We start from the raw sequence: 110,545 nt of genomic DNA, 5'->3' as shown, positions 1-110,545 counted from the left end.
AGCACCTCGGCCTCGCCGTCGAGGACCGTCACGTGCTCGTCGCAGTTGTGCGAGTGCATCGGGGCGCCGGTGCCGGCCGGGTAGACGCTGATCCCGCTGGTGATCCGGTTCTCCCCGCCGGCCGCGGCCGTGGTGATCAGCGGGGTGGTCACGATCGCCCCGCCGCGGTCGAGCACCTGCACGTCGGCGGCCTTGATGATCACGGTCATGGCATCGAGCCTAGGGCGGGCCGGGGCACGCGCGACGCAGCCTTACGTTGCGTCCGGCGACGTGTGAAGCGGCGCCGTCCGGTGGTTACGTAATGGCGAAACCACCGAGGCAAGGGGCACGCCGCCGATGAGACTTCCCGTTATCAAGCCGGACGAGATGACCGCACGGCAGCAGGAGATCGCCGCCCGGATAGCGGGCCGGCGCGGCGCCGTCCGCGGTCCGTTCCAGGTCTGGCTGAACAGCCCCGAGCTGTGCGAGCGGGTCGAGGCGCTGGGCGCGTTCCTGCGCTGGGAGTCCGCCCTGCCGCTGCGGCTGCGCGAGCTGTCCCTGTTGATCGCGGCCCGGCATTTCGACGCCCAGTACTCCTGGAACGCGCACGTGGCCAAGTGCGTCGAGGAGGGCATCCCGCGGGCGGCGGTGGACGCGATCGCGCGGCGCGAGACGCCGGAATTCGACAACCCGGAGGATGCGGCCTTCTATCAGTTCTGCCGGGAATTGCTGGAGGAGCACTTCGTCACGGAAAAGACCTTCGCCGATGCGCTGGCGTTCTTCGGGCCGCAGGGATTGGTCGACACGGTCGGCTCGCTCGGCAATTTCTCGATGCTCGGGATGTGCCTGAACGCCTTCCAGGTCGACCTGCAGGCGGACCGGGAGCCGCCGTTCCCGGACATCCGGGGCTACTCGCGCGTCTGAACCGGGGATTGTTGACAATCAGGTCAACGACGTAGCATCCGAGCTCACGCGGGTTCGGCAGGAGGATCCATGGACCGCATTCTCGTCATGCGCAGCTTCGTCACGGTGGCCAAGGTGGGCAGCTTCTCGGGCGCCGCCAAACAGCTGGGCACCTCGGGCTCGCTCATCTCGCGGCACGTCGCGGACCTGGAGAAACAACTGGGCGTACGCCTGGTCAACCGCACCGCCCGCTCGGTCAGCCTGACCGAGCCGGGCCTGCGCTACAGCGAGTTCGCGAACCGGATCCTCGACGAGATCGACGCCGAGGACGCGACGATCGCCCAGCTGCACGACCGGCCCGAGGGCCCGTTGTCGATCATCTGCCCCAAATGGATCGGCAGCCTCGACCTCGGGGACGCGATCGCCGCCTTCTCGGTGGCCCACCCCAAGATCGCCGTCCGGTTCGAGCTCGGCGGCATGTCCGACCGCACGTACGACTTCCTCGACTCCGGGTTCGACATCGCGTTCCACACCCGCGACCTGCGCGACTCCAGCGTCCGGCTGAAGAAGATCGCGTCGCTGCCGTTCGTGCTGTGCGCGTCGGAGAGCTACATCAACCGGCGCGGCCTGCTCACCGACCCCAACGACCTGGCCGACCACGACTGTCTCGTGCACTCCAACGACCCGGTCTGGCGGATCGGGCACGGCCACGAGAGCACCCTGCACAAGATCAGGAACGTGGGGTTCAGCTCGAACTCGTACATCGCGCTGCAGAAGGCGGCGGTGCACGGCCGGGGCATCGCGCTGCTGCCGGTGCGGCCGGCCTACGACGACCTGATGAGCGGCACGCTGCGGGTGCTGCTGCCCGAGCTGCCCATCCCGAGCCGGTCGCTGTACGCGATCTACGGCCCGGCCCAGCAGGCGCCGCGAAAGGTCGAGGTCTTCCTGAGCTTCCTCACCGAATGGTTCTCGGCCAACCCGATTCCGGCATTGGTTCGTGCATCTTAGGTTGCGCCATCGGAATGCTGTGCCGGCCGCGCGCGCCCATAGGATCGATATTGCCTTTGGCGGAGAAATACGAGGTGAGAGCGACAATGGGAATCCAGCGCATCGAGTCGGTGATCTACAGCGTAGATGACCTCGGCACCTGCGTGCGCTTCTTCACCGACCTGGGACTGACGCCGGTCTCGCGGGCGGACGACCGGGCCGTCTTCGCGACGTTGATCGGCCAGACGCTGCACCTGCGCGCCGGCGCCGCCACCGACGGCCTGCCGCCCTCGGTGGAGAGCGGCGAGAACACCATCCGCGAGGTGGTCTGGGGCGCCGCGACCGAGGACGAGCTGGCCGGCTTCGTCGCCGAGCTGGCGAAGGACCGCGAGGTCACCCGGGACGCCGAGGGCGTCTGGCACACCGTCGACGAGACCGGCTTCGGCGTCGGGCTCACCGTCGCCGGCGTCTCCGGCCACGAGAACGCGGCGCCCCGCCCGGCCAACGTCTCCGGCGCCGTCAACCGCTGGAACCGGGCGCTGGCAAGCGTCGGGGCCGTCCGGCCGCTGCGCATGTGCCACGTCGCGCTCAACATCCCGAAGGCCGGCCGCGAGGAGGCCGTGGCGTTCTACGTCGACCGGCTCGGGTTCATCCCGACCGACATCGTCCGGCCGATGGGCGTGTTCATGCGCGTGCCCGGCGACGCCGACCAGCACAACTTCCTGCTCTGCCACCGGCCCGACCGGGCGAGCGTCAACCACGTCTCGTTCGAGGTGCCCGGCTTCGACGACGTGATCGAGGGCGGGAACCACATGATCGAGAAGGGCTGGCAGGAGGCGCGGCGGCTGGGGCGGCATACGGTCGGCTCCAACGTCTTCCGCTTCGTGCACGCGCCGTCCGGTGGCCGGGTCGAGCTCGCCGCCGACATGGACCGGGTCGACGACACGTACGGCCCGAACGTGCACGAGACCGCCCCGCCGCACCACATCTGGACCCTGCGCAGCTCCCGCGACCAGGAGGCGTCATCGTGACCGAGCAGTACACCGAGCTGGGCCTGTTCATCGCCGGCGAATGGCGCCCGGGCGGCAGCGGCCTCTCCGCGCCCGTGATCAACCCGGCCACCGAGGAGGTCCTCGGCCACGTCCCGATGGCCACGACCGCCGACCTCGACGACGCGATCGCGGCGGCCGAGGCCGGGTTCGCGGTCTGGCGGGCGGTCCCGATCGCCGAGCGCACCGCGATCCTGCACAAGGCGGCGGACCTGCTGGCGGGCCGGGCCGACCGGGTCGCCCGGATCATGACCCTCGAACAGGGCAAGCCGGTCAAGGAGGCGCGCGGCGAGGTCATGCGCGTCGCCGGGGCGCTGCGCTGGGACGCCGACGACGCCCGCCGCGCGTACGGCCGGATCATCCCCTCGGCCGGCGACTCCGTGCTCTCGGTGCGCCACGAGCCGGTCGGCGTGGTCGCCGCCTTCACCCCCTGGAACTTCCCGGCCGGCTCGCCGATGCGCAAGATCGCGGCGGCCCTCTCGGCCGGCTGCTCGATCGTCATCAAGGCCTCCGAGGAGACCCCGGGCACCGCGGTCGAGCTGGTGCGCTGCTTCGCCGAGGCGGGCGTGCCGGCCGGCGTGCTCAACCTGGTCTTCGGCGAGCCGGCCGAGGTGTCGCGGCACCTGATCGCCTCGCCGGTCACCCGCCTGGTCGCCTTCACCGGCTCGATCCCGGTCGGCAAGCTGCTGGCGGCGCAGGCCGGGGCCGAGATGAAGCCGTGCCTCATGGAGCTCGGCGGCCACGCCCCGGTCATCGTCTGCGCCGACGCCGACCCGGTGGCGGCCGCGCGCAAGGCCGCGTTCGCCAAGTTCGTCAACGCCGGCCAGGTCTGCACCTCGCCCAGCCGCTTCCTGGTGCACGAGGACGTGTACGACGAGTTCGTCACCGAGTTCCTGGCCGCCGCCGAGCGGGTCGTGGTCGGCGACGGGCTCACCGACGGCGTCACGATGGGACCGCTCGCGAACCCGCGCCGGCTCAAGGCGATGGAGGAGCTCGTCACCGACGCCGTCAGCCGGGGCGCCACCCTGGTCCGCGGCGGCGAGCGGCTCGACCGGGCCGGGTTCTTCTTCGCCCCCACGGTGCTGACCGACGTGCCGGCCGGCGCCCGGGTCATGACCGAGGAGCCGTTCGGCCCGATCGCGCCGATCGTCCCGTTCACCGACCTCGACGACGCGCTGCGGATCGCCAACGAGCTGCCGTACGGGCTGGCCGCGTACGGCTTCACCCGCAGCTCGAAGACGGCGGAGAAGCTGATCGCCGGCTTCGAGGCGGGCATCCTCTCCATCAACCACTGCGGCGGATCGGTGCACGAGGCGCCGAGCGGCGGCGTGAAGCAGTCCGGGTACGGCAAGGAGGGTGGCCCCGAGGGTCTCGAGGGCTACCTGATCACCAAGCGCGTCTCGCACCTGCTGGTCGACTGATGCGCTACTGCCGAACCGCCGACGGCTGGGGCGTGGCCGACGGCGGCGAGATCCGCCTGCTCGACCGGTCGCCCCTGGACGGTGGCCGGCCCGGGAGCGTCGCGACGGAAGCGCCGTTCCTGCCGCCGGTCATCCCGCCGGTCTTCTACGCCGTCGGCCTCAACTACCGCGGCCACATCGAGCACGCGCTCGCCAAGGGCTACGCGGCGGCCAAGGTGCCGGACCGGCCGGAGGTGGGCTACCGGGCCACCAACGCGCTGATCGGGCACGGCGAGGCGATCGTCCGCCCGGCCGGGGTGACCGGCCGGTTCGAGGCCGAGCCCGAGGTGGTGGCGGTGATCGGCCGCCGGTTGAGGAACGCGACGCGGGCGGAGGCGCAGGAGTCGATCCTCGGCTGGACGATCGGCAACGACGTCAGCGCCCGCGAGTGGCAGAACAGCGACCGCACCTTCTGGCGCAGCAAGAACAGCGACACGTTCAAGCCGATGGGCCCGTGGATCGAGACCGACGTCGACCCCCTCGCGCAGACCACGACCGTACGGGTCGACGGCGAGGTCCGGGCCGCGTTCGCCACCGGGGCGATGATCTTCGACCCGTACGACTACATCGTCGAGATCACGAAGTACATCACCATGCACCCCGGCGACGTGCTGTGGATGGGCGCCGACGCCACCGTGCAGATGGAGCCGGGCACCGTCGTGGACATCGAGATCAGCGGGATAGGCGTGCTGTCGAACCCGGTACTAGCAGAGGACGGACATGACTCAGAGCGAGACCAGTAACAAGCCCAAGTACATCCACCACGTGAACTTCCCGACGACCGACCCCGAGCGGACCAAGGAGTGGTACACGAAGGTCTTCGGGCTCAAGGCGATCACGCCCAAGAGCAACACCAAGGTCGTGCTGATGACGCGCGGCAACTTCGACCTGCACTTCACCCCGGTCGAGGAGATGGACCGGATGGCGCCCTACCACTTCGCCATCGAGGTCGAGGACTGGGACGGCTTCCTGGCCCACCTCAAGGAGCTGGGCATCCGGCACACCCGCCCGGTCGAGCGGCCCGAGAACCAGTCGAAGTTCTGCTACATCCACGACCCCGACCACACGATGATCGAGCTCGTCTACCACGGCAAGCGCCCGGCGTAGTTCGAGGCTGAGGAGACAACACATGGCGGTCGCCAATTCCGACGGCGTTTCCATCTACTACGAGCGGCACGGGTCCGGTCCCGCGGTGCTGTTCGTGCACGGCTCGGGCGGGCACCACGCGGCGTGGTGGCAGCAGGTCGCCGCGCTCCGCGACAAGTTCACGGTCATCACCGTCGACCTGCGCGGCTTCGGCAGGTCGGACTCGTCCATGCCGGAGTTCGACGGCCAGGACTTCCCGGGCGACATCGTCGCCGTGCTCGACCGGGAGGACGTCACCGGCGCGGTGCTCGTCGGCCAGTCGATCGGCGCGGTCGCCGCGCTGCGGGCCGGCCTGGCCCGGCCCGGCCGGGTGAGCGGCGTCGTGCTCGCCCACTCGCTCGGCGGCATCGCCGACCCGGAGCTGTCCGACCTGGTCGCCGCCGACCGCTCGGAAGCGGTGAAGCTGCCGGTGCTCGACCGGCTGCTCTCCAGGAGCTTCCAGGAGAACGAGCCGGCCAAGACGTTCCTGTTCCAGCAGATGGGCACGTTCAACGTCGCGAAGATGGCCGACCTGAAGAACCTGTCCACCGGCGGGCCGGGCATCGAGGAGGTCGTCGCCTCCGGCCTCGACGTCACGTTCCTGGCCGGCGATAAGGACGCGGTGCTGTCGCCCGCGACCGTCCGGCGGGCGCACGTGCTGGTCAAGGGCTCCCGGCTGGAGCTGATCCCGGACGCGCCGCACTCGATGTACTGGGAGCGGCCCGACCTGTTCAACGCCGCCGTCACGCGGGTACGGGAGGCGGTCGCATGAAGCTGACCATGGCCGAGGCCGAGGCGATCGTCGACGCCGCGCAGAAGGCCGCGCAGGCGCTCGGCAAGGCGGCGAGCGTCGCGGTGGTCGACGACGGCGGGTTCCTGCTGGTGGTCAAGCGCCCCGACGGCGCCCGCCCGCTCACCCCGAACATCGCGATCGTCAAGGCCTACAGCGCCGCCGTGATGCAGCGCCCGACCAAGATGCTCAAGGGCTGGGCCGAGGGCAATCCGGGCTTCTTCGCCTCGCTGTCGACGATGGGCGCGCAGCCGATCGTCGCCACCGAGGGCGGCGTGACGATCAAGCGGGACGGCGAGATCCTCGGCGGGCTCGGCGTGGCCGGCGGCACCGGCGACGAGGACCAGCAGATCTGCGACGAGGTGCTGGCCGCGCTCGGCTACCAGCTCGAGTTCGCGGCGTGGGGGGTCCCGGGCAGGAAGGCGAGCGATGGCTGACACCTTCAAGTTCCGGATCGACCACCACGGCAGCCTGGTGCGGCCGGCCGAGCTCCTCGAAGCGCGGCGCAACCATGCCGACGACCTGCGCGCCGTCGAGGACCAGGCCATCGCCGATGCCGTACGCCTGCAACGCCGGCTCAGCCTCACGGCGGTGACCGACGGCGAGTTCCGCCGCAAGGACCAGGTCAGCGCGTTCCTGGAGGCCGTCGGCGGCCTGGTCGAGGGCTCCTTCACGACGAACGGCACGATGGTCGCCGACGACGTGGCGGCGCTGACCAAGCTCACCCAGCTCCCGGCCAAGGCCACCCTCCCGTCGCCGGCGCTGCTCGCGGCGGTGCTGTTCGACCCGGCCGGGCCGTGGGAGAGCGCGCGCGAGCTCGGCTTCGCCCTCGCGGAGATCATCCGGGAGGAGATCCGGGCGATTCTCGAACGCGGCGTGCGCTACATCCAGATCGACAATCACACGTACGCCGCGGCGCTCGCGGGCGGGCGGATCGCTGGTCTGACGCTCGACGACGCCATCGCGATCGACAGTCGCGCGGTGTCGGTCGACCGGCCGGCGGACGTCCGCATCGGCCTGTGCCCGGCGACGTCGGCCACCGGCCCGATCGACGTCGCGGCGGCCGAGCGGCTCTTCACCGGTCTGCCGGTCGAGCGCTGGCTCCTGCCGTACGACCGCGGAACCGAGGGTGAGGTCACGCTGTTGCGCGCCGTTCCCGCCGACCGCGACGTCTGCCTGGGAATCGTCGATCCGGCCGTGGCCGCGCTCGAGGACATCGACACGATCATGGACCGGATGGACGTGGCGTTCGCGATCCGGGACCTCGACGACATCGCGGTGAGCCCGAGCGCCGGCTTCGCCCCGGTGGCGGGCGGCGCCTCGATCTCCGCCGAACAGCAGCGCCGGAAGCTGATCCACGTCGAGACGATCGCCCGCATGTGCTGGGGCAACGAGCTGTGACCCGCGGCGCCGCCCGCGCGTATGGGTGAGCAGAACGGCTCTGCTTACCCATACGCGCGGGGGACAGGTGAGCAGAGCGGCTCTGCTTACCCATACGCGCGGGGACGCGGTGCCTAGCCGAGCGTCACGCCGAAGAGAACGTCACGCTGGGTGAGCCGGGGCCGGACGGTGCCGAGAATGTATTCCGCGAAGTGCTCGGAAGCGGCATGCGCGTCGAATGCCGCACGGTCGGCGTAACGCTCGTAGAGAATGAAAGCGGGCGGCTCGGCCCCCTCCTCGCGGTGCACCTCGTAGGCCAGGTTGCCCGGCTCCTTCAGCGTGTGCTCACGCATCGTGAGCAGGGCATCCTGGATGAGGGCGGCATCCGGGGCGGCGCACCGGTAGTGCGCGATCACCGCATAGGGCACGAGGTCCTCCGTGGCTCGTCGATCGAATGGGGCCCGCGAATTCCATCAGGTCCGGGCCCGCGTGTGATGCAACCAATGCATGCCGCCGAGCCCATGGTTGGCCGCGATTAGGGTTCCTACTATTCGGCCTGGATGCCGCGATACGAGGAGTGCTGATGTTGGTACGGACCATGGAGACGCTCGCCGGGGGTCAGTGGACCGGCGCCGAGACGTGGGTCGACGTGTTCGACCCGGTCGACGTGCGCGAGCCGGTGGTGCGGGTCCCGGCGCTCACCGCGGCCCAGGTCACCACCATCTACGACGCGGCCGAGGCCGGTTTCGCGGTCTGGCGCCGCACCCCGGCCCTGGAACGCGCCAAGATCATGTCCCGGGCGGCCGCGCTGCTGCGGGCCCGGGTGGACGAGATCGCCGTCGGCGTGGTCACCGAGAACGGCAAGACCCTCAAGGAGGCGCGCGGCGAGGTCGAGAAGGCGGCCGACTTCCTCGACTACTACGCCGGGCACGCCCGCGAGGCGTACGGGTCGCTCGTGCACGACGTCCGCCCGGACACCCGCACCTCGTTCCACCGGGAGCCGATCGGCGTGGTCCTGGCCATCACCCCGTGGAACGACCCGCTGCTCACCCCGGCCCGCAAGCTCGCCCCCGCGCTCGCCGCCGGCAACGCCGCGGTCCTGAAGCCCGCCTCCGAGACTCCCGCCTCCGGCCTGTTCCTGGCCCGGGCCCTGCACGACGCCGGCCTGCCCGCCGGCGTGCTGAGCGTCGTCACCGGCCGCACCGCCGAGATCTCCGCGGCGCTGCTCGACGACCCGCGGATCGCCGCGGTCACGTTCACCGGCAGCAACGAGGTCGGCGAGACCCTGCGAGCCCGGATCGCCCCCCGCAACGTCCGCTTCCAGGCCGAGCTCGGCGGCAAGAACGCGTCGGTCGTGCTCGCCGGCGCCGACCTGCCGGCCGCCGCGACGGCCGTGGTCGCCGCCTCGTTCGGCCAGGCCGGCCAGCGCTGCACCGCCACCAGCCGGGTGCTGGTCGATCGCTCGATCCACGACGAGTTCCTGGCCGCGCTGCGCGACCAGGTGGCGGCGCTGCGGCTCGGGCCCGGCCAGGAGCCCGAGACGGTGGTCGGGCCGCTGGTCAGCCGCTCGCACCGGGACGGCGTGCTCGGCGACATCGCCACCGCCGTCGAGCAGGGCGCCCGGGTCGAGCTGGGCGGCGACGCCCCGGCCGGCGACCTCGCCCACGGCTGCTGGGTGAACCCGACGATCCTGGCCGGCGTCACCACCGAGATGGACATCTGGCGCGACGAGGTCTTCGGCCCGGTGATCGCGGTCCGCGCGGTCGACGGCCTCGACGAGGCGATCGCGGCCGTCAACGACTCCCGGTACGGCCTGGCCGCCGCCCTGTTCAGCGACAGCATCGAGGCCGCGTTCCGGTTCGCCGAGGAGGTGGAGTGCGGCCAGATCGCGATCAACACGACGACCTCGGGCTGGGACGTGCACCACCCGTTCGGCGGCTTCCGCGACTCCGGCTCGGCGTTCAAGGAGCAGGGCACCGAGGCGCTGCACTTCTACACCCGGGTCAAGTCCGTCGCGATCCACTTCGGGCGGTGACCGGGATGTCGGACGAGACGATCGCCATCATCGGCGCCGGCATCGTGGGCCTGGCCATCGGCCGCGAGCTGACCCGGCGGCGCCCGGGCGCGCGGGTGGTGGTGGTCGAGAAGGAGAACCGGGTCGCGGTCCACCAGACCGGGCACAACTCCGGTGTCGTGCACGCCGGCATTTACTACAAGCCCGGCAGCCTCAAGGCGCGGCTCTGCACCCGCGGCGGGGCGATGCTGCGGGAGTACTGCGCCGAGCGTGATCTGCCGTACGACGAGTGCGGCAAGCTCGTGGTCGCGGTGACGCCCGACGACGTGACCCGGCTCGCCGCGCTCGCCGCCCGGGCCGGCGACAACGCGGTGCCTGGGCTGCGGCGGGTCGGCCCGGAGGAGATCCTCGAGATCGAGCCGCACGGCGCCGGGCTGGCCGCGCTCTACTCGCCGCGGACCGCGATCACCGACTACGTGCGGATCGCCGAGGCGTTCGCCGACGACATCGTCGCGGCCGGGGGAGAGGTGCGGTTCAACTTCCCGGTCACGTCGGTCGCCCCGGTGCCGGGCGGGCTGGCGGTGCGGTCGGCGCCCGGTTCCGGCGAGGTCGTCGCCGACCAGGTCATCGTCTGCGCGGGCATCCAGTCCGACCTGGTGGCGGGGCTGGCCGGGGACACTGCGGCGCCACGGATCATCCCGTTCCGCGGCGAGTACATGCGGGTCAAGCCCGACAAATCAGGCATGGTGAACGGGCTGATCTATCCGGTGCCCGATCCGCGATATCCGTTCCTGGGCGTGCACTACACCCGCCGGGTCGACGGGACCCTCGAGGTCGGACCCAACGCCGTGCTGGCAACGGCCCGCGAGGGCTACCGGCTCGGCGATTTCTCGTTGCGGGACCTGTGGGGGATCGCCTCGTGGCCGGGCGCCTGGAAGATGGCGGGGCAGCATTGGCGTACGGGAATCAAGGAAATGTACGGCTCGGTGTCCAAGCGGGCCTACATGAAAGCCGCGCGCCGCTATGTCCCCGAGATCGGCGTCGCGGACGTCGTAAGAGCGGGTGCGGGCGTACGCGCCCAGGCCCTCGACCGGGACGGCAGCCTCGTCGACGACTTCCGCATCCACCGCCTCGGGCCGGTCACCGCCGTGCGCAACGCACCGTCGCCGGCCGCCACCTCCAGCATGGCCATCGCCGAGCACGTGCTCGACGTCCTCGACGGCAAGTCGTCGGAGTAAAGCTGCGTTTCGTGCAACAACCGCTTGCACGCCGCGGACTCCGCAGGGCGCTTTCCCAGCTCTAGCGTCAATGCCACACCCGGCAGCAGCCGGCGCCCTCGCCGGTAGAGGAAGGAAGTGCCCATGTTCGTCGTCGACTCCCAGGTGCACATCTGGAAGGAGGAGACCCCGGATCGTCCGTGGGTCCCCGGCGCCCGCGAGCGGATCCGCCTCAACGGCCACCGCGAGGACCCCTTCAGCTACGAGGAATGCCTCGCGCTGATGGACGAGGCCGGCGTCAACCGGGCGCTCATCCTCCCGCCGTCGTGGGAGGGCGACCGCATCGACTACGCGCTCGAGGCGTGCGAGGCGCACCCGGAGCGGTTCGGGATCATGGCGCGCATCCCGCAGAACAAGCCTTTGGAAGGCACGGCGATGCTGAAGGACTTCGCGCAGAACCCGTACGTGAAGGGCACGCGGCTCACCTTCCACCGGCCGATCGACCGGAACTGGATGATCGACGGCACCAACGACTGGTACTGGCCGATCGCCGAGGAGCTGAACATCCCGACGATGGTGCACGCCCCGATCTGGAAGGCCGAGCTGGGCCAGATCGCCGACCGGCACCCGGGCCTGAAGATCATCATCGACCACATGGGGATCATGGCCCGCTGCGTCGACGACGCGATCGGCTACTGGGTGCAGGAGACCGCCGACCTGCACACGCACCCGAACATCTACGTGAAGGTGTCGGCGATCCCGGGCTACTCGACCCAGCCGTTCCCGAACCTCAACATCGAGAAGTACGTGCGGGAGATGGTCGACAAGATGGGACCCCAGCGCTGCTTCTGGGGCACCGACATCACCCGCCTGCTCGGTCACGGGCTCAGCTACGTGGAGACCATCGAGCAGTTCACCAAGCACTTCGACTTCACCGCCGAGGAGCTTGAGTGGATCATGGGCCGGGGCATCAGCGAGTGCCTGAACTGGCCCGTTTCGGGGTCGGTCAAGTGACCGACGGCGGCGACGCCGTCCTCGACGCCGTTCTGGCGGCGGGCGCCGACTACGTTTTCTCCTCGCCGGGCTCCGAGTGGGCCCCGGTGTGGGAGTCGATCGCCCGCCGCCACCGGGACGGCGAGCCCTGCCCGCACTATCTCGACCTGACCCACGAGACGGTCGCGGTCGGCATGGCGACCGGGTACGGGCTGGTCACGCGCCGGGCCCAGGGTGTGCTGCTGCACGCCGGGCCCGGTCTGCTCCAGGGCTCGGTGGCGATCCACGGCGCGCTGCTGGCCGGCGTGCCGATGGTGGTGGCGTCCTCGGAGTCCACCACGTACGGCGACGGGCCCGGTCCCGACCCGGGCGGCCAGTGGTACCGCAACCTGTCGGTGGTCGGCGGCCCGCACGTCATGGCGGCGCCGTTCACCAAGTGGAGCAACCAGGCGGCGAGCGTGCACACGCTGCCGGGCATGGTCACGCGCGCGTTCGAGCTCGCCTCGGCGGCGCCGGCCGGGCCGGTCTACCTGAACATCCCGCTCGAGGTCCTGCTCGATCCGTGGGATGCGGAGCCGGTGCCCCCCGTCGTGCCGCACGGCGCCACGGTCAGCTCGCCGTCATCACTTTCCTCGGCGCTCACTCTGCTCCGAGCCGCCACCAACCCGGTGATCGTCACCGAGACGGCCGGCCGGGAGGAGGGCGGCCTGGAGGCGCTGGTGGAGTTCGCCTCCGCCTGGAACATCCCGGTGGTCGAGCCGAACTCGGCGGTGTGCGCGAACTTCCCCCGCGACCACGAGCTGCACGCGGGCGGCGACCTCGAGCCGTGGGTCGACACCGCCGACCTGATCATCCTGGTCAACTGCCGCGCGCCGTTCTACCCGCCCTCACGGAGGCCGGCGCTCGCCAAGATCCTGGTGATCGACGACGTGCCGCAGCGGCCGCACATCGTCTACCAGGTGCTGCGCGCGGACGCCTACCTGGAGGGCGGCGTCGCCGCGACGCTGCGCTCGCTCGCCACCGTTGCCACCCCGGTCGATCGCGCGTTCGCCAGTGCCGAGCCGGCCGCCGTCCGGGCCGCCGAGGAGAAGGCGACCGGTCTCGACCCGGTGCTGGTCACGGCCGCGCTGCGGGACCTGCTCGGCGATGACTCGATCGTGGTGGACGAGACCATCACGCACAGCCGGGTCGTCCAGCGGCACCTGCGGCGCACCGCCCCCGACTCGTACTTCTACGTGCAGGGCGGGCTCGGGCAGGGCATCGCCGTCGCGCTCGGCGTCAAGCTCGCCGCCCCTTCGCGTACGGTCGCGCTCACCATCGGCGACGGCGCGTTCCTCTACAACCCGGTGATCCCGTCGCTGGAGGCGGCGAAGGCCAACGGGTTGCCGCTGCTCATCGTCGTGTTCAACAACCACGAGTACCGCTCGATGAAGATGAACCACCTGCGCTTCTACCCGCACGGCGCGGCGGTGCAGACCGGCGAGTTCCTCGGCAACGACCTGAGCGACCAGCCGTCGCTGTCCGCGTTCGCCGAGCCGTTCGGCATGCACGGCGAGACCGTCTCCTCGGCCGCCGAGCTCGCCCCGGCCCTCGACCGGGCGCTCAAGTCCGTCCGCAGCGGCACCACCGCGATCGTCAACGTCCGCGTCTCGCGCTGACCTCCTTCTCGCGCTGACCTCCTTCTCGCGCTGACCTCCTTCTCGCTCACCTCCTGGAGCTTCCGCCATGCCCGTCGTGATCCCGGCGTCCTCGCTGGGCGAGTTCGTCACCGCCCTGTTCACCGCGTCCGTCCCCAGCCCCGACCACGCCCGCACGATCAGCGAGGTGCTGCTCTGGGCCAGCCTGCGTGGCGTCGACTCGCACGGCGTCGCCCGGGTCCCGCGCTACCTGGAGCTGCTCGGCTCGGGCGAGGCCAACGCGTCCCCCGAGATGACCTTCGCCGGCGGCCCGTCCGGCGTCACCGTCCTCGACGCCGACCGCGCGCCGGGCCCGGTCGCCCTGACCGCCGCCGCCGACGAGGCCGTACGCCGCGCCCGCGCCGTCGGCATCGGCGCGGTCGGCGTCCGCCGCACGGTCCACACCGGCGCGATCGGCTACTACACGTCCCGGATTGCGGCCCAGGGCCTGGTCGGCATCGCCTTCGTGGCCGGCATGCCGAACATGAGCTACCCCGGCGTCACCGGCGCCGCGGTCGCCACCAGCCCGCTCTCGATCGCCGTACCCACCTCCGGCGACCGCCCCCCGGTCGTGCTCGACATGGCCACCGCCGGCATCGCCCTCGGCAAGATCGCCCAGTACCGCAACGCCGGCAAGACCCTCCCCGAGGGCGTGGCCGCCACCGCCGACGGCACCCCCACCACCGACCCCGCACTGGCCAAGATGCCCCTGCCCCTGGGCGGCGCAAAGGGCGCCGGCATGTCCCTGGCCTTCGAGCTGATCACCAGCGTCCTGCTCGGCGCCCCCATCGTGAGTTCCTTCCACTCCGACGACCCGCAGGGCCGGTCCCACCGCCAGAACGCCCTGATCCTGGCCCTGGACCCAGCCGCCTTCGGCGATCCCGCCACGTTCACCGCCGAGGTCTCGGCCACCCTCGACGCCCTGCAGGGCCTGCCGCGCTCTTCCCCGGACGCCGAGATCCGCTACCCCGGCGAGCACAGCGCGGCCGTCGCGTCATCGCGGGCCGCCAACGGCATCCCGGTCGGCCCCAAGGTCTGGGCCGAGCTGGAGGTGGCCGCCGAGAAGCTGGGCGTAGCCCTCCCCGCCGCCCCCTGACGCGCGCCCTTTGCTCTGCTCACCAATACGCGCCGCCTGGTCTGCCGGCTTGCCTGGCTCTGCTTACCGATACGCGCGGCGTGGTCTGCCGGCTTGCCTGGCTCTGCTTACCGATACGCGCGGCGTGGTCTGCCGGCTGGCCTTGCTCTGCTTACCGATACGCGCGGCGTGGTCTGCCGGCTGCCCTCTGCTCTGCTTACCGATACGCGCATCGCGCATATCGATTCACGATGCGCGTATTGGTGAGCAGAGCAAAGGGCGCCGGAACTAGTGCCCCGGGGCCGCCGGGCGAGGCCCGCGTCCCGGAGGCGCCACCCGGGCGACGGTCGGTCGTCGAGGGCTACCGGGCGTGAGAGACTCCGGGGCATGACCGAGAGCAGGCCGCCGCTGCCGCCCTTCGACGAGGCCTCGGCGCGGCAGAAGGTCCAGGCCGCTGAGGATGCCTGGAACAGCCGCGACCCGCAGCGCGTCAGTCTCGCCTACACGGCCGACTCGGTGTGGCGCAACCGCGACCAGTTCGTCAGTGGCCGCGAGCAGATCGTCGCGTTCCTCACTGCCAAGTGGGAGCGCGAGCTCGACTACGCGCTGCGCAAGAGCCTCTGGGCGTACGCGGGGGACCGCATCGCCGTCCGGTTTCAGTACGAGTGCCATGACCGTGAGGGCCGGTGGTGGCGCAGCTACGGCAACGAGCTGTGGGAGTTCGACAAGAACGGGCTGATGCGCCGGCGCGAGGCGTCCATCAACGACCTGCGGATCGACGAGTCGGAGCGCCGCCTGTTCGGGCCGCGCCCCGAAACCGAGCGCGGTCCGGAGTTCGACATCCCGCTCGCCTGAATGCCATATGGCTGTTTGCGGCATGGCAATTCGGCGGCCCACATGAGCAAACGGAGCTCATTCCTGCCGCCACCCCGCCGCCGGTGCGTCGTTAGAGCAAAAGTGCCGCGGCGCGCGGCGAACATGAGATAGTTTCCACCGAGTTGCGATCGGACACGCGGGTCCGCAATCGCGTCTCGTGCGCTCCGGTGAGCCCGGGCAGGGGCTCCGAACGCACCTTCTTCGTGGGGAGATTCGTCAATGACTCAGGAAAATCTCGCGTGGCGGACGTCGAGCCATTGCGGGAGCGGGCATTGTGTCGAAGTCGCGGCCGATCCGCCCTTCGTCGCGATGCGCGATCAACACGGTCAGGTCATCCACTACACCGTCCCGGAATTCAGCGCGTTTATGGAAGGCGTACGGAACGGCGAGTTCGACTATCTTCTCGCCCCGTCCCGCATGCGCGTTTTCGTGCGCGGCTGACGGCCGACCATGCGACGGCGATCACGGCTCCGGCCGTGATCGCCAACGGCATCGCTCCGGAGCGCACCTTGGCGTCGCGGCCGGCCGCCCGATCCGGCTGCTCGGCGGGGGAGCCGACGATCGGCGTGGAACGGGCGGCGTCCTCGATGATCTGGATGAACCTCCGCTCGGATCGGGTCTGACGGCCCGCAGTCCATGCCGGGGCTCCGCTGCGGATCCACCAATGACGAAATGCCGGGCGGCCCATCAGCAGGCCGATCTCGAGAGCCGCGTTCGCGTCGTCGACCTCGCCGCTGCGCCAGAAGAAGTAGATCGTCTGCAGGCGAAGGTTGAAGAATGCCCAGAGCGGCAGATCTTGTCGTCCGCGGTCGTCCCAAAGTGCGTGTTCGTATTCCGGGTGCTCGATCACCACGCGAAGCACATCGAAATGAAGGGACCGCAGCGAAATGGCCTGCTGGAACGCGGCCTGACGGTTTTGGATCAAAAGCGACAGGGCCACGCCGATGAATGCCAGGCCGCTGAATATCGCGCCCGCCGCGCCGAACGACTGGCCCACCGCCGACAATTTCTCCCAGTCGCGGTCGAGCCGGCCGACCTTGGACAACAGATAAGGCGACGCGGCCATCGCAGCGCCGACGGCGAGCGTGACGATTACCGCTCCGATCGCCGAGTATGCCCCCGTGTTGAGCCGTTTCCTCGATCGTGCCATCGGTTCTCCTCCGCTCGGGCTCTGTCCTCACTTGGCCGGACGAACCCGGGGACGTCAAGCACCCGAGGCGGGAATTGCTCAGCTGTACTGCGGCAGGATCTCCTCGGCGAAGCGCTGCAGCGGCTCGTGGTCGTAGGCGAGCCGCGGGAGGTAGAAGATGACGTAGTCGCAGCCGGCCTCGAGGACTCGGTCGACGCGGGCCGTGACCTCGGCGTTCGACCAGGACAGGTCGATGTCGAGAGACGTGGACTTGGCGATCGACGCGTAGTCGCGGCCCACGGCGTCGCAGTGCTCGCGCAGCACGGCGAACTTGCGCCGGATCAGGTCGGGGTCGCCGTCGCCGACGTTGCTGCCGTCGGCGTAGCGCGCGACCAGCTTCAGGGTGACCTTCTCGCCGCCGCCGCCGATCCAGAAGCGGGGCTTGCGGCGGGGCTGGTTGATCGGGCCGTCGATGGCGTAGTGCTTGCCGGCGAAGACCGGCCGGTCCTCGGTCCACATCCGGTGCACGATCTCGACCGCCTCGCGGAACGCGCCCATCCGCTCGGGCACCTCGGGCCACCGGTAGCCGTACGCCTTCCACTCGTGCTCGTACCAGCCGGCGCCCAGCCCGGCGTAGAGGCGCCCGTGACTGGCCACGTCCACGGTCGAGGCGATCTTCGCGTACAGGGACGGCTGCCGGTAGCCGTTGCAGCCGACCATCTGGCCGATGTTGACCCGGTTGGTGTCGCGGGCCAGCGTCGCCGTCGCCGTCCAGCACTCGAAGACCGAGTTGTCGGTCGGCTCGGGCACGGTGTGGAAATGGTCGTAGAGCCAGATCGAGTCCCACGGGCCGGCGTCGGCGAGGCGCGCCACCGCGGTCATCGCCTCGTACTGCTCCACCGGGTCGGCGATCTCGGTCAGGTCCATCTTCCAGCCCTGGGGCACGAACACTCCGAAGCGCACACTCATGCGAAGCAACTTAATCGAAGAGATGATGTCGAACGGCGGAGATCGGCTCCGTTCGGTGGGTGAGGGACCGAGAGAAGGAGAGACTCATGCCGCGTTACCTGCTCATCGTCGACTACCGGCCGGGCGACGTCGACACGCCGATGGACCGGTGGAAGCCGGACGAGATCAAGGCGCACATGGACTACTACGGCGCGCTCAACCAGATGCTCACCGAGACCGGCGAGCTGGTCGGGGGAGAGGCGCTGACGGCGCCGGCCCAGGGCAAGGAGGTGATCTCGGACGGTTCGGGCGCCACGGTGGTGACCGACGGGCCGTACGCCGAGGCCAAGGAGATGCTGGCCGGCTACCAGATCGTCGAGGTCGAGTCGGAGGAGCGGGCGGTCGAGATCGCCGCCCTCGTCTCGGCCGTGCCCGGGCCGGGCGGAGTGCCGCTGCGCCAGCCGATCACGGTGCGCCGGGTCATGTCGGACGCGGATTTCGAGGCCCTGGGAGCATGACGGCCGACCTGCTGCGCGAGCTCGCCCCGCAGGTGCTGGGCGTGCTCGCGCGCCGGTCGGGCGATTTCGGGGCGGCCGAGGACGCCGTACAGGAAGCGCTCCTGAAGGCTTATCTGCAGTGGCCGCAAGCGGGCGTCCCGGAGAATCCCCGCGGCTGGCTGCTGCAGACCGCGTCGCGCAAGTTGATCGACGCGATGCGCAGCGAGGAGGCGCGCCGCCGCCGGGAGGAGCTCGCGTTCCGGGAGCCGGAGCACGGCGACGCCTGGCCCGAGGACGACACGCTCACCGTGCTGAGCATGTGCTGCCACCCGTCGCTCACCCCGGCGTCGCAGGTGGCGCTCACCCTGCGCGCGGCCGGCGGCCTCACCACCGGCGAGATCGCGGCGGCGTTCCTGGTGCCCGAGGCCACCATGGCCCAGCGGATCAGCCGGGCCAAACAGAAGATCAAGAACAGCGGCGAGGGATTCGGTCCGGGCCCGGAGATCCAGGTCCGGCGGGTCCTTTACCTGATCTTCAACGAGGGGTACGCGGTGAGCACCGGCCCGGCGTTGCACCGGTCCGAGCTGTCGGCCGAGGCGATCCGGCTCGCCCGGCTGCTGAGCGCCGACGACCCGGAGAACGCCGGCCTGCTCGCGCTCATGCTGCTCACCGACGCCCGCCGCCCGGCGCGGCTGGGCCCGGACGGCGATCTCGTGCCGCTGGAGGAGCAGGACCGTACCCTCTGGAACCGCGCCCGCCTCGCCGAGGGAACCGCCCTGCTCGATGCCGCGTTCGCCCGCGGCCGGGTCGGCGAGTTCCAGCTCCAGGCGGCCATCGCCGCCCTGCACGGCCGGGCCGGAAGCGCCGCCGAGACCGACTGGCCGCAGATCCTCGCCCTCTATGGTCTGCTGGAGCGGATGACCGGCAACCCGGTGGTGGCGCTGAACCGGGCGGTGGCGCTGGCCATGGTGGAGGGCCCGCGCGCCGGGATCAAGGCGCTCGACGACCTCGGCGACCGTCTCGCCGGGAATCATCGCATTGATGCCGTGCGCGCCCATCTTCTCGAACGGGCAGGGGAGCCGGAGGAGGCCGCGCGGCTGTACGCTGCCGCCGCGGGCCGCACGACCAGCCTGCCCGAGCGGCGCTACCTGACGACTCGGGCGGCGCGGCTGCGGTGAAACGGGGAAGCACGGAAACGGGGACGGCCGGATGTACTTCGTGAGCTGGGGCGCGGTGCGACGGCGCACCGCGCAGGCCGTGCTGCTCGCGGTGCTGGCCATGCTGGCCGCGGCGGCGGCGTCGGCGGGCCCGTGGTTCGGCCTGACCGTGGCGTCGCGCGCGGCCGGCGCCGAGGTGGCGGCGCGGCCGGCGAACCAGCGGGTGATCACGGTGCACCAGCCCGACGCCGAGACCAACGGCGATCCCCGGCAGGCGCTCGACGCGCTCGACGCCCGGGTGCACAGCCTGCTCCCGCTCGAGGGCACGTCGCCGATCCTCGGCGTCGCCCAGGACACGATCTACATCGACACGCTGCACGGTTCCGCGCCCTCGGGCATGCCGATCGCCTACCGGGACGGCTTCTGCGCCAACGTGCGGCTGACCGGCGCCTGCCCCACCACCCCGTCGACGGTGGCGATCAGCGCGGACGTGGCCAAGCGCCTGGCCCTCAAGATCGGAGACACCTTTCCGGTACGCCCGGACGGGGCGATCGGCTCGATGACCTTGCGCGTGGTCGGCGTCTACGTGCCGATCGGCTCGACCTGGACCGACAAGCTGTTCCTGGCCCAGGGCGACCTCGACCCGGTCTTCACCACGCTCGACACCTTCCGCCAGCCGCAGCTGAGCAAGCCCACGCTCGCGGTCGCGCTGCCGGTGCCCCTGCCGCTGCTGCGCGGCGACCACCTCTACGACCTCAACGGCGTGCTGAACGAGGCCGAGACCCGGTTCGCCGCCGCCCAGCTCGACCTGGACAACCCGACCGGCGAGCTGTTCGACGCCGTGATCGCCGACCGGGCCACCGTTCTCGAGGGCGTGCTCGTCGCGCTGGTCCAGTTCCTGGTGCTCGCCTGGTTCGCGCTCGGCCTGGCCGGCCGGCTCACCGGCCGCGACCGCCGGGCCGACGCCGGCCTGCTCAAGCTGCGCGGCTCCACCCGGGGCGGCCTGTTGCGGCTGACCGCCGGCCAGCACGTGCCGCCGCTGCTGATCGGCGCCGCCGTCGGCCTGCCGCTCGGCATCCTCGCCTCCTGGCTGGTCGCCGGCTCGCTGCCGGTCCGCTCCGAGTGGTGGATCGCGCTGCTGATGGCGATCGGCGCGGTCCTCGCCGTCGCGCTCGGCGGCCTGCTCGTGCTGGCCGCCATGGACGCGTTGTCGCAGCGGGCGCCCGTGGTCGCGCTGCTGCGCCGGGTGCCGCTGGCCCGCCGCGACTGGCGGTCCCGCTTCGTCGACCTGGCGTTCGTGGCGCTCGCCGCCGGCGCCGTCTACCAGGCCCGCACCGGCGGCCCGACCAGCGGCCTCGGCGTGGCCGCCCCGGCGCTGGTCGCGCTCGCCGTCGGGCTGCTGCTGGCCCGGCTGCTGCGCTGGGTCGCCGACCGGGCCGGCGGGGTCGCGCTGCGGGCCGGGCGGGTCCGCTCCGGCCTCACCGCCGTGCAGATCTCCCGGCAGTCCGGCGTCGACCGGGTCTTCACCGTGCTGGTGCTGGCCGTCGCCCTGATCGCGCTGACCACCGGCGGGCTGGTCGCCGGCCGCCAGGCCCGGGCCGACCGCGCCGCGCAGGAGCTGGGGGCCGCCCGCGTCCTGACCGTGCGGGCCGAGTCGCGCACCCAGCTGGAGTACGCCGTGCGCCGCGCCGACCCGGCCGGCAAACAGGCGATGGCGGTCGTCGTCGACACCACGGCCGACCCGCCGGTGCTGGCCGTCGACAGCACCCGGCTCGCGGCCGTCACCACGTGGAAGGGCCCGATCGGGGCGCTGACCCGGCCCGTGCCGCTGCCCGCTCAGGCGCCCCTGATCACCGGCCGCACCCTCACCGTCGGGATCGACCGCGACGCCGACGGACCGGCCCTGCTCGGCGTGATCCTCCAGCACGAGGGCACCGGCAACGGCTTCCGGGTCGAGCTGCGCGGCCTGCACGCCGGCGGCCAGCGCGCGACCGCCCCGGTGCCGTCCTGCGCCCAGGCCCCCGGCTGCCGGCTGGTCGGCTGGCAGCTGTTCCCGGCCGCCGGCGGGCTCACCATCACCTCGGTCGCCCAGCAGGCGCCGGCCGCCACCGTGCTCGACGCGGCCCGGCTCGCCGACGTGCGCCGCTGGCACGCCGGCTACACCGGGGTGGCCGCCCGCTACCTCTCCTCGGCCCGCGGCCTCGACGTGTCCGCGAGCGACAGCTCCGGCACCGACGTCTTCGCCGTCGACGCGCCGCTCCCGCTGCCGATCGTGCTGGCCGGCGCCCGGCCCGACAAGTGGAACTTCGACGACTCCATGTCGGCCCGGTTCGGCGGCACCACCACCCCGGTCGACGTCGTCGCCTCGGTGCCGGTGCTGCCCGTGCTCGGCGGCGCCGGGCTGATGACCGACCTCGACGCGGCCCGCCGCCTGGCCGCCGACGCCGACCTCGGCGGCACATTCCAGGTGTGGCTCGCCGAGGGCGCCCCGGCGTCCGTGCTCGACGCGCTGCGCGCCCAGGGCCTGACCGTCCTGGCCGACCACAGCGCCGCCGCCCGCACCTCGGCCCTGGCCGCCGAGAGCTCGGTCGTCACCGCGCCGTTCGGCCTGTTCATCGTGGCGATGTCGCTGCTGCTGGCGGCCACCCTGATCGGCGTGCTCGCGGCGGCCAACCGAGAACCGCAGATCGCCCTGCTGCACGCCCTGCGGGTGCAGGGCCTCTCCCGCCGCACCGCCGCCGTCAGCGGCTACCTCGGCATGATCGCCCTGGTCCTCGCGGGCGTCGCCGGCGGCCTGGTGGCGGCCGTGGTGGCACGCCCGGTAGCGAACATCACCGCGCCGCCGTTCGCCGACCACTGGCGGGTGGTCCCGCCGCCCGGCGTGCTGTCGCCGCCGGTGCTGCTGCTCGCCGCCGGCGCCGGCCTGGTCGTGTTCGGCATCGTCGGCTGGGTCTCGACCCGCGCCGCGCGGAAGGGGGCCCGATGATCGCGCTCGTCCTCGCGATGGTCTGGAACCGCCGCGGCCAGGCCGTCACGCTCGCCCTGCTCACCCTGTTCGGGGTGGCCGCCGCCGTGGCCGCGCCCGCCTACCTGCGCGCCGCCGACCGGGCCGTCGCCGCCGGCCAGGTCGACACCTCGCCGGCCGACGAGCGCAGCCTCTCGCTCGTGGCCCGGCAGCACGACCGGCGCCCCGGCCGCACCCGGGCCGATATCACCGCCAACGACGTGACGCTCGGCGACACCGGCTCGTCGCTGGTCAGCCTGCCCGGCTTCGCCTACACGTTCGCGGCCGAGTTCCCGGTCACCGGCATCGACCCCGACAACCGCTACCGCACCCGGCTCGTCTACCGGCAGGAGGCCTGCCGGCACCTCACGATGACCGCCGGCCGCTGCCTGATCGGCGAGTCCGATGTGGTCCTCGGCGAGCAGACGGCCAAGCGGCTGAAGATCGCGCCCGGTGACGAGATCCACCTGGTGTACAGCTTCTTCAACCGCAAGACGCGCGAGTGGATCCCGGACGGCACCCCCAAACGGCTGCTGGTGACCGGCCTCTACCGGGCCACCGACCCGGCCGAGCCCTACTGGGGCGCGCACAACTACTTCGGCGCCGACGCGGGGGCCCGGGTGGGCGAGCCGGCGTTCGTCACCAACGCCACGCTCACCGGCATGGACCGGGGCGACGTCGACCAGAGCATCGACGGGTCGGCCCCGGCCGCCGCGCTCTCGGTCGACCGCCTTCCGGCCGTACGCGATGGGCTCGCTCGCCTGAACGCGCAGGTGACCAAGCTCGGCGGCGGCATCTCGGTGGACACCCGGATGCCCGACCTGCTCGCCCGGATCGACGCCGGCCGCTCGGCCGCGCACCGGATCGTCCCGGTGCTCGCCGTCTCGCTCGTGCTGCTCGCCTGCCTCACCATCTACCTGGCCGTCGGCTACGGCACCGAGGGCCGCCGTCCCGAGCTCGCCGTCGTCGCCCTGCGCGGCGCCCGCTGGGGTCAGCGCTGGTGGCTGGCCACCGGCGAGAACCTGGTGGCGATCCTGGCCGGCGCGATCCTCGGCTGCCTCGCCGGGCAGGTGCTCGTCGACCTGTTCGCCGCGTGGCGCTTCCCCGGCGTCGGCGCCGATCCGGGGCTCGAGGCGCTGCGCTGGGCGCCGGCCGCCGCGGCCGCCGCCGTGGTCACCGCGCTGCTCGCCGAGCGCCGTCAGCTCGGCCGCCCGGTCGCCGAACTGCTGCGCCGGGTGCCGCCGCCGTCGCGTACCGCCTCCGCGATCGCCGCCGAGGCGGTCGTCGTGCTCCTCGCCGCCGTCGCCGTGGCCCAGCTCGCCATCACCGGCGGCGGCCTCACCGGCGTCGGCACCTTCGCCACCGGCCTCGTGCTGGTCGCCGCCGCCCTGGTCGCGGCCCGGGTGATCCTGCCCTGGTCGACCGTGATGGCCCGCCGCCAGCTGCGCGACGGCCGGCTCGCGGCCGCGCTCGCCGCCTTCCAGGTGTCCCGCCGGCCCGGCGGCGCCCGGCTGTTCGCCCTGCTCACCGCCGCGATCGCGGTCATCGGCTACGCGGCCTGCGCGATCGACGTCGGCGCCCGCGGCCGCGAGGTGCAGGCCGGCGTCGGCATCGGCGCCGCCCGCGTGGTCTCGGTCGGGTCGGTCAGCCGGCAGGGCCTGCTGGCCGGGGTCCGGGCCGCCGACCCGGCCGGCTCCTTTGCGATGGCCGCCGTCCGGCTGCCCGCCGAGCGCGGCCGCCCCTCGGTCCTGGCGATCGACACCACCCGCGCCGCGAAGGTCGCCGACTGGGGTGGCTTCGCGCCCGGCCGGGTCGCGCCGGTGCTGCGGCCGGCGGCCGGTCCGCCGATCCCGGTCAGCGGCGGGCGGTTCACCTTCGACATCACGGCCGACAAGCTGACCATCGGCAAGGGCGTGCTCGCCACCGTCGTGCTGTCCCCGGCGGCCGGGCCCGCCGACGAGACCGCCGAGCTCGGCGAGCTGATCGCGGGCCGGCACACGTACGTCGCCGACGTCCCGGCCTGCGCGTCCGGCTGTGCCTTCAAGTCGTTGCAGCTCGCCGGCCGGGCCGGGTCGCTCGACCTCACCGGCGTCATCACCCTGCACTCCGTCCGGGCTGCGGCCGGCGCCACCGCCGACGACGTCGCGCCCGCGGGCGTCCCGGCCGACGCCCTGGCCGCCGCCGGCCGGTGGCGGGCGACCGAGGGCGGCAAGCTCACGGCCGGTCCCGGCGGGCTGCGGGTCGAGATCACCTCGCTGAACGGCCTCACCGACGGCCTGTTCGTGCAGCCGGCCGACGCGCCCAGCCCGCTGCCCGTCGCCACCGCCGGCTCGGTCGCCGTCTCCTCGGTGGTCGGGCTCGACGGCCGCCCGCTGACCGTGCTCGAGGCGCTGCGCGTGCCGGCCGTGCCCGGCCTCGGCACCGGCGCCGTGCTGGCCGACCTCGAGTACGCCGACCGGCTCGCCACCGACGCCGCCCCGACCGTGCAGGGCCAGGTCTGGCTGGCCGCGAACGCCCCCGCCGACGCCGTCGACAAGCTGCGCGCCACCGGCCTGGTCGTCACCGCCGACATCCGTGCCGCCCAGGTGCGGGCCCAGCTCGACAAGCAGGGCCCGGCCCTGGCGCTGTGGTTCTACGTGATCGTCGCGGTGCTGGCCACGGCGCTCGCGGCCGGGGCCCTGGTGCTGGCCGCCGCCGTCGACCGCACGCGGCGCATCGAGGACCTGTCGGCGCTGCGCGGCCAGGGCCTGACCCGGGTCGCCGTCCGGCGGGCGACGCTCTGGACGTACCCGGTGCTGGTCGGCGCCGCGGTCGTGGCCGGCACCGCGATCGCGCTGCTCGGCTGGCGGCTGACCGGCTGGGCGCTGCCCCTGGCCGGCCTCGACCCGCCCGCCCTGCCGCTGCCCGCACTGCCCCGGCCGCTGTCGTTGCTGGGCGCCGCCGTGGCCGCCTTCGTCGTGCTCTCGGCGGTCGCCGTACTGGCCGGTAGGCGTACTCTCCGATCGATTCGCTAGCGCTTATAGTGGGGCGATGCCGCACCGGAGGCCAACGCTGGCCGATGTCGCCGCCGAGGCCGGCGTGTCCAAGGCGGCCGTCTCGCGGGTCATCAACGACGCGCCCGGCGTCTCGCCGCTGACCCGCACCCACGTGCAGGACGTGATCGCCCGGCTCGGCTACCGGCCCGACCCGGTCGCGCGGGCGCTGGCCTCCGGGCATGGCGACCTGGTCGAGCTCGTGGTGGTCGACGAGGCCTCGGTGTTCAGCGACAGCCCCTACTACGGGCGGGTCACGGCCGGCATCCTGCAGGAGCTGACGGGCACCACCGCGCACCTGAGCGTGCACGTCGTCGAGGAGGGCGACGCGGCGGCGCTGCTGTCGCGCCTGGTCGAGACGGTCTCGATCGGCGTGCTGCTGATCAACGTGCCCGACGCGCTGGCGGCGTCCTTCTTCGACCGTTGTGACCGGGTGGTGTCGATGGCCCCGTCGGCGCCCGGGGTCCCGTACGTGAGCATGGAAAACGCCGACGGAGCGTACGCCGCGGTCATGCATCTCCATGCGACCGGCCGGCGTCGCATCGCCGCGCTGCACGGGCAGGACAGCAACCACGACGCTGCCGGCCGCCGCCTCGGGTACCAGCGAGCCGTGCGTGAGCTCGGGCTGCCCGAGATCGCGGAGACCGGCAAGTTCCGGCGCCAGGCCGGCTACGACCTGACGCACGCCATCCTCCGGGCCGATCCCGATGTCGATGCCTTCTTCGTCGGCTGCGACCTCATGGCGACCGGCGCGATGCAGGCCCTGGCCGATCTCGGCCGCCGGGTGCCGCACGACGTCGCCGTGGTCGGCTTCGACGACAGCGTGATCGCCGCCTGCGCGATCCCGCCGCTCACCTCGGTGCGGCAGCCGGTCGAGCAGATGGCCGCCGCCGCCACCCGGGCCCTGGTCGACCGCCGCCTCGCCCCGCATTGGCGCCTGGTGTTCCCGGCCGATCTCCAGGTGCGCCAGAGCTCCGACCCCCGAAAGGAACAGCTGACGTGGCCGAGATCCATGCCAACGGCATCGACATCTGGTACGAGACCGTAGGCGACCCCGCCGACCCGCCCCTGCTGCTGGTCATGGGCCTGGGCGCGCAGCTGATCGACTGGCCGGCCGCCTTCGTCGAGCAGATCGCGGCCCGCGGCTTCCACGTGATCCTGTTCGACAACCGCGACTCGGGCCTGTCCACCGCGCTCGACGGCCTCGGGCTGCCCGACGTGCCGGCCATCATCGCCGGCGACCCGTCCTCGGTGCCGTACCTGCTCGCCGACCTGGGCGACGACGCCGCCGCCCTGCTCAAGGCCCTCGGCGTCGAGCGCGCCCACGTGGTCGGCGCCTCGATGGGCGGCATGATCGCCCAGCAGCTCACCATCGACCACCCCGGCCTGGTCGCCAGCCTCGCCTCGATGATGTCCACGCCCAGCGCCCGGGTCGGCCGGCCCACCCCCGAGGCCCAGGCCGTGCTGCTGCGCCCGCCCGCCACCGACCGCGAGGGCGCCATCGCCGCCGGCATCGAGGCCGCCCGGGTGATCGGCTCGCCGGCCTATCCCGCGCCCGACGGCGAGATCGAGCGCCGGGTGGCCGCGAAGTACGACCGCGGTTACCGCCCGGCCGGCACGCTCCGCCAGTACGCCGCGATCATCGCGTCGCCCGACCGCACCCCCGCGCTACGCGACGTGACCGTGCCGACCGTGGTCATCCACGGCGAGGCCGACCCGCTGATCACGATGGCCGGCGGCGAGGCCACCGCCGAGGCGATCCCCGGCGCGTCGCTGGTGCTGATCCCGGGCATGGGCCACGACCTGCCGGTCCCGCTGTGGCCGCAGATCATCGACGAGATCGAGGCGAACGCTAGGCGGGGCTGAGCGACTCGACCCGCTCGAACCCGAAGTAGTACACCGACCGCCCGCCGAGCCCGATCAGCACCTTCGCGATGCGATCGCGCTCGTCGGCGTCGGCGTCGGCGTCGGCGTCGGCGTCGGCCGGGACGATGATCACGGCGCCGCCGTCGCGCATGCCGATCGGCGCCCGCACGGCCGTGCGCCATGCGCCGAGCCTGGATCCGGGACCGTGGCGTAGTCTTGTTGCTTGCTACAGCAACTTCTTCGGACGAGAACGGAACCGCCACTGTGAGTGACCTCAATCTGCTGGTCATCGTCGCGAGCACCCGTCCCGGCCGGGTCGGGCTGCCCGTCTCGCAGTGGTTCGTCGACGCCGCCAAGGCCAACGGGAGCTTCCACGTCTCGGTGGCCGATCTCGCCGAGGAGAACCTGCCGATGCTCGACGAGCCGCACCACCCGCGGCTCGGCAAGTACGAGCACGACCACACCAAGCGCTGGAGCGAGAAGGTCGCGGCCGCCGACGCGTTCGTCTTCGTGACCCCCGAGTACAACTACGGCATCGGCGCGTCGCTCAAGAACGCCCTCGACTACCTGCACAACGAGTGGCGCTACAAGCCCGCCAGCGTCGTGAGCTACGGCGGCGTCTCGGCCGGCACACGCTCGGCGGTGGCCCTGCACGCCAGCGCGTACGCCCTCAACCTGTTCATGATCAACCAGGCGGTCAACATCCCGTTCGTGCACAACCAGATGTCCGACGGCCGCTTCGACGCGAGCGACACGACCGAGACCGCCGCCGTGGCGATGCTCGACGAGCTGGCCCGCGTAGCCGGCGCGATGCGGTCGCTGCGCGCCTGATTTCTGTCGTACCCGCCTGGGACGATGCCGGCATGACCGCAGACCGTCCCCTCGCCGGCCGGGTCGCGCTGGTCGCCGGCGCGACCCGGGCCGCCGGCCGCGCGATCGCCGTCGAGCTCGGCACGCTGGGCGCGACCGTCTACGCCACCGGCCGCAGCACGGCGGCGCGCCGGTCGGAGATGGACCGTCCCGAGTTCATCGAGCAGACCGCCGCGGCCGTCGACGCCGCCGGCGGCACCGGTGTGGCCGTCCGGGTCGACCACGCCGTTCCGGCCGAGGTAGCCGCGCTGATCGCCCGCATCGACGCCGAGCACGGCCGCCTCGACATCCTGGTCAACAACGTGTGGGGCGGCGACATGTTCGCCGACTGGGGCAAGCCGCTGTGGGAGCATTCCCTCGACCGCGGCCTCCGCCTGCTCCACCAGGGCGTCGACACCCACCTGATCACCAGCCACCACGCGCTGCCGCTGCTCATCCGGCGTCCCGGCGGTCTCGTGGTGGAGATGACCGACGGCAAGGCGATCGACGGCGACTACCGCGGCTCGGCGTTCTACGACCTGGTCAAGGTGGCCGTGATCCGCCTCGCCCAGGCCCAGTCGGCCGAGCTCGAGGCGCACGACGCCACCGCCGTGGCGGTGACCCCCGGCTGGCTGCGGTCGGAGCGCATGCTCGACAAGTACGGCGTAACCGAGCCCACCTGGCGCGAGGGCACGGCCCGTGCGCCGCACTTCGGCATCACCGAGTCGCCGTCCTACGTGGCCCGCGGCGTCGCCGCCCTGGCCGCCGACCCAGGCCGGTCCCGCTTCACCGGCCGCACGCTGTCGAGCCACGACCTGGCCGTCGAGTACGCGGTGACCGACGCCGACGGCAGCCGCCCCGACTTTCCCCGCTACTTCACGGAGGTGATGAGTCCGGGTCGCCCCGCCGACGACGAGGGTTACCGCTAGCCCGCGCGCCCCCCGCGCAGCGTGCGACCCCGGGCGGCGCGCAGCGTGTGACCCCGCGCGGCGAGCAGCGTGTGCGCGCAGCTTGTAGCCCCGCCACGGCCGCGTGACCTCGCGCGGCGTGCGGCCTGCCCCCTCGCGCGGTGGACGGCGTGCGGCCCCGCGCGGCGTGTGGCGCACGGCCCGGCGCGGTGGGCGGCATGTGGAGGGCCCGCGCGGCGTTCGGCGCACGGCCCGCGCGGCGTGCGGCCTCGCGCGGTGCGCGGCATGTGGCCTCCCGGGCGGTGCGCGGCATGTGGCCCCCGCGCGGTGCGCGGCATGTGGCCTCCCGGGCGGTGCGCGGCATGTGGCCCCGCGCGGTGCGCGGCATGTGACCTCCCGCGCGGTGCGCGGCATGTGGCCCCCGCGCGGCGCAGGGCCCGGCGCGGCATGTGGGTGGCCCCGCTCGGCGTCTTGCGTACGGCGCTGCGCGGCGTGCGGCGTCCGGCCCCGCGCGGCCTGCGGCGTCCGGCCCCGCGCGGCCTGCGGCGTCCGGCCCCGCGCGGCGCCTGACCCCCGCCGCCGCGCGGGGCCCCCGCAGAGCCCGCCCCTACCCGGCGACCTCGAAGAGTTTGTTCAGCTGGTCATTGAGCGTGGTCAGCGACGACACCGGAGCATCACCGATGTAGACGGCGTCCATCCTCGGGATCATCAGCGCCGTGATGTCGGCGGCGTTGGTGGTCACCGGGAACAGGAACGTCGTCTTGTTCTTGACCTGGTCGGTGAAGGGCGACACGTCGAGCTTGCGCTCGTCGCGGTTGTAGGCGATCGCCAGGTCGGTGCCCTCGGGGCGGGCCGGGAAGACCACGCCCGACTGGCCGATGATGCTCTGGCACTCGCTGCCGGAGAGGAACTTGACCCACTTGGCCGCGTTCTCGGGCTGCTTCGACAACGTCGTGATCGAGTCGGCCAGGCCGTTGAACATCGAGGCTCGCTTGCCGGACGGCCCGATCGGGGTGGGCGCCACGCCGATGTTCAGTTTCTTGCCCGAGGCGTCCGTCAGCTTGGTGAACGTGGAGATCATCCAGGAGCCGCTCAGGGCCATGGCGGCGATCCCGGACTGGATCTGCTTGTCCGGCCCGATCGGGTTGTTGCCGCCGATCTCCTGGAACGTCGGCATGAAGCCCTTGCGCACCAGGCCGAAGTACCAGTTGAGCGTGTCCTGGACGGCGGGCTGGTCCAGGTTGAAGTGCGTGCCCCACGGGTTCTTGTCGGTGGCCTGCCAGCCGGCGCTTCCGGTGAAGGCCGACCACTGCGTCTGGCCCCACCCGCCGCCGCCACTGCCGTCCGACCCGAAGCCGTACTGCTTCACGTGACTCTTGTCGAAGCCCGGCTCGTCCCCGCGCACCCCGTGGGTGTCGATCGTCAGGTGCGCGATCGTCTTCTCGAACGTCCCGCCGTCGGTCGGGTTCCAGGTCAGGTCCTTCAGCGAGGCGGGGTCGACGCCGGCCGCCGACAGGGCCGACGCGTTGTAGAACATCGCGATCGTGTCCCAGTCCTTCGGCGTGCCGTACCGCTTGCCGTCCTGGCCCTTCCACAGCTCGGCCAGGCCCGGCTGATAGTCGCCGTCGTTGACGTCGGCCGTCGGCCCCAGCGTGTCCAGCGGCCGCAACACCTTGAGGTCCACGAACTGCGCGAACTTCGCCAGGTGATCGGTGAAGACGTCGGGCGCGGTGTCGGCGATGAACCCGGCCGTCAGCTTCTGCCAGTAGACGTCCCAGCCGTACTGGGAAATGTGAACTTTGAGCCCTGGATTCTTCGCGGCGAACGCGTCGGCGCACTTCTGATAACCGGGCTGCTGCCCCGAGTCCCACAGCCAATATTCGATGGTCCCGTTGCCGCCGCCGGCATTGGTGGCCGCGTCGACGCCCGACCAGCCGCACCCGGCGAGCAGCACCACGGAGAAGAAAGCGAGTAGTCGTCTCATTTGATACCACTGAATCCGATCGAATTGACGATCCGCCGGGCGAAGAAGCAGAACAGAACGAGCATCGGCAGCGCCGCCACCAGCGTCGCCGCCATCAGGCCCGACCAGTCCGGCCCGGTCTGCGGCGTCTGCGACTTGAAGACGCCGAGCGCGACCGTCAGCACCCGCGACCGATCCGTGTAGCTGACCATCAACGGCCAGAAATAGTCGTTCCACGAGGTGATGTAGGTCAGGATCGCCAGCGTCGCGATCGGCGCCGACGACATCGGCAGGATCAGCCGGAAGAAGACGCGCACCTTCGACGCGCCCTCGACCAGGGCGGCCTCCTCGACCTCACGCGAGATGCCGAGGAAGAACTGCCGCAGGAAGAAAACGGCGAACGGCGTCATCAGCATGTTCGGCAGGGCGATCCCGAGCAGGGTGTCGACCAGGCCCAGTTGCTTGATGAGCACGAAGTTCGGCAGCAGCGTGAAAATGGTGGGAATCATCAGGCCGGCCAGGAAGAACGCGAAGAACTTCTCCCGGTGCCGCCATTGGAGCCGGGCGAAGGCATAGGCGGCCATCGCCGAGAAGAACACCTGCCCGGCCGTCACCAGCGACGACACGATCACCGAGTTGAGCAGGTAGTGCCAGAACGCGATCGGCTGCCCGGCGCCACCGGCGTCGATCGCCTCCTGCCCGGTCTGCAGCCCGAAAACGCGCGCGAACCCGCCCCACGAGAACTGCACCGGCAGCAGGCTGTCCGACCCGGCATAAAGCGCGTTGTTGCTCGAGAGGGCGGTGCGGAGCATCCAATAGAACGGGAAGAGGGAAAGGAAGATCACCAAGATCATGAAGACCCAGGCGAGCGTACGGCCGATGCCGAACCGGCGCCGGGGCTCGGCCACGGGGATGGGGGTGGGGGTCGTCAATGCGGTCACGTCAGCCTCCCTATGCCAGGTCCGACGAGGAGGCCCGGGTGAGCCGGTACTGGACGAACGTGATCACGACCAGCACGATCAGCAGCGCCACCGACATGGCCGACGCGTAGCCGAACTGGAAGCGCCCGAACGCCATGTCGTAGATGTAGTACTGAAGGACCCGGGACGAGTCGACCGGGCCGCCCTTCGTCGCGATCGCCACGGTGTCGAAGACCTGGAACGATCCCACGACCGTGATGATCAGGACCAGGGCCATGATCGGCCGCAGCAGCGGGACGGTGATGCGGCGGAACATGGTCAGCTCGCTCGCGCCGTCGACGCGCCCCGCCTCGTGCATCGTCTCGGGAATGGTCTGCAGTCCCGCGAAGATCAGCAGAGCCGTGTAGCCCACGTGCCGCCAGACGTTGATCAGCGCGACCGTCGGGATCACCCAGGTGCTGCTGGTGAGGAACGCGACCCGGTCGAGGCCGATCGCCGCGATCACCTTGTTGGCGATGCCGAGCTGGTAATCGAGGATCCACAGGAAGACCAGAGCGCCAACCACATTGGAGACCAGGTACGGGGTGAGCACGATCCCGCGCAACCAGGTGCGCTTGGTCAGCCGTTGCATCATGACCGCGATGACCAGCGCCACGACGGTCTGGATCACGATGTTGACGAAGACGTAGTAGATGGTGACCTTGAGGGCGTTCCAGAACACCGGGTCCTGGACCATCCGCACGTAGTTGTCGAAGCCGTTGAACTTCGGCGGCGTGAGCAGGTTGAACTTCGTGAAGCTGAGGTAGATGCCGCGCAGCGTCGGCCAGAGCATGAAGACCAGGAAGCCGATCAGCGCGGGCGCGATGAACAGCAATGCGAGCCCGGTGTCGTCCTTTTTCTTCGCTCGTCGGGGGGTGGTGCCGGCCACGGCCGGCTTGGTGGGGGTTTCGACGGCCATCGTGTCTCCTTCGCCGGGGGAACGTCGTCGACGCCCCTGGGGGCGCCCGGCGGCGTGCGCCTCAGCCTTCGGCGTCGGCGCGATAGAGAACTACTTGATCCGGATGTACGCGTGGGCAGGCCGTGCCCACGTGCTCGAGGGCGGCCCCGGAGAGGACCGCGCCGGCCTTGAACACCGCGCCGGCCGTTGATGTGCCGCGTGCTGCCGCACCGCCTGTTGCCGCGCCGCCCCCCGCCGCGCCGCCTGCTGCCGGACCCCCCGTCGCCGCGTCCCCCGCTACCGCGCCGCTCGCTGCCGCATCCCCCGCTCCCGTGCGGCTCGCCGCGCCGCTTGTCGCCGCGCCGCCTGTCGCCGCGCTGCCTGCCATTGCGTCTCCTGTCGCGGCGCCGCCTGCCATCGCGTTGCCCCCCGCCGCGCCGCCTGTCATCGCGCCGCCCCCTGCCTCGCTGCCGCCGATGAGCGGGACAGCCGTGGCGGCCGGCGCGTCCGACCACCACGGCGGGGCGATGCCGATCGGGCGGATCGGCCGCACCCGGTAGAGCCGCGCCGGGTCGAGGCCCCGGAAACGCAACCGCGCCGGGGGATCGGGGTAGGGGCTGTCCAGCGTGGCCATCGCGAAGATCGCGCGGGAGCGGTCGGGGGCGACCACGCCGTGCACGAACAGATTGCCGGGGTAGCCGTCCATGCGCACGAGGTCGCCGGCCAGCAGCAGGTCCCGGTGTTCCTTGAACAGCGCCACCCAGTCGGCCAGCTCGGTCAGCTCGGCCGGCGTGGCGTGGGCGAGGTCCCATTCGATGCCGAGGTGGCCGAAGATCGCGGTGCCGGCCCGGAACGCGAGATCGTGGCGGCGGCCGGTCTCGTGGGAGCGGCCCGAGGCGATGTGCGAGCCCATCAGCTCCGGCGGGATCAGCTGCGTCGTCCAGCGCAGCATCGACTGCCGGTCGTGCGGGTCGATGTTGTCGGAGACCCAGACCCGGTCGGCGCGCTCGAGCACCTCGAGGTCGACCCGGGCGCCGCCGGACGAGCACGACTCGATCTCCAGGCCCGGGTGTGCGGCGCGGAGCTCGTCGAGCAACCGGTAGAACGCCAGCGTCTGCTCGTGCACCCCGGCCCGGCCGTGCTCGGCCTGGTTGCCGGCCTCGATCAGGTCCCGGTTGTGGTCCCACTTGATATAGCCGATGTCGTACTCGTCCAATATCGCAAGTATTTGATTTTTGATATGCGCGAAGGCGTCCGGGATGGCGAGGTTGAGCACCTGCTGGTGGCGCGACGCGACCGGCCATTCGGCGCGCGCCGCCATGATCCAGTCGGGATGCTCGCGGGCCAGCTCCGAGTCCGGGTTGACCATCTCCGGCTCGAACCACAGGCCGAACTGCATGCCCAGCCGCTTGACCCGGTCGACCAGCGGATGCAGCCCGTCCGGCCACACGTCGGGGGAGACCACCCAGTCGCCGAGGCCCGACGTGTCGTCCCGCCGCGAGCCGAACCAGCCGTCGTCCAGCACGAACCGCTCGACCCCGGCCTTGGCCGCCCGCTCGGCGAGATCGATGAGCCGGTCGGCGTCGTGATCGAAGTAGACGGCCTCCCAGACGTTGAGCGTGACCGGCCGCCGGGCGCCGACCGGCCGCGGCCGCGACCGCAGATGCCGGTGGAAGCGGCGGGCGATCGCGTCGAGTCCTTCGCCGTACGCGCCGTAGACCCACGGGCTACGATAGCGCTCGCCCTCGGCCAGCCGGATCTCGCCCGGCAGCAGCAGCTCCCCGCCGCCGATCCGCTGCTCGCCGGTGAAGACCCGCTCGGCGTAGTGCGTGTGGTTCCCGCTCCACGCGGTGTGCACGGCCCAGATCCGCCCGCTCGCGAAGCCGAACCCCGGCGTCCCGACATGCAGCACGTACGCGCTGTCGGCCCCCGTGCGCCCCTTCCGGTTCTCGCGCAGGTGCGTCCCGACGCCGAACCGCGCCCGCTGCGGCACCCGCTCGAGGTTGTGCCGTCCCGCGAAGTCGAGGATCTCGCTCGCCTCGTCCGGCACCGGGAAGGACAGCACAAGGTCATTGAGCGCGTACGCCTCGGCAGCGCGATTCTCGAGCTCGGCGCGCGCCCGGAGCAGCCCCGACTCCAGCAGCTCGATCTCCAGCCGCAGCCCGAGCCGCCCCTCGTCGTCGGCCGCCGCGAACGCGAGAACGCCGGCGCCGCCCGCGAAGAACCCGAACGCGTCCGGGCCGCCCGTGCCGGGGCCGCCCGTGCCGGGGCCGCCCGTGCCGGGGCCGCCCGTGCCGGGGCCGCTCGCGCCGGGGCCGCTCGCGCCGGATTGCTCGTCGCCCGGCGCGCGGCTCGCTCCTTCCTCACTCGCGCGCGCGGGGTCGCCGGCCCCGGTCACCTGGGATCCGCGGGAGGGTGCCGTCGCGTACGGGGGAATCGCCTTGAAAGAGGGTGACCACCCCGGGCCCGACGCCGAACCGCTCAGGCCGGGCCGCCCGATCCAGCCGCCGGCGTGCTCGGGCAGGACCGAGACGCGCGGGCGGCGGGAGAGATCGTTGGTGCCGGGCACCGGATCGAGCGCGCGCAGCAACTCGGCCGCCTGTCTCGCGTCGAGGCCCGGTAGCTCCGGGCCCCAGTAGGCGATCACCGGGAGGCCGCCGGACGCCTCGATCAGCACCGTGACGCCCGCCGCGGTCAGCGCGAAAACTCGGTCCATGGGACGTCCCCTCGCCGGTGAGTCGCCTGGGACGGGCGTGCTAAATCGATATAACGGAGACTGCTCGTGCTCGCCGGGGGTGTCAAGCCCGTCGATGGCGGGGGCGTGAATACGGCAAACCTCGCCATGACCCCATCCCCGGATCGTACGGTTGTTTCCGGAGAAGCGCGGCGGGCGGGAGAAAAGGGATGAGCGCCGGCAGAACGGGTCGATCCTTTGCCGATCTCAGCGTGCAAGTCAAGATCGGGATCATCGTCGTGGTCGGCGTGGCGGTCTCGCTGCTGATCGGCATTCTCGGCCTGCACGCGCTCAGCGGCGCGGCCGCGGCCGCCCGGGAGATCTACGCCAACAACCTGGCCAGCACCAACGCGCTCGGGCTGATCGCCAGCACGACCGCGCAGTCGCGGCTCAGCCTGGCCAACCAGATGCTCTCCGGCGACACGGCCACCACCGCGAGGTACACCGAGACGTTCACCAATGACCTCGCGGCCGTCGACGAGGCGATCGCCGCCTACCACGCGAGCGGGCCGGCCGCCGAGGCCGCGCTGATCGCCGCGTTCGAGGCGAACTGGGCGGCCTACACCGAGATCGCGAAGAACGAGCAGCTGGAGAACGGCCGCACGAAGGACATCGCCGCCTGGCGGGCGGTCCGCGACCAGCAGATCACCCCGATCACGAACAAGATCAAGGACAACATCGCCGATCTGCGTACGGCCGAGAGCGCCGACGCCTCGGCATCGGTCGCCGAGGCGAACCGCGACCACCGCGAGAGCCGCCTGCAGACCGTGCTGCTGCTGGTGTCCGGCACGCTGGCCGCGATCGGGCTCGGCGCCTACATCGCGCGGACGATCGTGCGGTCGCTGCGCAGGGTCAAGGACGTGTGCGACGGGCTGGCGGCCGGCGATCTCACCCGCACCTCGGGGCTCACCTCCGGCGACGAGCCCGGGCAGATGGGCCAGGCGCTGGACGCGGCCATGCACCGGCTGCGCTCGACGGTCTCGACCATCGACGGGTCGGCGTCCTCGCTGGCCGGGGCCTCCGAGCAGATGAGCGGGGTGGCCCGGCAGATCGCGTCGTCGGCCTCCGAGACGGCGGTGCAGGCGCAGGCGGTGTCGGCCGCCGCCGAGCAGATCTCCCGCAGCGTGGACACGGTGTCGGCGGGCAGCGAGGAGATGGGCGCGTCGATCCGGGAGATCTCCCGCAACGCGTCCGAGGCCGCGCAGGTCGCCACCGAGGCGGTCGGGCTCGCCTCGCGCACGTCGTCGACGATGAACCAGCTCGGCGAGTCGTCCTCGGAGATCGGCAACGTGATCAACACGATCACGTCGATCGCCGAGCAGACCAACCTGCTGGCCCTGAACGCGACGATCGAGGCGGCGCGGGCGGGGGAGGCCGGCAAGGGCTTCGCGGTGGTGGCGTCGGAGGTCAAGGACCTTGCCCAGGAGACGGCCCGGGCCACCGAGGACATCTCCCGGCGGGTCGCGGCCATCCAGTCCGACACCGGCGGCGCGGTGGTGGCGATCGAGGAGATCAGCCGGGTGATCGCGCGGATCAGCGACTTCCAGACCACGATCGCGTCCGCGGTCGAGGAGCAGACCGCGACGACGGCCGAGATGAACCGCTCGGTCGGCGAGGCGGCGGCCGGCACCGGCGACATCGCCCGCAACATCACCGGCGTGGCCGAGGCGGCCCGGCTCACCACCGGCGGCGTCGAGCGGTCGCAGCAGGCGACGGCCGAGCTGGCCCGGATGTCGGCGGAGCTGACCGGCCTGGTGTCCACGTTCCGGTACTGACCGGTTAGATGGGGGAGTGAGCACTCCGCAGCTGTTGTCGGCGTTCGCCGGAAACTGGACCGGCGCCGGAACCGGCGTCACCGTGATCGTGCCGCCGCCCGGCACGGTCGGGTCCGGCGAGGTGCGCGGGGGCGCGCCGGCTTCCCGGGAGTTCGCGCTGCTCGAGCCGTCCCGCCTGGTCGACCGGGTGGACGCGGTGGTCCTGTCCGGCGGCTCGGCGTTCGGCCTGGCCGCCGGCGACGGCGTGATGGGCGGTCTGCGGGCCCTCGGGCGCGGCTTCGCGACGCCGCTCGGGCCGGTGCCGATCGTGGTCGGAATGTCGATCTTCGACGGCTCGGTCGCGGGCGATCCGCCGACCGCCTCCTCGGGCGCGCTGGCCCTGGAGGCCGCCCTGGGTGGTGAGCCGTTCCGGACCGGCGGCGTGGGTGCGGGCGCGGGCGCGACGACCGGGAAGTGGCGGTCGCGGCTCGATCCCGGCGGGCTTGGCGTCGCCTACGGCAGTGCCGGGCCGGCCTCGCTCGGTGCGATCGTCGTCGTGAACGCCTGGGGCGACGTGCTCGCCCCGGACGGCGCGCCGTTGTTCGAGGGCTCGGCCGCGCCTCCCTCTCCAGCACAACCCCATGCCGGATTCAACACGACAATCGGCGTTCTGCTGACCGACGCCGCCCTCTCCAAAAGCGACTGTTTCCTCCTCGCCCAATCCGGAAATACCGGCTATGCCCGCGCCATCCACCCGGCCCACTCCCGCTACGACGGCGACGCGGTCGTGGCGCTGGCGACCGGCGAGACCCCCGGCGCCGATCTCGACCTGCTCCGGGCGGTCGCCGCCGAGACCATGGCCGCGGCGATCCGCAACGCTGTATTTCGCGCGTGACTTATATAAGTGTGGTCTGATAACGTACCGCCCATGCACGCGTTCGACGTGCTCGGAGACCCGGTCCGCCGTCGCATCCTGGAGCTGCTCGCCGACGGCGAACGGTCCTCGGGCGAGGTCACCGAGGTCATCCGGGCCCAGTTCGGCATATCCCAGCCGGCCGTCTCGCAGCACCTGAAGGTGTTGCGAGACAACGGATTCGCCACGGTCCGGCCCGCCGGGGCCCGGCGGCTCTACGCCGTCGACGACACCGCGCTGCGCGAGGCCGACGCCTGGCTGGGCCGGTTCCGCCGGTTCTGGGCGCCGCATCTCGACGCCATGGCCACCGAGGTCGCCCGCGGCAAACGACAACGACGTCTCGCAGACGAGGGGAACACCCGATGATCGACGTACGCCAGCAGATCAGCAACGTGCGGCGCACGCTGGGCCGCCGCACCCTGGAGGCGGGCGAGGCCCGGGTCTCCACCATCAGCCAGGTCTACGACACCGGCATCGACGACCTGTGGGAGGTCGTGACCCGCCCCGAGCGCATCGAGCGCTGGTTCATGCCGATCACCGGCGAGCTCAAGGAGGGCGGCCACTACCAGCTCGAGGGCAACGCCGGCGGCACGGTCACCGCCTGCGACAAACCGAAGGGCTTCCAGGCGACCTGGGAGTACGGCGAGGAAGTCTCGTGGATCGAGGTCCGGCTCATCCCCGAGGGCGCCGGCACCCGCTTCGAGCTCGAGCACGTGGCCCACGTCAAGGACGAGTGGTGGGAGCAGTTCGGCCCCGGCGCCACCGGTGTCGGCTGGGACGGCGGCCTCTACGGCCTGGCCCGCCACCTCGACGACCCGTCCGCCACGCGCCCCTCGATGGAGGAGCTGATCGCCTGGGTCGCCACCGACGAGGGCAAGCAGTTCTACCGGGCGAGCTCGGACGCCTGGGCCCGGGTGGCCGTCGAGGACGGCGACGACCCGAAGGCGGCCGCCGAGCGCGCCGACCGCGTCTTCGCCTTCTACACCGGCGGCTGACCCGGAGCCCCGGCCGGCGGGCCTACTCGACCAGCGACTGGGTGCCGAGCACGACGGCGAGCGCGAGGCGTTCGGCGTCCTCGGTGCCGGGCTCGGCGGTGTAGACGGTGATGCGCAGGTCGTCGACGGCGACGACGAGCGTGTCGCAGTCGAGTGTCATCCGGCCGACCGCCGGGTGGTCGATGACCTTGCGCTTCGAGGGGTCCGGCGGCGGGGGCGGCACGTCCGACTCCCACAGCTCGGCGAAGCGCGGGCTCTGGTCGGCCAGCCGCGCGACGAGCTGCCGCAGCGTGCGGTCGGCCGGGTAGCGGGACGCGGTCAGGCGCAGGTCGGCGACCAGCCGGGTGACGTGGTCGGCCTGCTCCTCGGGCGTGTGCACGACCCGGGCGCCGGGGCCGCGCAGGTTGCGCCAGACGGCGTTGCGCTCGATGCCGTGCCAGGTCGTCGTGTCGCCCATGAGCGCGTCGTACGGGGCGTTGGCCAGCACCAGCGTCCAGGTGGCGTCGTAGACCACGACCGGCGTGTGCGACAGCCGGTCGAGCAGCCGCTGCACGCTCGGCGTGATCCGCGACGGCACGACGTCGAGTCCGGGCGCGGCGTGCCCGGCCAGCCGGTAGAGCAGGTCGCGCTCGGCGCCGGCCAGCCGCAGCGCCCGCGCGAGCGCCTCCACGACCTGGGCCGACGGCGCGGTGGCCCGGCCCTGCTCGAGCCGGGTCAGGTAGTCGGCGGAGATGCCGGCCAGCGTGGCCAGCTCCTCGCGGCGCAGCCCGCTCGCGCGCCGGCGCCGGCCGACGGGCACGCCGACGTCTTCGGGCGCGACCCGGTCGCGCCAGCGGCGCACGGTCCGGCCGAACTCCCACGACTCCACGCGCTCAAGTCTGCGCGGCGCCGGCGCCGTTGTCCTGGCCCTGCCATTCCTACGACAACGGAACGACTGCCTGACCGGCGGCTTCTTCCGCACGCTGGTGCCATGACCACCACCCTCATCACCGGCCCGACCCGCGGTCTCGGCCGGGCCGCCACCCTCGCCATGGCCGATCGCCCCGGCGCCGAGCTGGTGCTCGTCGGGCGCGGTCTTCGTTCGGTCGCGGCCGAGGCCCGAGCCCGGGGCGCCCGCGTACACGAGATCAACTGCGATCTGTCGCGGTTGGCCGACGTCCGGGCGGCGGCTTCGGCCGTACGGGAAATCGGGCCCTTGAATGCCTTGGTTGCCAACGCCGGCGCCATGTCGGCCGACACGCGCACGGCGTCCGCCGACGGTTACGAGCTGACGTTCGCGGTGAACTACCTCGCGCACGCCCAGCTGATCGGGGACCTGCTCGGCTCGTTCGCCACGCCGGCCCGGATCGTGCTGCTCGGCTCCAACACGTACCACGCCAATGTCTGGCGCAAGATGCTGAGCGTGCCCGAGGCCGACTGGCGCGACCCGGTCGAGATCGCCCGCCCGGCCGTCGGCGCCGCGAACCCGGGCATGAAGGCCTCGGGCGTGGCCTACTCGAACGCCAAGCTGGCCCTCCTCTACTACGCCCACGAGCTGCAGCGGCACGCCGGCCCCGGCATCGGCGTCTCGGTGTTCGAGCCCGGCTGGATGCCCGGCACCTCGCTGAGCCGCGACGCGCCCCCGGCCCTGCAGGCGATCGGCCGCGGCCTGGCCCGCATCCCCGGGGTCTCCACCCCCGAGCGGTCCGGGCCGGCGCTGGCCTCGGTCGCCCTCGACGCGAAGTGGGCGGGCCTGCGCGACGGCGCGTTCGTGCTGAAGGACCGGGTGGTCGAGGTGAAGCCGGTCGCCCGGGACCGCGAGCGCGAGCGCCGGCTGTGGGAGGCCACCGCCGAGTTGCTGGCGAAGGCGGCCTGACAGGATCGGCCGATGGCGAACGTGTGGTCCGGCGTGACGATCGACTGCCTCGACCCGGAGCTGGTCGGCCGCTTCTGGAGCGCCCTGCTCGGCCGCCCGCCCGGGCCCGCCCAGGATGGCTGGGTCTATCTGGGCGAGCGCGGCGATCCCCAGCCCCGCCTCGTCTTCCAGCCGGTGTCCGCGCCGGCAGCGGGCAAGGTGCGCATCCATCTGGACGTGACCGTCGACGACATCGACGAGGCGATGGCGACGGTGGCCACGCTGGGCGGCCGCTTCACCGGCGAGCGGCACGACTACGACGAGGGCGTGGTCGTCGTGATGGCCGATCCCGAGGGGCACGAGTTCTGCCTCGTCCAGTACTACTGAACGGATGGCCCTGGACTTCGCCGCCGCCTACGACGAGCTGAACCCGGGGCGTCACGACCATCGCTTCTATGCCTCGCTGGCGGATGATCTCCGGGCCACCAGCGTGCTGGACCTCGGCCCCTTCACCCGCAACCTGCGCACCGGCGAGGAGGAATCGAGCCGTGACGTGCTTGCGTTCCGCGACGCCGGCTCGCTCGGCCGCTCCCTCGACGAGGCGGGATTCTCGATCTCGCATCAGTACGGTGGCTGGGATCGGAGCCCGATCACGCCCGGCGCACCCGAGATCGTCCTCGTCGCTCGGCGCCGTTAGCGCTTGCGGGCCGCGGCCTCGACGAAGACGGCCGGCGGGCGGAGACTCGACGTGTGGCACTGGCCGGGCGAGCCGAGGAGATCGCGGCCGTGTCGGGGTGTGTCGCCGAGGTCGTGGCGGGGCGGGCCTCGACGCTGCTGGTGCGTGGCGAGCCGGGAGTCGGCAAGACGGCGCTGGTCGGGGAGGCGTGCCGGGCCGCGGGCGGCGGGGTCGAGACGATCTGGACCGCCTGCCTCCCGTTGAGCTCGATGACCGTGCCGCTGCTGCCGTTTCGCCAGGTGGTACGGCGGGCCGGACTCGACGACGGCGTCACGGTGGTGGAGTTCGACGACTGGCTGGACCGGGTGACCACCGAGCGACCGGTGGTGCTGGTCGTCGACGATCTGCAGTGGGCCGACCGCAGCTCGCTGGACGTTCTGCTGTACGTGATCGCGGGACGCCGGGAACGGCGCCTGGCGGTGGTCGCCACCCTGCGGGCCGGCGCCGAGGGGGAATGGCTGACCGGGTGGCTGGCCGATGTGCAACGGCTTCCGCGCGTACGGGAAATGCGTCTTGATCGTCTTGATCGGGCCGGGACCGGGGAGCAGATCGCCGGGATCTTCGGGCGTCCGGCCGACGAGCGGCTGGTCGACGAGGTTTACGCACGAGCCGGCGGAAACCCGTATCTGACCGGCCTGCTGGTGCGCGACGTCGATCCGCGCGCGACCACGCTGCCGGCCACGCGGACCGCGCGCCTGCGTGAGGCGGTGATCCGGCCCTGGCAGACCATGTCGCCGGCGGCGCGGGAGCTGACCCGGATCGTCGCGGTCGGCGGTCATCCCCGGGCCGACGACCGGCTCACCCGGCTCGCGCCCGCGCTCGGCTTCACCGAACCGGTGCTTCCTGCGCTGCGCGAGGCGGTCGGCGCCGGGGTGCTGCGGGCCGACCCGGACGGCCGCTACTGGTTCACCCACCCGTTGCTGGCCGAGGTCCTCGACGCCGACCTTCTCCCGGAAGAACGGCGACAGATGCACATCGCGTACGCGAGGGTGCTCGACGACCCGGGAGAGCTGGCCGACCACCACGACCGGGCCGGGATGACCGAGCCGGCGTTCCGGTGGGCATTGCGGGCCGCCGGCGGCACGGCGCAGGCCGCGGAACGGCTGCGGCTGCTCCGGCGTGCGCTGTCGCTGTGGCCGCACCTGGACGAGCCGCGTCCGAGCCGCGTCGACCTGTGGGATCGGGTGCGCGACGCGGCCGAGGAGGCCGGGCTCGGGCCGGAGGAGCTGGAGGCGGTCGAGGCCCTGATCGGCCTGGTGCCGCCCGATCGGGAACCCCTTCGGCACTGCCGCCTGGTGTACCGCCGGCTCGGGCTGCGCGGGGGGATGGGCCTGGCCGGCCCGGACGTCGAAGCGTGCCGGGCGCTCGTCGCCGCCACGGCGCACCATCCGGACAGCGCCGAACACGCCCTGGCCACCGCCATGCTGGCCGACGACCTGCTCACGCTCGGCGATCCGGAGGGCGTTTCGCTGGCCGCGGAGGCGCTCGACCGGGCCGAGCGGAATGGCGACGGGGAGGCGATCGCGAACGCGCTCGTCGTCACGATGTTCGCCAAGCTCCTCCGGGGCGAGCCGGGTGCGGCCGAGGCGGCGGCCCGGGCCTGGCGGATCGCGTCGGGCCTGCCTCGTTTCCGGTGCTTCCGGCTCGCCGTCTACGCGACCGCGAACGCGCTGGCCGGGTCGCCACGCCAGATCGCCGAGGTCTTCCACCGGGCCGGCGAGGAACTGGCCGCGGGTGGCGCGCCGCACAGCCACGTCGCCGAGATGTGCGCCTGGGAGTCCCGGCTGCTGCTGCTGGCGGGCGACTGGCGAGGCAGCCGGGATCGGCTGCGGGTGGCGCTCGGCGCCCGGCCCGGCCCGCGCGGTGACGTGGTCGCCCGGCTGACCGCGGCCCGGCTCGCCTGCCTGCAGGGCCGGCAGGACGAGGCCGAGGGGCACCTCGCCCGCGCCGAGGAGATCTTCCCGCCGGACGTCGCCGGCTTCCAGTACGTCTTCTTCGACGAGACGCTGGCCCTGGTCTCGCTGGCGGCCGGCGACCCGGAGCGGGCGTTCGAGCTGGCCGTCCGTGACCTCGAGCGTCAGGCGTACGTGGAGGAGATGCTGCCGATCGCCGCCCGGGCGCTGGCCGACCGGGCCGACCGCGACCGCGACGCCGGCCGCGACCCGGCGCCGGCGCTGGCCGTGCTCGCCGACTTCCGCCGGCGCTTCCCCACGGTGATCCCGGACCCGGACGAGGCCAGGCCGCCCGACCAGCACCGGGCGTGGCAGCTGAGCGCCGACGCCGAGACCGCCCGGGCCACCCGCGACCCCGCCGAACTGGCGCTCTGGCGGGAAGCCGCGGAGGCCTGCCGCGCGGCCCGGCTGCCGTGGGACGAGGCGTATTCCCGCTGGCGGCAGGCCCACGCCGCCCTCCGCGACCGCACCACGCACCGGCAGGCTCCGGAGGCGCTTCGGCTCGCCCACCGGCTGGCCGCCGAGCTCGCCGCCCAACCGCTGCTCACCGACCTGGAACGACTGGCGCGCAGCGCCCGCATCGAGCTGGCCGAGAGCGAACCGGCCGCCGGGCCGGGACCGGAGCTGCCCGGCCTCACCCGGCGCGAGCGGGACGTCCTCGGTCACCTGCTGGCCGGCCACACCAACGCCGAGATCGCCAAGGCCCTCGTGCTCAGCGAGAAGACCATCGGCGTGCACATCTCGAACATGCTCCGCAAGACCGGGACGGCTAACCGGGTGCAACTGGCCGAGCTCGCCCGTAGGCGCCGGGGCCGCGAATCTGAAGAGGACGAGGGCGGTTTCTGAAGAGCCGCTCCCGATGTGGGGGCGGCCGCCGGGAGGAGAGCGTGAGTCCATCCGACAAGGAGGACCGAGATGCTCATCCCACTCACGCTCGCCATGGTGTCCGCCATGACCGCGCCCACGTCCGTCCCGTTCACCGAGCGGGAACTACCGCAACTGACGGCGCCGGTGGCCGCGGCCGCGCCGACCCGGCTCGTGCAGTCCACCGGCAATCTGTACTGGACCCGCGGAACGGCCGTCTACCGCACCTCGAAGAGCGCCCGGCCGGGCCAGGAGACCGTGCTCTATCGCGAACCCGGCGCCGGCCGGAACTTCGGCGCCCTGACCTTCGCCAAGATCGACGGCCAGTGGCGGTTCTACGTCGTCGTCAACGCCGCCGGCCGGTCCCGGATCAAGCGCGTGATCGACCGTACGCACGCGGCCGTCCTCGCCACCTCGCCGCGGGCCGTCGGCACCCGTGACCTGATCACCGACGGCCGGTCCCTGATCTGGGCCGACGCCGAGGGCTTGCGGGCGGTCCCGATCCGCGGTGGCAAGCAACGCACCCTGGTGAGCGGCGCCGGCATCAACCACCTCGGGCTCGTCGGCCACACCGTCTACTACGCCCAGGGCAAGAGGATCTATCGGACGACCTCGCGCGGCCATGCCCTCGTCACGACCGCGGGCCGGGCCGTGACCGCCGTGTTCGTGCGTCCCGGAATCGTCTACTACGGCGACGCCGGCGGGTCGGTGCGCGAGAGGATCACGGGTCGGCCGCTGATCACCCTCCAGCGGCCGACGGCCGGCCGCACCGTCAGCTCGGTATCGTTCGACGGCCGGCGCGTGCTCTGGTCCGACTGCGCGAAGACCGGGCCCTGCTCGCTGCGGGCGCGGTTCGGCGGCCGCACCACCGCCGTGGCCGCCGGCCTGCGGGTCCACGACGTGCAGGGTGACCTGCGCGCGACCTACTTCGGCAACACTCGCGGTGTCCAGCGCTTCCGGCGGTGAGCGCATCGGGCGGCAACCTTTGGCGGACCTCGGAGCGTAAGTAGAGCCTGTGAGAAAGAAACGCGAGGCCGACGAGGTCACGGCCTTCGTGCGGGCGGCCTACCCACGCCTGCTGCGGACCGCCTACCTGCTCTGCGGCGACCGGGGCAAGGCCGAGGACCTGGTGCAGACCACGCTGGCCAAGACCGTGGTGGCCTGGTCGCGCCTGCAGGGGTCGGAGGGCATCGACCACTACGTGCAGCTGGTGCTGGTCAACACGTACGTGAGCTCGCGTCGCCGTCGTTCCTGGTGGGAGCAGCCGGTCAGCCGGGTCGTGGAGAGCCGGGCCCGGGACGAGTACGGGCCGGTCGAGCAGCGGGACTGGCTGCGCCGGGCGCTGGACGGGTTGCCGGCGCGGCAGCGGGCGGCGGTCGTCCTGCGGTTCTACGAGGATCTGTCCGAACAGGACACGGCGCACGCCCTGGGCTGCTCGGTCGGCACCGTGAAGAGCCTGTCGTCGCGGGGGCTCAAGACCCTGCGCGAGCGGTGGGCCGAGGCAAAGGACGAGGTGCGCTATGCCTAGCCCCGCCGAGTTGCGCGACCAGCTGATCGAGCTGGCCGAGCCGGTGACGCCGGTCGAGGGTTACGAGGGCCGGGTGCTGCGCCGGGCGGGCCGGATCCGGGCCCGGCGGCGGATCGCCGGGGCGACCGCCGCCGCGGTGTGCGTGGCGATGCTCGCGTCGCTGTTCTGGGCGGTGGGGGTGGGCCCGGCGCCGCGACTCGTGGCGACGCCGCCGGACGGCCCGTTCCTGGGCTGGGCGCCGGCCGGGGAGGTGGACGCCGGGCTGCTGGCCGAGGCCACCGCCGCCTGGGACCGCGGCGGCGCGCACACCGCGGTGCGGCCGCTGGTCGCGACCCGCCAGCACCTGCTGGGCCCGGTGGTGGTGCTGGAGGGCTACGACCGGCGGAACGAGGCGCGGCTGGCGTTCTTCACCGGTGACAAGACGGCGGCCGGGGCGCTGCGCCTGCGGGCCGACCGGGCGGCGCCCGACCCGTCCGCGACCGAGGTGGTCAGCCTGGTCAGCAGCCGGCTGACCGGGCCGGCCGGGGTGGCCGGCGACACCTTCTGGGACACCTACGCCGTCGCCGTCGCCATGCCGGGGGTGACCACGGTGAAGATGTCGAGCACGTCGATCGACGAGGAGATGGACGGGGATCCGGGCGCGATCACGGGCCGTTTCGTGGTGGCGGGGCTGCCGGACGCGACCGCCGAGACGACGACGGTCACCGGCTACGTCCGGGCGGCGAAGCCGCTCGCCCGGGCCAGGAAGGTGTTCGCGGCGCCCGGCGACGGCGGGGCGTCCGGCGACCCCCGGGCGGTGCGCGGTCAGGTGGTCCGCCGGGACGGCGATCGGATCGTCGTGTCGCTGAGCGGCGACGGGGGAGCGGTGCGGGCCGGTCAGTACGCGGTCGTGGCGGCGGGCCTGGCCGGCCGGGTGGCGGCGGTCGACGAGGCTCGGGGCGAGGCCACCGTCGAGCTGGTCACCGGGGGCGGGTTCGCCGGATCGGCGTACACGAACATCAGCAATGTCCCGGGCTCGGTGCGCGGCGCCGGCGGGAAGCTCGTCATGGAGCACATCCCGGCCGGCGAGAAGATGGACGTCTACCAGGGCAACCGGGTGATGGTGCCGGACCCGGCAGGTGGCACGGCGATCACCATCGGGCGAGCGGCCACCACCAAGACGGGTGACACGGTCGAGCTGATCCCCGCGGCCGACCTGACGCACCTCCGCGCGGTGTCGATCATGACGCCGGCCACGTGAGAGTCAGCAGAAGCGGGGCAGGTGGTGGGCGACCTGGGCGCGCCACGACGGCCAGTCGTGCGGCGTGTCCGGGCCCCACATGTCGAGCTCGTGGCGGATGCCCTTCTCGGCCAGCAGCTCGGCCATGCGCGGCGTCGAGGCGAGCGTGCCGGTGGTGTCCTCCCACTGCCCCTGCCCGCAGACCAGCAGGATCGACAGGCGCGAGCGCAGCCAGTCGAGGTGGTCGCCGTGCAGGTTGGCCACGTAGTCGGGCGGGCTGTTGAAGTAGGCGGCGTCGCCGCGCTCGCCCCAGCCGTTCCACGTGCCCGGGTCGAAGTTGCCGGAGAAGCACAGCGCCAGCGGGAACAGGTCGGCCCGGCGGAAGGCGAAGTTGAGGGCGTGGAACGCGCCGAGCGAGCACCCGGTGGTGACGATGTCGATGCCCTCGCCGGTGCCGGCGCGGATGTGCGGCACGACGGCGCCGAGGATCCACGATTCGTAGAGGCCGTGCCGGCGGGCGCGTTCCTCCAGCGGCAGGTGCTGGGCCGACCAGGTTCCCTCGTCGTACGAGTCGACGCAGTACAACTTGATCCGGCCGGCGTCGAGCAGCGGTTGCACGGTCGCGAGCATCCCGGTGTTCGCCCACTCCCAGGCGTTGCCCTTCTCGGTCGGGAACACCAGCACCGGCCGGCCCCAATGCCCGTAGGAGAGCACCGTCCCGGAGGTGCCGTCCGGCCCCTGCAGCGTGGTCATAGCAGGCCCTTCTCGTGTGCCCGGGCGGCCGCCTCGGTACGGGTGGCCACCCCCAGTTTGGTCAGAATGCGCGCGACGTGCGTCGCCACGGTGTTCCCGCTGATGAACAGCTCGGCCGCGATCTGCCCGTTGGACGACCCCCGGGCCAGCACCCGCAGCACCTCCAGCTCGCGGGCCGTGAGCCCGAAGTCGTTGCGCGCCGGGGCATCCGCGGTCAGCCGCCCGCGCTGCCGCAGCTCGCCGATCCGGGCCAGCAGCGGCGCGGCCCGCAGCCCGGCCGCGATCGCGTGCGCCTCGTCCAGCCGCAGCGCCGCGCCCGGCCGGTTGTTCGACGCCAGCGCCGTCGCGGCCGCGTCGACCAGCACCACCGCCGTCTGGTAGCGGTTGCCGAGACCACGCCACGCCGCCGCGGCCCGGTCCCAGCCGGGCAGCGCCGCCGCGGCCAGGGTCAACCGGTGCGCCTCGGTCTCCGGCGTCGCCGCCGACTTGGCGTCCAGCAGGTCGGTCAGCTCCGCCATCCGCGCCGCCACCGCCCCGGCCACCGCCCGGTTGCGGGGCGCGGCGGCGCGGCGGGCCCGCGCGGCCCGGGCGCCCTCCAGCGCCAGCCGCAGCGCGTCCACCGGCATCCAGTCGGTCCGTGCCGCCTTCAAGTGCTCGCGCAGGATCCGGTCGGCCGTCTCGTGGTCGCCCTGGTCGCAGGCCCAGGCGAGCCGCTGGATCACGATCTCGGAGTCGAGCTCGTCGGCGGCCTGCGTGTGCACGGAGAACTCGACGAGCTGGCGCAGCAGCGGCTCGAACCGGTCGATCTCGCCCCGGCAGCGGGCGACGTCGGCGACGATCAGCCGCAGCGCGGCGGCGTAGAGCGGGGGCGGAACGTCGGCGAGGGCGTCCTCGGCCACCGCCACCGCCTCGTCCCACCGGCCGAGCCGGCGCAGGCCGACGGCGCGGGCCAGGGCGAGCATGCTGCCGCGGTCGCGGCCGTGCCCGCGGCGCTCGGCCGCCCGCTGCCCGGCGAGGGCCAGCTCGACCGCGTCCTCGTAGCGGCCGGCGTGGCCCAGCATCAGCGATTCCCACTGGAACGAGGTCAGGTACGTGTGATCGTCGTCGGCGAAGCGGCGGGCCTCGGCGAACATGCGTCGCGCCTCGGCCACCTCGCCGTCGGCGCCCGCGAGCACCGCCAGCACGAGCAGCGCGGGCGCCCGGAGACCGTCCTCGTCGGCCAGCCGCAGCGCCTCGGCCGCCTGCTCGCCGCTCGCCGCCGGCCGCAGGGCGCCGATGCCGATCGTGGCCAGGGCCGACAGCAGGCGGCTGCGCAGACCGGGTGGCGCGTCGGCGGGCAGCAGCGCGATCGCTCGTTCGAGGTCGGGCGTGCCGCCGCCGTCGAGGCGCTGCCGCAGCCGGCCGCGCAGCGCCAGCAGCGTCGCGAGACGTTCCGGCTCGGTGGCGTCGTCGAGGAGGTCGAGCGCCGCCGTGGTCAGCTCGACGCCGCGGGCCGACCGTCCACTGGCGAGCGCCGCCGAGGCCGCGCGTTCCAGCACGTCCACCCGATCCGGCGCCTGGCCCCGGATCAGCTCGAGCAGATGCAGCTCCTCGTCGCGGGCGTGCAGCCGGCGGGCCCGGTCGGCGGCCCGCCACGCGACCGGCAGGGCCTGGTCCGGGCGGCCCGCCGCCATCCAGTGCTCGGCCAGGGCGGTGCTGTCCGGCTCGCGCCCGGCCAGATCGGACGCGCACCGCTCGTGCAGCCGGCGGCGTTCGCCCGGCAGCAGGGAGTCGTAGACGGCCTCGCGGATGAGGTCGTGCCGGATCGCGCACTGGTCGTCGTGCACGGCCACCAGACCCCGGTCGACCAGGCCGCGCAGATGCGGGTCGTCGGCGGGCGCCGACCCGGCGACGGCGAGCAGCGAGAGCAGCTCGCGCTCGGGGCCGGGCAGGTCGCCGACCCGGGCCAGCAGCAGCGCCCGCAGGTCGGCGGCCGGCGACTCGCCGGCCCCGAGCGCCTCGACGAACAGCGGATTGCCGCCGCTGCGCCGGTGGATCCGCTTGATGCGGGCCGGATCGGCGGGTTGCCCGTCGACGGCGGCGAGCAGGTCGGCCACCTCCCGCCGGCCCAGCGGCGGCAGCGGGACGTGCACGACCTCGCCGCGGCGGCCGAGCTCGGCGAAGAGGCGATCGCCGGTCCGCATCGAGCCGATGGTCAGCACGGCGGCGCCGGCCAGGTTGCGGACCAGATAGGCGAACAGCTCGCGGCTGGACTCGTCGGCCCAGTGCAGGTCCTCCACGACCAGCACCACGGGTCGTGCTTCCGCGGCCTCCGTGACCACGGCCAGCACCTCCTCGAGCAGCCGGGTGCGGCCGGAGCCCTCGGGCACGAGCTCGTGGAAGGGCCGGCCGAGCCCTCGCATGATCGCCACGAACGGCACGAACGGCGCGCCCTGCGAGCCCAGCTCCAGGCAGCCGCCGGTCAGCACGAGCGGGTCGCCGGGAAATGCGGCCACGGCGTGCTCGATGAGCCGGGACTTGCCGATCCCCGGCTCGCCCGAGATCAGCACGGTGACCGGCCGGCCGGAGCGGGCGCGCTCGTACGCCGCGAGAACCGCCGCGCTCTCCGCGACCCGGCCCACCACGACCGGGCTGACCACCGACGTCACCAGGCCACCCCCCAACCCGGGCCCGATGTCATCAGGTCTGACGACGACCGCCCGGCCCCCGGCAGGAGAACCTTAACCGGCAGTCACCGAGACCGAAGGAGCACCGAAATGAGCAGGACCGTCGTCGCCAACATCGCGCTCTCCCTGGACGGCCGGATCTCCGGCCGCAACGGCGAGTACGACATGGGGTGGATCGTCCCGCACGCCATCACCGCCGGCGCCCGCGCCCACATGGTCCGGGTCACCGGCCCGGCCACCACCGCCCTGCTGGGCCGCAAGAACTACCAGGGCTTCGGCGGCTTCTGGCCGGGCGTGGCCGCCGACGAAAATGCCGACCCGGCCGACCGTACGTTCTCCCGCTGGCTCAACGGGGTCGAGAAGGTGGTCTTCTCGACGACGCTGACCGGCGCCGACCTGGCCGGCGCCGACCTGGCCGGCGCCGCATGGGACGGCGCCCGGATCGCGGACGCCGAGCCCGCCACCACCGTCCAGAAGCTGCGCGGGCTCGACGGCGGTGACATCATCGTGCTGGCCAGCAGCAGCGTCATCCGGCAGCTGCTCGACGCCGACGAGGTCGACCGGCTGAGCATCACGCTCTGCCCCGAGACCGTCGGCGGCGGCGCGCGGCTGTTCTCCGACGGCCTACCGGCCGGTTCGTGGCGGCTGACCGACTCGACGACCACCGAGAGCGGGGCGCTCTGCCTGCTCTACGACCGCGTTCGCACGGAGGCCTGAGGAATGGACCTGTACTTCGAACGGCACGGCTCCTCGCCCGACCCGCAACGGCCGCCGCTGCTGCTCATCCACGGTGGCGGCTCGACGATCGAGTCCAACTGGGGGCGTCTCATCCCGGCGCTGGAATCGGCGTACCGGATGATCGCCGTTGAATTGCAGGGTCATGGGCGTACCGCCTCGGGCGAGGGTCCCGCGTCGTTCGAAGGCTCGGCCGATCACGTCGCCGCGCTGCTGGAGCGGGAGGAGGCCGGGCCGGTCGACGTGCTCGGCTTCAGCAACGGCGGCCAGGTCGCGATGCAGCTGGCCGCGCGGCATCCCAAGGCCGTCCGGCGGCTGGTCGTGGCGTCCGCGCCCTACCGCCGGGACGGCATGATCGACGGCTTCTGGGAGGGCATGGAGGCGGGCACGTACGCGGACATGCCCGCGCCGTACCGGGAGGCGGATCTCGCGGTGAGCGGCGATCCGGCGCACGCCGAGCGCATGTTCCACCTCGACCGCGAGCAGATGCTGACCGGTTTCACCGACTGGCCGGACGAGCTGGTCGCCTCGATCTCCGCGCCCACGCTGGTGGTCGGCGCCGACCAGGACGTCGTCAAGACCGGCCATTTCGTACGGCTGGCCTCGCTCATTCCCGGAGCCCGGTTGCTGATCGTCCCCGGCAGCCACGGCGACTACCTGGGCGAGCTCATGTCGGCGGCCGACCTCGGCCCGATGCGGCGCACGCTGCCGTTCATCACCGGCTTCCTGGATCAGGGGTAGCGCCCGCGGCGCGCACGAGGGCGTCGAGGAGCGCCGCGGTGGCCGGCGGGTCGGGTGGCTCGCCGTAGGTGGCGGCGTAGATGCGGCGGGGCGGCGCGGGCAGCCGGGTCGCCGTGATCGCCGGGTGCTGATGGGCGCGCAGGGCCAGCCCGGGGATCGTGGTGACGCCCATGCCGGCGGCGACCAGGCTCTGCATGACCACCATGTCGTCGGTGGTGTAGGCCAGCCGAGGGGAGAAGCCGGCCTGTTCGCACATCTCGACGAGGTGGGTGCGGCAGCGCTCGCAGCCCGCGATCCAGGGCTTGCCCGCGTGGTCGGCGAGGGCCGGCCCGCCGCCCGTGGTGAGCAGGTAGAGCGGGTCGTCGAGCAGGTGGGTCAGGCGGACGGAGTCGTCCTCGGGGCCGGTGTCCTCGTAGCGGAAGATCAGGGCGACGTCGACCTGGCCGGCGCGCAGCAGCTCCAGCGCGTCCTCGGGGTGGGTGTCGGTGAGGCCGAGCTCGAGGCCGGGGTGCTGCCCGGCGAGGGCGGTGGCGGCCGGTGGGACCAGCGAGCTCATGACCGAGTTGAAGCCGGCCAGCCGGACCCGGCCGGCGTTCAGTCCGACCAGGGCGGCCAGCTCGGTCGTGGCCGAGTCGACCCGGCCGACGATCTCGGCCGCCCGGTCGGCCAGCAGGCGGCCGGCCGGGGTGAGCCGGATCCCGCGGCCGACCCGCTGCACGAGCTGGGCGCCGAGCTGCGTCTCGAGCCGGGACAGGTGATGGCTGATCGAGGGCTGGGTGTATTGCAGGTCCTTGGCGGCCGCGGTGACACTTCCGTGCCGCCGCACGGCGTCGATGACGCGGAGCTGAACCAGAGTCACCATGCATAGATTTTAGACATGTATTCGGGCGGAAATTGGCATTGGACTTATCGATTGCCCGGCGGCAGGGTCGTTATCGAGCCCTACGGAGGAAACCATGCTGACGTTCGCGATCGCCGCCCTGGTGCTGATCATGCTGCCGGGGCCCGACCAGGCCCTGATCACCCGCAACGCGCTGGTCGGCGGCCGCCGCGGCGGGCTGCTGACCATGGTCGGCGGCGTTCTCGGGCTGAGCGTGCACGCCGGCGCCGCCGCCCTCGGGCTCTCGGCGTTGCTGCTCGCCTCGGCGGCCGCCTTCACGGTGCTGAAGATCGTCGGGACGGTGTACCTGCTGTGGCTGGCGGCGCAGATGCTGTGGTCGGCGCGGCGGTCACCGGACCCGTCGGCGGCGGAACCGGTCGGTGCGGCGCCGGCGCGCCGGTCCGCGTACCTCCGCCAAGGTTTTCTGTCCAATGCCCTCAATCCGAAGGTGGCGCTGTTCTTCGTCACCTTCCTGCCGCAGTTCCTCAGCCCCGGCAGTGGCTCGCCGCGGGCCGAGGCGATGCTGCTGTCCGCGATCTTCGCGGCGCTCTACCTGGCGTGGTTCGGGCTGTACGTCGCCGCCGTCGAGCGGCTCGGACGCTGGCTGCGGCGCCCGCGAGTGAAGGCCCGCATCGAGCAGGTCACCGGGCTGCTCCTGGCCACCGTCGCCGTGCGCCTGGCGATCGCCACCAACTGACTACTTCGCGCCCCATTCATGAGGAGGACTCCCGTGCAACCGAACGAGATCACCGAGGTTCTGGACCGGCCGCTGAGCCGGGAGCTGCTGGCCCGCGACGTGGCCCGGATGGCCTACGTCGCCAAGGACGGCACGCCCCGCGCCATCCCGATCATCTTCGCCTGGAACGGCTCCGAGATGGTCGTGTGCACGCCGAAGAACGCCCCGAAGCTGCACGCCCTGAAAGCGAACCCGATGGTCGCCCTGACCATCGACACCGAATCGCATCCGCCCAAGATCCTGCTCGTCCGGGGCCGGGCCGAGCTGGACTACGTCGACGGCATCCCGGACGAGTACATGCAGCAGACCAGCACCTACGAGATGACGCCCGAGCAGCGGGTCGAGTGGGAGCGGGAGGTCCGGTCGCTCTACCGCGACGGCATGGTCCGGATCGTCGTGACCCCGACCTGGGCCAAGCTGATCGACTTCGAGACCACCCTGCCGAGCCCGGTCGAGGAGCTCATCAAGGCGCGGAGTAGCTGAGCCGGTACTGCGTGGGCGTGCGCCCGGTCAGCTCCTGGAACGCGGCGTTGAACGCGGACAGCGAGTTGTAGCCGACGCTGAAGGCGATCGCGGTGATCGGGAGGTCGTCGTCGGCCAGCTTCTCGACGGCGGCCAGGATCCGCATCCGGCGCAGGACCGCCCGCCAGGTCATGCCGGTCTCGTCGGAGAACCGCCGGGCCAGCGACCGCGGCGCCAGGCCCACCTCCTCGGCGATCTCCTCGAACCGGGCCTCGTCACCCAGCCGCTGCTCGGTCAGCCGCAACGCCTTGCGCAGCTCCGGCGAGCGGCCGGCCGGCACCACGACCGGGCTCGGCCGTTCGGCCAGCCGCCAGCAAACCGCTCCCAGAGCGGCGAACAGCGTTTGGGCGTACGCCGGAAGAGGCTCCTCGCTCGGACCCCAGGCGCCGCATTCGGTGAGCAGGGCGCCGGCCAGACGGTTCAGATCGAACACGGTCAGCGGCGCGGGCGGCGCCGGCACGAAGGCGGTGTCGAACAGCACCGACGAGGTCGTGACCGGCCGCGGGATGCTCACCCGGATGGGCCGCCCCGCCTCGATGAGGGCGGCCCGGGCCGGCGGCAACAGCCACGCCTGCCCCTGCGCCTCCAGCCGCAGCACGCCGGCCGAGGCGCAGAGCAGGTAGTGGCGGTCGACGCAGAGCTCCCGTTCGGGCTCGGCGGGGAACGTCCGGACGAAGCTGTACGCCGGGCGGGTCATCGACGCTCTCGCACGAGCTGATCGTAAGCGTCCGGGGTCAGCCCACGGTCTCCATCAGCTCGGCCCGGAAACGCCGGCTCACCGGCGCGCCGGCCATCATCGGGCGGAGCACCTCGCCGGAGCGGGCGAAGGAGGCCGAGTCCAGGTAGCCCGCGAACGACGCCTCGTCCTGCCACTCGTGGACCACGGTGACCTGGGTGTCGTCGTCGCGGTCGGCGTACACCCGGAAGGCGATGTTGCCCGGCATGCTCCGCACCTGTCCGCGTTCCCGGTCGAGCTGGGCGAGGGCGGCCGGACGGTCGGCGGGCGCGGTGCTGAAGTCCAGAATGGCGATGAACATCGAAGATCTCCTCGGTTCGAGCGGCGATGGCCGCTGGGTGACCGTTCGATCGTCGCCCGCCGGCGGCCGGCCTGCCGCCGCCGGTCGGACAGGTTCACGCTGCCATCGGACAGGCTGGACCGGGCCCCGCCGCGGGTCCACACTCGGAAGCATGAGTTCGCCACCCGGACACGACGAGCGGCTCACACCGTGGCTGATCCACGATCTGCCGAGGATCGCGTGGATCGTGGAGTACCGCCTCGCGGAGCTGAGCGACGACGAGCGGCAGATCGTGCGCGACGCGATCGCCCGCATGCAACGCGCCCTGGAGCGCGACGCTCCCTGACCTCGGTTCATCCCGCTCATCCGACGCGGATGAGCCCTTGTGCCCGGCCGGTCCCGCACACTGACGGCTCCGCGAGCGATCGTGAGGAGTGTCGATGTTCGAGGGACGCATGCTCCAGGCCGAGCGCAGCAAATACTGGTGGGTCGAGCTGGTGGCCGGGATCGGCTGGCTGGTCGTCGCCTGGCTGGTGCTGCGCGCGAACGTGACGTCGCTGGCCACGGTCGGCCTGCTGTTGGGGGTGCTGTTCATCGTGGCCGGCCTCAACGAGGCCTTCGTCGCCACGTTGGTCGGCGGCGGATGGAAGGTCCTGCACTGGGTGATCGCGGCGATCTTCGTGCTGGGCGGGCTGTGGGCGCTCATCCGCCCGGTCAACACGTTCTTCGCGCTGGTCTCGGTGCTGGGCCTGGTGCTGCTGCTGGAGGGCGCCTTCGAGATCGTCCGGGGCGTCTCCTCGCGCGCCGAGAACCCGTACTGGTGGCTGGGCCTCGTGGTCGGCGTGCTGCTGATCCTGCTCGGCCTCTGGGTGTCCGGTTCGGACCGAGTCTTCAACCTCCAGGCGCGAGCCTTCCTGGTCCTGTTCTGGGTCGGCCTGATGGCGCTGATCCGCGGCGTCACGGCGATCATCCTGGCGTTCGCGATCCGGCGGGCGGACCGCTCCCTCGCGGCGGTTTGAGCGGCGCCCTCAGTTCCGGCGCTTCAGCGGCAGCCAGACGGCCGGCTCGTCGATCGACGGCCACGTCTCGGGGCTCGTCGCGGGCCGAAAGCGGAAGCGGGCGTCGAACGGTGTCCAGAACCGCTCGTAGTCGCGGATCCGCTGCCACCCTTCGTTGTCCCACCCCGGCGTGTTCACGAGACAAATCGTCGCATCTTCCCCTACTGTGACCGCCGCAACTCGGCCAAGCTGTGGCGACTCCCCGAAGACTTGGGGATCGTCAAGCAGCGGGCACCGCTGTCGGCCGCAATGGCCGGCGTGGTGGGCGCACGCACGGGCGACCGGGGCGGCGATTATGATGGACCGTCAGTAAACCCGGGGGATGAGGCTGCAGATGATCAATGTGCAGGAGTTCGCGCGGCGGCTGAGCACTCTCGGAGCTGATGCCTTCACCAGCGACGACGTCGTGGACCTGGCGACGGCTGCCGACGTGCGCATCAACGCCGACATCGAGATCGACGCCTCGCTGGCGCAGCGCCTGCTCGACCAGATCTCGCCCGCGCTGCCGGTGACCGGAGCGCAGATCGCGGCGACGCAATGGCCGCCGCCCAAGTCTTCGCTGCCGGCGGCGCCTTCGGTGTCGTTCTCCAGCCCCGGCGCCGTCGACGGCCCGGCCGATCAGCCGGGCCGGCCCCGCAGTTCCGGGCCTTCGCGTGGCGGCCGGCGACCCGGCTCTCGACGAACGGGCAGGTGAACCGCTCTCCCGTCAGCCGGCCGGAACGCATTTGCCTCACACCGGCGAGTGCTCGGCCGGCCTCAGCTCGCGATGGGATGGCTGGGGCGTGGCGGCCCATGCCCAGAGGGCGAACCCGGCGGCGAAGGCCAGCATGGTCAGCACACCCCGCGGCCAGAAGATGTGGCTGTCGATGAACGAGTAGCCGGCGCCGAGGAGCACCACCGTGCCCACGAGAACCCGCGGGCCGTGCCGGACACCCAACGCGACCGTGCCGGCCAGCACGGCGACCAGCAAGGCGTACACGCCGGTCCGGCCGAGCAGGTCACCGACGTCGTACAGGGCCAGCACGAGCCGGCGAAGCTCGGCTTGGTCACCGCTCTGCCCGGCGACCGTGCCGGCCGCGATTCCCGCTACGGCGTCCAAGCCGGTGTAGCCGGCCGCGTAGACACCGGCGCCGATCCAGGCGACGACGGTGGCAATCCCGGGCACATCGAGCCGGGGCCGGCCGCGCAGCAACACCACGAAGCCCAGGGCGAGCAGCGGAAAGACCGGCAGCAGCACGATATGCAGGTGCACCCAGTCGTGCGCGGTGGCGGCCGACAGCCCGCCCGGATGGGCCAGGCCCGCGACTGCCAGCAGCAACGGGCCGACCGTCACGAGCAGCCCCGTTCGCAGCCCACGCATCCGGCGATGCTACCCACCCGGACCGGCGGGAGACGCCGCCGGCTCGGGGATGTCGCGGTTCCGCCGTTGTTCGCCCCGCTGCAGGCTGTGGGCGAATAACGTGGTGTCGAACCAGGTGGGGAAGGCCTTGGCCAGGCGGCTCGGCCCCAGGAACCGGGCGTGTCCGTTGGCGACCAGGTCGCGGAAGGGCGCTATGCCGACGAGCCAGCGGTGCATCTGCGCGGTGTCGGCCTCGAGGGCCAGATCGACGGCCAAGCCTTGATCGTCTCGGCAGACCGTGATGGCTGGGCGCTGGATGTCGAGCCAGCCCTGCGCGCCGCCGGCCCCGGTGAGGACGAGGTGCACCACGGTGCGTGTTTCGGGGAGCTTGGCGGGAATGGCGAGTTGATGCGTCCGCCAGATCAGGGTCAGGCCGTCGCACTCCTCGCTGCCCGGATCGCCGAACATCCATTCCGCGGCCCAGGCGCCCATTGCCCAGACCACCGACGTCAGCGCCTGACCGGCCGGAGTCAGCGCATAGACGCCCGGGCGCCCCGACGGACCCGCTTCATGCGTCAGCAAACCGCGTCGCTGAAGCTCGCGTAGCCGCTGCGCGAGCAGGGTGCGACTGACCCGGGGGATCCCTCGATGGATCTCGTTGAACCGGCCGGCTCCGACCATCACCTCGCGGATGATCAACGGGGTCCAGCGGTCGCCCAGCACCTCGACGCTGGCGGCGATCGGGCAGTACTCCCTGCGGTTCATCTGGACATCATGCGCCCGCCCGGCGCCACCCAGTAGTACGAATTCTGTACCGTCGAGAACCGGTCGACCAGCCGTTCGGCGTGCTGGTCGGCCCGGTTCATCCCGCTTCGCCCTAGCGCCGGAGCGGGCGTGCGGCGGTACGACATCATCACTGGCCGGCTCGCCACCGGACTCCGCATCCTCGTGACATGCACGCTGACCCGATTGTCACCGAGACCGTTGTCCGTAACCATCTGCTGGCATTCGTCGAGCAGAAGCCCATTGCCGCGATAGTGAGCGACTACGCCGACGACGCGATCTTCTACACCGAAGCCAGGATCTATCGCGGAAAGCAAGAGATCCACGGCTTCTTCGAGAACTTCATCGCCTCGCTGCCGGCGCAGGCGGTCAACCGTTTCAAGCTCACCAGCCTGCGAGCCGATCGGAACATCGCGTACATCACCTGGCGGGTGGGCGACGACATTCCGTTGGGCACCGACACCTTCGTCGTGGACAACGGCAAGATCATTTCACAAACCTTTGCGATGTACGCCGTCGCGGCGCACTAGATCGGTCGGCGCGCACCACCGCTTGTCCGTCGACCGATGGACAAGCGGGTCGGGCCCTCGAGGGACATCGCCAGTCCACGGGCGATGCGAAGATCGACGCATGCCTCAGCCCGACGCGCCCGTCACCCGCTCGAAGAACATAGCCCTCATCGCGATGCTGCTCGCGGTGGCGATGACCTTCATCGACCAGACCATCGTGGCGATCGCCTCGCCGAACATCCAGTCCGAGCTGTCGCTGAGCGCGGAGGGCTCGCGCTGGGTGATCAACGCTTACCTGCTGGCGCTGGCGGCGACGTTCGCCTTCGGTGGGCGGCTCGCCGACGTGCTGGGCCATCGCCGGATGGCGACGATCGGCATCCTCGGGTTCGCCGTGTCCTCGCTGCTGTGCGGGCTCACCCCGAACAACGGCGCGGCCGAGGCGTGGATCATCATCTTCCGGGCGCTGCAGGGCGTCTCCGGCGCAATCATGATCCCGGCCGCGCTCGCGGTGGTGGTCTCGGCGTTCCCGGTCCGCGAGCGCGGCCGGGCGATGGCGATCTTCTTCGGGGTCAGCGGCGGCCTCACCGCGATCGGCCCGATCGCGGGTGGCTTCCTCACCCAGTGGACCTGGCGGGCGATCTTCTGGATCAACGTGCCGATCGCCGTGATCGCGCTCATCCTGCTGGCCGCCGCGCATATCGCCTCGACCCGGCGCCGGGAGCGGATCGACTACGTCGGCGCCCTGCTCGCCGCGACCGGCATGGGCTTGTCCGTGCTCGGCTTCGAGCAGGCGCCGGTGTGGGGCTGGGACAACGCCGGCACCTGGCTGTGCATCGTCGGCGGCCTGGCCGTCATCGTGATCTTCGTGTTCGTCGAGGCACGTACCGGCAGCCCGCTGATCAAGGTCCGGATCTTCCGCGATCGTGCCTTCGTCGTCGACAACGCGGTGCTGTTCCTCTCGATGATCGCGTTCATTCCGGTGTTCTTCTTCGCCAGCGTGTACGCCCAGTTCTCGCTCGGCTTCGACGCCAACGAGGCCGGCCTCTACCTGCTCGTCTTCTTCGCCGGCTTCGCTCCGGCGGCCCAGGTCGGCGGCCGGCTGCTGGACTCGGGCGGCGCCCGGCTGCCGGTGATCGCCGGATCGGCGGTGGCGGCCGTCGGCTTCGCGCTGTGGGCCTGGAAGATCACCGACCTCAGCCTGGGCGCGCAGTGGCCGTACATCGTCATCGCGGGGGCCGGGATCGGCCTGCTGCTCGGGCCGGCCAGCACCGACGCGGTCAACCGGGCGATCGGCGCCTCGTACGGCGAGGTCACCGGCATCACCCAGACCGTGCGCAACTACGCCTCGGCGCTCGGCGTCGCGGTGCTCGGCACGGTGCTGTCGACGGTCTTCGCCCACCGCCTGGTGTCCTCGCTGGTCGCGCTCGGCGTGCCGCGGTCGCAGGCGCAGAGCCTCGCCGATTCGGCCGGCGCACAAGGCGGCGGCAGCGGCGGCGCCATCCCGGCCGCGGTGGCCGACACCATCCGGCACGACTTCGCCGTCGCCACCGGCTGGGTTCTGGGCGGCATGGCGATCGCCCTGGGCGTCTCCTTCCTGGTGTCCCTCGCGCACCCCGGCGGCCGATCGCCGCAGGGCGGGACGGCCGTGGCGGCTGACGAGCCGGCCACGGCGGTGGAGCCCGCCTGACCGCCGGCACGCCGACGCCGGACGGCACGCGGCGAGACCGCGGCCGCCCGGCGACGAGCCATAGCGCTACGTATATGAGCGCGTGGACACACAGCAACGCCGCTGGTACTAGTTAGGCGTGCTGAGGGCCATCGAATGGATCGTGCTGGGCATCGGGAGCCCGGCCGCCATCGTCTACGGCGTCCGCCGTCACCGACCCGCCCGGGCCGGGCCCTGGCTGCTGCTCGCCGGCGCTGTGGTGGCCAGCGGCGCCGGCGACGTCCTGACCGCGTTGGACCGGCCGGGCGTCGCCGCGTTCTGCTTCTACGCCATGTTCGTGCTGATCGCCTGGAGCCTGCTGCAGCTGACCCGGATCGGCGCGATTCTCGTCGACCGGGCCCGGCTCATCGACCTGCTCGCGTTGGCGTGCTCGACGCTGCTGGTGGTCTGGGTGTTCGCCATCGGCGATGCCGGCCAGATCGGGGACGTCTCCGGCGCGTACGTCATCGGAGCCCTGCTGCTCTTGGCGGTGGTCGCCCGCGTGCTGGTCGCCGTGGGCCGGAACGTCTCGGCCGCGCTGCTGGTCGTCGGCGCGGTGGGTGTCCTGGTCAGCGACATTCTGCAGCCGCTGTGGCCGGGCCGGCTGAGCGAGTCCGGGTTCGCGGTGCTCTACCTGGCCTGGGGCGCCGCCGCGCTGCACCCGTCGATGGTCCGGCTCACCGAGCCCGCGACGCCGCGTCCGAGCCCGTGGCGTGGGCGCTGGGCGGCGCTGCTGGGCATCTCGGTTGCCACCCCGCCGGTGGTTCTGCTCGTCGAGGCGGTTCACGGCAGGGTCGGCGACGGGGTGGTGATCGCCGTCGCCGGTGCGATCACTCTTCTCCTGACCATTACGCGGCTGACCGACTCGGTGACCCTGAACGGTCAGGCCCTGACGCGTGAGCGCGGCTTGCGGCAGGCGAGCGCCGCGCTGGTCGCCGCCGCCGACACACCGGCCGTGGATGAGGCCGTCCGAGCGGCGATCGCCCAGCTCATGCCGCCGGACGCGATCCGCAGCATCGTCTTCGCCGTCGACGACCGCCAGCTCACGCCCGAGTCGGTGCCCGGCCCCGAGGCCGGCCCGCCGCCCCGCAGCTGGTGGATCGACGACGCGGACCACGACTACGCCACCCTGGTCTGCCCGCTCTGGCTGGAACCGCTCGCCGTCGCCAGGCCCGGCGGTGGAGCCCTGATCCTGGTGGGTCGCCGGGACACCCTCACCGCCACTCGCGACTCCCTCGAGGTGCTGGCCGGTCAGGCGGCGCTCGCACTGGATCGCATCTCCCTGGTGAAGGCGGTCGGCCGCCGCGACAGTGACCTCTATCTGCGCGCGGTGATCCGGAACAGCGCGGACATCGTGGTGGTGATCGACGAGGACCAGCGCATCCGGTACGCCAGCCCGTCGCTGCGTGAGCTGCTCGGCCTCGCCGAGCTTCCGCCGCTGGCCACACTCGACGACCTGGTGCATCCGGACGACCGCGACCAGCTGCGTCAGGCCTTCCGCGGCTCCGGCGACGGTGTGGTGTTCTGCTCGCTGGTGCGGGCCGACGACAGCCAGGTGCTGGTCGAAGCCACGTACCGCGATCTGCGTGCGGACCGCCTGGTCCAGGGTTTTGTCGTGACGATGCGGGATTTTCCCCATGGCTATAAGCCGGACGTGCTGCCCCAACGCGACAACCTGGACGAGTTGCCGGCCCGGGTGAACCGGCGCAGCGCTCGGGACAAGTTCCGCTTCTAGGCTCAGCGCTGACCGGCCAGGGCCGGCAGCCGGTCGAGATCCTCCCGCGGCGGCGACTCGATCATGTCGGTGCGCCGCGGCCGGAACGATCCGGCCGCCAGCCAGCACAGCGTGGTCAGGGTTGCGCCGGCGATCGCGTCGACGAGGTAGTGGTTCGCGGTGCACAGCACGGTGATCACCATGGCCACCGGCAGGGTGACCGCGACGAGCCGGAGCAGCACGTGCCGGGACGCGGCGGCGATGGCCAGCCCCATGACCAGGTCCCAGCCGACGTGCAGGCTGGGCATGGCGGCGTACTGGTTGGTGAACATCGCCGGCTGCAACACCCGGTAGGCGTGCGCCCCGACCGTGACGGTGTCGGTCATGCCGAGACCGGCCAGCCGCGGCGGCGCCACCGGGAACGTCGCGAAGATGACCAGCCCGATCCCGCCGGACAGCAGCATCGTGTTGCGGGCCCGCAGATAGACGGCGGGATGCCGCCGCGCCAGCCAGATCAGCGTTACCGCGATGACCGGCCAATGACCCCAGATGTAGATGTCGTTCAGCACCGTACGCAAGAAGGGCATGCTCATCACCGACGCCTGCCATCCGGGTTCGTGATAGAGCCCGAGCGCGCGTTCCAGGCCGACCACGGAATGCGCGTTGCGTACGGCCTCGGTGGTGGCTGCCTGGGTCGCCCCCCGGACCAGGAAGTACGCCGCGACGGCCGCGACCATGATGGCCACCTGTGGCAGCAGACGCACGCGCTCGGCGGTGTTTCCCGGTGGCCGCAGCCGGTTTCTCCCCGTGATCATTGACATGCTTCGGAGCCTGGTCGTTCGCGCCCGCCGGGCCATCCGGCATCGACTCCGACGTCTCCCTGAACTTCGCGGTGCGGTGCCCCGTAAGGGATTTGGCCGTTCCGTTCGAGAACCTCAGGGTTCGGGTGCCGCGGCTCGTCATCCGACAGCGGCGGTGTGCCGCGCGGAGTAGATTCGCAGATGTGGATCCCAAGATCGGCCACGATCCGCTGGAAGCCGCCGGGCCGGCGTTCGAGCTGCTCGAGGCGAAACTCGAGCCGCCCGCCCACCGATCCGGGACCGTCGTCCGCACGGCATTGCTCGAGCGGCTCGACGCGATGCGCGACGTCTCGGTGATCGCCGTGGCCGCGCCACCCGGCTACGGCAAGACCACACTCCTCACCCAGTGGGCGAAACGCCGCGGACCCCGTACGGCGTGGTTGTCCTGCGACGATTTCGACAATGACCCCGCCGTGCTGCTGACCTGTCTCGGCGCTGCTCTCGGCCGGGTCGACTCCGGCGCGCGGGCGGCGTTCCGTACCGTCGCCTCGTCCGCTCGGGGTCCGGCCGCCATGTTCGAGCTCACGACCGCTCTCTGCGCGATCGACCCCGTCTCCATCGCGATCGACTCCGCCGAGGCCGTGACCGGCTCCGAGTCGCGCGGGATCCTCGGCGAGCTGGCCCTGACCCTGCCGCGGGGGTGGCAGCTGGCGATCGCGTCGCGGTTCGCGTTGCCGCTGCCGATGGGGCGGCTCCGGACCGCCGGCAAGATCGTCGAGATCGGACCGGCGGAGCTGGCCCTGGATCCGGCCGAGGCGAAGGAGCTCATCGCGGCCGCCGAGGTCGACGTGCCGCCCGCCGAGTTCGACGATCTGATCTCGCGGACCGAGGGCTGGGCCGCGGGCCTCTACCTCGCGGCGCTCGCCATCCGGGCCGGCACACCCCACCGGGACGCCGGGTTCGCCGCGGCGCGGAGCGAAAGCTTCATGATCGACTATCTCCGCTTCGAGCTGCTCGACCGGGCGTCACCGGGGGAGGCGTCGTTCCTGATCCGGACGTCGGTGCTCGACCGGATGAACGGCCCGATGTGCGACGCGGTGCTGGAGACCACCGGCTCGGCACGCGTTCTCGCCGATCTCGCCGGCCGCAACATGCTGGTCGTCCCGCTGGATCGCAACGGCGAGTGGTATCGCTACCACCACCTTCTCCGTCGCCTGCTCGGCGCCGAACTGCACTGTCGGGAGCCGCAGCGCGTCCGGCCGCTTCACCTGCGAGCGGCCGAGTGGTTGCGGCACCACGGCATGCCGGAGGCCGCCATCCGGCAGGCGCAGGCGGCCGAGCAGGCCGATCTCGTCGCCGAACTGGTCCTGGACGCGGCCCAGCCGGTCTGGGCGAGCGGCCGCGTGGAAACCGTCCTGCGCTGGATGGAATGGCTCGAGCAACGCCACTCGGTCGAGCGGTACCCGGCCATCGCGGTGCACGGGTCCCTCATTCTGGCGCTGCTCGGCCGGGCCGGCGAAACGGACCGGTGGGTGGCCGTCGCCGAGCGGGGCGAGAGGTCCGGGGTCCTCTCCGACGGCAGCACCGTGCCGAGCGTTCTCGCCTATCTGCGTGCCCTGCTCTGCCGGGACGGGGTCGAGGCGATGCGGCGCGACGCCCGGGACAGCGGGGCCGGCCTCAGCCCGGACAGCCCCTATCGCGTGTCGACCACGCTTTACGTCGGCATCTCGTACCTGCTCCAGAACGACTTCGACCGGGCCGATCCGATCCTGGCCGGCGCGTTCGACGACGCGCTCGCGGCCGGGGCGCCGCCGGTAGCCGCCCTCGTCCTCGCCGAACGCTGCATATCGGCCGCGGCCCGGGGCGACATGACCGAGGTCGAGAAGCTGGCCGCGCGGGCGCTGGCCATCGTCGAGGAGGGGCATTTCGAGGAGTACTGGACCAGCGCCCTGGTTTTCGCCCAGGCGGCGCTGGCCGCGTCGCACCGCGACGACCCGGCGGCGGCCCGGCGGCATCTGGTTCGCGCGACCCGCTTGCGACCACTGCTCACGTACGCGTTGCCGGTCGTCTCCGTGCAGGCGCTGCTCCAGATGGCGCGCAGCTACCTCGCGCTGGCCGACGCCGACGGCGCCGCCGCGGTCCTGCGGCAGGCCGCCGCCATCCGCCGTCGTCGCCCCGACCTGGGAAACCTCTGGAGTCAGGCCGGCGAGTTACAGTCCCACCTGCGGCACCTGTCCGCGACCGGCAGCGGGATTTCCTCGCTGACCGTCACCGAGCTGCGCCTCCTGCCGTTGCTGGCCACTCACCTGTCCGTCGGCGAGATCGCGCAGCACCTGCACCTCTCCCCGGCAACGGTGAAGACGCAGACCGCATCGATGTACCGCAAGCTCGGCGTCGCCGGGCGCGGCGCCGCGGTGGCCCTGGCCGGCGAGCTCGGCATGCAGGACCGAGCCGGGCGAGGTTGATTGCTGGAGGCGGTCATGAACGCGGAGATCTGGAGTTACGACGTCAGTCGCGTCGGGCAGTCGGCGACCGTCGCGTTGTCGGGCGAGATCGAGATGAGCGTGAGCGGCGACCTGCTGCGCGTCCTCACGGCGGAGCTGCGCCGCGAGGGCACCACGACGGTGCGCGTGGACCTGGCCGCGGTGACATTTCTCGGATCGGCCGGGATGCAAGCCCTCGTCGAAGCGCGGAAGCTCGCGGAGGACCGGGGTCAGCGGTTTGCCGTGGTCGGCGCGAACGGGGTACCGCGCGAGGTTCTGGACGTCACCGGCCTGCTGGCGTTTCTGGAGGAAACCCGTCCCCCTGGACGCGACGACGACTGAGCGTTGATGAGTCCTGCCAGTATCGGCATGAGGCCACGCTGGTCACGACCCGAGGAGATCCCGACCGATGCAGCACCCGCCGGCCAAGATTCACCGCGTTTTCGAGCTCGTCGAGCCGATCGCCACCGTCACGTTCTCCGAGGTGCCGACCGAGGCGTTCCTGGCGGTGGGCATGCGCAACTACTGGGACGGATACTTCGCGGGCCGGGCGGCGCCGCTGGGGCCGGCGCCGGCCGAGGTGGTGCACGCGGTCTTCTACAACTTCGCCGACGGTGAGGTGGCCCGCCACATTCCGTGGGTCTGGGGGAAGGTCACCCCGCAGGAGGCGATCGCGGTTCGGGAGCGGGGCAGCGCCACCGCCCTGCGGCAGATGATCGGACCGCTGGCCGAGTCGCCCGCCCTGGTGCGGGTCGCGGACCTGGCCACCCGGGCCGGGGTCAGCGCGCCGGTCGAGGGCCGCGTGCTGTACGCCGGGCTGCGGGCGCTTCCGGTGCCCGAGGAGCCGGTGGCCAGGCTCTGGCACGCGACGACGCTGCTGCGTGAGCACCGGGGGGACGGTCACAACGCCGCCCTGGTCGCGCACGGCATCGGCGGCACCGAGGCGCACGTCCTGCTGGCGCTTTCCCTCGGCATGCGAGCGCAGGAGTTCGGCCGGGTCCACCACCTGCCCGCGGCGCAGCTGGCCGCCGTCGTCGACGGGCTGCGCGACCGCGGCCTGGTGGACGCGGCCGGCGGGTTGACCGACGCCGGCCGGCAGATCAGGCAGCGGGTCGAGGCCGTCACCGACGAGCTGGCCGCCCCGGCGTACCGCGTGCTCGACGCCGGTGAGCTCGACGAGCTGATCGCGGGGCTCGAGCCGATCGCCGCCGCGGTGCAGGCCGCCGACAACTGATGCCGTCGATTTCGCTGAAGGGCTGCGTGCCCGCGGACGAGAGTCCGATGTCGCGGTGGTCGAAGGCCCATGGTCAAACGACTTGAACTGCACCGGATCCGGTCAGTCCGAACCTACGCAGTCGGTCGGCCCCGGCCGGATCGCCTCTCGACTCGCGCAGGTCGACCAACGCCTTCAGCGCGCTGAGGTCGCCGAAGTCGGCGGCCCGCGCCGCGAGAGCGACCGCGCCGACAGCGTCCCCGGTCAGCTCCTGCCACAACGCCAGCATGTGCAGAGCGGTCGTGTCGCCGAGATCGGCAGCCTTCCGGTACCAGGCCTCGGTGCCCGCGTCGTCCCCGGCCTGGGCATGCCGCATGGCCAGCGCCAGCATCGCGCCGGTATTGCCGAGGTCGGCAGCCTGCCGGAACAACGCCTCGGCGCCCGCTTCGTCTCCGGCCTCGGCGCGCTGGATGCCCAGCGCCGTCATCGCACCGGCGTCACCAAGGCCGGCAGCCTGCCGATACCAAGCTTCCGCGCCGGCTTTGTCTCTCGCCAGCTTCCGCATCTGAGCTAGTTCCAGCATCGCGCCGGTGTCACCGAACTCGGCGGCCTGCCGGCACTGCGCCTCGGCGCCGGCGACTTTCTCCCGGCGGCCGGCAAGTCTCGCGTCCTCTCTCGGGCCGTTGATCTCGGCGGCCCGTTTGTACAGCGCCTCCGCGCCGACGGCGTCCCCGGCCATCTTCCGCAGGTCGGCCAGCTTGATCATGGCGCTGGTGTCACCGAGGTCGGCAACCTGCCGGTACAGATTCTCGGCAGCGGCGGCATCGCCGACCTTCTCCCGCAGTTGGGCGAGTTGCCAGATGGCGCGGGTGTCATCGCGGTTTGCGGCCTGCCGGTACAAAGCCTCCGCACCGGAAAAGTCTTCGTCCATTTCCAGCACCATGGCCAGCGCATGAAGGGCGCGGGTATCACCGAGGTCGGCGGCCCGCACCGCAAACGCCACGGCTTCATCGATCCGGCCGGCGTCTTCGCTCACCATCGCCAGCTGGTACATCCCGAGGGTGTCGCCGCGATCGGCTACCTGCTGGTACAGCGCCTCGGCGACGTCGTAGTCCCTGGTCTTGAACCGCAGCCGAGCCATGGCGTACAGCGCTGAGGTGCTGTCGCGGTCGGCGGCTTGCTGGTACAGCGAGATGGCGTGCCGATAACGCCCTCGTCGCTCGGCCTGGCCTCCGAGGCCGAGCAGCAGGTGGTCATCCGTGACGATGATGGCGAACGCGCGCCACAGGCTGTCAGGCGGGTAGATGCCGGCGCGTTCGGTGCGGCCGACTTGTTCGAGGTAGTCGGCCAGCCGGTAGTGGGGCTGACCGTCTTGTGCAGACGGGTCGCCGGGGCGGGGCCGGATGCGGGTCAACGGGCCGCGTACGCCGCGGCAGGGCTTGCCGGCGGACCTCAGGGCCTGGTCCAGCCAGTCGTCGTAGGCCGTGTCCCAATCATGATCGTTGAGGTAGCCGGGGGCGGCGTTCTCCAGCAGGGAGTGGGGGATGGCAAGCGGGTGGCCGAGCCGGCGTGCGTCCATCGCCACCTGAATCACCGCCCTGGTGGCCGGTTCGGCGGTGCGGTAGCGGCTCTCCAGCTCGGGGACGCCGGCAAGGTATTGGGTGATGCGGCCGCCTTCGGCGTGTGCGGCGGCGTACCGCAGTCGCGGATCGCTGCCGAGGGCGGCCGGCTCGAGCGGGGTGAACGCGCCGGTAAGGGTGACCGCGGTGTCGGCGAGCAGATTCCGGACCTGCCCATGGATGTCGGGGTCCCCGGCCGGACGGGTGGTCAGAATGCTCCAGTCGTCCGGCCACGCGGTAGCGAGGATGAGCACCGGCCAGCGGTCCTGGTCGGCCAGCAACCCGCGCAGGCCGGCGGCGACCCGTTCACCCAGGCCGAGGTCGGTGGGCTTGAGGTAGTGCTGTGCCTCGTTGAGCCAGACGATCGTGCCCGGACCGGCTCGGTCGAGCTCGGTCAGGGCGGCCTCCGGATGGTACGGATGCCACAGCCTCCACCGGCCGGGCTGTGCACTGTCGACGTACTTTGCCAGTTCCCAGCACGCTCGGGTCTTGCCGGTCGACGAGCCACCCACCAGGGTGATCAGACGTGACCGGCCGTCCTCGAGCATGTCGTCGACGGTGTTCCGCAGGCCCAGGTCGTGGGCTCGGAGCGCGTACGGAGGCAACGGTTCGGACGGGGTGATGCCGGCGACCCGAATGGCCGGGTGCACTTCGAGCGCGAGCGGGTCGCAGTCGCCGATCGGGCGGCCCAGCCGATCACGCGATGTTGCCCCGGCGTTGTCACGGGTGCTCTTCCGCTGCCGCACGGCGTCCTGGTGAAGTCCCAACCACCAGGAGAGAGGACGCTGCTGGTAGCCCCTGGCGCGGGGTTGGAGGTACTCGACCAGAAAGCGCACTACAGCGGGATCGGCGGGCACCGCCTTGCCGCCGAACCAGTCACTCAGCCGCTGTCTGCTGATGGGCAACGGCGGTTGCTGGGCGGCAGCCTGACGGACCAGCGTGGTGTACGAGACTCCGGCGGTTGCCTCCCGCAACGTCGCCAGCTCGGTCAACAGCCTGATCATCGCGCGGCCCGGCTGCTGTCCGGAGGATGTCCGGGTCCGGACCGAACCGGACCCGACGTCACCATCAGTGAGCAGGACATGATCAGAATGTAGCCGAAACGGCTCGGCGGACAGGCACCGGACACCCGACAAAGGGCGACATGTCCACCATGTTCTCGCTGATTCATGACGGAGCGTTCGCCGCCGGCATCGGCACGCTGCTCTACACCGCAACGGTCACCACGGCCGCCTTCACCGCGCTGCTGGCGCCGGCTTCGCAACGACGACGCGACGCCCGCACCGTGCTGACCATCTTGCTGCGCAACCGATGGAGTGAAGGCTGAAACTTTTCCGGGACCGGGGCGCGACAGGTGAGGTGTCTATCAAAGGAGAAGTGCCATGACCGCAGCAGCCCGGACAACCACCCGACCCGCGCACCTCCCGTCGTCGTCAGCCGCCATCTTCGCCGTTCTCGGGCTCATCGACATCGGACTGTTCGGGGTGGTGGGCTCCTCGATCGCCCCGCCGCTGGGGATCAGCATCGCCATCGCGACGCTCGGGCTCGTCACCCTGGTCGCCCTGGTTCCCGCCCGGCGTGGCAGCCGGCCGTGGCTCATCGCCGCCGTCGTCACCCGGGTCCTCTCCGCCGTCCTGGCCGGTGCCGCGTTCGTTGCCGGCGCGCCCGCCTGGGTCATGGCCGTCGAAGGCTTCGTCATCGTCGCGACGATCGTGGCCCTCGTCCTGCTGCGCCGAGCGTGACGGTGGTCCGCGGCCGCTTCATCGTGGTCGGCGGCGTTGTCGGCGTCGCCTGGGCGGCCAGTCTGCGCGGCTTCATGGCGCAGCTGGCCGGCCCGGCCTCGACCTTCACCATGAGCGGCACCTTCGGCATCATCCTGCCGACCGGCGCGGTTGTCGGCGCGCTCCTCGGCTGGGCCGAATACCAGCACCGAAGCGGCCGTCAGTACCGGCCGCTCATCCTCGCCCCGCTGCTGATCGGCGTCATGCCCAGCCTGGCGACCGCCGGCCTGGATCCCGGCCCCATCGGCCTGGCCCTGTTCGCCATGGCCGGCGGCTACGCGATCTCCGGCCGTGGGCCGCTCTGGACGCGGGCCGTGGCCGGCATCGTCAACCTCGCCGGCGTGGTCGTCACCTTCCTGGCCCCCAAGCCTTCGCCGGAGCTCGGCCTCGCCACGCCGCAGGGTCTCTGGTTCGACACCCTGGGGGCGTCCCTGGGAGTCGTCCTCGCCCTGGCCTGCGCCATCCCGATGCGCCGCCCCGAGGCAAGCGCGGTCACCGCGGGCCGGGCATCCACCGGGGCCAGCGGCTGACCGACCCGGCGACGGCCGCCGCGCCGGCGACGAGGACGCCCCACCACACGGTGTTCGACGACAGCCCGTCGCCGCCGCCGGTCGGGAACGTGCTGACCCGGCTGGCCACCGCCGGTAGGAGAGTGGGCGCCAGCAGGATCAGCACGACGGCGGCGGATGCCGGCGCCCCCGGCTCGCCGATCCGCGTACGGCCCACGCACGCCACGACGAAGCCCAGCGCCACGTTGCCGGCCAGCGCGAGCGCGGTCGCCGGCCAGGGCAACGTCAGCCCCCGCAGCGCGCCGCCGAGCATGAGCACCGCGCCGGTGGCGAGCGGGGCGAGCAGCGCCAGCGCGCGGATCCCGGTGCGCTTGACCGGCCCGGTCGGGGTCACGTCGACGACCGGGCTGGCCGGTTCGTCGAGGGCGAACGCGGCGGCGGCGGCGAGCAGCGTGAAGGCGATCGGCAGCATGGTGGTGGCGGTCGTGGGGAACGCGACTCCGCAGCCGCCCATCAACGCGGCCGCGCCGCTGACCCCCACGACCGCGGGCCACGCTCCGGCCCGCAACATCGTTCGGACCATCATGCGCGTACGGGGTCGACGACGGCGAGCGCGAGCAGGAGCACGGCCAGCACCGACGTGGCCGCCAGGGTGCGGACGATCCGGTAGCGCACCCGCCCTTCGGCGCCGCGCAGCATCGCCACCAGGACCGCGATCGCGCACAGCGCTAGTTGCCAGCCGAGGAAGAACCACGGCGATCCGCGCCAGAGCGTGACGTCGGGTCCGTTGTCGGCGAAGGAGAAGTGCGTGAACGGCGCGAACATCCGCAGTGCCGTGGCGGCCGCCGAGTCCGGATGCGACAGGGACGGGACCGTCGACAGGTTGCCCCAGCCGAAGAGGAACAGCAGCGCCACGAACGAGGCGCCGGGGAACCGGACCCAGCGGCCGAGCGCGACACCGAGCAGCGGGCCGCCGAGCGACGGGACGACGAACTGGCTGACCAGGATCGCGGCCTGCGCCGGCGAGCTGAACGCCCCGTAGATCGGGTCGCCGATCGGGTAGACGCGCAGGAACCCGAGCAGCATCACCACGCTGCAGAGCATCGGTACGACCGCGACCGTGCAGAGCGCGGCCGTGCGCACCGGCAGCGTCGTCGGGGTGACGCCGAGGACCGGCTCGCTGGCGCGCGTCGATCGGGTCAACCCGAAGGTGGCCATCATGGCGAAGCCGCCCAGGAAGAACGGCACGTACCAGTTCAAGGAGTCGATCTCGGTGACCCCCGAGGGGGTGGTCGCCGTCACCCACGCGGTGAAGGCCAGGGCCAGCAGGAACACCGGGATGACGACGAACCGGCGCAGCTCGCGGACGGCGAGCATGCCGAGGCCGCGGCCGGCGACGGGCCGGGTCGGTGCGAGTGCCACGGTCACGACGTCACCCCTTCGCCTCGGAGCAGCAGGTAGGCGTCTTCGAGGGACGGTTCGACGTGCTCGACGCCGGCACGCGCCCGCGCGGCGACGTTGCGATAGCGGCCGGTGCCGGTGCGCCAGGAGACCGCCGCCGCCGGGTCGGGCTGGTCGGCGAGCCAGACCCGATCGGCGGCCTGCCGGACCAGCTCGGTGACCTGCCCGTCGTACCGGATCCGGCCTTGGTCCAGAACGACGACGCGCTCGCACAGCGCCGCGACGTCCTCGGTCTGGTGCGTGGACAACACCACGATCGACGTACGCGCGATCTCCGCGAGCACGGTCCGCAAGGTGACGCGTTGTTCCGGGTCGACGCCCGTGGTCGGCTCGTCCAGGATGAGCACCGGCGGCGATCCGAGCAGGGCCTGGGCCAGCGCGACCCGTCGGCGTTGGCCACCGGACATGGCCCGGATGCGCTTCGTCGTGACGTCGGAGAGCCCGACCTGACCGAGCACCCGGCGCACTTCGGCGTGCCGGGCGTCCGGCTCGGTCCACTCCTTGAGCATGGCGATGTAGTCGACGAACGCGAACGCCGTGAACCCGCGCGGGAAGCCGACCTCCTGCGGCAGGTAGCCCAGGCGGCGGCGGATGTCGGTGCGCTGAGCGGGCACGTCCGGGTCACGGCCCAGCACGCGTACGGCGCCCTGGCTCGGCGGCAACGCGGTGGCCAGCAGCCGCAGCAACGTGGTCTTGCCCGCACCGTTCGGGCCGAGCAGGCCGATCACGCCGGGTTCCAGGTCGAGCTCGACGTCGGCGAGCGCCCGGGTCGCCCCGAACGAGCGCCCGACGCCGCGCAGGCTGATCGAAGCGGTCATCGCCGCTACCTCCAGGGTCGAAGCCGGCGCAGATGGCGCCCGCGTACCAGAAATATTCCGAACGACGCCGCGGCCACCACCAGGAAAGCCACCTGCGTCCGGCCCTGCAGCATCGCGGCCGGCGCCGCCGACCGCGCGCTGGTGACCCAGACCGCGGCGAACCAGCCGACGCTGACCACGGTGGCCGCGTTCATCGGGCTGACCCAGGTGGACGCGGCCAGCACGACCGCGACGAAGCCGACCGCCGGCAGCAGCCAGGCGAACGGCGCCGCGCCGGGCACGACCAGCCCGAACAGCAGTACGGCCGGCAACGCGAGCGCGAGGACCGCGATCGTGCGCAGCAGGACCAGGCGCAGGGCCGGGTAGGGCGTGACCATCTCCGGTTCCAGGGCCGGGTCCCATCGCCGGTCGTAGCTGAACGCGACCACCAGGCACGGCATGAGCGGCGCCACCGCGAGGAAGAGCCATATCCCGCGGGCGTGCCCGATCATCGCCGCGAGCGCGGCGAACGCGAGGACGGCGGCCACGCCGACCAGCCACACCCCGCGAAACGCGCTGGCCACGGCGACCAGGCGAGCCTCGTGGGCGGGGAGACCGACGGCGCGCAGCAGCCGTTCGAACGGCGAGGGGAGCGGGACCTCGACGGCGTCGCGCGTACGCTCCCAGATCGTCGCGAGGTCGAACGCGGTGGCCGCCCCGTTGACCCGGCCCCGGCACTGCGCGCAGGTGAGCAGATGCTGCTCGACCGAGGCGCCCTCGGCCACCGAGTCGGTCCGCTCGACGTACCGCCGGAGCGTTTCCTCGTCGACATGCCAGGCGGTCATGACAGTCCCTCCGCTAGCGCGGCCCGCAGTTGTGCCTTGGCCCGGTACAGCCGCGTCTTGACGTTGCTGAGCGGCACGTGCAGCAGTTGCGCGGTTTCCTTGGCGGTCAGGCCGTCCAGCACGACGGCCTGGATGACGGCGCGCATCTCCGGCGACAGCCGGGCCAGGGCCCCGCCGATGTCGCCGTACTCGACCGACAGCAGCACCTGGTCCTCGGCCGCCGGGGTGGCCCCGGCGGTGTCGAACACCGCCGCGATGTCGGTCCGTGTGCGAAGGCGGCTGACCAGCCGGCGGATCGCGATGCCCCACAACCAGGCCGCGACGTTGCCGTCACCGCGGAAGCCGCGCGGCTTCTGCCAGATCGCGACGAACGTGTCCTGGACGGCGTCGGCCACGAGGTCGCGGTCGTTGCAGCGGCGGCCGAGCCGCAGCGCGAGCCACCCGGCATGCCGTTCGTAGAGCGTACGGAAGGCGCCGATGTCGCGCTCGGCGACGCCGATCAGCAGCGTCTCGTCGCTCGGGAGCCCCTCCATACCTCCACTGTCGCGTCCCGGGCCCGGAAAAGTTTCAGCCCTTACGACGAACTTTCCGGCCTGGTGTGTGTCAGTCGGTGTAGACCGTGCCCGGCGGCGGTGTACGCCCGGTGGCCAGATAGCTGTCGATCGCGTCCCGGGTGTGGCTGACGCCGTGGGCCAGGTAGCTGGTGTGGCCGTCGCCCTCGCGGGTCACCAGCACGCTCGACGGCAGATCCCGGTGCAGGCGGAGAGCCCACGGGTACGCCGTCGAGGGGTCGTGAGTGGCGTTGGTGATCAGGATCGGGGGCGCATGCCGCACCACGATCGGCTGCGGCGGGTTCACCACCGGCGCCGGCCAGCCGACGCAGCCGGTGATGATGGTCCACGACTGGGACGCGCCGCCGAGACGGGGCGCGACCGCCCGCCCGAGCCGCTGCACGCGTTTGAGGTCGTCGAAGGTCCGGACCGGCGTACGCCAGTCGAGGCATTCGATGGCGATCGCGCTGCCGTTGGCGTTGCCGTCGCTCGGCCCGGTGGCGACCGGCGGGGAGAACGCCGACGCGTCACCGGCCTCGGCCTGCCGCAGGGCGAGCGCCAGCCCGTTGCGCCCGTCCGGTGAGATGAACGGGATCGGATCGGGGAAGAGCAGGAAGCCCTGCGTGGCGAGCCGGATGTCGGCGCCGGTCACGGACGGGCGGCAGGCGCCGGTCTGGGCGCAGGTCGGGGCCGGGATCGCGGTGCGGTCGGCGGTCGCCACCAGATCGTCGAAGAGCCGGGGCACGTCCCGGCCGTGCAGCGCGCACGACGTCGTCGCCGCGCACCAGGCGAAGAAGCGATTGAGGGCGTCCTCGTACGCGTGCGATTCGTCCGTGAACAACGTCAGCGCCGGCAGCGAGTGATCGAGCGCGCCGTCCAGCGCCAGGGTGCGGATGCGATCCGGGTACAGCTCGGCATAGGTCGAGCCCAGCTGGGAGCCGTAGGACAGGCCGAGGTAGTTGAGCTTGCCCTGGCCGAGCGCCCGGCGCAGCAGCTCGAGGTCGCGGGCGGCGCTGACGGTGTCGACGTGCTCCAGCAGCGGCCCGGTGAGCCGGCGGCAGCTCAGCCCGAGCGCCCGGTTCCGGTCGACCACCTGCCGGAACTCGGCCGCGTTCGTGGGGAACGCCGGGACCTGGCGGTTGAGCAGGGCCGGGTCGCAGCGGACCGGGCTGCTGAGCCCGACGCCGCGCGGGTCCACACCGATCAGATCGAAGTGCTCCCGGGTGGCGGCGGAGAACAGGCCGGCCCCGAGGGACTCGCCGAACACGAACTGCGTCCCGGACCCGCCGGGGCCGCCGGGATCGAAGAACAGGCTGCCGACGGGGTGCGCGCCGGTCGCCGGGAGGCGGTCCACGGTCACGGTCGCCTTCGGGCCGCCCGGGTGCGCGTAGTCCACCGGGACCTGGATCGAGGCACACTGCAGCTCGTCGGGCGAGCCGGGGAACGGGCAGGCCGTCCAGGAAAGCGCCGGGCTTTCCGGAGCGGCCACGGCGGCCGTGGGTATCGCCAGCATTCCGGCGACGAGCGCCGCCTGGATCGCGCGGTTCAGCATCTGCCTCACCCTCCCGACTTCTCGACCGGTCCAGGATCGCACCGATCGACGCCCGGCACTGTCCGATGTCCGGCGGCGGCGTGCGGGATCATGAACGGCATGTCCGAGCCCCGATCCCTCGCCGACGTCCGTTCCCGCATCGACGACCTCGACTCTCAACTCGTCGCGCTGCTGGCCCGCCGCCAGGAGCTCGTCGAGGCCGCGGCCGGCTTCAAGCACGATGAGCAGGCCGTGCGCGCGCCCGATCGGGTCGAACGGGTGGTCGCCGCCGTCCGCGAGAAGGCCACCGCCGCCGGACTGGACGCCGCCGTGGCGGAGGCGATCTGGCGCGCGATGATCGCCGCGTTCACCGAGCTCGAACTGGCCCGTCACCGCGCGCCGGCGAACGATCCGAGCGCACCGTCACGCTGACCGCAGCGAGTCGAAGAAGGCCTTGATGTCGGCCGCGAGCAGGTCGGTCTCCTGGTGAGGTGCGAAGTGACCGCCGCGGGGCATGCGGGTGTAGCGGACCACGTTGTACGTCCGCTGCGCCCAGCTGCGAGGCGGCTGCGACAGGTCGGTGGGGAAGACCGCGACGGCCGTCGGCGTCTCGACCCGGCGGACCCGCTCGGCCCGGCCCCGGCCGAACTCCCAGTACGGCCGGAACGACGTGGCGATGACGCCGGTGTGCCAGTAGAGCGAGGCCTGGGTGAGGATCTCGTCGTCGTTGAACGCGCCGTCCCAGGCGTGGTACTTCTCGAGCAGCCAGGCGAGCAGCCCGACCGGTGAGTCCGACAGCCCGTAGCTCAGGGTCGACGGCCGGGTCATCTGCTGGTGCTCGTAGGCGCCCTCGTCGGCGGTCCACCGTGCCACCTGGGCCAGGTGGTCGCGTTCCTCGCCGGTCAGGGTCGCCGGGTCGTACTCGGGCGGGTCCGCGACCGACATGAGGTGGATCCCGGCGACGACATCGGGAAACGCCTGGCCGAGCAGCGACGTGGTGCCCGCGCCGAGATCGCCCCCGTGCGCGCCGTACCGGGAGAACCCGAGCTCGTCGTGCATGAGCCGGTGCCACAGCTCGTGGGTGCGCAGGTGGGTGCGGCGCGGCCCGAGCGGGAAGCCCGGCAGGCACGGCACGATGACGGTGAAGCCGGGCTGCAGGCGCCGGGCCAGGCCGACCAGCTCGTAGAAGCTGCTGGGCCAGCCGTTCGTGAGCACCAGGGGCAGCGCGTCGGCCCGGCCCGCGTCGAAGCGAAGGTAGGGGAGCCCCGTGCCGGCGATGTCGGCCCGGTTCCAGGGCAGCGCGTTGATCTCGTTCTCGTACCGCCGCCAGTCGTAGCCGTCCGCCCAGTAGCCGGCCAGCCGGCGCAGTTCCGCGTCCGGGGTACCGGCCGTCCACGCGTCGCCGGTCGGGTCGGTCCAGTCGGCCCGGGGCCAGCGGGTGGTGAGGATGCGGCTGCGCAGCGCCTCGAGCTCGTCGGCCGAAACAGAGATCATTCGCGTACGTCCGGAAGCTCGCTCGTGGTCGGCAGGCCGGCCGCCAGCCAGGCCTCGACGCCGCCGATCAGGTCGGTGGCCCGGTGCAGGCCGATCGCCCGCAGGCTCGCCGCCGCCAGGCTGGAGCTGTAGCCCTGCCGGCAGACCACCACGATCAGCAGGTCATGGCCGGTGGCCTCGGGGATCCGATGGTCCGAGGCGGGGTCGAGCCGCCACTCCAGCACCGTCCGGTCGATGACGATCGCCCCCGGGAGGTCGCCCTGCTTGGACCGCTGCCTGTCGGTCCGCGTGTCGATCAGCAGCGCGCCGCCGGCGACCGCCGCCCGGGTCTCGTGCGGGTCCAGGCGTCGCATGCCGCTCCGCGCCCGGGTCAGCAGCGCGTCCACACCGTCGGTTGTTGTCACCCGACGATCATGCCGCGCCCGGCCGGGGCGAACCGCCGGGGCCGGGCGCGGCATGCAAGAAAGCACGAACGGGGAAATCAGGACTTGAAGGCGTCCTTCACGTTCTCGACGGCCTGCTTGATCTTCGACTCGCTCTGGTCCGCCTTGCCCTCGGCCTCGAGGCGCTCGTCGTCGGTGGCACGGCCCACGCCTTCCTTGACCTTGCCGCCGAACTCCTCGGCCTTGTTGTCGACCTTGTCATCGAAAGCCATGACTTGCCTCCACATCGTCGGGCGTACGTCTGTGGCAATACCCGTCCCGGGCCGGGCCAACCATGTGAGGCGCGTCATGTGTGGGCCAGATCGGCGGGACCATCGCCTCGAGTCCGGCTGCACGCTTCGACAGATCAAGCGGCCGGTGGGCACGGACCCCGGTCGCACACGTCGATCACCCGCCCGGTGAGCAGGAACGCCGCCTTCTGCCGCTGGGCGGCGGGCTGGGCGCGCGGGAACTCGTGCGGGTCGGTGCCGTACTGCGGGCCGGCCGGGGCGAGGTTCGTGGGCGGTGGCGACGCCGCCTGCCCGCTGTTCCACACCACGAGCGCCGAGCCGCGGTACGGGTAGGGCGGAAGCGGCCGGATGCCCCAGAACGGCACCACCTCGTCGGACCAGCCGGGCGCCAGCGCGGGCCGGTGGATGCGGGCGCCGATGGTGCGGGCCTCGACCTGGGCGGCGGCCGGCGACACCTGGTGGTCGCCGAACGCGACGTGCATGAGCACCTGGTGCGCGGGCGTGCCCGGCAGCGGATGGGCGGTCAGGTGCTGGGCGTACCCGTTGGCCTCGCCGCGGTCCCACAGCATCTGGATCAGCGCGAGCAGCAGTTGCTGGTCGGTCTTGTCCGGGTAGGACTGGTCCATGAGCTGCTGGAACGGCGCGAAGTCGACGCTGCGCTGCAACAGGGTGCTGTAGTTCATCGCGGGCACGCCGAGCACCGAGCGGGTCCAGTCCTGGGCGATCGCGGTGAGCGCGCCGCCGTTGATGCCGCCCTGGCTGTTGCCGTCGTAGTGCATGCCGCCGGCCCGGTCGAGCAGGCTGCGACCCTGGGCGTCCCGGAAGGCCGGGCTGGTCGCGAAGCCGCCGGGCGCGGCCATCACCCGCCCGAGGAACAGGAAGTTGAGGAAGCTCTGCTGGAGCCGGTCGGGCACGGCCGGGAACGTGCTCAGGTCACTCCAGGTGGCCGCGACGAACGGGATGTCGCCCGACGCCAGCCCGATCCAGCTGGTCGCGCAGAACATGAAGTCGTACGTCTGCGCCATGTCCTTGACGTTGCCGGCGTTGATCTCGGTGGGCGCGCCGAGCAGGCCGTGACCGTAGAGCGACAGGTGAGCCGGCCGGCCGGCGCTCGCGGCGCGCGGGATGTTGCAGACGAAGTCGGCGGCGAGCGTGGCGCCGGAGGCGGTCGGCAGCGATCCGGCGGTGGGCGGCCGGCCGTCGCCGCCGGCCGGCCCGTAGTGCAGCCGGGAGCCGGGCCCGCCGTCGCCGGGGAGATAGCTCGGCACCGCGACCGTGCCGCGCACCTGCCGCGCGATGCGGGCGTCCTGCTCGGCGGTGAAGTCGGTGACCTGGCTGACCGTGAACGCCGGCGCGTGCCGGCCGAGGGCGGCGAACGCGTCGTCGCGCATCCGCAGCACCCGCCCGGTCAGGTCGGGCGCGCTCGCGACGGTGAAGTCCCACGCCAGGTACAGGTGGCGGTCCCCGATGCCGGCCCGCCGCAGGTCGTCGCCGAGGCGCCCGGCCCGGCCCGGCGCCGGGATCAGCGATCCGGAGCCGTCGCGCAGCCCGCGCAGGATCACCACGTACCGCGTGGCCTCCCGCAGCGCCACCGCCGGCCGGATGATCAGCAACCGGCCGGGATCGCCGGCGGCGTGCGCGTCGAGCTCGGCCCAGTACGGCGTCCGCTCCCACGTGCGCGTGTTCAGCAGCACGATCGGCGCGTCCGGCGCCAGCGAGCGCCCGATGTCGGTGACCGGCGCGATGCCGGTGGCGACCGGGTCGAGGCCGGGCACCCGCACGAGGATCGGCGTGCCTGGGCTGAACCCGTCCTGCCGGTTCCACTCGGCCGGGTCGACGTGCTTGCCGGCCAGGTTCGCCGGCAGCGCGCCGGCGTCGAAGTGCACCCGGCGCCCGGTCGGGCTGGTGCGGTCGGCGACCGTGAGCCGGTCACTCGGGAAGGGCAGCAGCCCGGCGGCGGAAGGCGGCCCGCCGAGGGATGGCGGCCCGGCGAGGGACGGCGGCCCGGCGGCGGACGCGGCCCCCGAGGGTGCGACGGCGACCAGCACGGCGGCGGCGAAGATGAGGAAGCGGCGCGTCACGGAAACCCCCCGGTGGCCGTAGCGGTAGCGATCTATTCCTACGCCGGTTCGGTGGCGTGGGCAATGCGCCGAATCGACACGACGGCACCGATCAGCAGGGCCAAGGCCAGAAACGGAAACCAGTCGCCTACCCGCCCGTAAGGCGTGGCGTGCGCGGCCGGTGCGGCGGTGACCAGCAGCTCGGCATTGCCCGCGGAGGTCTCGCCGAGCAGCCGGCCGGTGGGGCCGGTGACGGTCAGCCGGCCGTAGGCGGCCGAGCGCACCACGGTCAGCCCGCTCTCGACGCCGCGGACCAGGGCCATCCGGCTGTGCAGCCGGCCGTCGGATGTGAAATCGAGGGCCGGGACCAGCATCATCGTCGCGCCCCCGGTGCGATAGCCGCGCACCAGCCCGGGAAAGTCGAGATCCTTGCAGATGGCCACCCCGAACTGCCCGCCTACGATAAGGTCGGCGTCGCCGGGCGTGAGCCAGTCTTCCAGGCCGGGGATCAAGTGCTGCTTCTCGTACACCGCGACGGCCCCGCCCGCCCCCAGCACCAGCGCCACGTTGGCGGCCGTGCCGCCGTGCCGCAGCACCGCCCCGACGATCACCTGCGAGCCGCCCGAGGTCGCCGGCCGGAACGCGTCGACCAGGCGGGGGAGCGTCGCGTCGCTGACCCCGAACACCTTCTCCGGCAGCACCACGAACCGCGCCCCGTGGGCCACCAGCCCGGTCACCCGCGGTAGGTAGCGGCCGAGCAGCTCCCGCCCGGACGCCTCGTCGATCGGCAAGCCGTCGTCGGACTGCTCGAGCGCCACGAGCCCGACCGCCACCGGCTCGCGCCCCGCGGACCGGCTCGACAACCAGACCGACCACCCGCCGACGGTGACGGCCATGACGAGCAGACAGGTCAGGGCGGCGCGCCGGCCGGATCGCGGGCCGGCGAGGAGAGCGGTGAGAGCGATCGGGACGGCCAGCAACAGGTGGGTGACGCCCCAGACGCCGGTCAGCGCGGTCACCTGGATGACCGGCCGCACCCCGGCCTGGGTGTAGGCGAGACTCCACCACGCGCCGTGCGGCAGCAGCAGCGACGCCGCATATTCGCCGAGGACCCACACGGCCGGAACGGTCAGGATCGCGACGACCGGGCGGCCGCGCATCAGCAGCGCCCGGGCGAGCAGCACCGTGCCGCCGGCCAGCGCCGCGCCGAGCAGCACCACGCCGGCGACCGCCGGGACCGGGAGGTGCAGGGTGCCGGCGTAGTAGCCGAGCACGCCGAGCTGCCCGATCAGCCAGGCCACCACGCTCGAGGCGAGCGCGGCTCCCGGCCGTACGCGCAAGGAATTGATCAGAAGCGGGACCGGAGCGAGCCAGGCCAGCCCGGCGATGGGGTGCAGGCCCGAACCGCCGAGCCAGAGCAGGCCACTGAGGACCGCGGCAGCGATGGAAAGCATGCGGTGAGCCTGCCGGGGCGGGTTCAAGAACGGATCGGTCCGGAGAACGGGTTCCTTCTGGTCCCGTGGAGGGAGGCGCGCGGTAGTACTTCCGGCCGATACTGCCGGGGTGAAGCGGTACGTGAACCTCGCCGTGACCGTGGCCGCCGTGGTCGCCACCGTGCTGCCCGCCCTGATCGGCGGCCCGCACGCCTGGTGGGTGCTCCCGCTCGCGATCGCCTCGTCGGTGCCCGTCTACTGGCGCGAGCGCGCGCTGCTCCCGGTCGCCCTGATCGCCGGCGCCGCCACCACGCTCTCGGCCTCGCTCGGGGCGCCGCCGCTGCTGCCGGTCGGCCCGCTGGTGTGCCTCTACACGTTCGCCGAGCGCTCGTCGCTGGCCATCCGGCTGCTCGGCGTCGCGGTCACCGCCGTCGGCCTGCTGTTCTCGCTGCTCTACCCGCACCCCGACCTCGAGGTGCTGCGCTACCTGACCGTCGCCTACGTCTTCGCGTACGCCCTGGGCACCAGCGCCCGCGCCGGCGCCGAGCGTGACCGGCGGGTCGCCGGCGAGCGGGAGGCCGCCGTGCTGCGCGAGCGCACCCGGATCGCCCGGGATCTGCACGACATCGTCACCCACGCGGTCGGCGTCATGATCGTGCAGGCCGAGGCGGGTCCGCTGCTCGTGCGCACCGACCCGGACCGGGCCGACCGGGCGTTCGCCGCGATCGCCGGGACCGGGCGCGACGCGGTGGTGCAGCTGCGCCGGGCGGTGGGCGGCATGCGCGGCCCAGACCAGCCCGGGATGGCCCCGGGGATGGCCCAGCCGGGGATGGCCCAGCTGCCGGACCTGGTCGAGCGGGTCCGCGAGACCGGACTCGACGCCCGGCTGCGGGTCGAGGGCACGCCCGCCGATCCGCCCGCCGATGTCGGCGCCGCGGCGTACCGGATCGTGCAGGAAGCCCTGACCAACGTCATCCGACATGCGCGAAATGCCGCAAACGTGGAAGTGGTTGTCCGGTTTGAAAAGAGCCTGACGGTCACGGTCACCGACGACGGCGACAAGACGGCCGGAAAGGACAGCGGCTACGGGATCATCGGCATGCGCGAGCGAGCACGAGCGTGCGGCGGCACCCTCGACGCGGGCCCGGCCGAGCGGGGTTTCGCGGTGACGGCCGTCCTGCCGGCGGTGCCCGCGTGATCCGGGTGATCCTCGCCGACGACCAGGACCTCTTCCGGGCCGGTTTCGCGACCATCCTCGGCGCGGAACCCGACATCGAGGTGGTCGCCGAGGCGGCGGACGGGGCTTCGGCCGTACGGGCGACGGTCGAACACGCCCCCGACGTGGTGCTCATGGACATGCGGATGCCGATCCTCGACGGCGTCGCCGCCACCCGCCGGGTCTGTGCGCAGACCGCCGCGCGGGTGCTCGCGCTGACCATGTTCGACACCGACGACTACCTGTACGCCGCCCTCCGCGCCGGCGCCAGCGGCTTCCTGCTGAAGGACGCCCCGCGCGCCGACCTGGTCGCCGCCGTCCGGGTGGTCGCGGCCGGCGACGCGCTGCTCGCCCCCGGCGTCACCGCCCGGGTGATCGGCGAGCTGCATCGCCGCGGCCACCCCGATCCCGGCCTGGCCGCGGCGATCGGGGGCCTGACCGCCCGCGAGACCGACGTGCTGCGGCTGATCGCCGGCGGCCTGTCGAACGCCGAGATCGCCGCCCATCACCGGCTCAGCGAGCACACCGTGAAGACGCACGTGGGCAATCTGTTCGCGAAGCTGGGCCTGCGGGATCGGGCTCAGGCGGTCATGGTCGCGTACGAGTCCGGGCTGGTCGTGCCCGGCCGCTGAAGCAGCGCGCCGATCTCCGCCGCCGGCAGCGGCCGGGCGAAGTGGAAGCCCTGCACGTAGCGGTAGCCGAGCTCGTGCAGCCGCCGGGCCTGGGCCGCGGTCTCCACGCCCTCGGCGACCGTGCGCAGACCCATCTTCTCGGCGATGCCGGTCAGCGCGGTCACGATGGCCTCCTGCTGCGGCGTCCCGCCGAGCCCGTCGACGAACGACTTGTCGACCTTGATGGCGTCGACCGGGCAGGTGCGCAGCAGGCCGAGCGACGAGTGGCCGGTGCCGAAGTCGTCCAGCGAGATGCTCACCCCCAGGTCGGAGAGGGCCTGCACGGTGGCGAGGGCGCGGCCGCCGCCGAAGACGGCGGTCTCGGTGATCTCGATGGTCAACTGCCGCGCCGGTACGCCGTGCCGGGCGAGCGCCGAGGCGACCAGCTCGGGCAGGGCCGGGTCGAGCAACTGCCGCGCCGACACGTTGACGGCCACCGAGCCCAGCGCGTCCGGGCCGTGCTCGCGCCGCCACGCGGCGGCCTGCGCGCAGACCGTGTCGAGGATCCACGCGCCGAGCTCGACGATCAGCCCGCTGTCCTCGGCGACCGGGATGAAGTCGGCGGGGGAGACCACCGTCCCGTCCGGCCGGGTCCAGCGGATCAGCGACTCCACGCCGGCCATCCGCCCGTGCGGCAGCTCGACGATCGGCTGGTAGAGCATGTGGAAGTCGCCGTCGATCAGTGCCCGGCGCAGGTCCGCGGCGATGGTCGCGCGCTGGGTCAGCCGGCGCTCGAGCGACGCGTCGTACCGGGCGTATCCGGCCCCGGCCACCGCCTCGCGCAGCGCCATGTCGGCCCGCCGGTAGAGGTCGTCGGCCTCTCCGTCGGCGACCCCGACCGACACGTCGACGAGCACCTCGTGCCCGCCGGCGCGCAGCGGCTCGGCGTTGGCCGCCCGCAGCTCGTCGGCGAAGGACGGCCGCACGCCCGCGAGCAGCAGGCCGAACTCGTCGCCGCCCAGGCGGGCCACCGCCGGCTGGTCACCGGCCAGCCGGGTGAGGCGCTCGGCGTACGCGGTGAGCAGCTCGTCGCCCGCCTCCGGCCCGAGGCCGTCGTTGAGCGCCCGGAACTCCTTGAGGTCGATCAGCACGACGGTGTGCGGTCCCTCGGCCGCGGCCACCGCGGCCGTGAAGTAGCGGCGGTTGACCAGCCCGGTCAGGTCGTCCCGCATGGCCTGCTGCGCGACCGTGCCGAGCAGGCCGGCGTTCTCGGCCAGCGCCACCGCCTGCCGCGCCACGACCAGCAGCAGCAACACGGTGGTGCCGCCGACCTGCACGACGCTCAGGTGACCGGTGCGCAGGAAGACGATGGCCAGCAGAAGGCTGGTCAGGCCGGTGGCGACGAGCGGGATGGCGGTGCCGCGCCGGCCCACGACCGGGGCCACCACCAGCGTCTCGCGGCGCTGCCGGCGCTGGGCGTGGGCGGCGAGCGCGCCGAACAGGCCGACGAACGGCAGCACCGCGGCGCTGCCGTTGAGGTGCGGCCAGGGCTTCAGCACCGACATCAGCATGGTGGACAGCGGGCCGCAGAGCCCGACCGGCGCGAGCCACCACAGCGAGACGCGGGGGACCGGGCTGACCCGGGCCGCCATGATCTTCACGACGACCACCACGCCGGCGACCGCGATCGCCATCATCGCGATGTTCAGCCACCAGGCCGAGGCGCTCACCCCGAACCGGTCGATGAACCAGCCGACGTACTGCGACGAGGCGATGCCGGCGGTGACGGCGACCACGGCGACGTCGAGCAGGGCGGTGGTCAGTTGCCGCCAGCTGCGCCCGCCGCCGGGGAGCCGGAGCATGGCGCCGATCGCGCAGAGGGTGCCGAACACGTACAGCAGCAGCGTGCGCGCGCCGATCGGCGGCATCCCGGTGTAGTCGGTGGTGGCGATGTCGATGGTCTGGCTGACCGCCGCCACCGCGACGAAGCCCATGCCGACCGCCAGCCGCCGCCAGAACACGCGCAGCGCCCCGGCGGTCTGCGTGGCCGCGCCGCGGAAGGCGGCGACCGCGATCGCCGGCCCGCCGACGGCCGGCGCCCACACCAGCAGCTTGGAGAAGCCGGCGCGGGTGCCGAGCGTGATCAGCAGCACGTCGGCCAGCGCGAGCACCAGGGCAGCCGGCGTGAACCAGGCGCGCCAGCGGTTCGCCTCGAACACCTCGCCCCCTCACGCCGCACAGTCCGGTCGACGGGGATATCGGCAGGCCGGGCGCCGACTTGAATGGTCTGACCGTCACACCAGGTATTTGGCCAGGGCGGCGGCGGCCTCGCGACCGGCGCGGTTGGCGCCGACGGTGGACTGCGACGGGCCGAACCCGATCAGGTGCACGCGCGGCTCGGCGGCGACCCGGGTGCCGATCATGCGGATGCCGCCGTGCTCGTTGCGCAGGCCCAGCGGGTCGAGGTGGGCGAGGGCGGCCTTGAAGCCGGTGGCCCAGAGGATGGTGTCGACGGCGGTGAACGAGCCGTTCGCCTCCCGTACGCCGTGGGGCTCGATCGCGGCGAACATCGGCCGCCGGTCGAGGGCGCCGCGTTCCCGGGCCGCCAGCGCGTACGGGGTCCAGGCCAGATCCGTGTAGGAGACCACGCTGCCGGTGGGCCGGCCGGCCTCGACGTCGGCGACGACCTTGGCGATGATCTCGCGGCCCGCGACCTCCGGCTCGAACGGGCCGGCGCGGAAGACCGGTTCCCGGCGGGTGTACCAGAACGTGGTCGCGACCCGGGAGATCTCCTCGAGCAGCTGGACGGCCGAGATCCCGCCGCCGACCACGGCCACCCGCCGGCCGGCGAGCAGGTCGGCCGACACGTACTCGTGGGTGTGCAGCTGCAGCCCGGCGAAGGTCTCCTGCCCGGGATAGTGCGGCCGGACGGGATTGGTCCAGGTCCCGGTGGCGTTGATCACCGCCCGGGCGAGCCGGCGGCCGCGGGTGGTGTCGACGATCAGCCGGCCGTGCGGATCTTGATCTTCCGGTCGTACGGAGGTGACGCGCACCGGCCGCTGGATCGGTAGCCCGGCCTCGCGCTCGAAGGAGGCGAAGTAGCGGGGCACGGCCGTGCGGCTGGGCTCGTCGGGGTCCAGCGGCGGCCGGGGGAAGCCGGGCAGGTCGAAGATGCCGTTGACGGTGGCCATCCGCAGCGAGTCCCAGCGGTGCTGCCAGGCGCCGCCGGGTGCCGCCTCGGCGTCGAGGATCGCGAAGTCGAGCCCGCGGCGGCGCAGGTGATAGCCCGCCGACAGTCCGGCCTGGCCGGCGCCGATGACCACGACCGTCACGTTCCCCACCTCCAGTTGCTTGACGCAGCAACTATACCGCGGGTTCGGCCGAATCCGCCGCGCGGGCGACGAGCGATCTCGATAATGAGGCGGTGCGCAGCTCGCATGCGGAGGCGATCGCGGAGGCCTACGCGCTCGTCGAGCTCGTGCAGGGGCGGCACGACGACGGCCGGATCGACGCGCTCGACCTGGTGGCCGCCGCCCGGGGCTGGGCCGACGTGCGCATCCTGCTGGACTTCGCCCGGTCGCTGGCGGCTCCCGACGACGGGGCCCACGTGACCGCCATGATCGAACGGGCCGGGGCGCTCGACGACCCGGTGCTGCTGGCGCTCGCCTGGGCCACCAGCGCCAACCGCCGCACACTCGGCCGGCGGTCGGTCACCGAGGACGAGTCGGCCGCGATCCCGCTGGTGCGCGCGATCGTGCTGCTCGACGCCGAGGGCGGGCCGGTCGTGCACCGGGTCGCGGCGCTGATCGAGGTCGCCTCGGTGCTGCACGCGCTCGGGTTCTGGGAACTGGCCGTCGGGCACTACGCCGTGGCCGAGCAGGAGCTGGCCGCCGAGCCCGACCCGCACTGGCGGCCGACCCTGCGCCGGCAACGCCGGGCCGTCGTCTACAACCGGACCGACCTGGCCCTCGACTGGGCGAGCGCGCACGCGATCGTCGGCGACTGGCCGGCCGCCGCCACCCGCGCCGCGGCCCTGCTGGAGACCACCGGCGAGGGCGTCGACCGGGACTGGCCGGAGAGCTGGGTCGCCGAGCACCGCGCGCATCGGCAACTGCTCGCCGCCCTGGCCGGGACCGAGGGCACGCCGGGAGATGGCGAGATCGCCGCTCTCGGCCGGGCCATCCGGGCCGCCCGGTCCGGCGACGACCGGCGCGCCGCCGAGCTGGCCGGGCCGGTGACCGACCTGTTCCGGTCCCGCGTGCCCAGCAACACCCACCTGCTGTGCCTGCGCCTGGCCGCGCGGCATCCGGACACCCCGCCGGTCGCCGTGCGCTACGCCGACGAGCTCGCGGCCCTGCGCTGGAACAACCGGCTGGACCGGCTGGCCGCCGTCCGCGACGCCATCGCCGTGGAACGCCGCCGCCGCGACCACGACCTGCTCCAGCGGCAGATCCTGGTCGACGACCTGACCGGCCTGGCCAACCGGCGCGGCTACCACACCTACGTCGCCGGCACCGTGCAGTCGCCGGCGGCGGCCGAGGGCTACGCGGTGCTGATGATCGACGTGGACCACTTCAAGGCGGTCCGCAGCTATCCGTGGACCGAGCTGGCGCCCGGCCTGGCCGTCTCGATCAGCGTCGGCGTCCACCACGGCCGCCAGCAGGAGCTGCCGGCCCTGCTCACCGGCGCCGACCGGCACCTTTACCACGCCAAGAACAACGGCCGGGGACGGCTCGCCACCGGGGCGACCTGAGCGGGCATCAGCCGCCGTTGGCCGAGAAGTGCATGAAGTCCTTGAGCGAGCGGTAGTCGCCGCCCCACTTCCAGCCGATCGCGGCGAACGCCTTCACCACCGGCCCGCCCGGCTCGATCATGCCGGGCCGGACGTCGCCGCGGTCGAGGTACGAGGTGGCCAGCTCGGGCAGCACGACCTGGCGCTTGTGGTACGGGTTCTGGAACGGGTCGACGTCGACGGCGAGCCCGTACGCGTGCTGGGACCAGACCTTGGCGCCCCGCACCGGCCGGCAGGCGAACCCGTCGGTGGTGTTGCCGTCCCCGGTCGGCGGCGCGTTCAGCTCGGCCACGCTGGTCACCCGCATGCTCTCGATCGGGTACCGCTGGGCGAACAGCCGGCCGAACACCGTGACCAGCCCGTCCGCCGCGCTCTTGTGGACCAGCAGCTCGCCGGTGTGCGCGAGGCCGTCGAACCCGCGGAAGCCGACCGTCACGTACCGCAGGTCGGTGGCCTTCACCGGGCAGGCGCCGGTCCAGGTCGACCGGGCGAGCACGCTCGCCGGCACCGCCTCGATCGTGGCGTGGAAGGCGCCGTCGGCGGGCGGCGGCAGCTCGTCGGTGGTGCGGAACGACCGGTGCCGCAGCTCGGGCGGCGTCGTCCGGGCCGCCGCGTACCCCTCCGGCCCGGCCGGCAGCACTCGCGTGCCGAGCCAGGCCGGGGCCGCGGTGGCGCCGCCGGTCCGGGTCGCCGACGGGCTCGGGCGCGGCTGCGCACTCGGCGAATGGACAGCCGGGGGAGCGGCCGGCGGCCCGGAACAGGCCGCCACGAGCCCACAGGCCAGGGCCGCCATCAGCCCGCGCCGCATCATCTAGGCCACGTCGACCAGGACCTTGCCGACCACGCCGTTCTCCACGGCCCGGTGGGCGTCGGCGGTCCGGTCGAGCGGGAACCGCACCAGCGGCAGCCCGTGCTCCTCGCCGACCGGCAGCGCGCCGGCGCCGACCGCGGTGGCCACGTCCTCGGCCGCCGCCGACAGCGCCGCCGGGCCGACGGTGTAGAGCACCAGGAACTGGAAGCGGGTGTTGAGTGTCATGTTCTGCCGCACGTCCAGCGAGACCGGCTTGCCGCCGTCGTTGGCGTACGTCGCGATCGTCCCCCGGGTGCGCAGGACGGCCAGGTCGAGCGCCAGGTTCGCGCCCAGGGCCACCTCGGCCACGATGTCGACGCCGTCCGGGGCGACCTTCCGGATCTCCGCGGCCGGGTCGCCCTCGCGGTAGTTGATCACGTGGTGGGCGCCGGCCGCCGTGGCCAGCCGCGCCTTCTCCGGCCCGCTGATCGTGCTGAGCACGGTGGCGCCGGACCAGCGGGCCAGCTGGATGACCGCGTGCCCGACCGCCCCGGCCCCGCCCGCGGCGAGCACCACCTTGCCGTCGAGCGCGCCCGGACCCAGCCGGCGCGGGCCGTCCTCGGCGACGGTGAGCGCCCGGTGCGCGGTCAGCGCGGGCACGCCGAGCGAGGCGCCGAGCTCGAAGCCCGCCTCGTCCGGCAGCGGCACGGCCCTCTCCGCGGGCACGACGGTGAACTCGGCCGCGGTGCCGGTCGGCCGCCCGGCGGTGGCCATGAACAGCCACACGCGCCGGCCGACCCGCTCGGCCGGCACCCCGCCGCCCACCGCGTCGATCGTCCCGGCGCCGTCGAGGTGGGGTGTGACCTCGGGAAACTGCTTCGGGTTGGTGGCACCGGCCCGGGTCTTCCAGTCGGTCGGGTTGACCCCGGAGACGGCGATCCGGACGCGGACCTCGCCGGGCCCGGGCTCGGGCAGGTCACGGTCGGCGTGCTCGAGAACCTCGGGGCCGCCGTTGTCGCGATAGATGATGGCCTTCACCCGGCCGATTATCCGCGCGGCCGGTGTTTCCGGCACCGCGGAATGTTCTTCCGGGGCTGACCGCCTAACAGCTTCCTGACAATCGTCGGCCAGGGTCGGTCGCCATGACAGCGAAGAGAATGGCCGTCGTCGTTGCCGCGGTGCTCGTCAGCGGCGCCTGCGGCAGCGGCGGCGGCAACCCACCGGAGAAGACGGTCGCGTCGATTCCCGAGGCCGCCGCGACGAGCACGTCGAAGGAGCCGGTCGTCGACCGGACCCTGCCGCTCGGCGCGAGCCAGCAGGAGATCGACCGGGCCTACGCCGCCTACTACGCCTGCTGGACGGCGCACGGCGTCCCCTCGACCAGGAGCGGCAACGCCGACGGGGGGCCGCTGCTGACGTACAAGCTGAATCCGAAGAAATACCAGGCGGCGGTGGACGCCTGCGCCGACCGGGAGCCGCTCAACGCCCCCGAGCTCGACCCGCAGCAGAACCCGGACTACTGGGACGACCTGCGCGACGAGCTCACCTGCGTGAAGGCCAAGGGCCTGCCGCTGGCGATCGTCCCCGGGCAGCAGGGCCTCTGGGTGCGCCCGGCGACGGACGCCAACTACCGCAAGGTGCAGAGCGACGCGGCCATGCAGATCCAGCGGGACTGCGAACTGCGGGCCTACACCAAGAAATGAGACGTACGCGCATTGCCGCCGGCCTGGCGACGCTGGTGATCGTGGGCGCCGGCGTCTACCTGCACCACGCGCGCACGACCGGTGCGCCCGCCCCCACGCCGGCGGCCGGGCACGTCGCCACCGCCAAGGTCGTGCGCGCCGACCTGTCCGACTACTGGACCGAGACCGGCGCGGTCGGCTACCGCAAGCAGCGCACCCTCCGCGGCGCCGCGCCCGGCCTGGTGACCTGGCTGCCCCGGGCCGGCGCCGTCGAGGGCCGCGGCGACACCCTGTTCCGCGTCGACGACCGGCCGGTCACGCTCTTCTACGGCTCGACGCCGATGTTCCGCGACCTCGGCACGGCCGGCCTCATCGGCCGCGACGTCCGCGTGCTGGCGACCAACCTGCGGGCGCTGGGCTATCGGACCGGGGAGCAGCCGGCGTACGTCGGGAAGACCCGGGTGACCACGCAGGAGGCCGTGCTCACCGCCGATCTGATGGCCGCCGTGCGGCGGTGGCAGGAGGCCCGGCACATCCGGCCGGCCGACGGCGTCGTGAAGCTCGGCGACATCCTCGTGCTGCCCGGCAAGGTGCGGGTCGGTGCGGCCACGGCCCGGCTCGGCGACGACGCCACCGGCAACGTGATGGCGGTCAGCGACCAGGCCAAGGCGGTCACGGCCGAGATCGACGCGAGCCGGGCCGACGACGTGCGGGCCGGCCAGAAGGTGCGCCTCACGCTGCCCGACAGCAAGACCACCACCGGCACCGTCGCCTCGGTCAGCACCGTCGTCACCGCCGATCCCGGCGAGAACGGCGGCGAGGGGCCCAAGGTGCAGGTCGTCATCGCCGCCGACAAGCCGTCCGCGATCGCCGCGCTCAGCTCGGCCGACGTCGAGGTGCGGTTCACCGGGACGACCGTGCGCGGCGTCCTCGCCGTCCCGGTCGGCGCGCTGCTCGCCCTCAGCGGCGGCGGCTACGGCGTCCAGGTCGACGGCGGCGCGCTCACCGCGGTGCGGGTCGGCCTGTTCGCCGACGGCATGGTCCAGGTCACCGGCACGGGCCTCACCGCCGGCGCGAGCGTGGTGACGACGTCATGACCGCGGTTCTCGAGATTCAAGAGGCGACCATGGTGTACGGCGGAAGCGTGCTCGCCCTCGACCGGGTGACCCTGCGCATCGAGCCGGGGGAGTTCCTGGCGATCCTCGGGCCGTCCGGGTCGGGGAAGTCCACATTGCTCAACGTCATGGGCACGCTCGACCGGCCGACCAGCGGCGTGATCCGCATCGACGGCGCCGACGTGACGACGTTGCCCGACCGGAAGCTGTCCGGCCTTCGGGGCCGCCGGCTCGGCTTTGTCTTCCAGCAGTTCCACCTGATCGACGGCCTGACCGCGGCCGAGAACGTGGCCACCGGCCTGCTCTACGCCGGGGTCGCCCGCCGGCATCGGCCCGGACGCGCGCTGGCGGCGCTCGACCGGGTCGGCCTCGCGCATCGGGCCGGGCACACCCCGGGACAGCTGTCCGGCGGGGAACGGCAGCGGGTCGCGATCGCCCGGGCGCTGGTGAACGGGCCGGGCCTGGTGCTGGCCGACGAGCCGACCGGCGCCCTCGACGCGGCCACCGGCGCCGCCGTGCTCGACCTGCTCGCCGAGCTGAACCGGGCCGGGACCACGATCGCGCTGATCACCCACGACCGCGACGTCGCGGCCCGGGTGCCCCGGCGGGTCCGCATCCGCGACGGCCGCGTGGTGTCCGACGAGGGCGGTCGCGCGTGACCCGCCTCGCCCCGGCCGACCTGCTCGGGCTGGGACTGCTCGGGGTCCGTACGCGCAAGGTCCGCGCCGCGCTCTCGGCGCTGGGGATCGCCATCGGGATCGCCACCCTCGTGGTCGTCACCGGCATTCCCGCGTCCAGCGGCAAGGCCCTCGACCGGCGGCTCGACGCCCTCGGCACCAACCGCCTGCAGGCCGCGCCCGTGCCCGACCGCGACCCGCCGGTCGTGCTGCCGGCCGAGTCGGTCGACATGGTCGCCCGGATCGGCCCGGTCACGGTGGCCAGCGCCGTCGCCGACTTCGGCCGCACGGTGGCCCGCTCCGACCACGCCGCCCCCGGCGACTTCAACGCGCTCGCCGTGCTGGCCGCCAGGACCAACCTGCTCACCGCGATCAACGGCCGGGTCCGCGCCGGCCGTTTCCTGGACGACGCCATGTCCCGTTTCCCGACCGTCGTCCTCGGGTCGGTGGCCGCCGAACGTCTCGGCTTCGCCGGCCTCGACCCCGGCCGGCCCGTCCAGGTCTCCGTCGGCCGCCGATCCTTCACGGTCATCGGCATCCTCGACCCGGTTCCGCTCGCGCCCGAGATCGACCGGTCGGTGCTGATCGGCTGGGACGCGGCCGGGCGCTGGCTGCGGTTCGGCGGCCACCCCACCCGCATCTATCTGCGGACCACCGACGACCAGGTCGAGGCGGTGCGCGGGGTGCTGGCCGCCACGGTCGACCCCGAGCACCCCGGCGACGTCCTGGTCAGCCGCCCCTCGGATGCGCTCGGCGCGAAACGGGCGGTGCGGCAGACGTTCGGCGCGCTGTTCCTCGGCCTGGCCGGGATCGCCCTGCTGGTCGGCGGCATCGGCGTGGCCAACACGATGTACATCTCGGTGCTGGAACGCCGCCGCGAGATCGGCCTGCGCCGGGCCCTCGGCGCGAGCCGCGGTCAGGTCCGCGTCCAGTTCCTCACCGAATCCCTGGTTCTGTCGGTGCTCGGGGGCGCCGCCGGTATCGTCTTCGGCGTGCTGGCGACGGCGGCCTACGGTGCCGTGCAGGACTGGCCGCTGGTCATACCCGGCCGGTCGACCGTGGGCGGTCTCGCCGGCGCGCTGGCCGTCGGCGTGCTGGCCGGCGTCTACCCGGCGATCCGGGCGGCCCGGCTGCACCCGGCCGAGGCCCTGGTGAGCACGTGAGCGCCCGGCGGATCCTGGTGGCCGAGGACGACCCGCGGCAGGCCGAGGTCGTGCGGCGATACCTGGCGGCGGCCGGCTACCGGGCGACGATGGTCCACGACGGGGAGAGCGCGCTGCGGCACGCCCGCGAGCACCGGCCCGACCTGGTCGTGCTCGACGTCATGATGCCCGGCCTGGACGGCCTGACCGTCTGCCGCAAGCTGCGGGCCGAGTCGGACGTGCCGATCCTGATGCTGACCGCCCGCGCCACCGAGGACGACCTGCTGACGGGGCTCGAGGTCGGCGCCGACGACTACCTGACCAAGCCGTACAGCCCGCGCGAGATGACGGCCCGCGTCCGCACGTTGCTGCGCCGCACGACACCGGCGTCCGTGTACGAGATCGGCCCGCTCCTGGTCGACCCGGCGCGCCACCGGGCGTTCGTCGACGGCCAGGAGATCGAGTGCACGCCGGGCGAGTTCGCGATCCTGGCGGCGATGGCCCGCGAGCCCGGCCGTCTGTTCAGCCGTGCCCAGCTGCTGAGCCACACCCGCGGCCTGGACCGCAGCTCGACCGAGCGCACCATCGACGTGCACGTGCTCCACCTGCGCCGCAAGATCGAGCGGGACCCGAAGCGCCCGATGTACCTGCGCACCGTCTACGGCGCCGGCTACCGGCTGACCGGCGAGGCGCCGTGACCGGGCGGGTGCCGCTCCGGCACAGCCTCATCACGCGGCTGCTCGCCTTGGTCATCGGGGTCACCGCGGTGGCCGTGGCCGCCACCGCGTGGCTCGCCACGCAGACCGCGACCCGGGCGATCCGGCAGGAGCAGGGGCGGTCGCTGGCCGGGGAGATGGGGCTCTACGAGGCGCTGGTCGGCTATGCCGCCACGCACCGGGACTGGTCCGGGGCCGGGCCGCTGCTGCGCGCGCAGGCGGCCGAGCTCGGGCGGCGGGTCACGCTGACCACGCCGCGGCGGCAGGTCATCGCCGAATCGGCGCCGGGGCCGGCGCTGGACGCGACGCTGCCCTCGGCGACCGTCGACCCGCTGCGGCTCGACCTCGGCGTGACCGGCGGGACCGAGGGCGTCGACGCGCGGGTGGTCGGGCCGTACCGGCTGACCGCGACCGAGGTCACCTCCGTCCGGAAGATCGCGCACGACGTGCTGACCTGCCTGTCGCTGACCGGGGTCGAGGGCCGGATCGTCGCGTCGGCGAGCGGGCGGCCGATGGTGGCCATCGCCCGGGGCGGCGATCCCAAGGGCGCGATGAGCCAGTGCGCGGCCGGCTACCAGGGCTGGAGCATGCCGACCGAGGAGAAGGCGATGCGTGCGCTGGCCGAGCTGACCGCCACCTGCCTGGGCCGGCCGGACGCCGGCGACATCGCGATCAACGTCGACTGGCAGACGCAGCCGCCCACGTTCGCGGCCATCGACGGCTCCCTGCATCCGCGCGGCGGGGCCGAGGTGCGCTCCTGCTTGGACCAGGCTCGGCGGGCGCAGCTCCAGCCGTACACCGCGCCGGCCGCCCTGCTGTTCGTCACCGATCCGGACACCGGCCTGTCGCGCACCACGTTCACCCTGACCCGCGGCAACGTCGAGCGGATCGCCGCCGTGACCGGGGCGGTGCTGCTGGTCGCGATCCTGGTCACCGTTCTGGCCGGGCGCCGGCTGGTGCGGCCGCTGCGGGCGCTGACCGAGAGCGCGGCCGGGCAGGCCCCGGCGCCGGTCACCACCCGCGACGAGATCGGCTACCTGGCGAAGGCCCTCAACGAGGCGACCCGCCGTCGCGACGAGGCCGAGGCGCAGCGGCGGGCCATGGTCGGCGACGTCGCCCACGAGCTGCGCAACCCGCTCACCAACGTGCGCAGCTGGCTGGAGGCGGCCCAGGACGGCCTGGCCCGCCCGGACGCCCGGCTGCTGGCCCTGCTGCACGACGAGACCGTGCTGCTCCAGCACATCATCGACGACCTCGCCGATCTGGCCGCCGCCGACGCCGGCACGCTGCGCCTGCACCCCGAGCCGGTCGACCTGCGCGAGGTGCTGGATCAGGTGGTGGCGGCCCACATCAGCGCGGCCGGGACGGCCGGGGTGGCGCTGGCCGCCCGGTTATCGGAATCGGTCACGGTGCCGGCCGATCCGGTGCGGCTCCGGCAGCTCGTCGGCAACCTGGTCTCGAACGGCATCCGGCACACGCCGCCCGGCGGCTCGGTCGAAGTGACCGGCGCGGCCGCGGGCGACGACGTCCTCATCACGGTGCGCGACACCGGGCACGGCATCGAGCCGGATCATCTGGCCAAGGTCTTCGACCGCTTCTGGCGGGCCGACGAGTCCCGCAGCCGCGCGACCGGCGGGAGCGGCCTCGGCCTGGCCATCGCCCGCCAGCTGGCTCGCGCCCACGGCGGCGACATCACCGTGACGAGCAGCCCGCGTGCGGGCGCGACGTTCACCGTCAGGCTGCCGGGCTGAGTGAGGCTCAACCGGCCGGGCTGACGGAGGCGAGCGAGGGCCGGCCGGCCGGGCTCGAGTGCGGCAGCCAGCGGGCCAGCCGGTGCGGCGCGAACAGCTCGTCGACCACCAGGTGCACGGCGCCGGTCAGGCCGGTCGCCTCGTCGAGGGTGGCCGGCTCGATGCGCAGGGTTCGGGTGGCCAGGGGCAGCGAGCGGCGCTGCACCGACTCGCGGATGGCGGCGATGACGTAGTCGCCGGTGCGGGACACCTCGCCGCCGAGCACCACCAGCGCCGGGTTGTAGAAGCTCACCAGGGTGGCGAGCGTGCCGCCGACGAGCTGGCCGGCCCGGATCAGCAGGGCCTGGGCGGCCGGGTCGCCCTCGTGCGCGGCGGCCGTCACGTCGGAGGCGCGCAGCGTGCCCCGCGCGGCCAGCATCGCGGCCATCGCCGGGCTGCCGCCGGTCTCGGCCAGCCAGCGCCCCTCGCGGGCCAGGGCCGCGCCACCGGCGGCGGCTTCGAGGCAGCCGGCGTTGCCGCACCGGCAGATCACGCCGCCGGTCTCGGCCGCCGCCACGTGCCCGATGTCGCCGGCGCAGCCGTTGGTGCCCCGGTGCAGCCGGCCGCCCGAGATCAGGCCGGCGCCGATGCCGGTGCCGATCTTCACGTAGAGGAAGTCGCGGGCCGCCGCGGCCGCCGGGTTGGCGTGCAGCTCGCCCAGGGCCAGCAGGTTCACGTCGTTGTCCACCCAGGTCGCGGCGCCGTAGCGGTCCGCGAACCGGTCCCGGATCGGGTAGCCGTCCCAGCCGGGCATGATCGGCGGGGCCACCGGCAGCCCGGTCGCGAACTCGACCGGGCCGGGCACGCCGATCCCGACGCCCCAGACCGCGCGCCCCTCCGCGCCGCGGGCCAGCAGCTCGTCGACGACCTTCTCGGCGTGCCCGAGCACCGTCTCGGGGCCGTCGCCGACCTCGATCTGCTCCTCGCTGCGGGCCAGCAGCCGGCCGGCCAGGTCGGCGACGCCCACCTCCATCCGGGTCGCGCCGATGCCGATGCCGACCACCAGCCCCGACTCGGCCCGCAGTCGCAGCTGCCGGGGCGCGCGGCCGCCGGTGGACGGGCCGACGCCGGCCGTGGTGACCAGGCCGGCCGCCTCGAGCTCGGCGATCCGGCTCGCGACGACGCTGCGCCCCCAGCCCACCTGCTCGGTGAGCATCGGCTGGGTGACGCCGTGCCGGCCGCGGATGGCCATCAGCACGGCGGCCAGGCTCTCAGTTCGCTCGATGGGCACGGCGGTCCTTCCTCGCGCGTTTCGGGCGGATTACGAGATCAGTCCGTTCATCCGGAGACCGGCGAAAGTTACCCCGGCCGGCGACGGAAAGCGATGCCGGGAGTCGCTCCCGACGCGGTGGGAGCGCCCTGACCGTACCCCATCGACCTGCCTTATTCCGGCTATCAGCAAAACTTATGTTGTTTTTCAACAGAACTCGTGTGACGCTCAGCACCAGCCAACGACCGAAGGGCTCACCATGACGTTCTCGACAGCCCGCCGCCCCGCCGCCGCCGTGGCGCTGCCCGTGGTGGCCGGACTCCTGCTCGCCGCCTGTGGCGGTGGCGGCAGCGACTCCGGTGGCGCCGAATCGCAGACCATCACGTTCTCCTACGCCAGTGCCAACACCACCGAGATGGCGTACGAGACGCTCGCCAAGGACTACATGGCCGCGCACCCCGGGGTCACCGTCAAGACCAACCGGGTCGCGCTGAACGCCTACAACTCGACGCTGACCACCCAGGTCCAGGCCGGCAACGGCCCGGACGTCATGTACATCACCGCCGGCACCGGCCAGGCCGCCTCGATCGGCCAACTCGCCAAGGCCGGCCACCTGCTCGAACTGCCCGACGCCGCCGCCGGCATCCCGGCGGGCGAGATGGAGGGCTACTCCTACAACGGCAAGGTCTACGGGGTGCCGAGCGCCACCGCGATCAGCGGCATCGTCTACAACGACGTGCTGGCCAAGCAGAACGGTGTCACGATCACCGCGAGCTCCACCCTGCAGGACGTCATCGGCCAGTGCGGCAAGGCCAAGGCGGCCGGCAAGTCCATCTTCGGCCTGGCCGGCTCGATCCCGGAGAACACCGGGATCATGGCCATGGAGATCGCCTCCTCGACCGTCTACGGCGCCACGCCGACCTGGAACGCCGACCGGGCCGCCGGCAAGGTGAAGTTCGCCGACACCCAGGGCTGGAAGGACGCCCTCCAGGCGGTCCTGGACCTCAACGCCGCCGGGTGCTTCCAGGCCGGCGCGGCCGGCGCCGGCTTCGACGCCCTCACCAACGGCGCCTCGCAGGGCAAGCTGTTCGGCTTCTTCGCGCCGAGCGGGGCGACCAAGGACATCATGGACGCCGCCCACGGCGCCGTGAAGCTCGTGGCGCTGCCGTTCCCGGCGCCGACCGGCAGCAAGACCTACATGGCGGTCACCTCCGACCTCGGCCTGGCCGGCAGCAAGAAGACCAAGAGCCCGGCGCTGGTGCAGGACTTCATCAAGTTCTCGGTGACCCCGGCCGAGGCCAAGAAGTTCGCCGAGGCCCAGGGCAGCATCCCGATCGGCGCCACCAAGGCGTCCGACCTGCTGCCGCAGTACGCGGGCGTCGCCGACCTGCTCTCGAGCGAGCAGTACCGGCCCTACGGCACCGACGGCTGGCCCAACGGCCAGATCTACGCGGCGCTGGGCCAGGGCGTCACCGGCCTGCTGACCGGCCAGAAGTCGATCGACGACGTGCTCAAGTCCATGGACTCCGCCTGGGGCTGAGGCCCCCGAGAGGACAGCGTCATGACCACGATGGAAAGAACAGCCAAGCCGGTGACCAAGCCCGCGGACCATCAGAACCGACGGAACCGCTCCTATCGGGTCGGCTACGGCCACTGGTGGTGGGCCCTTCCCGCCGTGCTCCTGATGCTCGCCCTGATCTACGCCACCACCGCGGGCGGCGCCTTCTACGCCTTCACCAACTGGTCCGGGATCGGCTCGTTCGACTTCACCGGCCTGGCCAACTTCAAGAAGATCCTGCAGGGCGAGGAGCTCACCGGGTCGCTGGTCAACACGCTGGTGCTGGCGTTCGGGTTCCTCGTCTTCACCAACGTCTTCGGCCTGCTCTTCGCGCTCGCCCTGAACCGCGGGCTGAAGTCCCGGTACGTGCTGCGGACCCTGCTGTTCATGCCGGTCGTCATCGCGCCGATCGCCGTCTCGTACATCTGGAAGTTCATCTTCGCCTTCGACGGCCCGCTCAACCAGACGCTCGGCGCGGCCGGGCTGAAGAGCTGGCAGCACGACTGGCTGGCCAGTCCCAAGCTGGCGCTGGCCTGCGTGCTGGTCGTGATGGTCTGGCAGAACACCGGCTTCGTCATGGTCATCTACCTGGCCGGCCTCGCGACCGTGCCGATCGAGCTGGAGGAGGCGGCCGCGCTCGACGGCGCCGGCAAGGTGCGCCGGTTCCGGGCGATCACGGTCCCGATGATCCAGCCGTCGATCGCGATCGCCACCACGCTGATGCTCATCCAGGGCCTGCGGATCTTCGACCAGGTGCTCGCGCTGACCGGCGGCGGCCCGGCCGGCGCGACCCAGACGCTGGCCACCGAGGTCTATCAGCAGACCTTCGTCTACAGCAATTTCGGGTTCGGCGCCGCGCTCGCGCTGGTGCTCAGCGTGCTCATTCTGGTTTTCACCGTCATCCAGCAGTACGCCACCCGCGACCGCGCCTAGAAAACGAGAGGAGAACGCGGTGTTCCGCTACACGAAGAAGACGCTGATCCTCGAGATCGGCACGGTCCTGGCGGCCGTCGTCATGCTGATGCCGTTCTATTTCCTGGTCTCCACCTCGCTGAAATCGGAACAGCAGGTGCTGACCACGTCGACGCTGTCGTTCCCGACCAGCCCGACGTTCCAGAACTTCGTCACGCTGCTCTCGCCGGGCGGCGGCGCCTCGTCGAGCATCTTCCACGGGCTGCTGTCGAGCGTGCTGATCACGACCGGCACGATCCTGGCGCTGATCGCCGTCGGGTCGCCGGCCGCCTACGTGCTCACCCGCTCGACCAGTCGCTGGTCCAACCGTACGTACTACCTGTTCCTGATCGCGATCCTGCTGCCCACCCAGCTCGGCATCGTCCCGCTCTACGTCGAGGCCCGCACGCTGGGCCTGGTCGGCACGCCGTGGGGAATGGCCGTGATCTACACCGGCATGCTCATGCCGCTGTCGGTCTTCCTCTACGCCGGGTTCTTCCGCCGGCTGCCGATCGACTACGAGGAGGCCGCGACCGTCGACGGCGCCTCGCGGACCCGCATTTTCACCCGGGTGGTCTTCCCGCTGATGGGCCCGGCGACCGGAACGGTGTCCATTCTGGCCGGGCTGATCGTCTGGAACGACTTCTTCACCGCGCTCATCTTCCTGAACGGCTCGGAATACCAGACGCTGCCGGTGGTCATGTACAACTACGTCGGTTCCCTGGTCTCCCAGTGGAACCTCATCTTCGCCGTCGTGATCGTGTCGATGATTCCGATCCTGGCGTTCTATTTCTTCGCGCAGAAGAAATTCATTCAGGGGTACGCCGGCGGGCTCAAGGGCTGAGGAGAGAACACCATGATGCCGGAGCTCATCATCGAGCCGGATTCACTGCGCATGCGCGACGACAAAGTAAGCGTCAAGGTCCGCATGCCGTGGTACCGCGCGCTGCCGTTGTCCTCGGTCGCCGACGTGCGCTGGACGGTCGACGGCCGGCCGATCGCGCGCGAGTCGATCACCTGGACCGTCGACGGCGCCACCTACCGCCTCGACGACCTGCCGCCCCGCCACGACCGGTGGTGGTACGTCCTGGACTCGGCCGTGATCGAGGGCGACCTGGCGGCGACGGGCGGCGAGAAGCACGAGGTCGCGGTGACGCTCGCCCTCTACATCCCGTACATCACCACCGATCACGGCGTGCTGCTGATCGAGGAGAGCGACGTCAAGGAGATGGCGGCATGATCCAGGGCGTCACCCTCTACAGCTTCACCCGGGCCTTCCACCAGCGCCGGTACACCTTCGCCGACCTGGTACGCGAGGTGGCCCGCCGCGGCCTCGGCCCGGGCCTCGAGATCGTCGGTTTCCAGAGCATCAAGGGCTTCCCGGCGATCGACGAGGACTTCAAAAACCAGTTCCGGGCACTGATCGACGAGACCGGGCTGACGCCGACCTGCCTGTCCGCCAACGCCGACGCGGGACTGCGCCGCGACCGGATGCTCACCGACGACGAGCTGGTCGACTACATGCGGCCGCAGATCGCCGCGGCCAAGGAGCTGGGCTTCCCGGTCGTGCGGGTGCAGATCTCGCTGACGCCCGACGACATGGAGCGCCTGCTGCCGGTGGCGGAGCACTACGGCGTACGGCTGGGGCTGGAAATTCATTCGCACCAGCACCCGAAGCACCCGGCCATCCAGGCGCTGCTCGAACGCTACGAGAAGCTCGGCTCGCCGCTGCTCGGCTTCGTGCCGGACTGGGGCGCGTCGCTGCGGGCGGTCCCGCAAACGCTGCTGCGCAAGTACCGCGAGGCCGGCGTGCCCGAGGAGCTTCTCGACGAGCTGGTGGCCACCTGGCAGCGGCACCACGCCGAGGGCCCGCCGATGACCGAGCAGCAGCACGGGCGCTGGTTCGGAGAGGTCATGCAGCTCGCCCACCGGCACGGCGCCGGCGACCGGGCGATCGAGATGGCGGTCAACTTCACCGGCCTCTTCGGCCACGCCCCGGTCCAGGACTGGGCCGACGTCCTGCCCTGGACCGTCCACACCCACGCCAAGTTCTACGAGATCGACGAGAACGGCGACGAGCCTTCCGTTCCCGTACGGGACCTGGTCGCCCTCTGGGTGAAGAGCGGCTACACCGGCTCCTACTCCAGCGAGTGGGAGGGCTTCCACTGGAACCACTGGGACGACCCGTTCGAGGTCGTCGCCGCCGAGCAGGCAATCATCCGCGCCGCTGAAGGGGACCACTGATGGCGACCGACGACACGATCCTCACCGACGACAGCCTCCGGTCGCGGCCGGGCGGCCTCGGCATCGCCGTGAAGATCCCGTGGTACCGCAGCCTGTGGCTGTCCAGCGTCAGCGACATCGCGGTCACCCTCGACGGCGCCTCCGTCCCGCGTGACGAGCTGCGGGCCGAGCTCGGCGACCGCACCTACCGGATCGACGAGCTGCCGGAGCAGTCCGAGACCCTCTGGTTCCTGCAGGACCGGCTCGTCATCGTCGTGCCGCGGGACCGGCCGCCGGCCGCGGGGGAGCGGGTCGACGTCGAGGTCAGCATGGCCGTCCGGCTGCCCTACATGCAGATCGCCCCCGGCAAGTACGTGACCAACCACGCCACCAACCGCCGCGCGCTCGCGGTCCGCTGAGGAGACCACGATGACCATCCAGCTCGGTCTCACCCTCTACTCGCTGACCAGCGAATGGGCCGCCGGCCGCTACGACCTGGCCGGCCTGCTCGACGTGGTCGCGAAGGCCGGCATCGGCCCCGGCATCGAGATCGTCGCCTCGCAGACGATCCGCACCTACCCCGACGTCACCAAGGAGTTCGTCCGCGAGTGGCGGGACGCCTTCGACCGGCACGGCTTCGTGCCCAGCTCGTTCGGCGCCAACCTCGACATGGGCCGCCGCCGCGACCGGGACATGACCCCCGACGAGGAGTACGAGTTCACCGCCGCCCAGTTCCGCAGCGCCCACGCGCTCGGCTTCCCGCTGGTGCGCATCCAGAGCGCCAACCCCGCGCTCATCCGGCGCCTGATGCCGCTGGCCGAGGAGCTCGATCTGACGCTGGGCTGGGAGATCCACGCGCCGATGGGCCCGAACTCGCCCCCGGTGCTGGCGATCCGGGAGACGTACGAGCAGATCGGCTCCCCGCGCCTGGGGTTCGTCGCCGATTTCAGCTCCACCATGCACGGCATGTCGCCGGCGCTGCTGCGCGGCCTCACCAAGAAGGGGCTGCGGCCGCGGGATCTCGGTGTCCTGCAAGAGATCTGGGCCAAGGACACCGGCATCAACGAGCGGCACGGCGAGTTCATCGAGTACCTGCACACGCAGAAGATCGCCCCGGAGAGCCTCGGCTCGTTCGCCCGGCTCGCCTTCAACATGCACGGCCACGTCGACCCCCGCGAGTGGTCCGACATCATGCCGCAGATCGCCCACGTGCACGCCAAGTTCTACGACATCGACGAGAACGGCGACGAGCCGGCCATCGACTACCCGGCGATCGTGCGCGAGTTCGTCAAGGGCGGCTACACCGGCTTCTTCTCCAGCGAGTGGGAGGGCCATGCCTTCGCCGACCTCGACGAGGCCGACCCCGTCGACCTGGTCCGCAAGCAGCACGCCCTGATCCGCCGCTCGATCGCGGAGGCCGCGTGATGCTGTCGCCCAACATCGAGCTGCTGTTCACCGAGGCCGGACCCGACTACGGGGACCGCGCCCGGGCGGCCGCCGCGGCCGGATTCGACGCCGTCGAACTGTGGAGCCTCGCCGGCAAGGACCTGGGATCGCTGGCCGCCAGCGGCGTCGCGGTGACCGCGGCCCTGGTCGAGTACCCGCCGAAGACCAGCTTCACCTTCCCCGGCACCGACCACACCGCGTATCTGGAGATGGTCGACCGCGCGGTCGAGGACGCCCGCCGGATCGGCTGCCCGCGCCTCGTGCTCGCCTCCGGCCTCGGTTTCCCCGGCCTCTCGCGGGACAAGAACCTCGACATCCTGGCCGGGGTCTTCGCCACCGTGGTCGAGCGGACCGCGGGCTCCGGCATCAGTTTCGTGCTGGAGCCGGTCAACACCCGGGTCGATCACCCCGGCGCGCTGCTGGATCGCACCGCCGACGGCGTCCGGGTCGCCAAGGCGGTCGGGGCGGACAACTTCGGCATCCTGTACGACCTCTACCACTCGATCACCGAGGGGGAGGACCCGGCGACCGAGCTGGCGAACGCGGGCGGGCTCGTGCACTACGTGCAGATCGCCGACGCGCCGGGTCGCGGCGAGCCGGGCAGCGGCGCCATCGACTGGCCGGCCCGGTTGAAGACCCTGCGCGCCGCCGGTTACGACGGCCCGATCGGGCTCGAGTACTACCCGACGGTCGAGTCCGCGCAGTCGATTCAGTACATCAAGGGGGAATGGTGACCGATCGTCTTCGGGCCGGCATCGTCGGCGTCGGCTTCATGGGAACCGTGCACGCCCGCGCGATCCGGCGCGCCGGCGGCGTCGTGGTCGGCGCCGTCGGCTCCACCCCCGAGTCGTCGCGCCGGGCGACCGGGGAGCTGGGCGCCGAGCGTCCGGTGGAGAGCTACGACGAGCTGCTCGCCGCCGGCGTCGACGTGGTGCACGTCTGCACGCCGAACGCGACCCACGCGCCGCTGGTGCGCGCCGCGATCGAGGCCGGCAAGCACGTCATCTGCGAGAAGCCGCTCGCGGTCGGCCGGGCCGAGGCCGCCGAGCTGACCCGGCTGGCGGCCGCGGCGGGCGTGACCGCCACCGTCCCGTTCGTCTACCGCTTCTACCCGACCGTCCGCGAGGCCCGGAACCGCGTCGCCACCGGCGTGACCGGGCCGGTGCGGCTGCTGCACGGCTCCTACCTGCAGGACTGGCTGGCCGCGGAGACCGACGACAACTGGCGGGTGGACGCCGCCACCGGCGGGCCGTCGCGGGCGTTCGCCGACATCGGCGTGCACTGGTGCGACCTCGCCGAGTTCGTCAGCGGGCACCGGATCGTCGCCGTCGCCGCCCAGACCATGACCGCCGTCCCGAACCGGGGCGGGCGGCCGGTCGCGACCGAGGACGCGGCCGTGGTGCTGTTCCGCACCGACCGCGGCGCCGTCGGCACCGTGACGATCAGCCAGATCACGCCCGGCCGCAAGAACCGGCTGTGGGTGTCGATCGACGGGTCGGTGGAGTCGCTCGGCTTCGACCAGGAGAGCCCCGAGACGCTGTGGATCGGCGGCCGGGACGTCAACCGGCAGCTGCTGCGCGGCTCGGACTCGGGCTCGGCCCCGGCCGCCCGGTACGTCACCGTGCCGGCCGGGCATCCGCAGGGCTACCAGGACTGCTTCGACGCGTTCGTGGCCGACAGCTACGCCGCGATCGGCGGGGACGCGCCGGACGGGCTGCCCACGTTCGACGACGGGCTGCGGGCGGCGGTGCTCACCGAGGCGGTCCTCGAGTCGGCCCGCACCCAGGCCTGGGTGGAGGTGGCGGCGTGAGCACGGTGCTGATCATCGGCAGCGGGCCGAACGGGGCCGCGTACGCCCGCACCCTGGTGGAGAACTCGGACGCCTCGGTGCTGATGGTCGAGGCGGGACCGGTGATCGACACCCCGCTCGGGATGAACGTCAAGAACATCGCCGACCCGGCCGCGCAGGCCGCCGCCCGGCTCGCCTCCCAGGGCCGGGCCGCCTCGGGCGTCGCCGGCATCCCCGGCGGCGTGGTCGTCGAGGGGACGGTCACCGCGCGGCAGGGCACCCACCTCATCGGGCAGCCGGTCGAGGGCTCGCCGGGCATGCCGGCCGCCGCCGTGGCCACCTGCGTCGGCGGGCAGGGCGCGCACTGGACCTGCGCCACCCCGCGGCCGCAGGGCAGCGAACGGATCCCGTTCCTCGACCCGGCCGAGTGGGACCGGCACGTCGCCGGCGCCGAGTCGCTGCTGCACGTCACCAAGACCGCGTTCGGTGGCGCGCCCCAGGCCGAGGCCATCCTCGACGTGGTCGGCGCCGAGTTCGCGGCCGACGGCATCACGGTGCGGCCGCTTCCGGTGGCCGCCGACCCCCGCGCGGACGGCACGCTGCGCTGGTCCGGCACCGACGTCGTGCTCGGGCCGGTCGTCGACGACCCCCGGTTCACGCTGCTGGCCGAGACGCTGTGCGTGCGGCTGCTGCGCGACGGCCACCGGGTGGTCGGCGCGGTGCTGCGCGACCTGCGGACGGGCGAGGAGCGGGAGGCGCGCGCCGACACCGTGGTGGTCGCGGCCGATGCGATCCGTACGCCGCAACTGCTGTGGGCGTCGGGCATCCGGCCGGCGGCGCTGGGCCGCTACCTCACCGAGCACCCGCTGATCTTCGGCGTGGTCGCCGTGCGGGAGGGCGTGCTGCCGCCGCCGGACGGCGCGAACCCGGTCGACCCGATCCGGGCCGTGGTGTCGATCGGCTACGACGAGGACCGGCACCCGTTCCACGCCCAGCTCATGTACTCGCCGATCTGCCCGGCGCCGCTGCCGCCGGACAGCCGGTTCCGCGACAACCCCGGCGGCTACGTCGGCATGGGCTGGGGTGTGCGCAAGTGGCCGCGGGCCGCCGACCGGCTGCTGTTCGACGACGCGCGGCCGGACGAGAACGGCCTGCCCAGCGTGCGGATCGCCTACGAGCTGACCGACCGCGAGGAGGCCGAACTCGACCGGGCCCGCAAGTTCCAGGCGCGGGCCGCGGCGGCGCTCGGCGAGTTCGTCGACGGCATGCCGGTGACGATGCCCGCCGGCAGCTCGCTGCACTACATGGGGACGGTCCGCACCGGGCCGGTCGACGACGGGACGAGCGTCTGTGACACGTACGGGAAAGTCTGGGGATTCGAGAATTTGATCGTTGCCGGGAACGGGCTGATCCCGACCGCGAACTCGTGCAATCCGACCCTCACCAGCGTGGCCCTCTCCCTGCGCGGCGCGACCGCGCTGGCGTCGTCCGGGGGACGCTCCTGATCGGGCCGAGTGCTCGGCTCTCCCGAGCGCCTTCGCTGCGACTGCTGTTCGTCGCCCTGGTCGTCTTCGCGATCGCCGGCGTCGTCTCGCCGTTGCTCGGCGGCACCCTCACCGACACCGTCGGCTGGCGCTGGATCTTCTGGGTGAACGCGCCGCTCGGCGGCCTGGCGCTGCTGCTCGCCTGGCTCTCCGTCCCGCGGGTCGCGCTCGCCGTGCGGGAGCCGTTCGACCTGGCCGGCGCCGCGCTGCTGACGGTGTGGACGACCGGGGCGACGCTCGCCGCCGCCGGCTTCACCTGGGCGGTCGCCGCCGGATCCGTGGTCGCGTTCGCGTTGTTCGTCGCCTGGGCCCGCCGCCGCGCCCACCCGATCGTTCCCCTGTGGATGTTCCGCAACCGCACGGTTGCGGTGGTCGGCGCCGCCACCGCCGCGGTGACGCTGATCCGCGAGTTCGGCGTCACGCTCGGCTCGGCCGCGCTCGGCGGGCTGCTCGCCGCCCGGCTGCTGGCCGGTCCCGGCTTCGTGCCCACCGGCGGCGGCTACGCGGTGGCCTATCTCGACGCGCTGCGCCCGCTGCTGCTGGCGCTGCCCGCGCTCTTCGTGCTCGCCCTCTTCGCCTCGCTCCTGCTGCCGGACCACCGGCTGAGCGAAACCCGAGAACCGTTGGAGGTCCACCCATGACCAGGCCCTATCCCGAGTCCGTCGACGTGGTCGTCGTCGGCAGCGGGCCGACCGGCGCGGCGTACGCCCGGATCCTCAGCGAGCGCGCACCGTCCGCGACGATCGCGCTCTTCGAGGCGGGACCGGCGCTGACCGACCCGCCGGGCATGCACGTGAAGAACATCGCGGGGGAGGAGGAACGGCGCGCGGCGCAGCGCCGCTCGGAGGGTCGCCACCCGCACACCGGCGGCGAATCCGGTCGGTACGCCGACCCGGCCCGCCGGATCCTGCGGCCCGGCACCCATCTGCTGCCCGACGGCTATCAGGCGCCGGGGGAGGACGGGCTGCCGGCGCTGGCGATGTCGACGAATGTCGGCGGGATGGGCGCGCACTGGACGGGGGCCTGCCCGCGGCCGGGGGAGGGCGAGCGGATCGCGTTCCTCCCTTCCCTGGACGAGTTGCTGGCCGAGGCGGAACGGATCCTCGAGGTGGACCGGCATCCCTTTGCCGGGGCCCCCTACACCGACCTGGTGCGGTCGCGGCTCGCGGCTGCCTTCGACGCCGGGCGGGCGGCTTCCCGGCGGGTGCAGCCGATGCCGCTGGCCGTGCACCGCCGCCCCGACGGCGCCCTGGTGTGGACCGGCCCCGACATCGTCTTCGGCTCGGTCACCCGCTCGAACCCCAATTTCACGTTATTTCCGGATTCGCCGGTGCGTGAGGTGCTGGTCGAGGACCACCGGGCCGTGGGCGTGCGGGTGGGCGACTGGCAAGTGCGGGCGCGCTTCGTCGTGGTGGCCGCGGATGCCCTGCGTACCCCCCAATTGCTCTTTGCCTCGGGGGTTCGGCCGCCCGCGCTCGGCCGCTATCTGAACGACCAGCCGCAGACCGTCTTCGCGGTTCGCCTGCGCGACGCGTCCCCGTCCGGCACGTCCATCGCGCCCGACATTTCGGAAATGTCGGGCGAGGGCAGAGGTGGCGCGGGCGAAGGTGCGGGTCAGGGGGAGATCGTCGGGCAGAGCGGCGTCGGATGGGTGCCCTATACGGACGCGCATCCGTTTCACGGGCAGGTCATGCAGCTCGACGCCTCGCCGATCCCGCTGGTCGGCGACGACGAGCCGTCACCCGGGACGATCGTGGGGCTCGGCTGGTTCTGCGGCAAGGACCTTCAGGCCAGCGACCGGATCGAGTTCTCCGACACCGAGGTCGACGACTACGGGATGCCCAAGCCGTCGATCCACTACACGCTGACCGACCGCGATCACGCCTCCCTCGCCGCGGCGCGGGAGCAGATCTTGCGGGCGGCGCGGGCGCTCGGGGAGTTCATCGGGGACGAGCCGCTCGTGCTGTCGCCCGGGGCCTCGCTGCACTACCAGGGCACCACGCGGATGGGGCCGGCCGACGACGGCACCTCGGTGTGCGGGCCCACGAGCGAGGTCTGGGGTGTCGGCGGTCTCTACGTCGCCGGGAACAACGTCATTCCGACGCCGATCGCCTGCAACCCGACGCTGACCTCGGTGGCGCTCGCCGTCGCCGGGGCCCGAGACATCGCATCCCAATTGGTTCTCGAGAACGCGGCGAGCGCCGCGACCGGAGGTGACCATGCTTGACCCCCAGATGATCCAGACGCGGGGCTTCCGCAACACCGCGGACGGCTTCGAGGTGCGGCTGCGGCTGCCCTACTACCGCGGCGTCTGGACCGACCTCATCGTCGGCGCGTCGCTCACCGTGGACGGAGTCCGGTACCCGGTGCGGTGGAGCCTGGGCGACCGGTGGCCGGTCGACGTGCCGGCCGTGCTGTCCGCCGAACGGGCCGAGCCGTTGTCCATCGGCTTCCACACGGTCGCGGCCGAGCTGCGGCTGACCATGTCCTACATCCCCGACGAGCTCCAGCCGACGGTCTGGACCGAAGAGCGCAGGCTGGTGATCACCCGATGATCTCGTACGGCGTTTCCCTCTACAGCTACACCGGCGAGTACGGCGTCACGATGAGCCTGGACGACTGCGTCGAGGACGTCGCCGACCTCGGCGCCACCGGCCTGGAGATCCTCGGTGAGGCCCACGTCGCCGGCTACCCGAACCCGTCCACGGCCTGGATCGACGCCTGGTTCGCGCGGCTCGTCCGGCACGGCCTGACGCCGACCTGCTACGGCTCGTGGGTCGACACCCGACGCGGCGGCCGGCCGATGACCGTCGACGAGGCGACCGCCCAGCTGGAGACCGACATCCGGCTGGCGGCGACGCTCGGCTTCTCCTACGTGCGGCCCAAGCTCGGCGTGGTCACCGCCGACCTGGAACCCGACCCGATCTGGGAACCGGCCACCGAACGGGTCCTCGACCTGGCCGCCGACAAGGACATCGTCATCTGCCCGGAGATCCACTGGCCGAGCGTCATCAGGTCCAAGGTGGTCGACGACTACCTCACGTTCATCGAGCGCACCGGCACCCGGCACTTCGGGCTGCTGATGGACACCGGCGTCTTCCAGACCTCGATGCACTTCCGGCGGGGCGGGGTCGCCAGCCGGATGGGGGACGGCGGGGGCCGGCCGCCGGTGACGCCGACCGTGCCGGTCGCCGACCTCGAGGACATCCTCGACCACGTCGTGCACATCCAGGCCAAGTTCTACGAGATCGACGACGACCTGGTCGACCGGCACATCCCGTGGCCCGCGATCGTCGAGCTCCTCGTGCGCCGCGGCTGGTCGGGCTGCCTGTCCAGCGAGTACGAGGGCGACTACGCGCCGGGCCGGGCCGCCGACCAGCTGCGCCGCCAGCACGCCCTGCTCCGGCTGGAGCGGGAAGGGGCGCGACGATGAAATGGTCGTACATGGACCACTGGGTGACCGAGACGCCCCAGGGCCCCCAACCGCCGTCGTTCAACCGCGCCTACATGGACCGGTACATCAAGCAGTTGTCCGCGCTCGGGTTCCGTGGCTTCGACACGTTCTTCTTCTATCTGCCGATGCTGGCCGGGATGTACGGCTCGCTGCCGGCGTTCGAGTCGTT

Annotated in this window: 112 protein-coding genes (2 of these 112 cut by a window edge); 76 read left to right on the top strand and 36 right to left on the bottom strand. The window is 72.5% G+C overall.

The genetic code is table 11. The annotated features are described in order from the left end of the window. On the bottom strand, positions 1–209 hold the 5' portion of the coding sequence (locus ACZ6TB_RS02245) for a cupin domain-containing protein (protein ID WP_465549627.1). Its footprint begins 202 nt before the window's first position; only the first 209 of its 411 coding nucleotides appear in the window; it begins with the start codon at positions 207–209; its stop codon lies beyond the left edge, outside the window. 127 nt (positions 210–336) lie between these two features. Between ACZ6TB_RS02245 and ACZ6TB_RS02240 the strand changes: the two genes are divergently transcribed. The 9 genes from ACZ6TB_RS02240 (at position 337) to ACZ6TB_RS02200 (ending at position 7,694) form a co-directional block, all read left to right on the top strand. Beyond that, a complete protein-coding gene (locus tag ACZ6TB_RS02240; protein ID WP_465549625.1) occupies positions 337–903 on the top strand; it encodes a carboxymuconolactone decarboxylase family protein in 567 nt (188 codons plus the stop codon). A 69-nt stretch (positions 904–972) separates the two neighbouring features. Then, complete coding sequence (locus ACZ6TB_RS02235; protein ID WP_465549623.1) at positions 973–1,890, top strand: LysR family transcriptional regulator; 918 nt, start codon at positions 973–975, stop codon at positions 1,888–1,890. A gap of 86 nt (positions 1,891–1,976) precedes the next feature. Continuing rightward, positions 1,977–2,900 (top strand): VOC family protein, encoded by a 924-nt coding sequence (locus ACZ6TB_RS02230; protein ID WP_465549622.1) that lies wholly within the window; start codon positions 1,977–1,979, stop codon positions 2,898–2,900. Beyond that, positions 2,897–4,339, top strand: coding sequence for an NAD-dependent succinate-semialdehyde dehydrogenase (locus ACZ6TB_RS02225; protein ID WP_465549620.1), 1,443 nt, complete (start codon positions 2,897–2,899; stop codon positions 4,337–4,339). Before ACZ6TB_RS02230 ends, ACZ6TB_RS02225 begins: the two co-directional genes overlap by 4 nt. Beyond that, on the top strand, positions 4,339–5,121 hold the full coding sequence (locus ACZ6TB_RS02220; RefSeq protein ID WP_465549618.1) for a fumarylacetoacetate hydrolase family protein: 783 nt from the start codon (positions 4,339–4,341) through the stop codon (positions 5,119–5,121). The genes ACZ6TB_RS02225 and ACZ6TB_RS02220 overlap by 1 nt, the downstream gene beginning before the upstream one ends. Beyond that, a complete protein-coding gene (locus ACZ6TB_RS02215) occupies positions 5,099–5,485 on the top strand; it encodes a VOC family protein (protein ID WP_465549616.1) in 387 nt (128 codons plus the stop codon). The genes ACZ6TB_RS02220 and ACZ6TB_RS02215 overlap by 23 nt, the downstream gene beginning before the upstream one ends. A gap of 22 nt (positions 5,486–5,507) precedes the next feature. Beyond that, positions 5,508–6,275: an alpha/beta fold hydrolase gene (locus tag ACZ6TB_RS02210; protein WP_465549614.1), complete on the top strand. Its 768-nt coding sequence runs from the start codon at positions 5,508–5,510 to the stop codon at positions 6,273–6,275. Then, the gene (locus tag ACZ6TB_RS02205; RefSeq protein ID WP_465549612.1) at positions 6,272–6,730 is read left to right on the top strand and encodes a GlcG/HbpS family heme-binding protein; all 459 of its coding nucleotides are present in this window, start codon (positions 6,272–6,274) and stop codon (positions 6,728–6,730) included. The genes ACZ6TB_RS02210 and ACZ6TB_RS02205 overlap by 4 nt, the downstream gene beginning before the upstream one ends. Then, the gene (locus ACZ6TB_RS02200) at positions 6,723–7,694 is read left to right on the top strand and encodes a hypothetical protein (RefSeq protein WP_465549610.1); all 972 of its coding nucleotides are present in this window, start codon (positions 6,723–6,725) and stop codon (positions 7,692–7,694) included. Before ACZ6TB_RS02205 ends, ACZ6TB_RS02200 begins: the two co-directional genes overlap by 8 nt. 113 nt (positions 7,695–7,807) lie before the next feature. Here ACZ6TB_RS02200 and ACZ6TB_RS02195 read toward each other — a convergent pair whose 3' ends face one another. Further along, the gene (locus ACZ6TB_RS02195; protein WP_465549608.1) at positions 7,808–8,101 is read right to left on the bottom strand and encodes a putative quinol monooxygenase; all 294 of its coding nucleotides are present in this window, start codon (positions 8,099–8,101) and stop codon (positions 7,808–7,810) included. Positions 8,102–8,256: 155 nt separating this feature from the next. On the opposite strand from ACZ6TB_RS02195, the gene ACZ6TB_RS02190 reads away from it, so the two are divergent. The 7 genes from ACZ6TB_RS02190 to ACZ6TB_RS02160 all read left to right on the top strand — a co-directional run bounded on the left by ACZ6TB_RS02190 (position 8,257) and on the right by ACZ6TB_RS02160 (position 15,965). Continuing rightward, the gene (locus ACZ6TB_RS02190) at positions 8,257–9,708 is read left to right on the top strand and encodes an aldehyde dehydrogenase family protein (RefSeq protein WP_465549606.1); all 1,452 of its coding nucleotides are present in this window, start codon (positions 8,257–8,259) and stop codon (positions 9,706–9,708) included. Between the two features lie 5 nt (positions 9,709–9,713). Continuing rightward, positions 9,714–10,925, top strand: a complete 1,212-nt coding sequence (gene lhgO / locus ACZ6TB_RS02185; protein WP_465550284.1) for an L-2-hydroxyglutarate oxidase — start codon at positions 9,714–9,716, stop codon at positions 10,923–10,925. Positions 10,926–11,048: 123 nt separating this feature from the next. Then, positions 11,049–11,918, top strand: a complete 870-nt coding sequence (locus ACZ6TB_RS02180; RefSeq protein ID WP_465549604.1) for an amidohydrolase family protein — start codon at positions 11,049–11,051, stop codon at positions 11,916–11,918. After that, positions 11,915–13,555 carry a thiamine pyrophosphate-dependent enzyme gene (locus ACZ6TB_RS02175; RefSeq protein WP_465549603.1) on the top strand — a complete coding sequence of 547 codons (1,641 nt, stop codon included), beginning with the start codon at positions 11,915–11,917 and terminating at the stop codon, positions 13,553–13,555. Before ACZ6TB_RS02180 ends, ACZ6TB_RS02175 begins: the two co-directional genes overlap by 4 nt. A 67-nt stretch (positions 13,556–13,622) precedes the next feature. Next, complete coding sequence (locus tag ACZ6TB_RS02170) at positions 13,623–14,669, top strand: Ldh family oxidoreductase (RefSeq protein ID WP_465549601.1); 1,047 nt, start codon at positions 13,623–13,625, stop codon at positions 14,667–14,669. A gap of 366 nt (positions 14,670–15,035) precedes the next feature. Next, positions 15,036–15,503, top strand: a complete 468-nt coding sequence (locus ACZ6TB_RS02165) for a DUF1348 family protein (protein ID WP_465549599.1) — start codon at positions 15,036–15,038, stop codon at positions 15,501–15,503. A 240-nt stretch (positions 15,504–15,743) separates the two neighbouring features. Next, on the top strand, positions 15,744–15,965 hold the full coding sequence (locus ACZ6TB_RS02160) for a DUF397 domain-containing protein (RefSeq protein WP_465549597.1): 222 nt from the start codon (positions 15,744–15,746) through the stop codon (positions 15,963–15,965). On the opposite strand, the gene ACZ6TB_RS02155 is transcribed toward ACZ6TB_RS02160, so the two are convergent. Beyond that, positions 15,889–16,674, bottom strand: coding sequence for a DUF6082 family protein (locus ACZ6TB_RS02155; protein ID WP_465549595.1), 786 nt, complete (start codon positions 16,672–16,674; stop codon positions 15,889–15,891). The genes ACZ6TB_RS02160 and ACZ6TB_RS02155 overlap by 77 nt on opposite strands. Before the next feature lie 78 nt (positions 16,675–16,752). Beyond that, positions 16,753–17,622 carry an LLM class F420-dependent oxidoreductase gene (locus ACZ6TB_RS02150; RefSeq protein ID WP_465549593.1) on the bottom strand — a complete coding sequence of 290 codons (870 nt, stop codon included), beginning with the start codon at positions 17,620–17,622 and terminating at the stop codon, positions 16,753–16,755. Positions 17,623–17,708: 86 nt separating this feature from the next. Between ACZ6TB_RS02150 and ACZ6TB_RS02145 the strand changes: the two genes are divergently transcribed. The 6 genes from ACZ6TB_RS02145 to ACZ6TB_RS02120 are packed head-to-tail and all read left to right on the top strand — an operon-like array spanning position 17,709 to position 27,157. After that, entirely contained in the window at positions 17,709–18,119 is a 411-nt protein-coding gene (locus ACZ6TB_RS02145; protein WP_465549591.1) for a YciI family protein, read from the top strand. Beyond that, the gene (locus ACZ6TB_RS02140; protein ID WP_465549589.1) at positions 18,116–19,276 is read left to right on the top strand and encodes an RNA polymerase sigma factor; all 1,161 of its coding nucleotides are present in this window, start codon (positions 18,116–18,118) and stop codon (positions 19,274–19,276) included. The genes ACZ6TB_RS02145 and ACZ6TB_RS02140 overlap by 4 nt, the downstream gene beginning before the upstream one ends. A gap of 31 nt (positions 19,277–19,307) precedes the next feature. Continuing rightward, positions 19,308–22,241, top strand: coding sequence for an ABC transporter permease (locus ACZ6TB_RS02135; RefSeq protein WP_465549587.1), 2,934 nt, complete (start codon positions 19,308–19,310; stop codon positions 22,239–22,241). Further along, positions 22,238–25,273, top strand: coding sequence for an FtsX-like permease family protein (locus ACZ6TB_RS02130; RefSeq protein WP_465549585.1), 3,036 nt, complete (start codon positions 22,238–22,240; stop codon positions 25,271–25,273). Before ACZ6TB_RS02135 ends, ACZ6TB_RS02130 begins: the two co-directional genes overlap by 4 nt. A gap of 16 nt (positions 25,274–25,289) precedes the next feature. Continuing rightward, complete coding sequence (locus tag ACZ6TB_RS02125; RefSeq protein WP_465549583.1) at positions 25,290–26,339, top strand: LacI family DNA-binding transcriptional regulator; 1,050 nt, start codon at positions 25,290–25,292, stop codon at positions 26,337–26,339. Next, entirely contained in the window at positions 26,291–27,157 is an 867-nt protein-coding gene (locus ACZ6TB_RS02120) for an alpha/beta fold hydrolase (RefSeq protein WP_465549581.1), read from the top strand. The genes ACZ6TB_RS02125 and ACZ6TB_RS02120 overlap by 49 nt, the downstream gene beginning before the upstream one ends. Here ACZ6TB_RS02120 and ACZ6TB_RS02115 read toward each other — a convergent pair. Beyond that, positions 27,144–27,326, bottom strand: a complete 183-nt coding sequence (locus ACZ6TB_RS02115) for a hypothetical protein (protein ID WP_465549579.1) — start codon at positions 27,324–27,326, stop codon at positions 27,144–27,146. The two genes, ACZ6TB_RS02120 and ACZ6TB_RS02115, sit on opposite strands and share 14 nt — an antisense overlap. Positions 27,327–27,421: 95 nt before the next feature. Between ACZ6TB_RS02115 and ACZ6TB_RS02110 the strand changes: the two genes are divergently transcribed. Together ACZ6TB_RS02110 and ACZ6TB_RS02105 are read left to right on the top strand one after the other, a co-directional pair. Continuing rightward, positions 27,422–27,988 (top strand): NADPH-dependent FMN reductase, encoded by a 567-nt coding sequence (locus ACZ6TB_RS02110; RefSeq protein ID WP_465549577.1) that lies wholly within the window; start codon positions 27,422–27,424, stop codon positions 27,986–27,988. Positions 27,989–28,020: 32 nt separating this feature from the next. Beyond that, positions 28,021–28,935, top strand: coding sequence for an SDR family oxidoreductase (locus tag ACZ6TB_RS02105; RefSeq protein WP_465549575.1), 915 nt, complete (start codon positions 28,021–28,023; stop codon positions 28,933–28,935). 586 nt (positions 28,936–29,521) lie between these two features. Here ACZ6TB_RS02105 and ACZ6TB_RS02100 read toward each other — a convergent pair. From ACZ6TB_RS02100 to ACZ6TB_RS02085, 4 genes are all read right to left on the bottom strand, one after another. Continuing rightward, positions 29,522–30,898 carry an ABC transporter substrate-binding protein gene (locus ACZ6TB_RS02100; protein WP_465549574.1) on the bottom strand — a complete coding sequence of 459 codons (1,377 nt, stop codon included), beginning with the start codon at positions 30,896–30,898 and terminating at the stop codon, positions 29,522–29,524. Next, complete coding sequence (locus ACZ6TB_RS02095) at positions 30,895–31,818, bottom strand: carbohydrate ABC transporter permease (RefSeq protein ID WP_465549572.1); 924 nt, start codon at positions 31,816–31,818, stop codon at positions 30,895–30,897. Before ACZ6TB_RS02095 ends, ACZ6TB_RS02100 begins: the two co-directional genes overlap by 4 nt. A gap of 10 nt (positions 31,819–31,828) precedes the next feature. Then, positions 31,829–32,755 (bottom strand): carbohydrate ABC transporter permease, encoded by a 927-nt coding sequence (locus tag ACZ6TB_RS02090; RefSeq protein ID WP_465549570.1) that lies wholly within the window; start codon positions 32,753–32,755, stop codon positions 31,829–31,831. 61 nt (positions 32,756–32,816) lie between these two features. Next, a complete protein-coding gene (locus tag ACZ6TB_RS02085; RefSeq protein ID WP_465549568.1) occupies positions 32,817–35,450 on the bottom strand; it encodes an alpha-galactosidase in 2,634 nt (877 codons plus the stop codon). Between the two features lie 188 nt (positions 35,451–35,638). Between ACZ6TB_RS02085 and ACZ6TB_RS02080 the strand changes: the two genes are divergently transcribed. From ACZ6TB_RS02080 to ACZ6TB_RS02065, 4 genes are read left to right on the top strand one after another with little or no spacing between them, the layout of a single operon-like run. Beyond that, entirely contained in the window at positions 35,639–37,243 is a 1,605-nt protein-coding gene (locus tag ACZ6TB_RS02080) for a methyl-accepting chemotaxis protein (protein WP_465549566.1), read from the top strand. Between the two features lie 16 nt (positions 37,244–37,259). Continuing rightward, entirely contained in the window at positions 37,260–38,117 is an 858-nt protein-coding gene (locus ACZ6TB_RS02075) for a P1 family peptidase (protein ID WP_465549564.1), read from the top strand. Positions 38,118–38,150: 33 nt separating this feature from the next. Continuing rightward, the gene (locus ACZ6TB_RS02070; protein WP_465549562.1) at positions 38,151–38,501 is read left to right on the top strand and encodes an ArsR/SmtB family transcription factor; all 351 of its coding nucleotides are present in this window, start codon (positions 38,151–38,153) and stop codon (positions 38,499–38,501) included. Further along, on the top strand, positions 38,498–39,130 hold the full coding sequence (locus ACZ6TB_RS02065; protein ID WP_465549560.1) for an SRPBCC family protein: 633 nt from the start codon (positions 38,498–38,500) through the stop codon (positions 39,128–39,130). Before ACZ6TB_RS02070 ends, ACZ6TB_RS02065 begins: the two co-directional genes overlap by 4 nt. 22 nt (positions 39,131–39,152) lie before the next feature. Here ACZ6TB_RS02065 and ACZ6TB_RS02060 read toward each other — a convergent pair whose 3' ends face one another. Then, positions 39,153–39,998 carry a helix-turn-helix transcriptional regulator gene (locus tag ACZ6TB_RS02060; protein WP_465549558.1) on the bottom strand — a complete coding sequence of 282 codons (846 nt, stop codon included), beginning with the start codon at positions 39,996–39,998 and terminating at the stop codon, positions 39,153–39,155. Between the two features lie 102 nt (positions 39,999–40,100). Between ACZ6TB_RS02060 and ACZ6TB_RS02055 the strand changes: the two genes are divergently transcribed. The 7 genes from ACZ6TB_RS02055 (at position 40,101) to ACZ6TB_RS02025 (ending at position 47,284) form a co-directional block, all read left to right on the top strand. Further along, positions 40,101–40,985 (top strand): SDR family NAD(P)-dependent oxidoreductase, encoded by an 885-nt coding sequence (locus ACZ6TB_RS02055; protein ID WP_465549556.1) that lies wholly within the window; start codon positions 40,101–40,103, stop codon positions 40,983–40,985. A gap of 12 nt (positions 40,986–40,997) precedes the next feature. Next, positions 40,998–41,351 (top strand): VOC family protein, encoded by a 354-nt coding sequence (locus tag ACZ6TB_RS02050; protein WP_465549554.1) that lies wholly within the window; start codon positions 40,998–41,000, stop codon positions 41,349–41,351. Between the two features lie 4 nt (positions 41,352–41,355). Further along, complete coding sequence (locus tag ACZ6TB_RS02045; protein WP_465549552.1) at positions 41,356–41,661, top strand: hypothetical protein; 306 nt, start codon at positions 41,356–41,358, stop codon at positions 41,659–41,661. 53 nt (positions 41,662–41,714) lie between these two features. Continuing rightward, positions 41,715–44,498: a helix-turn-helix transcriptional regulator gene (locus tag ACZ6TB_RS02040; protein ID WP_465549550.1), complete on the top strand. Its 2,784-nt coding sequence runs from the start codon at positions 41,715–41,717 to the stop codon at positions 44,496–44,498. Positions 44,499–44,567: 69 nt separating this feature from the next. Continuing rightward, entirely contained in the window at positions 44,568–45,482 is a 915-nt protein-coding gene (locus ACZ6TB_RS02035) for a hypothetical protein (RefSeq protein WP_465549548.1), read from the top strand. A gap of 49 nt (positions 45,483–45,531) precedes the next feature. After that, positions 45,532–46,044, top strand: coding sequence for a SigE family RNA polymerase sigma factor (locus ACZ6TB_RS02030; RefSeq protein WP_465549546.1), 513 nt, complete (start codon positions 45,532–45,534; stop codon positions 46,042–46,044). Beyond that, complete coding sequence (locus tag ACZ6TB_RS02025) at positions 46,037–47,284, top strand: MreC domain-containing protein (protein WP_465549544.1); 1,248 nt, start codon at positions 46,037–46,039, stop codon at positions 47,282–47,284. The genes ACZ6TB_RS02030 and ACZ6TB_RS02025 overlap by 8 nt, the downstream gene beginning before the upstream one ends. Positions 47,285–47,287: 3 nt before the next feature. On the opposite strand, the gene ACZ6TB_RS02020 is transcribed toward ACZ6TB_RS02025, so the two are convergent. Together ACZ6TB_RS02020 and ACZ6TB_RS02015 are read right to left on the bottom strand one after the other, a co-directional pair. Next, complete coding sequence (locus tag ACZ6TB_RS02020) at positions 47,288–48,016, bottom strand: esterase family protein (RefSeq protein WP_465549542.1); 729 nt, start codon at positions 48,014–48,016, stop codon at positions 47,288–47,290. After that, the gene (locus ACZ6TB_RS02015; RefSeq protein ID WP_465549540.1) at positions 48,013–50,664 is read right to left on the bottom strand and encodes an ATP-binding protein; all 2,652 of its coding nucleotides are present in this window, start codon (positions 50,662–50,664) and stop codon (positions 48,013–48,015) included. Before ACZ6TB_RS02015 ends, ACZ6TB_RS02020 begins: the two co-directional genes overlap by 4 nt. Before the next feature lie 108 nt (positions 50,665–50,772). Between ACZ6TB_RS02015 and ACZ6TB_RS02010 the strand changes: the two genes are divergently transcribed. Together ACZ6TB_RS02010 and ACZ6TB_RS02005 are read left to right on the top strand one after the other, a co-directional pair. Beyond that, on the top strand, positions 50,773–51,399 hold the full coding sequence (locus ACZ6TB_RS02010) for a dihydrofolate reductase family protein (RefSeq protein WP_465549538.1): 627 nt from the start codon (positions 50,773–50,775) through the stop codon (positions 51,397–51,399). Between the two features lie 3 nt (positions 51,400–51,402). Then, positions 51,403–52,158 (top strand): alpha/beta fold hydrolase, encoded by a 756-nt coding sequence (locus tag ACZ6TB_RS02005; protein ID WP_465549536.1) that lies wholly within the window; start codon positions 51,403–51,405, stop codon positions 52,156–52,158. Here the strand turns inward: ACZ6TB_RS02005 and ACZ6TB_RS02000 are convergent. Then, the gene (locus tag ACZ6TB_RS02000) at positions 52,133–53,020 is read right to left on the bottom strand and encodes a LysR family transcriptional regulator (RefSeq protein ID WP_465549534.1); all 888 of its coding nucleotides are present in this window, start codon (positions 53,018–53,020) and stop codon (positions 52,133–52,135) included. The genes ACZ6TB_RS02005 and ACZ6TB_RS02000 overlap by 26 nt on opposite strands. A gap of 94 nt (positions 53,021–53,114) precedes the next feature. On the opposite strand from ACZ6TB_RS02000, the gene ACZ6TB_RS01995 reads away from it, so the two are divergent. Both ACZ6TB_RS01995 and ACZ6TB_RS01990 read left to right on the top strand, forming a co-directional pair. Further along, entirely contained in the window at positions 53,115–53,735 is a 621-nt protein-coding gene (locus ACZ6TB_RS01995; protein ID WP_465549532.1) for a LysE family translocator, read from the top strand. A 33-nt stretch (positions 53,736–53,768) separates the two neighbouring features. Beyond that, positions 53,769–54,257 carry a pyridoxamine 5'-phosphate oxidase family protein gene (locus tag ACZ6TB_RS01990; protein WP_465549530.1) on the top strand — a complete coding sequence of 163 codons (489 nt, stop codon included), beginning with the start codon at positions 53,769–53,771 and terminating at the stop codon, positions 54,255–54,257. Here the strand turns inward: ACZ6TB_RS01990 and ACZ6TB_RS01985 are convergent. Both ACZ6TB_RS01985 and ACZ6TB_RS01980 read right to left on the bottom strand, forming a co-directional pair. Then, positions 54,238–54,993 (bottom strand): AraC family transcriptional regulator, encoded by a 756-nt coding sequence (locus tag ACZ6TB_RS01985; RefSeq protein WP_465549528.1) that lies wholly within the window; start codon positions 54,991–54,993, stop codon positions 54,238–54,240. The two genes, ACZ6TB_RS01990 and ACZ6TB_RS01985, sit on opposite strands and share 20 nt — an antisense overlap. 37 nt (positions 54,994–55,030) lie before the next feature. After that, on the bottom strand, positions 55,031–55,333 hold the full coding sequence (locus tag ACZ6TB_RS01980) for a putative quinol monooxygenase (protein ID WP_465549526.1): 303 nt from the start codon (positions 55,331–55,333) through the stop codon (positions 55,031–55,033). 151 nt (positions 55,334–55,484) lie between these two features. On the opposite strand from ACZ6TB_RS01980, the gene ACZ6TB_RS01975 reads away from it, so the two are divergent. Further along, complete coding sequence (locus tag ACZ6TB_RS01975) at positions 55,485–55,658, top strand: hypothetical protein (RefSeq protein WP_465549524.1); 174 nt, start codon at positions 55,485–55,487, stop codon at positions 55,656–55,658. Positions 55,659–55,752: 94 nt separating this feature from the next. After that, a complete protein-coding gene (locus tag ACZ6TB_RS01970; protein WP_465549522.1) occupies positions 55,753–56,331 on the top strand; it encodes a DUF308 domain-containing protein in 579 nt (192 codons plus the stop codon). A gap of 9 nt (positions 56,332–56,340) precedes the next feature. On the opposite strand, the gene ACZ6TB_RS01965 is transcribed toward ACZ6TB_RS01970, so the two are convergent. Next, on the bottom strand, positions 56,341–56,508 hold the full coding sequence (locus tag ACZ6TB_RS01965; RefSeq protein WP_465549520.1) for a hypothetical protein: 168 nt from the start codon (positions 56,506–56,508) through the stop codon (positions 56,341–56,343). 184 nt (positions 56,509–56,692) lie between these two features. Between ACZ6TB_RS01965 and ACZ6TB_RS01960 the strand changes: the two genes are divergently transcribed. Then, positions 56,693–57,064, top strand: coding sequence for a hypothetical protein (locus ACZ6TB_RS01960; protein ID WP_465549518.1), 372 nt, complete (start codon positions 56,693–56,695; stop codon positions 57,062–57,064). A 36-nt stretch (positions 57,065–57,100) separates the two neighbouring features. Here the strand turns inward: ACZ6TB_RS01960 and ACZ6TB_RS01955 are convergent, their stop codons facing one another. Both ACZ6TB_RS01955 and ACZ6TB_RS01950 read right to left on the bottom strand, forming a co-directional pair. Then, complete coding sequence (locus ACZ6TB_RS01955) at positions 57,101–57,730, bottom strand: hypothetical protein (protein WP_465549516.1); 630 nt, start codon at positions 57,728–57,730, stop codon at positions 57,101–57,103. Between the two features lie 9 nt (positions 57,731–57,739). After that, entirely contained in the window at positions 57,740–58,474 is a 735-nt protein-coding gene (locus tag ACZ6TB_RS01950) for a winged helix-turn-helix transcriptional regulator (protein WP_465549514.1), read from the bottom strand. A gap of 188 nt (positions 58,475–58,662) precedes the next feature. Between ACZ6TB_RS01950 and ACZ6TB_RS01945 the strand changes: the two genes are divergently transcribed. The 3 genes from ACZ6TB_RS01945 (at position 58,663) to ACZ6TB_RS01935 (ending at position 62,441) form a co-directional block, all read left to right on the top strand. After that, entirely contained in the window at positions 58,663–59,022 is a 360-nt protein-coding gene (locus tag ACZ6TB_RS01945) for a nuclear transport factor 2 family protein (protein ID WP_465549512.1), read from the top strand. Positions 59,023–59,122: 100 nt separating this feature from the next. Next, a complete protein-coding gene (locus ACZ6TB_RS01940) occupies positions 59,123–60,688 on the top strand; it encodes an MFS transporter (RefSeq protein WP_465549510.1) in 1,566 nt (521 codons plus the stop codon). Positions 60,689–60,806: 118 nt separating this feature from the next. Beyond that, the gene (locus ACZ6TB_RS01935) at positions 60,807–62,441 is read left to right on the top strand and encodes a PAS domain-containing protein (protein WP_465549508.1); all 1,635 of its coding nucleotides are present in this window, start codon (positions 60,807–60,809) and stop codon (positions 62,439–62,441) included. A 2-nt stretch (positions 62,442–62,443) separates the two neighbouring features. Here ACZ6TB_RS01935 and ACZ6TB_RS01930 read toward each other — a convergent pair whose 3' ends face one another. Then, complete coding sequence (locus tag ACZ6TB_RS01930) at positions 62,444–63,184, bottom strand: phosphatase PAP2 family protein (protein WP_465549506.1); 741 nt, start codon at positions 63,182–63,184, stop codon at positions 62,444–62,446. A 239-nt stretch (positions 63,185–63,423) separates the two neighbouring features. On the opposite strand from ACZ6TB_RS01930, the gene ACZ6TB_RS01925 reads away from it, so the two are divergent. The 3 genes from ACZ6TB_RS01925 (at position 63,424) to ACZ6TB_RS01915 (ending at position 66,937) form a co-directional block, all read left to right on the top strand. Beyond that, positions 63,424–65,685 carry a helix-turn-helix transcriptional regulator gene (locus ACZ6TB_RS01925; RefSeq protein WP_465549504.1) on the top strand — a complete coding sequence of 754 codons (2,262 nt, stop codon included), beginning with the start codon at positions 63,424–63,426 and terminating at the stop codon, positions 65,683–65,685. Between the two features lie 15 nt (positions 65,686–65,700). Further along, positions 65,701–66,045, top strand: coding sequence for an STAS domain-containing protein (locus ACZ6TB_RS01920; RefSeq protein WP_465549502.1), 345 nt, complete (start codon positions 65,701–65,703; stop codon positions 66,043–66,045). A 67-nt stretch (positions 66,046–66,112) separates the two neighbouring features. Further along, on the top strand, positions 66,113–66,937 hold the full coding sequence (locus ACZ6TB_RS01915) for a MarR family winged helix-turn-helix transcriptional regulator (protein ID WP_465549500.1): 825 nt from the start codon (positions 66,113–66,115) through the stop codon (positions 66,935–66,937). Positions 66,938–67,010: 73 nt separating this feature from the next. On the opposite strand, the gene ACZ6TB_RS01910 is transcribed toward ACZ6TB_RS01915, so the two are convergent. Then, on the bottom strand, positions 67,011–69,527 hold the full coding sequence (locus ACZ6TB_RS01910; RefSeq protein WP_465549498.1) for an SEL1-like repeat protein: 2,517 nt from the start codon (positions 69,525–69,527) through the stop codon (positions 67,011–67,013). Between the two features lie 152 nt (positions 69,528–69,679). On the opposite strand from ACZ6TB_RS01910, the gene ACZ6TB_RS01905 reads away from it, so the two are divergent. Genes ACZ6TB_RS01905 through ACZ6TB_RS01895 form a run of 3 tightly spaced genes read left to right on the top strand, consistent with a single transcriptional unit; the run spans position 69,680 to position 70,846 of the window. Then, the gene (locus ACZ6TB_RS01905) at positions 69,680–69,862 is read left to right on the top strand and encodes a hypothetical protein (RefSeq protein WP_465549496.1); all 183 of its coding nucleotides are present in this window, start codon (positions 69,680–69,682) and stop codon (positions 69,860–69,862) included. A 55-nt stretch (positions 69,863–69,917) separates the two neighbouring features. Continuing rightward, positions 69,918–70,277, top strand: a complete 360-nt coding sequence (locus tag ACZ6TB_RS01900; protein ID WP_465549494.1) for a hypothetical protein — start codon at positions 69,918–69,920, stop codon at positions 70,275–70,277. Then, the gene (locus ACZ6TB_RS01895) at positions 70,274–70,846 is read left to right on the top strand and encodes a hypothetical protein (RefSeq protein WP_465549492.1); all 573 of its coding nucleotides are present in this window, start codon (positions 70,274–70,276) and stop codon (positions 70,844–70,846) included. Before ACZ6TB_RS01900 ends, ACZ6TB_RS01895 begins: the two co-directional genes overlap by 4 nt. On the opposite strand, the gene ACZ6TB_RS01890 is transcribed toward ACZ6TB_RS01895, so the two are convergent. The 6 genes from ACZ6TB_RS01890 to ACZ6TB_RS01865 form a co-directional block, all read right to left on the bottom strand. Then, positions 70,809–71,411 (bottom strand): hypothetical protein, encoded by a 603-nt coding sequence (locus ACZ6TB_RS01890; RefSeq protein ID WP_465549490.1) that lies wholly within the window; start codon positions 71,409–71,411, stop codon positions 70,809–70,811. The two genes, ACZ6TB_RS01895 and ACZ6TB_RS01890, sit on opposite strands and share 38 nt — an antisense overlap. Next, on the bottom strand, positions 71,408–72,253 hold the full coding sequence (locus tag ACZ6TB_RS01885) for a hypothetical protein (RefSeq protein WP_465549488.1): 846 nt from the start codon (positions 72,251–72,253) through the stop codon (positions 71,408–71,410). Before ACZ6TB_RS01885 ends, ACZ6TB_RS01890 begins: the two co-directional genes overlap by 4 nt. Further along, a complete protein-coding gene (locus ACZ6TB_RS01880; RefSeq protein ID WP_465549486.1) occupies positions 72,250–73,104 on the bottom strand; it encodes an ATP-binding cassette domain-containing protein in 855 nt (284 codons plus the stop codon). The genes ACZ6TB_RS01885 and ACZ6TB_RS01880 overlap by 4 nt, the downstream gene beginning before the upstream one ends. Positions 73,105–73,109: 5 nt before the next feature. Then, a complete protein-coding gene (locus tag ACZ6TB_RS01875) occupies positions 73,110–73,928 on the bottom strand; it encodes a hypothetical protein (RefSeq protein ID WP_465549484.1) in 819 nt (272 codons plus the stop codon). Next, a complete protein-coding gene (locus ACZ6TB_RS01870; protein WP_465549482.1) occupies positions 73,925–74,461 on the bottom strand; it encodes an RNA polymerase sigma factor in 537 nt (178 codons plus the stop codon). Before ACZ6TB_RS01870 ends, ACZ6TB_RS01875 begins: the two co-directional genes overlap by 4 nt. 70 nt (positions 74,462–74,531) lie before the next feature. Then, the gene (locus ACZ6TB_RS01865; protein ID WP_465549480.1) at positions 74,532–76,031 is read right to left on the bottom strand and encodes an alpha/beta hydrolase; all 1,500 of its coding nucleotides are present in this window, start codon (positions 76,029–76,031) and stop codon (positions 74,532–74,534) included. Between the two features lie 99 nt (positions 76,032–76,130). On the opposite strand from ACZ6TB_RS01865, the gene ACZ6TB_RS01860 reads away from it, so the two are divergent. Beyond that, on the top strand, positions 76,131–76,442 hold the full coding sequence (locus ACZ6TB_RS01860; protein ID WP_465549478.1) for a chorismate mutase: 312 nt from the start codon (positions 76,131–76,133) through the stop codon (positions 76,440–76,442). Here the strand turns inward: ACZ6TB_RS01860 and ACZ6TB_RS01855 are convergent. The 5 genes from ACZ6TB_RS01855 to ACZ6TB_RS01835 form a co-directional block, all read right to left on the bottom strand. Continuing rightward, the gene (locus ACZ6TB_RS01855; RefSeq protein ID WP_465549476.1) at positions 76,434–77,504 is read right to left on the bottom strand and encodes an epoxide hydrolase family protein; all 1,071 of its coding nucleotides are present in this window, start codon (positions 77,502–77,504) and stop codon (positions 76,434–76,436) included. The genes ACZ6TB_RS01860 and ACZ6TB_RS01855 overlap by 9 nt on opposite strands. Beyond that, on the bottom strand, positions 77,501–77,962 hold the full coding sequence (locus ACZ6TB_RS01850; RefSeq protein WP_465549474.1) for a rhodanese-like domain-containing protein: 462 nt from the start codon (positions 77,960–77,962) through the stop codon (positions 77,501–77,503). The genes ACZ6TB_RS01855 and ACZ6TB_RS01850 overlap by 4 nt, the downstream gene beginning before the upstream one ends. 23 nt (positions 77,963–77,985) lie before the next feature. Further along, on the bottom strand, positions 77,986–78,159 hold the full coding sequence (locus tag ACZ6TB_RS01845; protein ID WP_465549472.1) for a CsbD family protein: 174 nt from the start codon (positions 78,157–78,159) through the stop codon (positions 77,986–77,988). A gap of 134 nt (positions 78,160–78,293) precedes the next feature. Then, positions 78,294–80,258 (bottom strand): hypothetical protein, encoded by a 1,965-nt coding sequence (locus ACZ6TB_RS01840; protein WP_465549470.1) that lies wholly within the window; start codon positions 80,256–80,258, stop codon positions 78,294–78,296. A gap of 38 nt (positions 80,259–80,296) precedes the next feature. Further along, positions 80,297–81,691, bottom strand: coding sequence for a nitrilase-related carbon-nitrogen hydrolase (locus ACZ6TB_RS01835; RefSeq protein ID WP_465549468.1), 1,395 nt, complete (start codon positions 81,689–81,691; stop codon positions 80,297–80,299). A gap of 109 nt (positions 81,692–81,800) precedes the next feature. On the opposite strand from ACZ6TB_RS01835, the gene ACZ6TB_RS01830 reads away from it, so the two are divergent. Beyond that, the gene (locus tag ACZ6TB_RS01830; RefSeq protein ID WP_465549466.1) at positions 81,801–82,868 is read left to right on the top strand and encodes a sensor histidine kinase; all 1,068 of its coding nucleotides are present in this window, start codon (positions 81,801–81,803) and stop codon (positions 82,866–82,868) included. Next, complete coding sequence (locus tag ACZ6TB_RS01825; protein ID WP_465549464.1) at positions 82,865–83,518, top strand: response regulator transcription factor; 654 nt, start codon at positions 82,865–82,867, stop codon at positions 83,516–83,518. The genes ACZ6TB_RS01830 and ACZ6TB_RS01825 overlap by 4 nt, the downstream gene beginning before the upstream one ends. On the opposite strand, the gene ACZ6TB_RS01820 is transcribed toward ACZ6TB_RS01825, so the two are convergent. Both ACZ6TB_RS01820 and ACZ6TB_RS01815 read right to left on the bottom strand, forming a co-directional pair. Further along, positions 83,467–85,716 (bottom strand): putative bifunctional diguanylate cyclase/phosphodiesterase, encoded by a 2,250-nt coding sequence (locus ACZ6TB_RS01820; protein WP_465549462.1) that lies wholly within the window; start codon positions 85,714–85,716, stop codon positions 83,467–83,469. The two genes, ACZ6TB_RS01825 and ACZ6TB_RS01820, sit on opposite strands and share 52 nt — an antisense overlap. 75 nt (positions 85,717–85,791) lie before the next feature. Beyond that, positions 85,792–86,829, bottom strand: a complete 1,038-nt coding sequence (locus tag ACZ6TB_RS01815; protein WP_465549460.1) for an FAD-dependent oxidoreductase — start codon at positions 86,827–86,829, stop codon at positions 85,792–85,794. Positions 86,830–86,921: 92 nt separating this feature from the next. Between ACZ6TB_RS01815 and ACZ6TB_RS01810 the strand changes: the two genes are divergently transcribed. Beyond that, entirely contained in the window at positions 86,922–88,250 is a 1,329-nt protein-coding gene (locus ACZ6TB_RS01810) for a diguanylate cyclase domain-containing protein (protein WP_465549458.1), read from the top strand. A gap of 7 nt (positions 88,251–88,257) precedes the next feature. On the opposite strand, the gene ACZ6TB_RS01805 is transcribed toward ACZ6TB_RS01810, so the two are convergent. Together ACZ6TB_RS01805 and ACZ6TB_RS01800 are read right to left on the bottom strand one after the other, a co-directional pair. Then, a complete protein-coding gene (locus tag ACZ6TB_RS01805) occupies positions 88,258–89,100 on the bottom strand; it encodes a M15 family metallopeptidase (RefSeq protein ID WP_465549456.1) in 843 nt (280 codons plus the stop codon). Then, entirely contained in the window at positions 89,101–90,117 is a 1,017-nt protein-coding gene (locus ACZ6TB_RS01800) for an NADPH:quinone reductase (RefSeq protein ID WP_465549454.1), read from the bottom strand. 104 nt (positions 90,118–90,221) lie between these two features. Between ACZ6TB_RS01800 and ACZ6TB_RS01795 the strand changes: the two genes are divergently transcribed. Genes ACZ6TB_RS01795 through ACZ6TB_RS01770 form a run of 6 tightly spaced genes read left to right on the top strand, consistent with a single transcriptional unit; the run spans position 90,222 to position 96,162 of the window. Next, a complete protein-coding gene (locus tag ACZ6TB_RS01795; RefSeq protein ID WP_465549452.1) occupies positions 90,222–90,782 on the top strand; it encodes a hypothetical protein in 561 nt (186 codons plus the stop codon). Continuing rightward, a complete protein-coding gene (locus tag ACZ6TB_RS01790) occupies positions 90,779–91,858 on the top strand; it encodes an efflux RND transporter periplasmic adaptor subunit (protein WP_465549450.1) in 1,080 nt (359 codons plus the stop codon). The genes ACZ6TB_RS01795 and ACZ6TB_RS01790 overlap by 4 nt, the downstream gene beginning before the upstream one ends. Continuing rightward, on the top strand, positions 91,855–92,535 hold the full coding sequence (locus tag ACZ6TB_RS01785; protein WP_465549448.1) for an ABC transporter ATP-binding protein: 681 nt from the start codon (positions 91,855–91,857) through the stop codon (positions 92,533–92,535). The genes ACZ6TB_RS01790 and ACZ6TB_RS01785 overlap by 4 nt, the downstream gene beginning before the upstream one ends. After that, a complete protein-coding gene (locus ACZ6TB_RS01780; RefSeq protein WP_465549446.1) occupies positions 92,532–93,716 on the top strand; it encodes an ABC transporter permease in 1,185 nt (394 codons plus the stop codon). The genes ACZ6TB_RS01785 and ACZ6TB_RS01780 overlap by 4 nt, the downstream gene beginning before the upstream one ends. After that, complete coding sequence (locus tag ACZ6TB_RS01775; protein ID WP_465549444.1) at positions 93,713–94,393, top strand: response regulator transcription factor; 681 nt, start codon at positions 93,713–93,715, stop codon at positions 94,391–94,393. Before ACZ6TB_RS01780 ends, ACZ6TB_RS01775 begins: the two co-directional genes overlap by 4 nt. Beyond that, complete coding sequence (locus ACZ6TB_RS01770) at positions 94,390–96,162, top strand: sensor histidine kinase (protein WP_465549442.1); 1,773 nt, start codon at positions 94,390–94,392, stop codon at positions 96,160–96,162. Before ACZ6TB_RS01775 ends, ACZ6TB_RS01770 begins: the two co-directional genes overlap by 4 nt. 7 nt (positions 96,163–96,169) lie before the next feature. Here the strand turns inward: ACZ6TB_RS01770 and ACZ6TB_RS01765 are convergent, their stop codons facing one another. Further along, entirely contained in the window at positions 96,170–97,432 is a 1,263-nt protein-coding gene (locus ACZ6TB_RS01765) for an ROK family transcriptional regulator (protein WP_465549440.1), read from the bottom strand. A 238-nt stretch (positions 97,433–97,670) separates the two neighbouring features. Here ACZ6TB_RS01765 and ACZ6TB_RS01760 point away from each other — a divergent pair, with 238 nt between their 5' ends. The 15 genes in view from ACZ6TB_RS01760 to ACZ6TB_RS01690 are tightly spaced (at most 21 nt apart) and all read left to right on the top strand, a layout consistent with a single transcriptional unit that may run on beyond the window. Next, on the top strand, positions 97,671–98,951 hold the full coding sequence (locus ACZ6TB_RS01760; RefSeq protein ID WP_465549438.1) for an ABC transporter substrate-binding protein: 1,281 nt from the start codon (positions 97,671–97,673) through the stop codon (positions 98,949–98,951). A 21-nt stretch (positions 98,952–98,972) separates the two neighbouring features. Beyond that, a complete protein-coding gene (locus ACZ6TB_RS01755; protein WP_465549436.1) occupies positions 98,973–99,902 on the top strand; it encodes a carbohydrate ABC transporter permease in 930 nt (309 codons plus the stop codon). A gap of 19 nt (positions 99,903–99,921) precedes the next feature. Beyond that, the gene (locus tag ACZ6TB_RS01750) at positions 99,922–100,764 is read left to right on the top strand and encodes a carbohydrate ABC transporter permease (RefSeq protein WP_465549434.1); all 843 of its coding nucleotides are present in this window, start codon (positions 99,922–99,924) and stop codon (positions 100,762–100,764) included. A 12-nt stretch (positions 100,765–100,776) separates the two neighbouring features. Next, on the top strand, positions 100,777–101,160 hold the full coding sequence (locus ACZ6TB_RS01745; RefSeq protein ID WP_465549432.1) for a C-glycoside deglycosidase beta subunit domain-containing protein: 384 nt from the start codon (positions 100,777–100,779) through the stop codon (positions 101,158–101,160). Then, the gene (locus ACZ6TB_RS01740) at positions 101,157–102,164 is read left to right on the top strand and encodes a sugar phosphate isomerase/epimerase family protein (RefSeq protein WP_465549430.1); all 1,008 of its coding nucleotides are present in this window, start codon (positions 101,157–101,159) and stop codon (positions 102,162–102,164) included. Before ACZ6TB_RS01745 ends, ACZ6TB_RS01740 begins: the two co-directional genes overlap by 4 nt. Next, positions 102,164–102,562, top strand: coding sequence for a C-glycoside deglycosidase beta subunit domain-containing protein (locus tag ACZ6TB_RS01735; RefSeq protein ID WP_465549428.1), 399 nt, complete (start codon positions 102,164–102,166; stop codon positions 102,560–102,562). Before ACZ6TB_RS01740 ends, ACZ6TB_RS01735 begins: the two co-directional genes overlap by 1 nt. 10 nt (positions 102,563–102,572) lie before the next feature. Then, on the top strand, positions 102,573–103,568 hold the full coding sequence (locus tag ACZ6TB_RS01730) for a sugar phosphate isomerase/epimerase family protein (protein ID WP_465549426.1): 996 nt from the start codon (positions 102,573–102,575) through the stop codon (positions 103,566–103,568). Then, positions 103,568–104,323: a TIM barrel protein gene (locus tag ACZ6TB_RS01725; protein WP_465550282.1), complete on the top strand. Its 756-nt coding sequence runs from the start codon at positions 103,568–103,570 to the stop codon at positions 104,321–104,323. Before ACZ6TB_RS01730 ends, ACZ6TB_RS01725 begins: the two co-directional genes overlap by 1 nt. Further along, the gene (locus tag ACZ6TB_RS01720; RefSeq protein WP_465549424.1) at positions 104,320–105,399 is read left to right on the top strand and encodes a Gfo/Idh/MocA family protein; all 1,080 of its coding nucleotides are present in this window, start codon (positions 104,320–104,322) and stop codon (positions 105,397–105,399) included. Before ACZ6TB_RS01725 ends, ACZ6TB_RS01720 begins: the two co-directional genes overlap by 4 nt. Then, positions 105,396–106,883, top strand: coding sequence for a GMC oxidoreductase (locus tag ACZ6TB_RS01715; RefSeq protein WP_465549422.1), 1,488 nt, complete (start codon positions 105,396–105,398; stop codon positions 106,881–106,883). Before ACZ6TB_RS01720 ends, ACZ6TB_RS01715 begins: the two co-directional genes overlap by 4 nt. Further along, positions 106,805–107,563, top strand: a complete 759-nt coding sequence (locus tag ACZ6TB_RS01710) for a hypothetical protein (protein ID WP_465549420.1) — start codon at positions 106,805–106,807, stop codon at positions 107,561–107,563. The genes ACZ6TB_RS01715 and ACZ6TB_RS01710 overlap by 79 nt, the downstream gene beginning before the upstream one ends. Continuing rightward, on the top strand, positions 107,560–109,149 hold the full coding sequence (locus tag ACZ6TB_RS01705) for a GMC oxidoreductase (protein ID WP_465549418.1): 1,590 nt from the start codon (positions 107,560–107,562) through the stop codon (positions 109,147–109,149). Before ACZ6TB_RS01710 ends, ACZ6TB_RS01705 begins: the two co-directional genes overlap by 4 nt. Continuing rightward, positions 109,142–109,477: a C-glycoside deglycosidase beta subunit domain-containing protein gene (locus tag ACZ6TB_RS01700; protein WP_465549416.1), complete on the top strand. Its 336-nt coding sequence runs from the start codon at positions 109,142–109,144 to the stop codon at positions 109,475–109,477. The genes ACZ6TB_RS01705 and ACZ6TB_RS01700 overlap by 8 nt, the downstream gene beginning before the upstream one ends. Then, a complete protein-coding gene (locus tag ACZ6TB_RS01695; RefSeq protein WP_465549414.1) occupies positions 109,474–110,355 on the top strand; it encodes a sugar phosphate isomerase/epimerase family protein in 882 nt (293 codons plus the stop codon). The genes ACZ6TB_RS01700 and ACZ6TB_RS01695 overlap by 4 nt, the downstream gene beginning before the upstream one ends. Then, on the top strand, positions 110,352–110,545 hold the 5' portion of the coding sequence (locus tag ACZ6TB_RS01690; protein WP_465549412.1) for a sugar phosphate isomerase/epimerase family protein. The gene runs 736 nt beyond the window's last position; the window shows 194 of its 930 coding nt (coding positions 1–194); the start codon lies at positions 110,352–110,354; its stop codon lies beyond the right edge, outside the window. Before ACZ6TB_RS01695 ends, ACZ6TB_RS01690 begins: the two co-directional genes overlap by 4 nt.

Source organism: Actinoplanes sp. NPDC051537, assembly GCF_055586105.1.
Note: the sequence above shows the minus strand (reverse complement) of the source record. Positions and strands in the feature narration are given on the sequence as shown.

What these genes read in the sequence shown, in the direction of transcription:
- ACZ6TB_RS01870 (WP_465549482.1), bottom strand. Translation starts at nt 74,461, where the DNA reads ATGGAGGGGCTCCCGAGCGACGAGACGCTGCTGATCGGCGTCGCCGAG.
- ACZ6TB_RS02010 (WP_465549538.1), top strand. Translation starts at nt 50,773, where the DNA reads ATGAGCAGGACCGTCGTCGCCAACATCGCGCTCTCCCTGGACGGCCGG.
- ACZ6TB_RS01875 (WP_465549484.1), bottom strand. Translation starts at nt 73,928, where the DNA reads ATGACCGCCTGGCATGTCGACGAGGAAACGCTCCGGCGGTACGTCGAG.
- ACZ6TB_RS01980 (WP_465549526.1), bottom strand. Translation starts at nt 55,333, where the DNA reads ATGTTCATCGCCATTCTGGACTTCAGCACCGCGCCCGCCGACCGTCCG.
- ACZ6TB_RS02180 (WP_465549604.1), top strand. Translation starts at nt 11,049, where the DNA reads ATGTTCGTCGTCGACTCCCAGGTGCACATCTGGAAGGAGGAGACCCCG.
- ACZ6TB_RS02210 (WP_465549614.1), top strand. Translation starts at nt 5,508, where the DNA reads ATGGCGGTCGCCAATTCCGACGGCGTTTCCATCTACTACGAGCGGCAC.
- ACZ6TB_RS01790 (WP_465549450.1), top strand. Translation starts at nt 90,779, where the DNA reads ATGAGACGTACGCGCATTGCCGCCGGCCTGGCGACGCTGGTGATCGTG.
- ACZ6TB_RS02055 (WP_465549556.1), top strand. Translation starts at nt 40,101, where the DNA reads ATGACCACCACCCTCATCACCGGCCCGACCCGCGGTCTCGGCCGGGCC.
- ACZ6TB_RS01760 (WP_465549438.1), top strand. Translation starts at nt 97,671, where the DNA reads ATGACGTTCTCGACAGCCCGCCGCCCCGCCGCCGCCGTGGCGCTGCCC.
- ACZ6TB_RS02215 (WP_465549616.1), top strand. Translation starts at nt 5,099, where the DNA reads ATGACTCAGAGCGAGACCAGTAACAAGCCCAAGTACATCCACCACGTG.
- ACZ6TB_RS02165 (WP_465549599.1), top strand. Translation starts at nt 15,036, where the DNA reads ATGACCGAGAGCAGGCCGCCGCTGCCGCCCTTCGACGAGGCCTCGGCG.
- ACZ6TB_RS01805 (WP_465549456.1), bottom strand. Translation starts at nt 89,100, where the DNA reads ATGATGCGGCGCGGGCTGATGGCGGCCCTGGCCTGTGGGCTCGTGGCG.
- ACZ6TB_RS01950 (WP_465549514.1), bottom strand. Translation starts at nt 58,474, where the DNA reads ATGAACCGCAGGGAGTACTGCCCGATCGCCGCCAGCGTCGAGGTGCTG.
- ACZ6TB_RS02145 (WP_465549591.1), top strand. Translation starts at nt 17,709, where the DNA reads ATGCCGCGTTACCTGCTCATCGTCGACTACCGGCCGGGCGACGTCGAC.
- ACZ6TB_RS01880 (WP_465549486.1), bottom strand. Translation starts at nt 73,104, where the DNA reads ATGACCGCTTCGATCAGCCTGCGCGGCGTCGGGCGCTCGTTCGGGGCG.
- ACZ6TB_RS01995 (WP_465549532.1), top strand. Translation starts at nt 53,115, where the DNA reads ATGCTGACGTTCGCGATCGCCGCCCTGGTGCTGATCATGCTGCCGGGG.
- ACZ6TB_RS01855 (WP_465549476.1), bottom strand. Translation starts at nt 77,504, where the DNA reads ATGATCTCTGTTTCGGCCGACGAGCTCGAGGCGCTGCGCAGCCGCATC.
- ACZ6TB_RS02235 (WP_465549623.1), top strand. Translation starts at nt 973, where the DNA reads ATGGACCGCATTCTCGTCATGCGCAGCTTCGTCACGGTGGCCAAGGTG.
- ACZ6TB_RS01970 (WP_465549522.1), top strand. Translation starts at nt 55,753, where the DNA reads ATGTTCGAGGGACGCATGCTCCAGGCCGAGCGCAGCAAATACTGGTGG.
- ACZ6TB_RS01915 (WP_465549500.1), top strand. Translation starts at nt 66,113, where the DNA reads ATGCAGCACCCGCCGGCCAAGATTCACCGCGTTTTCGAGCTCGTCGAG.
- ACZ6TB_RS01850 (WP_465549474.1), bottom strand. Translation starts at nt 77,962, where the DNA reads ATGCCGCGCCCGGCCCCGGCGGTTCGCCCCGGCCGGGCGCGGCATGAT.
- ACZ6TB_RS01755 (WP_465549436.1), top strand. Translation starts at nt 98,973, where the DNA reads ATGACCACGATGGAAAGAACAGCCAAGCCGGTGACCAAGCCCGCGGAC.
- ACZ6TB_RS01725 (WP_465550282.1), top strand. Translation starts at nt 103,568, where the DNA reads ATGCTGTCGCCCAACATCGAGCTGCTGTTCACCGAGGCCGGACCCGAC.
- ACZ6TB_RS01735 (WP_465549428.1), top strand. Translation starts at nt 102,164, where the DNA reads ATGGCGACCGACGACACGATCCTCACCGACGACAGCCTCCGGTCGCGG.
- ACZ6TB_RS02100 (WP_465549574.1), bottom strand. Translation starts at nt 30,898, where the DNA reads ATGAGACGACTACTCGCTTTCTTCTCCGTGGTGCTGCTCGCCGGGTGC.
- ACZ6TB_RS01940 (WP_465549510.1), top strand. Translation starts at nt 59,123, where the DNA reads ATGCCTCAGCCCGACGCGCCCGTCACCCGCTCGAAGAACATAGCCCTC.
- ACZ6TB_RS02150 (WP_465549593.1), bottom strand. Translation starts at nt 17,622, where the DNA reads ATGAGTGTGCGCTTCGGAGTGTTCGTGCCCCAGGGCTGGAAGATGGAC.
- ACZ6TB_RS01740 (WP_465549430.1), top strand. Translation starts at nt 101,157, where the DNA reads ATGATCCAGGGCGTCACCCTCTACAGCTTCACCCGGGCCTTCCACCAG.
- ACZ6TB_RS02070 (WP_465549562.1), top strand. Translation starts at nt 38,151, where the DNA reads ATGCACGCGTTCGACGTGCTCGGAGACCCGGTCCGCCGTCGCATCCTG.
- ACZ6TB_RS02230 (WP_465549622.1), top strand. Translation starts at nt 1,977, where the DNA reads ATGGGAATCCAGCGCATCGAGTCGGTGATCTACAGCGTAGATGACCTC.
- ACZ6TB_RS01730 (WP_465549426.1), top strand. Translation starts at nt 102,573, where the DNA reads ATGACCATCCAGCTCGGTCTCACCCTCTACTCGCTGACCAGCGAATGG.
- ACZ6TB_RS01795 (WP_465549452.1), top strand. Translation starts at nt 90,222, where the DNA reads ATGACAGCGAAGAGAATGGCCGTCGTCGTTGCCGCGGTGCTCGTCAGC.
- ACZ6TB_RS02025 (WP_465549544.1), top strand. Translation starts at nt 46,037, where the DNA reads ATGCCTAGCCCCGCCGAGTTGCGCGACCAGCTGATCGAGCTGGCCGAG.
- ACZ6TB_RS02170 (WP_465549601.1), top strand. Translation starts at nt 13,623, where the DNA reads ATGCCCGTCGTGATCCCGGCGTCCTCGCTGGGCGAGTTCGTCACCGCC.
- ACZ6TB_RS02220 (WP_465549618.1), top strand. Translation starts at nt 4,339, where the DNA reads ATGCGCTACTGCCGAACCGCCGACGGCTGGGGCGTGGCCGACGGCGGC.
- ACZ6TB_RS01695 (WP_465549414.1), top strand. Translation starts at nt 109,474, where the DNA reads ATGATCTCGTACGGCGTTTCCCTCTACAGCTACACCGGCGAGTACGGC.
- ACZ6TB_RS02080 (WP_465549566.1), top strand. Translation starts at nt 35,639, where the DNA reads ATGAGCGCCGGCAGAACGGGTCGATCCTTTGCCGATCTCAGCGTGCAA.
- ACZ6TB_RS01955 (WP_465549516.1), bottom strand. Translation starts at nt 57,730, where the DNA reads ATGCGTGGGCTGCGAACGGGGCTGCTCGTGACGGTCGGCCCGTTGCTG.
- ACZ6TB_RS02045 (WP_465549552.1), top strand. Translation starts at nt 41,356, where the DNA reads ATGGCCCTGGACTTCGCCGCCGCCTACGACGAGCTGAACCCGGGGCGT.
- ACZ6TB_RS01960 (WP_465549518.1), top strand. Translation starts at nt 56,693, where the DNA reads ATGAGGCTGCAGATGATCAATGTGCAGGAGTTCGCGCGGCGGCTGAGC.
- ACZ6TB_RS02190 (WP_465549606.1), top strand. Translation starts at nt 8,257, where the DNA reads ATGTTGGTACGGACCATGGAGACGCTCGCCGGGGGTCAGTGGACCGGC.
- ACZ6TB_RS01865 (WP_465549480.1), bottom strand. Translation starts at nt 76,031, where the DNA reads ATGCTGAACCGCGCGATCCAGGCGGCGCTCGTCGCCGGAATGCTGGCG.
- ACZ6TB_RS02000 (WP_465549534.1), bottom strand. Translation starts at nt 53,020, where the DNA reads ATGGTGACTCTGGTTCAGCTCCGCGTCATCGACGCCGTGCGGCGGCAC.
- ACZ6TB_RS01900 (WP_465549494.1), top strand. Translation starts at nt 69,918, where the DNA reads ATGACCGCAGCAGCCCGGACAACCACCCGACCCGCGCACCTCCCGTCG.
- ACZ6TB_RS02135 (WP_465549587.1), top strand. Translation starts at nt 19,308, where the DNA reads ATGTACTTCGTGAGCTGGGGCGCGGTGCGACGGCGCACCGCGCAGGCC.
- ACZ6TB_RS02200 (WP_465549610.1), top strand. Translation starts at nt 6,723, where the DNA reads ATGGCTGACACCTTCAAGTTCCGGATCGACCACCACGGCAGCCTGGTG.
- ACZ6TB_RS01905 (WP_465549496.1), top strand. Translation starts at nt 69,680, where the DNA reads ATGTCCACCATGTTCTCGCTGATTCATGACGGAGCGTTCGCCGCCGGC.
- lhgO (WP_465550284.1), top strand. Translation starts at nt 9,714, where the DNA reads ATGTCGGACGAGACGATCGCCATCATCGGCGCCGGCATCGTGGGCCTG.
- ACZ6TB_RS01785 (WP_465549448.1), top strand. Translation starts at nt 91,855, where the DNA reads ATGACCGCGGTTCTCGAGATTCAAGAGGCGACCATGGTGTACGGCGGA.
- ACZ6TB_RS02035 (WP_465549548.1), top strand. Translation starts at nt 44,568, where the DNA reads ATGCTCATCCCACTCACGCTCGCCATGGTGTCCGCCATGACCGCGCCC.
- ACZ6TB_RS02155 (WP_465549595.1), bottom strand. Translation starts at nt 16,674, where the DNA reads ATGGCACGATCGAGGAAACGGCTCAACACGGGGGCATACTCGGCGATC.
- ACZ6TB_RS02065 (WP_465549560.1), top strand. Translation starts at nt 38,498, where the DNA reads ATGATCGACGTACGCCAGCAGATCAGCAACGTGCGGCGCACGCTGGGC.
- ACZ6TB_RS02125 (WP_465549583.1), top strand. Translation starts at nt 25,290, where the DNA reads ATGCCGCACCGGAGGCCAACGCTGGCCGATGTCGCCGCCGAGGCCGGC.
- ACZ6TB_RS01700 (WP_465549416.1), top strand. Translation starts at nt 109,142, where the DNA reads ATGCTTGACCCCCAGATGATCCAGACGCGGGGCTTCCGCAACACCGCG.
- ACZ6TB_RS02105 (WP_465549575.1), top strand. Translation starts at nt 28,021, where the DNA reads ATGACCGCAGACCGTCCCCTCGCCGGCCGGGTCGCGCTGGTCGCCGGC.
- ACZ6TB_RS02205 (WP_465549612.1), top strand. Translation starts at nt 6,272, where the DNA reads ATGAAGCTGACCATGGCCGAGGCCGAGGCGATCGTCGACGCCGCGCAG.
- ACZ6TB_RS01835 (WP_465549468.1), bottom strand. Translation starts at nt 81,691, where the DNA reads ATGCTTTCCATCGCTGCCGCGGTCCTCAGTGGCCTGCTCTGGCTCGGC.
- ACZ6TB_RS01745 (WP_465549432.1), top strand. Translation starts at nt 100,777, where the DNA reads ATGATGCCGGAGCTCATCATCGAGCCGGATTCACTGCGCATGCGCGAC.
- ACZ6TB_RS01845 (WP_465549472.1), bottom strand. Translation starts at nt 78,159, where the DNA reads ATGGCTTTCGATGACAAGGTCGACAACAAGGCCGAGGAGTTCGGCGGC.
- ACZ6TB_RS02160 (WP_465549597.1), top strand. Translation starts at nt 15,744, where the DNA reads ATGACTCAGGAAAATCTCGCGTGGCGGACGTCGAGCCATTGCGGGAGC.
- ACZ6TB_RS01945 (WP_465549512.1), top strand. Translation starts at nt 58,663, where the DNA reads ATGCACGCTGACCCGATTGTCACCGAGACCGTTGTCCGTAACCATCTG.
- ACZ6TB_RS02240 (WP_465549625.1), top strand. Translation starts at nt 337, where the DNA reads ATGAGACTTCCCGTTATCAAGCCGGACGAGATGACCGCACGGCAGCAG.
- ACZ6TB_RS02020 (WP_465549542.1), bottom strand. Translation starts at nt 48,016, where the DNA reads ATGACCACGCTGCAGGGGCCGGACGGCACCTCCGGGACGGTGCTCTCC.
- ACZ6TB_RS01890 (WP_465549490.1), bottom strand. Translation starts at nt 71,411, where the DNA reads ATGATGGTCCGAACGATGTTGCGGGCCGGAGCGTGGCCCGCGGTCGTG.
- ACZ6TB_RS02005 (WP_465549536.1), top strand. Translation starts at nt 51,403, where the DNA reads ATGGACCTGTACTTCGAACGGCACGGCTCCTCGCCCGACCCGCAACGG.
- ACZ6TB_RS02130 (WP_465549585.1), top strand. Translation starts at nt 22,238, where the DNA reads ATGATCGCGCTCGTCCTCGCGATGGTCTGGAACCGCCGCGGCCAGGCC.
- ACZ6TB_RS01920 (WP_465549502.1), top strand. Translation starts at nt 65,701, where the DNA reads ATGAACGCGGAGATCTGGAGTTACGACGTCAGTCGCGTCGGGCAGTCG.
- ACZ6TB_RS01975 (WP_465549524.1), top strand. Translation starts at nt 55,485, where the DNA reads ATGAGTTCGCCACCCGGACACGACGAGCGGCTCACACCGTGGCTGATC.
- ACZ6TB_RS01705 (WP_465549418.1), top strand. Translation starts at nt 107,560, where the DNA reads ATGACCAGGCCCTATCCCGAGTCCGTCGACGTGGTCGTCGTCGGCAGC.
- ACZ6TB_RS01860 (WP_465549478.1), top strand. Translation starts at nt 76,131, where the DNA reads ATGTCCGAGCCCCGATCCCTCGCCGACGTCCGTTCCCGCATCGACGAC.
- ACZ6TB_RS02085 (WP_465549568.1), bottom strand. Translation starts at nt 35,450, where the DNA reads ATGGACCGAGTTTTCGCGCTGACCGCGGCGGGCGTCACGGTGCTGATC.
- ACZ6TB_RS01985 (WP_465549528.1), bottom strand. Translation starts at nt 54,993, where the DNA reads ATGACCCGCCCGGCGTACAGCTTCGTCCGGACGTTCCCCGCCGAGCCC.
- ACZ6TB_RS02050 (WP_465549554.1), top strand. Translation starts at nt 40,998, where the DNA reads ATGGCGAACGTGTGGTCCGGCGTGACGATCGACTGCCTCGACCCGGAG.
- ACZ6TB_RS02090 (WP_465549570.1), bottom strand. Translation starts at nt 32,755, where the DNA reads ATGGCCGTCGAAACCCCCACCAAGCCGGCCGTGGCCGGCACCACCCCC.
- ACZ6TB_RS02140 (WP_465549589.1), top strand. Translation starts at nt 18,116, where the DNA reads ATGACGGCCGACCTGCTGCGCGAGCTCGCCCCGCAGGTGCTGGGCGTG.